The 92,226-nt window shown below is 61.6% G+C and carries 85 protein-coding genes, 1 tRNA gene and 3 pseudogenes; 53 read left to right on the top strand and 36 right to left on the bottom strand.

The genetic code is table 11. The annotated features are described in order from the left end of the window. Positions 1-110 precede the first annotated feature (110 nt). The 4 genes from BRA49_RS06845 to BRA49_RS06830 all read left to right on the top strand — a co-directional run bounded on the left by BRA49_RS06845 (position 111) and on the right by BRA49_RS06830 (position 4,991). A tRNA-Thr gene (locus tag BRA49_RS06845) sits at positions 111-183 on the top strand. Positions 184-486: 303 nt separating this feature from the next. Then, positions 487-1,041, top strand: a complete 555-nt coding sequence (locus BRA49_RS06840) for a GNAT family N-acetyltransferase (RefSeq protein ID WP_292384641.1) — start codon at positions 487-489, stop codon at positions 1,039-1,041. Positions 1,042-1,279: 238 nt separating this feature from the next. Then, complete coding sequence (locus BRA49_RS06835) at positions 1,280-4,174, top strand: phosphoribosylformylglycinamidine synthase subunit PurL (RefSeq protein ID WP_292384640.1); 2,895 nt, start codon at positions 1,280-1,282, stop codon at positions 4,172-4,174. 1 nt (position 4,175) lies between these two features. Then, complete coding sequence (locus BRA49_RS06830; protein WP_292384639.1) at positions 4,176-4,991, top strand: phosphoribosylformylglycinamidine synthase subunit PurQ; 816 nt, start codon at positions 4,176-4,178, stop codon at positions 4,989-4,991. 151 nt (positions 4,992-5,142) lie between these two features. Here BRA49_RS06830 and BRA49_RS06825 read toward each other — a convergent pair whose 3' ends face one another. Further along, on the bottom strand, positions 5,143-6,351 hold the full coding sequence (locus BRA49_RS06825; protein WP_292384638.1) for a C45 family autoproteolytic acyltransferase/hydolase: 1,209 nt from the start codon (positions 6,349-6,351) through the stop codon (positions 5,143-5,145). A gap of 266 nt (positions 6,352-6,617) precedes the next feature. Here BRA49_RS06825 and BRA49_RS06820 point away from each other — a divergent pair, with 266 nt between their 5' ends. From BRA49_RS06820 to BRA49_RS06775, 10 genes are all read left to right on the top strand, one after another. Beyond that, a complete protein-coding gene (locus BRA49_RS06820) occupies positions 6,618-6,938 on the top strand; it encodes a circadian clock KaiB family protein (protein ID WP_292384637.1) in 321 nt (106 codons plus the stop codon). Positions 6,939-6,958: 20 nt separating this feature from the next. Next, entirely contained in the window at positions 6,959-7,315 is a 357-nt protein-coding gene (locus BRA49_RS06815) for a circadian clock KaiB family protein (protein ID WP_292384636.1), read from the top strand. Positions 7,316-7,359: 44 nt separating this feature from the next. Further along, complete coding sequence (locus BRA49_RS06810) at positions 7,360-8,055, top strand: PAS domain-containing protein (protein WP_292384635.1); 696 nt, start codon at positions 7,360-7,362, stop codon at positions 8,053-8,055. After that, on the top strand, positions 7,985-9,016 hold the full coding sequence (locus BRA49_RS06805; protein ID WP_292384634.1) for a PAS domain-containing sensor histidine kinase: 1,032 nt from the start codon (positions 7,985-7,987) through the stop codon (positions 9,014-9,016). Before BRA49_RS06810 ends, BRA49_RS06805 begins: the two co-directional genes overlap by 71 nt. Before the next feature lie 165 nt (positions 9,017-9,181). Further along, positions 9,182-10,945 (top strand): circadian clock protein KaiC, encoded by a 1,764-nt coding sequence (kaiC, locus tag BRA49_RS06800; protein WP_292384632.1) that lies wholly within the window; start codon positions 9,182-9,184, stop codon positions 10,943-10,945. Between the two features lie 275 nt (positions 10,946-11,220). Then, complete coding sequence (locus BRA49_RS06795; RefSeq protein WP_292384631.1) at positions 11,221-11,499, top strand: hypothetical protein; 279 nt, start codon at positions 11,221-11,223, stop codon at positions 11,497-11,499. A 59-nt stretch (positions 11,500-11,558) separates the two neighbouring features. Then, positions 11,559-12,461, top strand: a complete 903-nt coding sequence (locus BRA49_RS06790) for a DNA-methyltransferase (RefSeq protein WP_292384629.1) — start codon at positions 11,559-11,561, stop codon at positions 12,459-12,461. Continuing rightward, entirely contained in the window at positions 12,461-13,705 is a 1,245-nt protein-coding gene (locus BRA49_RS06785; RefSeq protein WP_292384628.1) for a GntP family permease, read from the top strand. Before BRA49_RS06790 ends, BRA49_RS06785 begins: the two co-directional genes overlap by 1 nt. 104 nt (positions 13,706-13,809) lie before the next feature. Continuing rightward, entirely contained in the window at positions 13,810-15,870 is a 2,061-nt protein-coding gene (gene fdhF, locus BRA49_RS06780) for a formate dehydrogenase subunit alpha (RefSeq protein ID WP_292384627.1), read from the top strand. A 3-nt stretch (positions 15,871-15,873) separates the two neighbouring features. Next, the gene (locus tag BRA49_RS06775; RefSeq protein ID WP_292384625.1) at positions 15,874-17,139 is read left to right on the top strand and encodes a Coenzyme F420 hydrogenase/dehydrogenase, beta subunit C-terminal domain; all 1,266 of its coding nucleotides are present in this window, start codon (positions 15,874-15,876) and stop codon (positions 17,137-17,139) included. 14 nt (positions 17,140-17,153) lie between these two features. Here the strand turns inward: BRA49_RS06775 and BRA49_RS13610 are convergent. Both BRA49_RS13610 and BRA49_RS06770 read right to left on the bottom strand, forming a co-directional pair. Next, a pseudogene (locus BRA49_RS13610) lies at positions 17,154-17,426 on the bottom strand (HPP family protein); the annotation flags it as partial. 54 nt (positions 17,427-17,480) lie between these two features. Beyond that, positions 17,481-18,824: pseudogene (locus BRA49_RS06770) on the bottom strand (chloride channel protein); the annotation flags it as partial. 1,341 nt (positions 18,825-20,165) lie between these two features. On the opposite strand from BRA49_RS06770, the gene BRA49_RS06765 reads away from it, so the two are divergent. Both BRA49_RS06765 and BRA49_RS06760 read left to right on the top strand, forming a co-directional pair. Then, complete coding sequence (locus BRA49_RS06765; protein WP_292384622.1) at positions 20,166-21,038, top strand: formate/nitrite transporter family protein; 873 nt, start codon at positions 20,166-20,168, stop codon at positions 21,036-21,038. Positions 21,039-21,060: 22 nt separating this feature from the next. Then, the gene (locus BRA49_RS06760; RefSeq protein ID WP_292384620.1) at positions 21,061-21,564 is read left to right on the top strand and encodes a nucleotide-binding protein; all 504 of its coding nucleotides are present in this window, start codon (positions 21,061-21,063) and stop codon (positions 21,562-21,564) included. A 90-nt stretch (positions 21,565-21,654) separates the two neighbouring features. Here the strand turns inward: BRA49_RS06760 and BRA49_RS06755 are convergent, their stop codons facing one another. Genes BRA49_RS06755 through BRA49_RS06740 form a run of 4 tightly spaced genes read right to left on the bottom strand, consistent with a single transcriptional unit; the run spans position 21,655 to position 28,588 of the window. Next, positions 21,655-23,250: an ATP-binding protein gene (locus BRA49_RS06755; RefSeq protein WP_292384617.1), complete on the bottom strand. Its 1,596-nt coding sequence runs from the start codon at positions 23,248-23,250 to the stop codon at positions 21,655-21,657. Next, complete coding sequence (locus tag BRA49_RS06750; RefSeq protein WP_292384616.1) at positions 23,231-24,268, bottom strand: DNA double-strand break repair nuclease NurA; 1,038 nt, start codon at positions 24,266-24,268, stop codon at positions 23,231-23,233. Before BRA49_RS06750 ends, BRA49_RS06755 begins: the two co-directional genes overlap by 20 nt. Further along, complete coding sequence (locus BRA49_RS06745; RefSeq protein ID WP_292384614.1) at positions 24,268-27,441, bottom strand: AAA family ATPase; 3,174 nt, start codon at positions 27,439-27,441, stop codon at positions 24,268-24,270. The genes BRA49_RS06750 and BRA49_RS06745 overlap by 1 nt, the downstream gene beginning before the upstream one ends. Further along, the gene (locus BRA49_RS06740; protein ID WP_292384612.1) at positions 27,428-28,588 is read right to left on the bottom strand and encodes a metallophosphoesterase family protein; all 1,161 of its coding nucleotides are present in this window, start codon (positions 28,586-28,588) and stop codon (positions 27,428-27,430) included. The genes BRA49_RS06745 and BRA49_RS06740 overlap by 14 nt, the downstream gene beginning before the upstream one ends. Before the next feature lie 130 nt (positions 28,589-28,718). Between BRA49_RS06740 and BRA49_RS06735 the strand changes: the two genes are divergently transcribed. Beyond that, complete coding sequence (locus BRA49_RS06735) at positions 28,719-28,901, top strand: hypothetical protein (RefSeq protein ID WP_292384611.1); 183 nt, start codon at positions 28,719-28,721, stop codon at positions 28,899-28,901. After that, a complete protein-coding gene (gene pscS / locus BRA49_RS06730) occupies positions 28,898-30,076 on the top strand; it encodes an O-phospho-L-seryl-tRNA:Cys-tRNA synthase (RefSeq protein ID WP_292384608.1) in 1,179 nt (392 codons plus the stop codon). The genes BRA49_RS06735 and pscS overlap by 4 nt, the downstream gene beginning before the upstream one ends. A gap of 300 nt (positions 30,077-30,376) precedes the next feature. Here pscS and thiI read toward each other — a convergent pair whose 3' ends face one another. After that, positions 30,377-31,546, bottom strand: a complete 1,170-nt coding sequence (gene thiI, locus BRA49_RS06725; RefSeq protein WP_292385236.1) for a tRNA uracil 4-sulfurtransferase ThiI — start codon at positions 31,544-31,546, stop codon at positions 30,377-30,379. Further along, positions 31,543-31,752, bottom strand: a complete 210-nt coding sequence (locus BRA49_RS06720) for a hypothetical protein (RefSeq protein WP_292384607.1) — start codon at positions 31,750-31,752, stop codon at positions 31,543-31,545. The genes thiI and BRA49_RS06720 overlap by 4 nt, the downstream gene beginning before the upstream one ends. Before the next feature lie 114 nt (positions 31,753-31,866). Here BRA49_RS06720 and BRA49_RS06715 point away from each other — a divergent pair, with 114 nt between their 5' ends. Together BRA49_RS06715 and BRA49_RS06710 are read left to right on the top strand one after the other, a co-directional pair. Next, the gene (locus BRA49_RS06715) at positions 31,867-32,493 is read left to right on the top strand and encodes a DUF2150 family protein (protein ID WP_292384606.1); all 627 of its coding nucleotides are present in this window, start codon (positions 31,867-31,869) and stop codon (positions 32,491-32,493) included. Then, positions 32,490-32,942 carry a DUF5814 domain-containing protein gene (locus BRA49_RS06710; RefSeq protein ID WP_292384603.1) on the top strand — a complete coding sequence of 151 codons (453 nt, stop codon included), beginning with the start codon at positions 32,490-32,492 and terminating at the stop codon, positions 32,940-32,942. Before BRA49_RS06715 ends, BRA49_RS06710 begins: the two co-directional genes overlap by 4 nt. 76 nt (positions 32,943-33,018) lie before the next feature. Here the strand turns inward: BRA49_RS06710 and BRA49_RS06705 are convergent, their stop codons facing one another. From BRA49_RS06705 to BRA49_RS06695, 3 genes are all read right to left on the bottom strand, one after another. Further along, positions 33,019-33,840, bottom strand: a complete 822-nt coding sequence (locus BRA49_RS06705) for a glycosyltransferase (protein ID WP_292384601.1) — start codon at positions 33,838-33,840, stop codon at positions 33,019-33,021. Between the two features lie 53 nt (positions 33,841-33,893). Beyond that, positions 33,894-34,334, bottom strand: coding sequence for a GNAT family N-acetyltransferase (locus tag BRA49_RS06700; RefSeq protein WP_292384599.1), 441 nt, complete (start codon positions 34,332-34,334; stop codon positions 33,894-33,896). A gap of 105 nt (positions 34,335-34,439) precedes the next feature. Continuing rightward, entirely contained in the window at positions 34,440-36,098 is a 1,659-nt protein-coding gene (locus BRA49_RS06695; protein WP_292384597.1) for a polysaccharide biosynthesis C-terminal domain-containing protein, read from the bottom strand. Between BRA49_RS06695 and BRA49_RS06690 the strand changes: the two genes are divergently transcribed. The 7 genes from BRA49_RS06690 to BRA49_RS06660 all read left to right on the top strand — a co-directional run bounded on the left by BRA49_RS06690 (position 36,081) and on the right by BRA49_RS06660 (position 43,254). Then, positions 36,081-36,983, top strand: coding sequence for a Gfo/Idh/MocA family protein (locus BRA49_RS06690; protein WP_292384595.1), 903 nt, complete (start codon positions 36,081-36,083; stop codon positions 36,981-36,983). The two genes, BRA49_RS06695 and BRA49_RS06690, sit on opposite strands and share 18 nt — an antisense overlap. Continuing rightward, positions 36,980-38,413, top strand: coding sequence for a nucleotide sugar dehydrogenase (locus BRA49_RS06685; RefSeq protein WP_292385235.1), 1,434 nt, complete (start codon positions 36,980-36,982; stop codon positions 38,411-38,413). Before BRA49_RS06690 ends, BRA49_RS06685 begins: the two co-directional genes overlap by 4 nt. A 2-nt stretch (positions 38,414-38,415) precedes the next feature. After that, positions 38,416-39,495: a non-hydrolyzing UDP-N-acetylglucosamine 2-epimerase gene (gene wecB / locus BRA49_RS06680; protein WP_292384593.1), complete on the top strand. Its 1,080-nt coding sequence runs from the start codon at positions 38,416-38,418 to the stop codon at positions 39,493-39,495. Positions 39,496-39,506: 11 nt separating this feature from the next. Beyond that, positions 39,507-40,508 (top strand): glycosyltransferase family 4 protein, encoded by a 1,002-nt coding sequence (locus BRA49_RS06675; RefSeq protein ID WP_292384592.1) that lies wholly within the window; start codon positions 39,507-39,509, stop codon positions 40,506-40,508. 194 nt (positions 40,509-40,702) lie between these two features. Continuing rightward, a complete protein-coding gene (locus tag BRA49_RS06670) occupies positions 40,703-41,839 on the top strand; it encodes a glycosyltransferase family 4 protein (protein ID WP_292384590.1) in 1,137 nt (378 codons plus the stop codon). Between the two features lie 99 nt (positions 41,840-41,938). After that, the gene (locus tag BRA49_RS06665; protein WP_292384588.1) at positions 41,939-42,613 is read left to right on the top strand and encodes an HAD family hydrolase; all 675 of its coding nucleotides are present in this window, start codon (positions 41,939-41,941) and stop codon (positions 42,611-42,613) included. Beyond that, positions 42,586-43,254 (top strand): cyclase family protein, encoded by a 669-nt coding sequence (locus BRA49_RS06660; protein WP_292384586.1) that lies wholly within the window; start codon positions 42,586-42,588, stop codon positions 43,252-43,254. Before BRA49_RS06665 ends, BRA49_RS06660 begins: the two co-directional genes overlap by 28 nt. A 7-nt stretch (positions 43,255-43,261) precedes the next feature. Here BRA49_RS06660 and hcp read toward each other — a convergent pair whose 3' ends face one another. Continuing rightward, the gene (gene hcp / locus BRA49_RS06655; RefSeq protein WP_292384585.1) at positions 43,262-44,878 is read right to left on the bottom strand and encodes a hydroxylamine reductase; all 1,617 of its coding nucleotides are present in this window, start codon (positions 44,876-44,878) and stop codon (positions 43,262-43,264) included. An 85-nt stretch (positions 44,879-44,963) separates the two neighbouring features. Between hcp and BRA49_RS06650 the strand changes: the two genes are divergently transcribed. After that, positions 44,964-45,323 (top strand): winged helix-turn-helix transcriptional regulator, encoded by a 360-nt coding sequence (locus BRA49_RS06650; RefSeq protein ID WP_292384583.1) that lies wholly within the window; start codon positions 44,964-44,966, stop codon positions 45,321-45,323. Positions 45,324-45,387: 64 nt separating this feature from the next. Here the strand turns inward: BRA49_RS06650 and BRA49_RS06645 are convergent, their stop codons facing one another. The 4 genes from BRA49_RS06645 to BRA49_RS06630 are packed head-to-tail and all read right to left on the bottom strand — an operon-like array spanning position 45,388 to position 49,842. Beyond that, the gene (locus BRA49_RS06645) at positions 45,388-46,476 is read right to left on the bottom strand and encodes a DNA topoisomerase IV subunit A (protein WP_292384581.1); all 1,089 of its coding nucleotides are present in this window, start codon (positions 46,474-46,476) and stop codon (positions 45,388-45,390) included. After that, a complete protein-coding gene (locus tag BRA49_RS06640; protein WP_292384579.1) occupies positions 46,469-48,271 on the bottom strand; it encodes a DNA topoisomerase VI subunit B in 1,803 nt (600 codons plus the stop codon). The genes BRA49_RS06645 and BRA49_RS06640 overlap by 8 nt, the downstream gene beginning before the upstream one ends. Beyond that, complete coding sequence (hisS, locus tag BRA49_RS06635; protein WP_292384577.1) at positions 48,258-49,490, bottom strand: histidine--tRNA ligase; 1,233 nt, start codon at positions 49,488-49,490, stop codon at positions 48,258-48,260. The genes BRA49_RS06640 and hisS overlap by 14 nt, the downstream gene beginning before the upstream one ends. 16 nt (positions 49,491-49,506) lie before the next feature. Next, entirely contained in the window at positions 49,507-49,842 is a 336-nt protein-coding gene (locus BRA49_RS06630; RefSeq protein ID WP_292384576.1) for an ABC transporter permease, read from the bottom strand. Between the two features lie 47 nt (positions 49,843-49,889). On the opposite strand from BRA49_RS06630, the gene larB reads away from it, so the two are divergent. The 4 genes from larB to BRA49_RS06610 all read left to right on the top strand — a co-directional run bounded on the left by larB (position 49,890) and on the right by BRA49_RS06610 (position 53,458). Continuing rightward, positions 49,890-50,663, top strand: coding sequence for a nickel pincer cofactor biosynthesis protein LarB (gene larB, locus BRA49_RS06625; RefSeq protein ID WP_292384573.1), 774 nt, complete (start codon positions 49,890-49,892; stop codon positions 50,661-50,663). After that, the gene (locus BRA49_RS06620) at positions 50,660-51,169 is read left to right on the top strand and encodes a nicotinamide-nucleotide adenylyltransferase (protein WP_292384572.1); all 510 of its coding nucleotides are present in this window, start codon (positions 50,660-50,662) and stop codon (positions 51,167-51,169) included. Before larB ends, BRA49_RS06620 begins: the two co-directional genes overlap by 4 nt. 52 nt (positions 51,170-51,221) lie before the next feature. Then, complete coding sequence (locus BRA49_RS06615) at positions 51,222-52,523, top strand: hypothetical protein (RefSeq protein ID WP_292384570.1); 1,302 nt, start codon at positions 51,222-51,224, stop codon at positions 52,521-52,523. Positions 52,524-52,624: 101 nt separating this feature from the next. Next, complete coding sequence (locus BRA49_RS06610; RefSeq protein ID WP_292384568.1) at positions 52,625-53,458, top strand: hypothetical protein; 834 nt, start codon at positions 52,625-52,627, stop codon at positions 53,456-53,458. A gap of 137 nt (positions 53,459-53,595) precedes the next feature. Here the strand turns inward: BRA49_RS06610 and BRA49_RS06605 are convergent, their stop codons facing one another. Together BRA49_RS06605 and BRA49_RS06600 are read right to left on the bottom strand one after the other, a co-directional pair. Further along, positions 53,596-53,916, bottom strand: a complete 321-nt coding sequence (locus tag BRA49_RS06605; RefSeq protein WP_292384566.1) for a hypothetical protein — start codon at positions 53,914-53,916, stop codon at positions 53,596-53,598. A gap of 122 nt (positions 53,917-54,038) precedes the next feature. Further along, positions 54,039-55,208 (bottom strand): redox-regulated ATPase YchF, encoded by a 1,170-nt coding sequence (locus BRA49_RS06600; protein ID WP_292384565.1) that lies wholly within the window; start codon positions 55,206-55,208, stop codon positions 54,039-54,041. A 211-nt stretch (positions 55,209-55,419) separates the two neighbouring features. Here BRA49_RS06600 and BRA49_RS06595 point away from each other — a divergent pair, with 211 nt between their 5' ends. The 4 genes from BRA49_RS06595 (at position 55,420) to BRA49_RS06585 (ending at position 58,107) form a co-directional block, all read left to right on the top strand. Further along, positions 55,420-56,010 carry a pyruvate kinase alpha/beta domain-containing protein gene (locus tag BRA49_RS06595; protein ID WP_292384564.1) on the top strand — a complete coding sequence of 197 codons (591 nt, stop codon included), beginning with the start codon at positions 55,420-55,422 and terminating at the stop codon, positions 56,008-56,010. A gap of 3 nt (positions 56,011-56,013) precedes the next feature. Further along, entirely contained in the window at positions 56,014-56,844 is an 831-nt protein-coding gene (locus tag BRA49_RS06590; RefSeq protein ID WP_292384562.1) for a hypothetical protein, read from the top strand. A 169-nt stretch (positions 56,845-57,013) separates the two neighbouring features. Further along, positions 57,014-57,187 (top strand): helix-turn-helix domain-containing protein, encoded by a 174-nt coding sequence (locus BRA49_RS13605; RefSeq protein ID WP_394339110.1) that lies wholly within the window; start codon positions 57,014-57,016, stop codon positions 57,185-57,187. Next, positions 57,133-58,107 (top strand): RNA-guided endonuclease InsQ/TnpB family protein, encoded by a 975-nt coding sequence (locus BRA49_RS06585; protein WP_292384561.1) that lies wholly within the window; start codon positions 57,133-57,135, stop codon positions 58,105-58,107. Before BRA49_RS13605 ends, BRA49_RS06585 begins: the two co-directional genes overlap by 55 nt. Before the next feature lie 330 nt (positions 58,108-58,437). On the opposite strand, the gene BRA49_RS06580 is transcribed toward BRA49_RS06585, so the two are convergent. Further along, positions 58,438-59,634 (bottom strand): DUF92 domain-containing protein, encoded by a 1,197-nt coding sequence (locus BRA49_RS06580; RefSeq protein ID WP_292384560.1) that lies wholly within the window; start codon positions 59,632-59,634, stop codon positions 58,438-58,440. A 195-nt stretch (positions 59,635-59,829) separates the two neighbouring features. Between BRA49_RS06580 and BRA49_RS06575 the strand changes: the two genes are divergently transcribed. Beyond that, entirely contained in the window at positions 59,830-62,421 is a 2,592-nt protein-coding gene (locus BRA49_RS06575) for a valine--tRNA ligase (RefSeq protein WP_292384558.1), read from the top strand. On the opposite strand, the gene tmk is transcribed toward BRA49_RS06575, so the two are convergent. Next, positions 62,378-62,995: a dTMP kinase gene (gene tmk, locus BRA49_RS06570; protein ID WP_292384556.1), complete on the bottom strand. Its 618-nt coding sequence runs from the start codon at positions 62,993-62,995 to the stop codon at positions 62,378-62,380. The genes BRA49_RS06575 and tmk overlap by 44 nt on opposite strands. Further along, a complete protein-coding gene (locus BRA49_RS06565; protein ID WP_292384554.1) occupies positions 62,989-63,669 on the bottom strand; it encodes a HisA/HisF-related TIM barrel protein in 681 nt (226 codons plus the stop codon). Before BRA49_RS06565 ends, tmk begins: the two co-directional genes overlap by 7 nt. Before the next feature lie 44 nt (positions 63,670-63,713). Here BRA49_RS06565 and BRA49_RS06560 point away from each other — a divergent pair, with 44 nt between their 5' ends. The 4 genes from BRA49_RS06560 (at position 63,714) to BRA49_RS06545 (ending at position 66,940) form a co-directional block, all read left to right on the top strand. Further along, a complete protein-coding gene (locus BRA49_RS06560; protein WP_292384552.1) occupies positions 63,714-64,403 on the top strand; it encodes a (5-formylfuran-3-yl)methyl phosphate synthase in 690 nt (229 codons plus the stop codon). A gap of 3 nt (positions 64,404-64,406) precedes the next feature. Then, positions 64,407-65,873, top strand: a complete 1,467-nt coding sequence (gene guaB, locus BRA49_RS06555) for an IMP dehydrogenase (protein WP_292384550.1) — start codon at positions 64,407-64,409, stop codon at positions 65,871-65,873. Between the two features lie 133 nt (positions 65,874-66,006). Then, positions 66,007-66,534 (top strand): ArsR family transcriptional regulator, encoded by a 528-nt coding sequence (locus tag BRA49_RS06550; RefSeq protein WP_413788528.1) that lies wholly within the window; start codon positions 66,007-66,009, stop codon positions 66,532-66,534. Between the two features lie 37 nt (positions 66,535-66,571). Beyond that, positions 66,572-66,940 carry a hypothetical protein gene (locus tag BRA49_RS06545; protein ID WP_292384547.1) on the top strand — a complete coding sequence of 123 codons (369 nt, stop codon included), beginning with the start codon at positions 66,572-66,574 and terminating at the stop codon, positions 66,938-66,940. Positions 66,941-67,054: 114 nt separating this feature from the next. Here BRA49_RS06545 and BRA49_RS06540 read toward each other — a convergent pair whose 3' ends face one another. The 8 genes from BRA49_RS06540 to thiC all read right to left on the bottom strand — a co-directional run bounded on the left by BRA49_RS06540 (position 67,055) and on the right by thiC (position 75,189). Continuing rightward, positions 67,055-67,396, bottom strand: a complete 342-nt coding sequence (locus tag BRA49_RS06540) for a helix-turn-helix transcriptional regulator (protein ID WP_292384545.1) — start codon at positions 67,394-67,396, stop codon at positions 67,055-67,057. A gap of 5 nt (positions 67,397-67,401) precedes the next feature. Further along, a complete protein-coding gene (locus tag BRA49_RS06535) occupies positions 67,402-67,638 on the bottom strand; it encodes an LSM domain-containing protein (RefSeq protein WP_292384544.1) in 237 nt (78 codons plus the stop codon). 125 nt (positions 67,639-67,763) lie between these two features. Further along, complete coding sequence (gene fbp, locus BRA49_RS06530; RefSeq protein ID WP_292384542.1) at positions 67,764-68,861, bottom strand: fructose-1,6-bisphosphate aldolase/phosphatase; 1,098 nt, start codon at positions 68,859-68,861, stop codon at positions 67,764-67,766. Between the two features lie 412 nt (positions 68,862-69,273). Beyond that, positions 69,274-69,726, bottom strand: coding sequence for an Hsp20/alpha crystallin family protein (locus tag BRA49_RS06525; protein ID WP_292384541.1), 453 nt, complete (start codon positions 69,724-69,726; stop codon positions 69,274-69,276). A 72-nt stretch (positions 69,727-69,798) separates the two neighbouring features. Continuing rightward, positions 69,799-72,222, bottom strand: coding sequence for a CDC48 family AAA ATPase (locus tag BRA49_RS06520; RefSeq protein WP_292384539.1), 2,424 nt, complete (start codon positions 72,220-72,222; stop codon positions 69,799-69,801). Positions 72,223-72,266: 44 nt separating this feature from the next. Next, the gene (locus tag BRA49_RS06515) at positions 72,267-72,857 is read right to left on the bottom strand and encodes a 5-formyltetrahydrofolate cyclo-ligase (RefSeq protein ID WP_292384538.1); all 591 of its coding nucleotides are present in this window, start codon (positions 72,855-72,857) and stop codon (positions 72,267-72,269) included. A 62-nt stretch (positions 72,858-72,919) separates the two neighbouring features. Beyond that, complete coding sequence (locus tag BRA49_RS06510; RefSeq protein ID WP_292384536.1) at positions 72,920-73,336, bottom strand: carboxymuconolactone decarboxylase family protein; 417 nt, start codon at positions 73,334-73,336, stop codon at positions 72,920-72,922. A 578-nt stretch (positions 73,337-73,914) separates the two neighbouring features. Then, positions 73,915-75,189, bottom strand: coding sequence for a phosphomethylpyrimidine synthase ThiC (gene thiC, locus BRA49_RS06505; RefSeq protein WP_292384534.1), 1,275 nt, complete (start codon positions 75,187-75,189; stop codon positions 73,915-73,917). 175 nt (positions 75,190-75,364) lie between these two features. On the opposite strand from thiC, the gene BRA49_RS06500 reads away from it, so the two are divergent. From BRA49_RS06500 to BRA49_RS06455, 10 genes are all read left to right on the top strand, one after another. Then, positions 75,365-76,075 carry an anaerobic ribonucleoside-triphosphate reductase activating protein gene (locus BRA49_RS06500; protein ID WP_292384532.1) on the top strand — a complete coding sequence of 237 codons (711 nt, stop codon included), beginning with the start codon at positions 75,365-75,367 and terminating at the stop codon, positions 76,073-76,075. Positions 76,076-76,223: 148 nt separating this feature from the next. Continuing rightward, a complete protein-coding gene (locus BRA49_RS06495) occupies positions 76,224-76,772 on the top strand; it encodes a dephospho-CoA kinase (RefSeq protein ID WP_292384530.1) in 549 nt (182 codons plus the stop codon). Beyond that, positions 76,769-77,542 (top strand): sugar phosphate isomerase/epimerase family protein, encoded by a 774-nt coding sequence (locus BRA49_RS06490; protein WP_292384529.1) that lies wholly within the window; start codon positions 76,769-76,771, stop codon positions 77,540-77,542. The genes BRA49_RS06495 and BRA49_RS06490 overlap by 4 nt, the downstream gene beginning before the upstream one ends. Beyond that, positions 77,530-78,483 (top strand): ribonuclease Z, encoded by a 954-nt coding sequence (gene rnz / locus BRA49_RS06485; RefSeq protein WP_292384527.1) that lies wholly within the window; start codon positions 77,530-77,532, stop codon positions 78,481-78,483. The genes BRA49_RS06490 and rnz overlap by 13 nt, the downstream gene beginning before the upstream one ends. Before the next feature lie 21 nt (positions 78,484-78,504). Next, positions 78,505-79,701, top strand: coding sequence for a magnesium transporter (locus tag BRA49_RS06480; protein ID WP_292384526.1), 1,197 nt, complete (start codon positions 78,505-78,507; stop codon positions 79,699-79,701). Between the two features lie 31 nt (positions 79,702-79,732). Further along, positions 79,733-80,935: a potassium channel family protein gene (locus tag BRA49_RS06475; protein WP_292384524.1), complete on the top strand. Its 1,203-nt coding sequence runs from the start codon at positions 79,733-79,735 to the stop codon at positions 80,933-80,935. A 14-nt stretch (positions 80,936-80,949) separates the two neighbouring features. Further along, positions 80,950-82,785, top strand: a complete 1,836-nt coding sequence (locus BRA49_RS06470) for a DHH family phosphoesterase (RefSeq protein WP_292384523.1) — start codon at positions 80,950-80,952, stop codon at positions 82,783-82,785. A 296-nt stretch (positions 82,786-83,081) separates the two neighbouring features. Beyond that, the gene (locus BRA49_RS06465; protein ID WP_292384521.1) at positions 83,082-83,732 is read left to right on the top strand and encodes a hypothetical protein; all 651 of its coding nucleotides are present in this window, start codon (positions 83,082-83,084) and stop codon (positions 83,730-83,732) included. 383 nt (positions 83,733-84,115) lie between these two features. Next, the gene (locus tag BRA49_RS06460) at positions 84,116-84,367 is read left to right on the top strand and encodes a DUF7123 family protein (RefSeq protein ID WP_292384520.1); all 252 of its coding nucleotides are present in this window, start codon (positions 84,116-84,118) and stop codon (positions 84,365-84,367) included. A gap of 29 nt (positions 84,368-84,396) precedes the next feature. Continuing rightward, a complete protein-coding gene (locus BRA49_RS06455; protein ID WP_292384518.1) occupies positions 84,397-84,582 on the top strand; it encodes a hypothetical protein in 186 nt (61 codons plus the stop codon). 1 nt (position 84,583) lies between these two features. Here BRA49_RS06455 and BRA49_RS06450 read toward each other — a convergent pair whose 3' ends face one another. Next, positions 84,584-85,162, bottom strand: a complete 579-nt coding sequence (locus tag BRA49_RS06450; RefSeq protein ID WP_292384516.1) for a hypothetical protein — start codon at positions 85,160-85,162, stop codon at positions 84,584-84,586. Positions 85,163-85,334: 172 nt separating this feature from the next. Between BRA49_RS06450 and BRA49_RS06445 the strand changes: the two genes are divergently transcribed. Beyond that, a complete protein-coding gene (locus BRA49_RS06445) occupies positions 85,335-85,592 on the top strand; it encodes a hypothetical protein (protein WP_292384514.1) in 258 nt (85 codons plus the stop codon). A gap of 21 nt (positions 85,593-85,613) precedes the next feature. On the opposite strand, the gene BRA49_RS06440 is transcribed toward BRA49_RS06445, so the two are convergent. The 5 genes from BRA49_RS06440 to BRA49_RS06420 form a co-directional block, all read right to left on the bottom strand. Next, complete coding sequence (locus BRA49_RS06440) at positions 85,614-86,408, bottom strand: CheR family methyltransferase (RefSeq protein WP_292384513.1); 795 nt, start codon at positions 86,406-86,408, stop codon at positions 85,614-85,616. A 34-nt stretch (positions 86,409-86,442) separates the two neighbouring features. Then, positions 86,443-86,922 (bottom strand): chemotaxis protein CheW, encoded by a 480-nt coding sequence (locus tag BRA49_RS06435; protein WP_292384511.1) that lies wholly within the window; start codon positions 86,920-86,922, stop codon positions 86,443-86,445. An 11-nt stretch (positions 86,923-86,933) separates the two neighbouring features. Next, on the bottom strand, positions 86,934-89,804 hold the full coding sequence (locus BRA49_RS06430) for a methyl-accepting chemotaxis protein (RefSeq protein ID WP_292384510.1): 2,871 nt from the start codon (positions 89,802-89,804) through the stop codon (positions 86,934-86,936). Next, on the bottom strand, positions 89,804-90,682 hold the full coding sequence (locus tag BRA49_RS06425) for a ParA family protein (protein ID WP_292384508.1): 879 nt from the start codon (positions 90,680-90,682) through the stop codon (positions 89,804-89,806). Before BRA49_RS06425 ends, BRA49_RS06430 begins: the two co-directional genes overlap by 1 nt. Before the next feature lie 261 nt (positions 90,683-90,943). Further along, positions 90,944-91,627 carry a M48 family metalloprotease gene (locus tag BRA49_RS06420; RefSeq protein ID WP_292384505.1) on the bottom strand — a complete coding sequence of 228 codons (684 nt, stop codon included), beginning with the start codon at positions 91,625-91,627 and terminating at the stop codon, positions 90,944-90,946. 345 nt (positions 91,628-91,972) lie between these two features. Between BRA49_RS06420 and BRA49_RS06415 the strand changes: the two are divergent. After that, positions 91,973-92,226, top strand: a pseudogene (locus BRA49_RS06415) (RNA-guided endonuclease TnpB family protein); the annotation flags it as partial.

The following is a 92,226-nucleotide window of genomic DNA, read 5'->3' as shown; positions in this document are numbered from 1 at the left end:
CGTGAGCACCGTCAGGTGGGAGTTATGGTGATCAGCCAGAAGATGCCGGGGAGGGGTGAGGAGAACCGGCGCCATCTTTTTTAGCGCGGACGATCCACAATATAAGGTATGCCCCAGTGGCTTAGCTGGCAGAGCGGCTGACTTGTAATCAGCAGGTCCCGAGTTCAAATCTCGGCTGGGGCTTAAAAGGCCAACTTATTAGCCTATTTTAAAACTGAGCTTCATATTCTCGATCATTTCATGGGCGAGAGGTATGGAAACATATATTAGTTCTTCAGATGCGTATATCTCATCGTATTACATATGTAACACATATGCACGCCACATGTGCGGGGTGGGTGTAATGGCGAAGGCTATAGAGTTAGGATTGAAATTAAAAGGCGAGGATGCTCGCAGGTTCGAGAGATTCCTTGAGCACAATGACCTGAGTACACGCGGCCAGTTTTTAGTCAGGGAGGCTGCGGTGCGTTCTCAAAAGCGATCTTAATGGCAGAACCAATTCCTGATGAAGAGTTGGAGTATGTCACTCTCCACGAAGGAATTGATGTTAATTCTTTTTCTTGTTGTAGTAATCCCGAAGAAGTTGATTTAGAGGAGTTCCTAAAAGAAGACGCCTTACGGTGTCAGAACAGTTTCTTCTCTGTCACGCAAGTTGTGTTCTGGAGAGAGGCTCTCGTGGGATATTTTACGCTTGTAACCGATTGCATCGAAAAAGAGGAGATGATACGGGGAGATCGAATAAGGGGCTATAAATATCGATATTACCCGGCAATAAAAATTGCAAGGCTGGCAGTTCACGACAATTACCGGCATCGCGGTATTGGAACCAATATGCTCATAGAAATCTTTTCTATAGTGGGCGACATCACTGAACATGTTGGTTGTAGAATTCTAACTGTTGACTTTAAGCCAACCTCTGTAGAATTCTATGAAAAATCAGATTTTCGAAGGGCTTTAGTCAATCCAGAAGATCCGCCAAAGGATACCATTCCTTTTTATTTTGATGTTTTGCATATCATCAGAGCGAGAAAAAGTTTGTAGATGTCCATTATTGACCTCATTTGAAAATACGCCCAAAATGAGTTCGGCACGCCCCGGAGGCACAGGCGTGCTGAAAAAGAGAGGGTATAGTTAAAGCTCCTCAAATCTCACCCGGACCCCCTCCGACCCAACCGCACACCCCCACCCCATCGCAGCTCTTTTCACCCGATCGCACCCATATATATACATGGCCTCTCACGTCCACCGGATAGAGGTACACTATTCCCGCGATCCACGCTTGCAGACGCGTACCGAGAGGTTCCGCTCGCCGGGCGTCCCCCTGCGCGATCTGCATCTCGTCGACGTCTATACCATAGCGACCTCCCAGAGGGACTTCTCCCCTGACGAGCTCTCGCAGATCGGTGCGCAGCTCAGCAACCCCGTTGTCCAGCGATACTCCGTAGACCGGCCGACCGAGGCCGACTTTGACCACGCGATCGAGGTCGGGTTCCTGCCCGGCGTCACCGACAACGCCGGGACGACGGCAAAGCAGACCATCGAGGATTACTTCGGGTTCCGGTTCGGCGAAGGGGAGGCGGTCTTCTCGTCGCAGCTCTACCTCGTCGCCGGCGACCTGACCCCCGACTCCCTCCGGAGGCTCACCGCTGCCCTCGCAAACCCGCTCGTCAACCGCGTCCACGTCAGGAGCCGCGAGGAGTACGGTGAGACGGGGATGGACACGATCACGCCCTTCGTCCGCCTCGACGAACTCCAGGCGGCCGGGACCGTCGACCTCGACCTTCCCGACGCGGACCTCGCACGCATCGGGAAAGAGGGTATCACCGACCCCGAGACGGGTGAGCGGAGGGGGCCGCTCGCACTCGACCTCGCCCAGCTCCACGCGATCAGGGACTACTTCCGGGGGCTCGGCAGGAGGCCGACGGACGTCGAACTCGAGTCACTCGCCCAGACCTGGAGCGAGCACTGCAAGCACACTATCTTTGCATCAGCGATGGACGACGACCTTCCGCGGGGGCTCTACAAGACCTGCATCCAGGCGGCCACCAACACCATCCGCGAGGCGAAAGGTGATAAGGACATCTGTGTCTCGGTCTTCACCGACAACTCCGGGGCAATCGTCTTCGACGACGAGCACCTCGTGACCTGCAAGGTCGAGACCCACAACTCCCCCTCGGCCCTCGACCCCTTCGGCGGCGCCCTCACCGGCATCGTCGGGGTGAACCGCGACACGATCGGGTTCGGCCTCGGGGCAAAACCCTGCATCAACATTTACGGCTACTGCGTCGGCGACCCCGAGACCGAACCGGCCCTCTTCCGCGGGAAGAACCGGGAAAACCCCATCATCCCCCCCAGGAGGATCTTCGAGGGCGTCGTCCGCGGTGTGGATGTAGGAGGCAACTGCTCCGGCATCCCGACGCCACAGGGCTGGTGCTACTTCCACGACCGCTACGTGGGCAAACCCCTCGTCTTTGCGGGCACCGTCGGCGTGATGCCGCGTGCTCGTAACGGGAGACTGCTCCACGAGAAGCAGGCCCTCCCCGGCGACCTCATCGTCATGGTGGGCGGCAGGGTCGGCAAGGACGGCATCCACGGGGCCACCTTCTCCTCGGAGGCGCTCGACCCGGCAAGCCCGGTGACCGCGGTCCAGATCGGCGACCCGATCACCCAGAAGAAGTTCTCCGACGTCATCGTCAAGGAGGCCCGCGACCTCGACCTCTACCGGAGCATCACCGACAACGGGGCCGGAGGGATCTCCTGCTCTGTCGCGGAGATGGCGAGGGAGTCCGGCGGGTGCCATGTCCTCCTCGACCGCGTGCCGCTGAAGTACCCCGGCATGGCGCCGTGGGAGATCTGGATCTCCGAGTCGCAGGAGCGGATGACGCTCGCCGTCCCGGAGGAGAAGGTAGACGCGTTCATGGACCTGATGCGAAAGCGGGAGGTCGAGGCCACGGTCATCGGGAGATTCACCGATACCGGCAGGTGCGTCGTGGAGTACAACGGCGAGACCGTCATGGATATCGACCTCGAGTTCCTCCACGACGGTCTGCCGAAGAAGCACCTCCAGACGTTGCCCGTGACGACGACCTATCCCGAGCCCGAGTTCGCGTGCCCGGACCGGCTCGACGACCTCCTCCTTGCCATGCTCACGAGAAAGAACATCTGCTCGAAAGAGTTCATCTCGACCCGTTACGACCATACCGTCCAGGGAGGGCACGTCCTCGGGCCCGTGCAGGGGAGCGGGCGGGTCCAGGCCTCAGCCACGCTGACGAAGGTTGTGTTGGATTCGATGAAGGGCGTGGGGCTCTCGCAGGGCCTCTTCCCCTCCTACACGGAGCTCGATCCCTACCGCATGGCGATCGCCGCTATCGACACGGCCATCCGGGGCCTGATAGCGATAGGCGTTCCGATGGACACGATCGCTCTCCTCGACAACTTCTGCTGGTGCTCTTCCGATGAGCCAGAGCGGCTCTGGCAGCTCAAGCGGGCCGCGCTCGGCTGCCGTGACGGCGCGGTCGGGTTCGGCACGCCCTACATCTCCGGGAAAGACAGCATGTATAACGACTTCTCGGGGTTCGACGCGGACTCTAACCCCGTCAAGGTCTCCGTACTCCCGACGCTCCTCATCTCCTCGATAGGCATCCACCCCGATGTTGCCACCGCCGTATCGATGGACGCGAAGTTCGATGGCGACCTCGTCTACGTCGTCGGGGAGACCAACGAGGAGCTCGGCGGGTCGGAGTACCTCGCGCACCTCGGCATCGAGGGAGGCACGGTCCCGGCCCTCGATATCGAGACGGCAAAAGCATGCTACGAGAGGATGACCGACGCGATCGAGAAGAAGATCGTCGCCTCTGCCTTCCCGGTCACCCACGGGGGCCTCCTCGTCGCCCTTGCAAAGGTCGCGATTGCGGGAAGGGTCGGCATGGACATCACCATTCCCGGCGGAATGCGCCCGGACTGCTACCTCTTCTCGGAGTCGCTCGGGCGGTTCGTCGTCACGATCGCTCCCTCCGACCGCGAGGCGTTCGAGGAGCTCTTCGGCGGCGACGCAAACCTCCTCGGCCACGTCGACGGCACGGTCTTCCGGGTATCGGCAGGAGGAAAGACCCTCATCGAGCAGCCCATCACGGCGATGGAAGCAGCATACAAGGCACCTTTCGGGAGGTACTGAGATGACTACTACCAAGACCCCGGCAAAAGCCCTCATCATGAGCGGTTACGGCATCAACTCCGAGATGGAGACCAGGGAAGCCCTGATGCGGGCCGGGATGGCATCCGACATCGTCCACATCAACGACCTCATCGCGGGCGAGAAGGCCCTCTCCCACTACCGGCTGATGGTCTTCCCCGGCGGGTTCTCTTACGGCGACGATACGGGTGCCGGCAACGCCTACGCAAACCGCGTCAGAAACAACCTCTGGAGCGACCTCAAAGACTTCCTCGCGGGGGACAACCTCGTCCTCGGGATTTGCAACGGGTTTCAGATCCTCGCGAACCTCGGCCTGATCCCCGCGTTCGAGCAGGTTCGTCCCCGCGAGATCGCCCTGATGCCGAACCGGAAGGGCGTGCTCGAGTGCCGGTTCGTCACCCTGAAGCCTGCGGTGGAGAACCTCTGGACGCGGGGCATCACGCACCTCTACTGCCCGGTCTCCCACGGCGAGGGGAACTTCTCCTGCTCGGAAGAGACCCTGAAACGTATCGAGCGCGAGAAGATGGTCGCGTTCCGCTACTGCCGCGACGACCTCTCTCCAGCGGGAGGGGAGTACCCCTACAACCCGAACGGTTCGCTTGCGGACATCGCCGGGATCACCTCGGCGGACGGCAGGGTCCTCGGCCTGATGCCGCACCCCGAGCGGGCCATGGAGTTCGTGAACCTCTACGACTGGCCGACCCAAAAAGAGCACCTGCGGCGCGAGGGAAAACCCCTGCCCACCGAATCGATGAACATGCAGATCTTCCAAAACATCGTCGCGTACTTCGAAAAGTGAACCGACTCCAATACCTTTTTTCAGGATCCTGGCGCGTCACCTGTGCCTCTCGTCTGCCCTTTCTCCTATACCCGGATCGTCTGTTGCCGCAGCCCGGGATCACGGCAGGCTCCTGCTCCCTGAGAGCAGGGAGAGGAGAGGCCGGGCCCCCTCACACCGAGAAGAGCGGTCCGAGCTCCACCTTCTGCCAGTCCCGGTCCACGACTTTCAGCCAGAGCGTACGGGTCTCCGGGACAAAGATCACCTGGTGATCTGAGGAGTACGGCATACCCTCGAGCATACTGTGCCGGAATGTCGCGCCCCCGTCCTCCAGCAGCACGTCGCGGATCGCGACCATCCGTTCCCCGTCGATCGAACCCCGGTTCTCCTCGGCGAGGCGCAGAAGATTGTCATACCGCGAGGTCGAATGATCCGCCGGGGGCACCGCAAGCCGCCAGGACGGGTCCACGAAGTGGTTCGCGGCCGCGATCACGCCCTGACCCTCGCGGCGCTTGATGTCATACACGGTCTCCTCGTAGGAGTAGGCCCGGTCCGGTCCTGCCGCGTTCACGATCCAGGCGCAGTCCGCACGGGTGGTCATGATCCCGGCGTCGAGCCCTTCCATATCGGAGTAGTCGAGCATCAGCCGGAAGAACTCCCCGATCAGGTCGGGCCTGCCGGCGATCTCAAGGCTACTGCCCGAGTCCACGGCGTTGTCGTCGGCGATGAAGAGGCCGGCGCTGTTCATCAGGGTCTCGGAACGTGCCCCTGCCGGGCCGAAGGTCGCCACGCCGTTGCTCCCGTCGGTCGGGTTGTAGACCGCGAGGGTGTAGTATGGGTAAAAGACCGAGAATACGTCGGGCAGGTCGTAGTTCCGGGAGAGGACCACCGAGCCGTCAGGGGTGTAGTTGCCCCATACCGCCATGAACGAACACCCTGCCTTCGCCCCATAAGTTACGAGGTAGACGATCGGGCCTTCGTAGAGGATATCGACCTCCTCTACGGAAAGACCGGACGTCTCCGCGATTCCCGCCCGGATCTCCTTCATGCGTTTTGCCTGGAGCGCCGTTGCCGTTGTAGCGAACTCGCCGATCTCCGCCTCGGTGTATCCGTTGGCCGTGAAGTGGGAGCGGAGCATCGCGTACTCTTCCTGGAGTTCGTCCTTCATCAGGGCGCCATACTGCCGTCCCATCTCCCGGTAGGTGCCGGAGAGGACGACGATATGGTACGATCCTGCCTCGTAGCGCGTGCCGTTGCCGAACGCGGCAACCTGCTTTGACCCGGCGTCGGTGCCGGCAGTCCACCCGCTCTCCGAAGTGAGGACGACCGCCGCCGCCGGGACCACGAGCAGCAGTGCGATGAGGAGGTATAATCGTCTCATGAGGAGATCTCCGCCCTCAAGCGGATAAACCTGCTTAAATGGTTTTGGCATGGCTGTTTTCCCGGCTCCCACCCGCAGCGTCCCGCCCCCGGCCCGGGGAGCACCCTGGAGCTCGCTCGATCCGGGTCGGGAACAGCACCGGAATTCCGATAGAAGAACCGGTTCCACAGCAGGCTCGAAGCAGGCACCGCCCGGAGAACTGTGGCAACCGAGGCAGCGACCGGCGACGGAATGTTTGAGTAGTCGAGAGGGAAAGAGGAAGTACGATGAGTACGCATCAGGAGACGGTCGGGGAGGAGAACGGAGAGGTATGGGAGTTGCGGCTCTACGTCGCGGGCCAGACACCTAAATCGCTCGCGGCATTCGCAAACCTGAAGAAGTTCTGCGAGGAGCATCTTGCCGGCCGATACCGGATCGAGGTGATCGATCTCGTCGAACAGCCTCAACTCGCGAGAGGCGACCAGATCTTCGCCGTCCCCACGCTGGTCCGGAAACTTCCCCCGCCCTTGAGAAAGATCATCGGTGATCTCTCGAATACGGAGAAGGTGCTGGTCGGCCTCGATCTGCGACCGGGGGATAAAACCTAGATTCTAAGGGGGTTGACCGAGTGAGTAACGAGAGCGACAATCAGGGCCGGAACAGGCCGTTGACCGCGGAAGAGTTCGAGACGGCACTGAAGAGTATGGACTCCCGTTATATTCTGCGGCTCTACGTAGCCGGGATGACCCCGCGGTCGCAGAGGGCGATCGAGAACATCAAGAACATCTTTGAGACGAGCTACAAAGGGAGTTACGATCTTGAAGTGATCGACATCTACCAGCACCCCGAACTGGCAAAAGACGCCCAGATCCTCGCGGTGCCCATGCTCATCAAGCAGCTTCCCCTGCCGATCAGGAGATTGATCGGGGATATGTCGGACGAAGATCGTGTCCTTGTCGGGCTCGGGATTAAACAGCTGGAGTGACTGTGCGCTCCACCGAAAACTACCCTCCAGGTAACCCATCCAACATGAACATTCCCCGATTACCGCGAGAGGAAGAACTCCTCCGCGTGCTGGAAGAACTCTATGGAGGCTTTGCGGAGGCTGAAGAGACCCTTTCGGCGATCCGGAGGGGGGAGGTCGATGCCTTCCTCGTCTCGACGGACGAGGGCGAGAAGGTCTATACCTTAAACACCGCCGAACACCCCTATCGTGTACTCGTCGAGCAGATGTGGGAAGGGGCTGCAACACTCTCCACCGACGGCACCATCCTCTACTGCAACGAGTCGTTCGCCCGGCTTCTCGGCATGCCCCATCAAAGCCTGATGGGAGAGCCGATCCACGCCTTCATCGCCCCTGCCTCTGCAGAGAGTTTCCGGAGGATGATGGAGGACGGGAACCCCTCCGGCACCGCGGGCGAGAGCACGCTCCAGGCGCATGGCGGGGACCTGGTGCCGGTACACCTCTCCCTGAAACTCCTGCGGATGGACGGGATACAGGTCTTCTCCCTGGTTGTCACGGACCTGACCGGGCAAAAGCAGTCGGAGGAACTTCTCAGGAAAGCCTACGCCGAACTCGAGACCCGGGTGAAAGAGCGGACCGCCGAGCTTGCCAGGTCCAACCAGGCCCTGCGCGAGCGAGGAGCGGCTGGCGATGGCTCTCGATGCCGCCAGTCTCGCACCCTGGGAGATCGACCTGGCCTCCGGGAAGGTTATTCCCTCTGAAGCGCTGGTGAAATTGTGGGGTGTTCCCGATGCCGGCGCACTGCAGACCCGCGACGACTGGAGGACCATCGTGGTGCCGGAGGATCGGCCCCGGATCCGGCAGGCCATAGATGAGGCCATCGCCCATAACGGCGAATACATGGCTGAATTCCGCATCCGCCGCCAGTCCGAAGGTTCCATCCGCTGGATTGCAAGCCGGGGCCTGGTGTGCCGGGACCCGGAAGGGCGGCCTCATCGCCTCATCGGCGTAGCCGCCGACGTCACCGAGCAGAAGCGTGCCGAGGAAGAACGGGCCAGGCTTCATCACGAGCTCGAGAGTGCGCACCGGGAGGCGAACCTCTACCTGGATATCCTGACGCATGATATCGGCAACACCGAGAATGTCTCGAACCTTTATGCCGAGCTGCTCCTTGCCACCCTCGACGGTGAAGCTGCCGATTATGCGGCGAAACTCCAGCGGAGCATTGGGAAAAGCATCGAGATCCTTGGCCTTGTTTCGAAGATCCGGCGGATCCATACCGGACCGCCCGATATCCGGCCGGTTGACCTCGATACGATCATCCGCGATGAGATTGGCCGGTATCCTGACGGCAGCATCAACTACGCCGGCGCTTCATCCCTCGTGCTGGGTGACGAACTCCTCCCGGAGGTCTTCTCAAACCTGATCGGCAACGCCATCAAGCACGGCGGTCCCGACGTCGCGATCGCCATCCGGACGGAGGATGCAGGCGGGTTTGTGTGGGTAACGGTGGCGGATACCGGCCCCGGTGTTTTAGATGCCGATAAGGAGGCGATCTTCCACCGCTATGAGAAGAAGCAGCGAGGCGTCGGCGAGGGGCTCGGGCTCTACCTGGCCCGGATCCTGGTCGAACGGTACGGCGGCAGGATCTGGGCCGCCGATCGGGTGCCGGGCCGCCCGGAGTGCGGTGCAGCATTCCAGTTCACGCTGAGAAAGGCCTGAATGTTGTGCCGGGTCCCGGACCCGGAAGACCCCGGACGGGATCGTGTCTCTGCGCGGCTCCATCGGGGATACGGCTCCCTCCGGGCGTCCTGTACGGCGTAACGAAGCACCGGGTCACCAGATTTCGGGGTAATGTATATGGTAAATACAGATCATCAAAAGAATATGGATCAGGCTGCAGGTGCTCCGGCACCGTCCGGGGATACCGAATTCGCTCTGGCAAAGGTGCCGAGCGGCATCCACGGTCTTGACGAGATCACCGCCGGCGGGCTCCCGAAGGGGCGGCCGACGCTGGTCGTTGGAAAGGCCGGGAGCGGGAAGACGCTCTTTGCCATGCAGTTCCTGGTGAGCGGGGCGACGCAGTACAACGAGCCCGGCGTCTTCGTCTCTTTTGAGGAGACGGCGGAGGACCTGGTCAAGAACGTCCACTCCCTCGGCTTCGACCTCCCCCGGCTGATCGCGCAGGAGAAACTCGCTATCGACTATGTCCGGATCGAGAAGAGCGAGATCGAGGAGACCGGCGAGTACAACCTCGACGGGCTCTTCATCAGGCTTGCTTACGCGATCGATTCCATCGGGGCGAAACGGGTGGCGCTCGATACCATCGAGGTCCTCTTCTCAGGTCTCTCAAACGAAGGCATCATCCGCGCCGAACTTCGCCGGCTCCTCTCCTGGCTCAAGGAGAAAGGCGTCACGGCGGTCGTGACCGGCGAGAGCGGCCAGGGCGAAAACCTGACCCGGCACGGTCTCGAGGAGTACGTCTCCGACGCCGTCATCTTCCTCGACCACCGGGTGACCAACCAGATCTCGACCCGGCGCCTGCGCATCGTTAAGTACCGCGGCTCCACCCACGGCACGAACGAGTACCCGTTCCTGATCACGGGGAACGAAGGTATCGTCATCATGCCGGTCACCACCCTCAGCCTCGACCACGAAGCCCTCGAAGACCGGGTCTCCACCGGCATCGAACGGCTCGACGCGATGCTCGACGGCAGGGGTTACTTCCGGGGTTCAAGCGTCCTGATATCAGGCGCGCCGGGCACCGGCAAGACGAGTTTCGCCGCTGCCTTCGCAGACTCGGTCTGCCGGCGGGGTGAGCGGTGTCTCTACTTCGCCTTTGAAGAGTCGCAGGGCCAGATCGTGCGGAACATGCGGTCTATCGGGATCGATCTCCAGCCCTGGATTGATGCGGGAAACCTTGTAATCCGTTCTTCCCGTCCGACGGCGTACGGCCTCGAGACGCACCTCGCCACCATGCTCCGGGATGTGCAGGTCTTGCGGCCCGACGCGGTCGTCATTGACCCCATATCGAGCCTCATCTCGGTGAGCAGCGAGGCAGACGCGAAGGCGATGCTGGTCCGGTTCGTCGATTATCTGAAGGTCAACCATATCACCGGGCTCTTCACCGACCTGACGCAGGCGGAGGGAACCTCTGAACAGACAAAGATCGAGATATCGTCGCTGATGGACACATGGATCCTCCTCAAGTTCATCGAGTCCGGCGGCGAGCGGAACCGGGGCCTGTATGTCCTGAAGTCCCGGGGCATGGCGCACTCCAACCAGATCCGGGAGGTCATCGTCACCGGTGAAGGGATCGATCTCGCGGACGTCTATCTCGGGCCGGGCGGGGTGTTGACCGGCTCGGCGCGCTACATCAGGGAGATGGAGGAGGAGGCGGAGTTGCGGAATCGCGAGGACGAGCTCCGGGTCCGGCAGATCGAGGCCGACCGGAAGCGGAAGGTGCTCGAAGCCCGGATCGCAGCCCTTCAGGCGGAGTGCCGGGGGGTGCAGACGGAGTTCGACCGGTTCTCATGGGAACTGGACCGGAAGAAGCAGGTCCGGTCTGAGGAGAGGGGGCATCTCGCCCGCATGCGGGAGGCGGACCGAACGGCAGGGGATTCCCGGAAAGAGCATGGCGGGGAGCGGTAAGCCGGGAGATGCCTGAGGGGGAGACTCCCTGTGAAGCGCGACCTGCCTTCTCGCGTCCTGCCCTCACCGCCCCGCGTCGCCCGACTGGCACGTCCCTTCCGCCGTGCCGGCATGACCCCGATGCCCAACGGGGAAGATCTCCTCCCCGTCATCGCAACTATATTATTCTCTGTAGAGAATAGTTCGCCGGAACCGGAGGAGCAGCCACGAAGATCAGGGTCACCCGCTGTTTTGCAGAAGAGGGCGGCGATGCGCCCGCAGTCCTGGAAGTCGAGGTGAGCCAGGGCGATGTTCCTTCAGCAGACGAAATCCTCTCGTTTGCGTCCATGCACGGTGATTTCGTCTGCATATCCGACCGTATCTTCCGCCGGTTCGAGATAATCCTCCCGCCGGAGAGCCGTCTTGAGATCCTCAAAGACGCGCTCCTCCAGATCGTCTACCTCGAACGTGAAGGCTCCACGAGCGAAGGACTCAACCCTTATGAGGTAGAGGACTTCATCGACACCCTGGAGCGGACCCGGCAGAAGGTGCTGGGCGAGGACGCAAGATCCTGACACCCGTCCCGGTTCGTTCACCTTTTTGCGGAGGACCGCGAACCTGTAATATGATCTGAGTGGCAGGAGAGGAGAGAGAGACGGACGGACCCGGCGGGCTTGCCGCCAATACCATCCATACCATGGACTGCATAGCGGGCATGCAGCGCCTTCCGGCGGGTTCTGTCGATATCATCGTCACATCGCCGCCCTACAACATCGGCAAGGAATACCGGTCATACAACGACCGGCAGCCCCGTGAAGAGTATCTCGGCTGGCTGGAGGAGGTCGCCGCCGGGGCGGCGCGGGTCCTCGCCGATGACGGCTCGTTCTTCCTCAACATCGGCGGCAAACCCCGGGACCCCTGGATCCCCTTCGACGCCGTCCAGCGGTTCCGCCCCTACTTCGAGCTGCAGAACGTCATCCACTGGGTCAAGGCGATCGCGATCGGGAAGGAGGATGTCGGCGGTTACGAGAACATACTCGGGGACATCGCCGTCGGCCACTACCAGCCGGTGAACAGTTCCCGTTACCTGAGCCAGTGCCACGAGCATATATTCCACTTCACGAAGAAAGGGAGCGTCGCCCTCGACAAACTGGGTGTCGGCGTCCCCTACCAGGACAAGAGCAACATCGGCCGCTGGAAGGCGGCGGAGCGCGACCTCCGGGACCGGGGGAACACCTGGTTCATCCCCTACCGGACCATCCGCTCCTCCCGGCCCCACCCGACCAGTTTCCCGGAGAAGCTCCCGGAGATGTGCATCCGGCTCCACGGCTGCCGGCCGGGGATGCTGGTCCTCGACCCCTTCATGGGCATCGGGAGCACGGCGCTTGCGGCGCTTGCCCTCGGCGCGGACTTTATCGGGTTTGAAATCGACCCGGGATACCGGGAGATTGCCGGGGCCCGGATTGCTGAAGCCCGCCGCGAGATGGAGCAGAAGGCCGGCGGGCCTTATAACCCCATGCCGTCAACGGAAGAGTGATGGAGACCCTCATCCCCTTCGCCGTCGCCATCGTCGTGATAACCGTCGCGTCGCTCAGGTATCACCTCCCCCCGTTTCTCACCCTGGTCGGGACGTCCGTCCTCTTCGGCGCCCTTGCCGGGATGCCGGCGGAGACGCTTATTGCGGCGATCACGGGCGGCGCCGGCAGGATATTCTCCATCCTCGGTATCGTCATCTTCTGCGGAGTCGGCATCGCCCAGGTCCTCCGCGAGAGTGGTCGGATAGAGAATATCGTCGCCGACATCCGGGGCCTGGTGCACCGCCCCCTTGCCACGGCAGGGTCGGCCGGCTACCTCCTCTCCGTCCCGCTGATGTGCGGCATCACCTCGTTCGTCATCCTCGCCCCCATCATCACGCACCTCCAGCCCGACCGGCAGGCGTCAAAGATCCTCCTCTACTGCGCCGGCGTCGCCGGGATGATATCCTACGTGCTCCTCTACCCCCCTCCAGTGGTCTACTCCACCATAACGACGCTCGGCCTCTTTGCCGGCCGGCCCTGGGAGGTCGACCTCGTCACCCTTCCTGTCTCGCTCCTCCTCCTCGCCGGTCTCCTTGTCGCCCTGCGGGCCCGCGGTACGCCTGCGGCGTTGCCGGCAGAACCGGCTCCCATAGCGGGCGGGCGGCACCTTCTCGCCTGGCTGCCGTTCCTGGTCATCGTCTTCGCGCTCGTAGTAGGGTCTTTCGTCCCACCGCTCCACGCCCTTGCAAACATCAACCTGGCGCTTCTTGCCGGGCTCTTTGCCGCACTTCTCACCGTTCCGGCCGACGTCCGGGAGAAGGCGCTTGCCCGGGGGACGAAAAACGCCGGGATCATCATCTTCGACCTCGCCGGTGCCGGAGCGCTCGGCGGCGTCATCGCCGCAAGCACCTTCCCTGCCGATGTGGCCGCGCTCGTTCAGGGTTATCTCCCCATCACCCTCCTCCCGTTCGTCGTCGCCGCCCTGGTGCAGGCGGCACAGGGCTCAAGAGTCGTCACCGCCACCGTCACCGCCACCATCCTCGCCACGATCCCTGCCGCTCTGGCGATCAACCCGCTTGCCCTGGTGCTCATGATCTCTGCAGGAGCGTTCATGTTCTCCTACGTGAGCGACCCCTTCTTCTGGCTGCTCAAACGGACGACCGGCGACGATTTTCCCGCGGTCGTGCGGAACTACACCCTGCCGCTCTCGGTGGCGGGTATCGTCACGCTCGTGGCGGCGCTGGCGGTCCAGGCCGGCCTGTGAGTCGGGTTCCTGCGGCATTCCACCAATATTCCTCAAAAATTCCGCCGGAACCACGTATATTATATAATTCGGGCGTCATGTTGTCCCCGCCAGAGGGAACAACTATGGATATCAAGTATGTATCGACAACATGCCCGTACTGCGGCACCGGGTGCGGGTTCAACCTTGTCGTGAGGGACGGCAAGGTCTTCGATGTGGCGCACTGGCAGCGTGCGCCCGTCAACGGCGGCAAACTCTGCCCCAAAGGACGGTATGCCCACGAGTTTATCAACAGCCCCGACCGCCTGACAACACCGCTCATCAAGAAGGACGGTACGTTCGTCGAGGCGACCTGGGACGAGGCCTACGACCTGATCACGGAGAAGTTCAGGTCCTATAAACCCGGAGAGATGGCCTGTCTCTCCTCCGCCCGGACATCGAACGAGGAGAATTACCTGATGCAGAAGTTCGCGCGGGTGGCGCTCAAGACCCCGAACGTCGACCACTGCGCCCGGCTCTGCCACTCGTCCACCGTCGCGGGCCTTGCGGCGGTCTTCGGATCAGGCGCGATGACGAACTCGATCAAGGACATCGCCGATTCAAAGTGCGTCTTCGTCCTCGGGAGTAATACCTTCGAGCAGCACCCGCTCATTGCACGGAGCATCGTCCGTGCAAGAGAGAGCGGCGGGAAGGTGATCGTCGCCGACCCGCGCTTCACCCCGACCGCCCGACAGGCTGATCTCTACATGCCGTTCGTCTCCGGAACCGATGTCGCCATCTTAAACGGCCTGATGCAGGAGATCATCCGGAACGGCAGGGAGGATAAGGAGTTCATTGCGAACCGAACGAAGGATTACGAGAACCTCAAGGAGGTCGTCATGCAGGAGACTTACAGCCTTGAGAACGTCTCAAAGATCTCGGGGATTCCGGTCGAGAGCCTCAGGACCGCGGCCGAGTGGATCGCAACGGCCGATGCTGCCGCGCTCATCTACTCGATGGGCATCACCCAGCACACCGTCGGCGTCGACAACGTCAAATCGACCGCGAACCTGATGATGCTCACCGGCAACCTGGGCAAGCCCGGCAGCGGCGTGAACCCGCTCCGCGGCCAGAACAACGTCCAGGGTGCCTGCGATATGGGAGCCCTCCCGAACGTCTACTCCGGCTACCAGAAGGTCACCGACGAGGCGACCCGGAAGAAGATGATGGAGATGTGGGGCGTCGAGGATATTGCCGAGGGCAGGGTCGGCTACACCGTCACCGAGATGATCAACGTCCTCGCCGACAAGCCCGGTGAGATCAAGGCGATGTACATCATGGGCGAGAACCCGATGCTCTCCGATCCCGACCTCCACCACGTCGAGGAGGCCCTCCGGAACCTCGAGTTCCTGGTCGTGCAGGACATCTTCATGACCGAGACGGGCGAACTCGCCGACGTCATTCTGCCCGCCGTCTGCTACGCCGAGAAGGACGGCACCCAGACGAACACCGAGCGGCGTGTCCAGCGCTGGAAGAAGGCACAGCAGGCACCCGGCGAAGCGAAGGAAGACTGGCGGATCATCTGCGAGCTCGGGAGCAGGATGGGCTACGAGAAACAGTTTGCGTTCGAAAGCCCTGAAGCGGTCTTTAACGAGGTCGCCGCCGTGACGCCCTCCTACCACGGGATGTCCTACGCTCGCCTCGATCCGGACGGCCTGCACTGGCCCTGCCCGACGGCGGAGCACCCGGGAACGGCGATCCTCCACCGGGAGAAGTTTGCGATGCCCGACGGCCTGGGCGTCTTCTCGCCCATCGAGTGGAAACCGCCCGCCGAGGTCCCGGACGCCGAGTACCCGTTCGTCCTTACGACCGGCCGTACGATCTGGCAGTGGCATACCGGCACCATGACCCGCCGGTCGCGGAGCCTTGAGAAGGAGGCACCCACGGGCTGGATCGAGATCAACCCTGAGGATGCGAGGGAACTCGGCATTAAGGACGACGAGGTCGTCCGGGCGAGCACCCGCCGCGGCACGGTGGACGTCCCCGCGAAGGTGACCCCCGACATCGTGAAGGGTGTCATGTTCATGCCGTTCCACTACAGGGAGTGTGCGGCGAATGTCCTGACGAACAACGCGCTCGACCCGATCGCAAAGATCCCTGAGTTCAAGGCGTGTGCCGTGAAGGTCGAGAGAATCGGGGAGGTGTGAGATATGGCAGGAAAAGGCGATTTACTCTATGCATGGACGACGGACGACGAACTCCGCGAGAAGGCCGAGACCGGCGGAGCGGTGACCGCCCTGCTGCGCCACGCTCTCGAGAGCGGTATGGTTGACGGGGTCTTTGCGGTCCGGAAGGGCGCGGACGTCTACGACGCCCTGCCGGCGCTGATCACCGACCCCGCCGAGATCGGAGGCATTGCGGGCTCGCTCCACTGCGGCACCCTGCTCCTCCCCAAACAGATGCGGCGGTGCCTCCTCGCAACCGATCCCAATATGCGGATTGCGACGGTCCTCAAGGGCTGCGACGTCAAGGCTATCTACGAGATGGCCAAACGCGGGCAGGTCAACCTGGACAACATCATCGTGATCGGCCTCAACTGCGGCGGCACCATCCGGCCGGAGGTAGCGCGGACCGTCGTCCGGGAGAAGCTTGGCCTCGACCCCGACGATGTCGTCAAGGAGGAGATCGACAAGGGAAAGTTCATCGTTGTCACAAAGGACGGCGAGCACGCCTCCGTCTCGATCGATGAACTCGAGGAGGGGGCAGAAGACCTTCTCGGGAACGAGGGGCTCGGCCGCCGGTCCAATTGCCGGCGGTGCAAGATCAAGATCCCGCGTCAGGCGGATCTCGCCTGCGGGAACTGGGGCGTTATTGGGGAAAAAGCCGGCAACGCCACATTCGTCGAGGTCTGCTCCGAGAAGGGCGCGAACCTCCTCAACAGCGCTATCCAGGCCGGCGCCGTGGCGACGGAGGCGGCAAATCCGAAGGGGATCGAGATCCGCGGCAAGGTCGAGAACGCCATGCTGAAACTCGGCGACAAATGGCGGGAACGCTACTTCGGGGCGCTCGGCGAGGGGACGGAGCGCCTGAACCGGATCCGGGAGCAGACCTCCCGGTGCATCAAGTGCTACTCCTGCATCGAGAACTGCCCGATCTGCTACTGTATCGACTGCAGTACGAAGAAGGACTACCTGGTCGAGCCCGGCGTCATCCCGCCGCCGTTCATGTTCCACCTGATCCGGTTCGCGCATATCTCCGACTCCTGTGTCAACTGCGGCCAGTGCGAGGAGCTCTGTCCTGTGGAGATCTCAAACTCGGTCTTCCTGCACGCCATCCAGGTCGACCTCGAGAGGCTCTTTGGGTTCCACCCGGGCGAGGATATGACTCCCCCCGTGCTCGCGCTCGTCGAGGAGAGTTCAGAGCGCGACCGGCTCATCGCGACGGGGAGCGACCAGATCTTTGACGTGTTCAAATGACCTGAATGCAACGCTCAACCATCAACCCTCTTTTTCTCGCCGGGACTGTTTCCTGCCGCCATACCCGGTTCGATCAGGGTGACGGACCCTGTACGGCGTCTCCCTGCCGACTGAGATACCTTCCGGGTATAGGCCTTCATAATATCTGTCCGGGTGATGAAGCCGGAGAGCACCCCCGGATCATCTGCCGGAACAACAGGCAGGTGGTGAATGTCGTGCTCGGTCATCAGGTCCAGGGCATCGCGCAACGTACAGGCATGGTGAACGGTGAATACCCGTGAGCTCATGGCCTCCTTCACCAGGACGTCATGCTCGCCGTTTATCCGGTTATCTCTGACATCATCGAGAGCGATGATGCCGACGAGTTTGCCCTCCCCATCGAGCACCGGAAACCCGGTGTGCAGTGTCTCGTCGATCAGGTGGAGCACCCGTCCAACCCTGTCATCGGGCGATACAGCCAGGATCCGGTCACGGGGCACCATAATATCGCCGGCATGGATATCCTGGAGGATTTCAACCATATACTCGTCCCTGTGAGCAGGAGATTGGGACCGGTCCAGCACCTGCTCACGGAAGATGGTGGACTGGCCGATGAGAATGACCGCCACCGAGACAGCGCCCATCGCCGGCACGAGCAGGGAGAAGTCGCCGGTCATCTCTACGACCATGATCATGACCGCGATGGGTGCATGGGAGATCGCACCGAAGAGGGCGATCATCCCGACGACGAAGAAGACCGGCACGGATTCTGCGGGCACGATGCCGGGGAGCGCGAGGTGCAGCAGGGAACCGAAGGCCCCTCCTGTCGCCCCCCCGATCACCAGTCCCGGTGCGAAGACGCCGCCGCTCCCCCCCGAGCCGATGGTGAGCGATGTCGTCAGGATCTTTGCAAACGGGAGGAAGAGCAGCACCCCGACGGGGAGCATGTTATAGAGGGCAAGTTGCGCAAAGCCGTATCCGGTTCCGAGGCTCCCGAGCCCGACGATTGCCGCTTCGGGAGAGAGGGCCGCAAGAGCAAGGACGAATATGCCGGTGAGAAACGCCCCGGCAAGGGGTTTGAAGTGATTCGGGAGGTTGAACCGGCCGAATATCTCCTTAAAAATCCTGTTCGTCCCATAGAAGGCGTTTATGTAGATCAGGCCGACTGCCGTCGAGACCACGCCGAGGAGGATGAAGAACGGGATCTGAAAGACGTTCCAGGAGGTCGCCGCGGGACCGAAGACCGGTTCAAACCCTTCGACCAGGCCGAACATGGCATATCCGATGACAGAGGCCAGAAACGCGGGAACGATCGCTTCGGTCTCGAAGTCCTGCTTGTAGAGGATCTCCGCGGCGAGGATTGCCCCGCCGAGAGGTGCCATGAAGATCGTGCCGATCCCGGCGCCGACACCGGTGGCGATGGCAAGCCTCCGCTCGCGGGGGGAGAGGCCTAACAGGTCGGCGGCGATCGAACCGAAACCGGCCGAGATCTGCGCGGTCGGCCCTTCACGGCCCGCGCTTCCTCCCGTCGAGATGGTCAGGATGGCGGTGACGGCTTTAACGAGAGGGACACGCCAGCGTACCCGCTTTCCTCCGTGAAACGCCCTGATCGCTGCATCGGTCCCGTGACCTTCCGCCTCCGGGGCAAGGGTGTAGACCAGGATGCCGGAGAGAAGCCCCCCGAAACAGATGACGGGGAGGATCATCCAGAGGTGATCGGGAGGAGCCCACTGGCTGATATCCTGGAGGGTCTGCCCTTCCTTCGGGAGGTTGAACCCGACGATGCCTTCCATGAAAAACGCAGTTCCCAGTTTCAGCCCTTCAAAGAAGAACAGGGCACCGAGGCCGGCGATAAGCCCGACGATGATGGCGATAAGTATGACCCTCCTGTAAGGAGTGACGGCTTCCTCGATCTGCATGAAATCTATGAAATATTTTTCATACGACCTGATATGTTATTTGATTAATTCCCAGTGGAAGTACATTGTTTTTGAATGCACATTGCCGGCCGGCGCTCCCGGTACGGTCTGTGGTGTGGGACGGGAAGATATAGTGTCTGAAGGACGATTCCTGCCTGAGAGGGCACGGAGCGCTTACACCGGATCCGGAAGCAGGTCTCCCGGTGCACCAGGCACTGCTCCTCCTGGAGGGATTGCCCAATCTGATTGGCTGCAGCGCGGAGGAGAAAGTTCCCTTGAGCCCTGTAGGATCCTGCTTCGTTCATGTTCCTGGCTGCGCACGTCCGGCTCCTGCGCCAGCTGCGGCCGGCACGTCCGTCGTGCCGTGCATCGGCCGTCGGGTGACGGGTGGGCGCGCAGCCCGAACCGGGATGCCCCTCCTCCAGCCGTTCGGCACTCCTCTCCAAAATCCGCTGTACATCTTCCAAAGACGCCTGATAACGCTCCTGCAGCGTCCGAACGGCGTCTTCCGAGTTACACGGTCATCATGCGGCGGGAGGGGGACCCTTCCCGGGAGCATACCCCCTGATCGGTCTACAGGGCAGGCTGTACCCGAGGCATGCGTCGGCTACTGCGGCACCACAAAGGCTTACGCCCACGGTGTCTGCAGTCCGCCTGAAGCGAGGTCCGGCACGGAACCGGAGACTGCTCTGGAAGCGAGGCGCTGGCCGGCCTTCTCTTCAAAACAAAGTTAATCTGCCTGACTGAAAGCCGGTCCCTGATGGTCATTCCTGCGCGCATGTCAAGTGCGGTGATAATGCCGTATTTTTTCTGTCCCGGAAGGGGGAATGGGCTACTGCCGGAGACCGGGCGCGCCTGCTCCCGGAATACCGTCGAACATCCCCTAAAACTACCTATATTCTGCGTGGTCTCCAATCCGAAGGTTAAAGCGTTATTTATTGATTCTTCATGTTTAACTATGGAAATTAACTTACAGCGACGATAAATGCCCCAAATGAGGCTCCGTCACCGGGGCACAGCGATCATTTCGAAACCTATTAATAGCACTCTTAAATTACTGATTAATTAGACCTATCCATTCGGATTACTTGATGGTATAGGTAGGACGTTTAGAGAGGTGTATGAAAAATGGTATTCCATCCTCCAGTTGCTATCGTAGCAAAAGCAGGTGATGCCGGGAAGTACAAGGTCGGACTGCCGGCCTGGAACATGCTCCTGCGTGGTGTCCTCTCCGGAGCCTTCATCGCGATGGGTGCTGCCCTGGCGACGGTCTGTTCGACCGGTATCCAGGCAACCGACGTTGCGATGCGGTTCGGTGCGGCAAGCCCCGGTATCTCCCAGCTCGTTCTGGGTGCTGTCTTCCCTGTCGGACTTATCATCACAATCATGACCGGTGCCGAACTCTTCACCGGCGACGCGATGCTCGCCCCCATGGCAGCGTTCGTCCACAAGGTCAGCTGGGCAAGCGTGCTCAACCTCTGGGTCTGGGTATATATCGGCAACTTCATCGGGTCGGTAATCTTTGCGTACATCATGGCATACGGGCCGTGTGTCAGCTACGATGCCGCCGGAGTCGCAACGGTCACCGCATTTGGTACGAGAGCGATAGGCATAGCGGCCGCAAAGACAGGTTACGTCGGTGGTATGGCGCTCTGGTCGTGCTTCCTGAAGGCAATTGCCTGTAACTGGCTCGTCAACCTTGCTGTCCTGCTCGGTATCTGCGCCGACGACGCGATCGGTAAGATCGTCGGTATCTGGTTCCCGATCTTCGCCTTCGTTGCCAGCGGGTTCGAACACAGCATTGCGAACATGTACTTCATCCCGGCGGGTATCTTCGTCACAGGTATTGACCCCACAAAGGCAGTCGCGACGGTCAACTGGGTGAACATGTGGACCAACAACGTAATTCCGGTCACACTCGGCAACATCGTCGGCGGTCTGTTCTTCGTCGGTGTCCTCTACTGGGTCGCATTCAGAAAGGAAATTGCAGCCCTTAAGTAGATCTAAGTAGACCTGATTAACGATGCAGATCGGAAATATCAAAGTGAGGGTGTCGGCCGTTGTACTGGCCGTCTTCCTCTTTTTTGTTGTCTTGATGGCAGCGTATGTCCTCACTACAGGGGATGTATACCTGCTGATCTGGGGCGTACCTGTGGCCGTCATGCTGGTTCTCATACCGCTAGCGCTCAACTACATGAGCCAGTCACAGTATACGTCACTGGTGCCTATGTACGAAGCAGAAGCGAAGAACGCCCGGATACGGGAGATCAACCTAAACATGCTCGGGGAACCGGTACGCATAAAGGGTGTCGTCGAACGTGTGTATTTCCAGTTCCTCAACCGGCCGCAGTACCTCGTCGCCGACCGGACCGGTGAGATATCGGTCAAGATGTTCACCTCGCCGGCACACAACGTACAGAAGGGGGATGTGGTCGAGGTGCTCGGGACGGTCGTCAAACGCTACATCCTGTCCGGGGATGCGGTCATCAACTGCGTCTCGATACGAAAAATCGAGAAAGTCCAGTAATCCTGATGCCCCCGGGGCGTCAAGCAATTCAGTGAAGGGACAGTTGACACAGGATAGGATCCTGCCAACATCACCTTCGCGCGTTTCTTCTCAAAATGTCGTATCAAGCCCGTCGTCGATCGGCCGGACCACCGGTCTTGTGTTGAGGTCCTGAACGTACTCCTCGAAGAGATGGATCCGGGTGCTCACCGGGAACGGTATCCCGATGGTGCTGATGACCGCTTCTCCCGGTTCAAGCGTCTGGATCTCGGTGTCCAGGCGCGATAGGTCCTGCTTTGCGCTGCTTGCGATGATATCGCGGTCTCCCCGGTCTGAGAGCCCCATCACGACGAAGGTGTTCAACTGGGCAAGGACCCGGGCGTCGATGTTCTTCGGCTGCTGGGTCACCACACAGAGCCCGACACCGAACTTTCTCCCCTCCATCGCGGCTTCCCGGAAGATCTGGGTGCTCCCGGGTCCTGACCCCAGCACCCGCTGCGCCTCCTCGATGGTGATCAGCACCTGCTTTGGCTCCTCATCGCCTCCGGCCCCTTCCCCCTGGTGGTTGCGCATGATCTTGCGCGTTATGATCGAGAGGACAAAGAGTTCGCTCTGCTCGCTCATTCCCGGGATATCGATCAGGACGACCTTGTTCTCGTGGAGCGCCTTCACGATCTCCGGGATCGAGGAGCCCTGGCGCCGGAAGAAGCCCCGGTTCCGGTTCATCATGCCCGTGATGCGCCGCTGCATCACCGAGAGCGTGCTCGGTGAGAAGTTCTTTAAGTCCCGGGCAATCCGGGGATGGCGGCCGGTGTAGGTCTCGGCGTCGAAGGTTGCAAAGTCGGTGGTCTGGAAGAAGTCGATCACGTCGGAACCCGGCGTGCTCTCGAGCATCTCCACGACCTCGCGCTGGGGCGGAGAGTGCTCGTAGAGCAGGAGGAGGTCGGGCGCCCTGAAGTCGTCGTGGTCAAGGTAGAGCTGGTCCAGACGGTACTTCTTCCGGAACTGCTCCGACCGGGTGGAGAAGACGGAGAGCCCGTCCCGGCCGGCCTGGTAGTGCAGGAGTCCCCGGGTATCCTTGCCGCTCGACGACCGCCCGCCCGCCACGTACTCGCCGTGCGGGTCGACGATGAGCAGCCCGAACGCCCGGGCCTGCATACAGGATGCGCAGAAGACCTTCATGAAGTTGCTCTTCCCCATGCCCGTCGTCGCGAAGACGCCCATGTGCTGGCGCATGACGGTTGAGGGGAGAGCGACCTGCACGTCCTGCAGGACGTCCTGGCCGGTCTTCATCACCCCGACCTCGATATCGCCCATCACCTGCCGGAGGAATGCAAAGTCATCCGAGCCCGGCCGCTCCACGCGGGAGAACTTCGCCGGAATTGTCCGGGGTTTTCGGAAGGTGCCGTCAGCGCCGACGTACCCGAGCGGGAGCGCCTCGACGAGGATGAAGACGTCCTCCCCTATGGTGTAGAAGTGCTCGGTATGGGGCCGGGTGTCCCAGTTCGGGTCGGAGAAGTTGCAGTCGTGGAGGAGGTCGCTCACTTTGGCAAAGAACGTCAGCCCCTTGACGTCGTCGGTGATCTTCAAGATGTCCCCGAGAAAGAGTTCTTCGTCGTGGGGGACGGCAAACCGGTAGCTGAGCACCCGGTCCCCGATCAGGCGGTATTTCGAGGCGTCGCCGCCGTCAATATCGATCAAATTCATCGTGGTAGTCTCCAAAGATGCCGGTGTAATCGGCAAAGGTCATGCCGAGCAGGTCCATGTCCCGGACGATGTCCCGGCGGACCTGGTCAACCGCGTCCCTTCCGATCTTCGTGGTGAGGTGGGCGTCGAGGAGCGGGTACGGGTAGCCCGTGACCCTCCCGTCGTCGGCAAAGAACGCGAGCGCCGAGAAGACCCGTTCGACGTTGTCCGGGCCGTAGTATTTCGGGATCTCCACCTTGAACGCCCGCTGTGCCCGCGGGTGCAGCCGCGTAACGTACTGCTCGCCCCGCTGCTTCCAGGGGCGTGCCTCCTGCCGATCGATGAGGCCCTCGGCGGCGGAGACGCAGAGATACCAGGGCTCACGGACGGAAAGTTCGCGAGCAAGCCCCTCTGCCGCCGGGATGATCGGGTGCCCCCCACCCCAGGTGAGCGACGTTCGTTTCGTCACCGCGGCGATGAGCACCCCCCGGAGGTTGCAGAGGTTCAAGAGTCTCTCGATGACCTCGTCATGGCTTGCATGGCGGACCTGGAGCGTGCCGTCGAGGACGATGAGGTCCCCGGTATCGAGTTCCGCGGCCATCTCCATCGCCGCCCAGTACTCGAGGGTGTCGCGTATGACGGCGGTGTTCCGGACCGGGTCGTCGTGGTCGAGGTGCGCCTTCGGGGTGCAGTGAAAACAGTCGTAAAAGAGCGTGTCGAAGTCCTCGTTCCCGGTTCCCGGGTTGACCGTAACGACGTAGAGGGGCGTCGTACGGTGGCAGAGGCGGGCACTGCCGGCATACGCGCTGACCGATGCCCGGACGGCGGCGATGGCGAAACTGCCTGCGTCGAGAATTATGGTGTTGCTCCCGTCCACCGCGCAGACTGCCCCGTCGAACTCGGGCCGGCAGCAGCGGTATGATGACGTATCAAACCCGCTGCACGCCGAAAACCGCTCGGGAAGGTCCTCGGGGGCGGACTCCCGGATCCTTCCGGCGACCCGCCGGATGGCGTCCTGGTAAAAGGTCTTCCGGTCCATCATTCGAACTCCCGGACGCGGCTTGCCTGGTCCGCCCCCATCTCGACCATGAGCGTCGTCGAGAACTCATCCTGGACCTCGGTGATATGGGATATGAGGAGAATCTGGGGGAAATGAGCCTCCTGGGTCCGGAGCGCCCGCAGGAGGTTATTACGCCGCCCTTCATCCTGGCTCCCGAAGATCTCGTCGAAGATCAGGAACGTGGAGTCGTGCACCCCGTTCACCTCGGCAAGGAACCGGGAGAGGGCGACCCGGAGGGCGATGGCGATGTCGTCCTGCTCTCCGCCGCTGAACCGGTCGGCCGGGTAGTCGTCTCCCATATCGTGGACGAGGACGGTGAAGTCGTCGTCGAGCATCACCGTCCCGTAGCGCCCATCGGTGATCTCGGCAAGCACCCTCCCCGCCTCCTCCTCGATCCTGTCCCTGACCACCTGCAGGAGGTAGTCCGTGTAGTCCTTGATGAGGGTGCGGGTCAGTTTCAGGCGCCCGATCTCCCTGGTGAGCGTCTCCTGCTGCCGGGAGAGGTCCTCCGCCCGGGAGAGCCTCCCTGCCTCATTCTCGATCTCTGCCGCCAGGCCGGTTATGCGAGCGGTGATTGCGTACCGCTGCTCCCGTGCCGCCGCAACCTCCCTCTCGCGGCCCGCGACTGCCTCCTCTGCTGCCGCGACCGCTCGTTCGTCAAACCCGAGGTCGCCGATGGCCGCCCCGACCCGGAGCAGGTCGGCCTCCCGACTTGCGAGGAGGTCCTGCTTTGCCTTGAGCGTCTCGAAGAGGCGTGGAACCTCCTCGAGGCGGACCCGGAGCTCAAGCGCTCTCCGGTGCGCCGCTTCGGCACGGCTGCACTCCTCACCAAGGCGTGCGAACCGTTGCGGGTCAAACGAGAGGCGGATGAGTTCAGCCCGGGCGACCTCCAGCCTCTGCCGGAGAGCGTCGACCCGTGCGAGAACAGCCTCCTGCTCCTTCTCCAGCGCCGGTCGCCGCGCGAGACGGGCCTGTGCCTCCGCGTAGGCGCGGTATGACCCCTCAAGTGCCTGCGCTTCGGCATCAAGGCGCTGCCGGACCACGGGGTCGAACCCGATCCGGGATACCTTCGCCTCGGTCTCCTCTTTTCCGGCGAGGTAGCCCTCGACATCCTTGATGAGCCGCTGCCGCTCCTCCTGGAGGGCGGGGAGGCGGCTGCACTCGCCCCGGAGGGTGTCGGCCGCTGCCCGCTTCTCCACGAGAGCGTGGATGCGCTCCTTGAGGGCGATATGCACCGCCGGATCGTATTCGTCCATGCCGAGCGCCTGCATCGCCGCACGGTGTTCTTCGGCCTCGGCCCGCCACCGCTGCACGCTCCTTCTGCTCTGGTCGTGCCGCGACGAGTAGAGCGCGTGCTGCTCCTTCAGGCGCTGGCAGTCGATGCGCTGCCGGGAGAGGTCCTGCAGAGCGGCGACGAGGTTCTTGCGGTCGGCGGTCGCCCTCGTATACTCGTGTTCGAGGTCTGCAAGCGTGGCCTGCATCGACGTGGTAGCGGCTGCAAGGTCGCCAACCAGTTCCTCGTAGTGCTCGCCGAGTCCCTGGTGGCACGTCGGGCAGGAGCCTTCCGGGCCTGCGGCGAGGATCTCCGCCCGGTGTTCGGCCAGTTTCCGGATCTCGTCGCGGATCGCCTCCTGGCGTTCGGCACAGGCGCTGATCCGGGATGTCAGGTAGTCTTTCCGGCTCTCCGCCGACTCGATCTCCCCCTCGATGGCGCCCATCCCGGCGAGCTGTCGGGCAAGCCCGGCGATCTCGCTCTCGAGCAGGCTCATCTCGTCTGTTGCGGCGCGGACCTCCCGGAGGCACCGCTCTTCCTGCCGGGCGTACTCCTGGGCTTTGAGAAAAGCCTCTTCCCGGGCCCGGAGGTAGTCGAGGTCCTCGATCTCCGCTTCGATCGCGCGAAGGTGTCGTGTCTTCTCCTCGATCGCTTCGATCTCCAGCCGATTCTCCCGGACACGGCGCTCCGTCTGGGAAAAGCGCTCGTCCATGCGGGCGAGTTCCTCACGGAGGGCGTCGTACTCCGGCTGGAGTGCCTTCATCGTCGTGAGACGGTCGCGGAGGGCCTGCCACTCCCCGACCTCCCGGGCAAGGGCGGTAACCGCCTCCTCGTCCTCTGCAAGTGCGGTGAGTTCGGCCTCAATCTTCGCGTTGCGTTCTCCGTACTCGCGGACCTGCTCGTTTGCGGCATGCACCTCGAGGACCCGGCGGTCGGTTGCGGCCTTCGCCTCCGCCATCACGACCATCTCCGCCTTCAGAGGTTCGTAGCGGTCGGCGAGAGGCGTGAGTTCTGCAAGTTCGGCCTGCAACCGCCGCCGCTCTGCGATCTCCGCCTCCCCCTCCCGGCACTCGGCACGGAGTCGTGTGATCTCCGCCGTGAACACCTCCTCCTCGTTTCTGAGGTGGAGATACCGTTCGCGCACGGAGAGCAGCCGGTCGCGTTCTCGTCGGGCATCCTCGAGCAACTCCACGGCACGCCTATCGATGGCACCTGCCTTCTCTGAGGCTTCTTCAACACCGGCGAGATCGGTGTGGAGTGCCGAGAGGCGGTCGCGGATCCCGTCTGCATCGAGCTCCCGGAGCCGCCCGGAGAGTTCCAGGAAAACCCCTTCCCGGGCATCGACCACCTTCTTCAGGTCTTCCATGCTGTCTTTCCTGAGGTAATCGATGCCCAGCACCTGCATGAACCAGTCCTTCCGGGACCCGGCCCGGCTCTCGATCAGGGCAAGGAGTTCCTTCTGCCCGGAGTAGATGGTGTTCCGGAGGTCTCCCGGGCCCATGCCGACGATCCGCTGCACCTCCTCTCCTACCTTCTGGACGCTGCTCGCGAGAAGTCTCTGGTTCAGGTAGAGGTTTGCCTCGTGGAGGGTCGAGGAGGGGCGGCGTTTGAACCTGCGGACGACGGCGTAGTCGTTGCCGGCGACCCGGAAGTCCAGGCGGACCTCGCAGACGTCCTGTGGGCCGGCAAAGGAACTGACGATGTAGTTTCCGTCGAGCCCGGTCCCCTGGAGGCCATAGAGGGCGAAGAGGATCGCGGCGACGATGCTGCTCTTGCCGGTCCCGTTGTTCCCGACGATGCCCGTGATGCCGTCCTGGAAGGCGATCTCCTGATCACGGAACCGCTTGAAGTTCCGCATCCGGAGTTTATTCAGCAGCACGCTCTCCCTCTTTATGGCGTGCGATGGCCGACCGGAGGACCGCCGTCCCGGTCCTCTTCACGAACTCTTCCTCGCCGGGGGCAAGGTGCTCCCGCTCCACGAAACGCTCGAACTCACCGATGTAGTCCAGACCGACGAGTGAGTCTTCGCAGAAGATCCGGGACGGATCGTCGGCGGTTATCACCTGCAGTTTGAGGTCCAGCACTTGAGCCCGGACGTCCGCGAGCGCCTTCTGGTCAAGTGCGCGGAGCGTCTCGCGCCGTATTCCATCGAGCGTGACCCGGCAGATCGCGCGGTCGATCCGCTCACCTGCGGTACCGGCCGCGTCGAGGATGCCCTCCACGACCTCACGGGCCGAGAGGCCGTCGCAATTGATCCGGCCGAGGCTGATCATGGGGGTGCGCGGGAGGTCGATCTGCTCGACCTCCCCGGACTCGAGGTCCACGGCGAGGCCGCCCTTCTTCTCCGCGATCTCTCCGTAGTTGCAGTACTCAAGTGACCCGCTGTACCAGGCGTTGTCGGCGACCTGCACCTGGCCGTGGAAGTGGCCGAGAGCGATGTAGTCGAACCGGTCCGAGAGGATCGTCGTGTCCAGTTCGTGCTCGGCGACGGTGTGCAACCGCCGGTCCTTCAGGATGCTCGCAAGGCCGTGGGTGACAAGCACGTCTGTGCCGCCGGAGTACTCGACCTCCGCAAATGCCGTCCGGTACCCTTCGGGGAGGAGCATATTCGGTATCAGGTGAAAGACGGTGTCCCCCAGTTCGACCCGCCGATAGCGGTTGTTGTGAGCGACGTAGAGGTCGCCTGCAGCGTAGCCTCCCCTCTCAAGCACCTCAAACGGCGATGCCGTATACCGGGTCTTGGCCATGCTGTGGTTGCCCGCAACCACGAGCACCGGGATCCCCGCGTCCCGCAGGCGGGAGAGGGCGTCGAGCGCCGTCGTGTAGGCGCGGGTCTTCGGTTTGACCTGGTGGAAGAGGTCGCCTGCATGGACGAGCGCGTCGGGACGCATCGCGATGATCCGGTCAACAGAGGCAAGGAAGTTGTCGTAAATGAACTGTTCGCGCAGGTTCATCCCGGTCTCCGGATCTACTCGGTTAAAAGCCGACAATCCGAGATGCGTGTCTGCTAAATGAACGATCTTCATGCCCACTAAATCTCCATGTCCCTAGAGTATAAATGCCTGTTCAGCGCGGTGTGAAAGTGTGCGGCATAGGCTCAGTGCCCGAAACACGCGTAACCTAATATATCCTCACTGATATTTGTATGGTGATCTCGTGTCAAAAAGAGCCGTTGACGCAGTTTTTCAGGCACTCTTCCTCCTCTCCGACATCCGATTCCTCCTGCGGGAGACAGCCCCGCAGCACGACCTTGACGAGGCAGAGCAGAAGCGTGCCGCAGCCACGCTCGAGAAGGTGAAGCGGCAGATCGCAGTCATCGAAGAGGAGCTGGTCCGGTGAGGTGCGCAGTCGATATCGAAGCCCGTGACGTCGAGGAGATGTACATCAACATCGACCCGATCCAGGCCGGTGGGCGGCTCACTCCTGAAGCCATGAAAGCGGCGATATCCTTCGGCGACGGCTATTCGGTCTGCGACAACTGCCGCAACCCTCCCCGGCTCGACTATATCAAGAACCCCCCTATCGCGCAGTACCACGCGGACCTCGCCGCGTGGCTGAATATGGATACCGCGCGGGTGGTCCCGGGAGCGCGCCGGGGGTTCCAGGCGGTTGCAAGCACTCTCGTCTCGAAAGGCGACCCGGTCATCCTCACGGCGCTCGCCCACTACACCGAGTTCATGGCAATCGAAGCGGCGGGCGGGATCCCCCGGGAGATCCCGAAGGACGAAAAGAACCACATCACTCCCGATGCCGCAGCAGAGAAGATCGAGGCGGTGATCCGGGAGTTCTCGCGGACCCCGCCCCTGCTCTTCGTCGACCACGTCGACTACCAGTTCGGGAACGTCCACGACGTCGCAGGAATCATCAAGGTCGCCCACCAGTACGACATCCCGGTCCTCGTCAACGGTGCCTACACCGTCGGGATCATGCCTGTCGACGGCAAAGCGCTCGGCGCCGACTTCGTGGTCGGGTCGGGGCACAAGAGCATGGCGGCCCCGGCGCCCTCCGGTGTCCTCGCGACGACGAACGAGCACGCAGCGCGGGTCTTCCGGATGACACAGGCAAAGGGAGACGTCACCGGCCGGACGTTCGGCATGAAAGAGGTGGAGATGATGGGCTGCACCCTGATGGGCGTCACCGTCGTCGGGATGATGGCCTCGTTCCCCCACGTCAGGGAGCGGGTGCAGCACTGGGAGACCGAGGTGGCGCATTCGCAGGCGGTCACGGATGCCCTCCTCTCCATCGAGGGGACAAAGGTCCTCTCCGACTACCCCAGAAAGCACACCCTGACCCGGATAGATACCCGCGGCTCCTTCGATATGGTGGCACAACGGCACAAGAAACGTGGATTCTTCCTCGCAAGCGACATGAAGAAGCGGGGGATCACCGGGGTCATCCCCGGCTCCACGAAAGTCTGGAAGTACAACACCTTCGGGTTGACGGAAAAACAGATCCGGCACGTCGGGGAGTCGTTTGTCGGAGTTGCGCAGGATAACGGGCTGAATACTGTCTGAGGAACCCCGAGACATTTTTTCTTTTGGAACCGGTGCGTGCGGGCCGGAGCGTTATCCGGTCTATCGTGTACCTGAACTCTCCGGGGGAGTTCGCAACCACCCTTCGCTTGCGTAACCCATGCACGACTTTCCAGTGGATATCGCGTCTGGGGGACGGTCCACTGTACCGGGCTTTGTCCCGTTCTTGCCCATAACAACGAATAGAATATTCTAAGGCTCAAAGAGCCACAAATTTTCGGGATCTGTGTTCCGCGATGGTTCGAAATGCAAGTACTCTCGGGCGGCGTTGCACCTAATTCCTCACCCAACCTCCTCAACCACCCCGTTCTTTGCGCGGTACACCCGCACCGTCGCCGCCGCCCGCTCCGCGAGGCTCCCGACGCCGATCTCTTCCTCGATCCCGGCGATCGTCGCCGCGGGTGCCGCCGTCGAAGGGTAGCGGGGGGCGACTGCGCATCCGACATCCCCCGGATGGGCCTCGAACGTCCCGATTGCGCGTGCGCGCTCGATGATCTCCTCCTTATCAAACCCGATCAGCGGCCGGAGCACCGGCACGGACGCCGCCGGAGCGATCACCGTCATGTTCGCCAGCGTCTGGGAGGCCACCTGCCCCAGGTTGTCGCCGTTGACGAGCGCGTAGGCGCCGCGTCTTTCGGCAAGGATGCCCGCCACCCGGAGCATGAACCGCTTGCAGAGGATGCACCGGTAACGGGGCTCCTTCAAGGCCGTGATCGCTTCAAAGAACGGTTCCATATCCACGACGAGGAGGTCGAGCGGGTGCCCCGGAACCCAAGCAGAGAGCCGGGCATGGTTCTGCAGAACGTTCTTCTCCGTATCCTCACCCCCGAACCGCCCGCTGTGCATGTTAAGGTGGACCATCAGGCATCCTCGGCGCATCATCAGCCACGATGCAACGGGCGAGTCGATGCCCCCTGAGAGGAGGGCCATAACCTCCCCCTGCGTCCCGTAGGGGAGCCCGCCTGGCCCGCCGATCCTCTCATCGTAGACGAGGCCGCCGAACTCCCGGGCTTCCACGAAGACCTCGTAGTCGGGCGCCGTCAGGTTCACCCTGGCCTCCGGGATCCGGTCGAGGACGGCCGAACCGACCGCCGCCCCGAGTTCCTGGCTGTTGAACCCCGTAACACCCGACCTGCGTGCCCTGACAGCAAACGACATCCCCGGCCGGAGGCGCCGTTCTGCATGCAGAACGGCTGCGGCCGCGATACCGTCGATATCGGCGGCGGTCATCGTGCAGACGCTGACGCTCACCACGCCAAACGTCCTCGCGGCGATGGCGGCGATCCGCCGGGGTTCGTCGCCGAAGATCAGGACCCTCCCTCGGGGGGTCTCGATGCGGTGGGTGAGTCCTTCGGCCTCCAGCGCGAGGCTGATGTTCCCGGTCATCATCGATATGAACCGCCGTTTCACCGGCTCGCTCTTGAGGAAGATCTCGCCGTACCTGATCATCACTGTTTCCAAGAATCTGCACCTCCTTGGCAGCCCTCCGCGACCTCCCCCGGAGGGGCAAGACCGGTATCGAGACTGATGCTGCTCATCCGGATCCCGTGCCGCCGGGAACTGGTCGGCAGGAGAGGACTCTCCGGGAGAACGGAGAGCGCGACCGCGATCGGCTCGCAGGATTCGAGGAGCGCATCCAACAAGCAAACTCTTGTCATCTGCACTTCTTATGCTCGTTTGCCCTAGATGAATCTTCTCGAATTGCAGCAATCCCGATTCTCTGCGCGAAGAGCAAATGGTTTTTAACAGAGGCACTCCGAATGTGTACTGATATGGCGAAGAAAGCGAGTGCCAAACAGGCAGAACCCATGAAACTCTTCTATATTTTTTACAATCAGGAGCGCTGGGACAACTGGATAACGACGCTTGAGGAGGCGAACTTCGAGCTCGCCGAAGGCGAAGAGGTCTCGGAAGGTGAGCAGATGCTCTACGGTTTCACCGAAGACATCACCCTCTCGGTCTTAAAGATCATCCGCCTCTACCAGAACGGCCGGTTCACGAAGGAGGAGGCCGTCGCGAAACTCGACGATGTGGAGTTGATCGTCATGACCGGGCTTCCCGAGGGAGACCTCGAGGATATCGTCGGGTCGCTCCAGCTCTCGCTGCTGGTGCTCTTCACGGCCTGCCGGAAGTACCTCGAGAGCGAGTTCGATAAGGACATAAAGTCGCTCGTGAAGAAAGGCCGTGGTCTCGGTGAGGAGAACCTCGAAGAAGCGCTCGAGGTTGCGGCGAATATCGGGGCCGCCGTTGTCGATGGCGCCACCTGCTGTGCGAAGTACATCAAGGACGACGCTGAGAATCCCGGCCTCTTCGATGAGTGGCTCATCGAGATCGAGACCATGAGCAACGCCATGAAATCTCTCGCAAAGTTCGACGAGGAGCCCGGCGAGGCGTCGTGATTGCGGATAAGGCCCGGTTCCGGGCGGCACGGAGGCTGGAGCGGGCTGCAGGGTTCCGGCTCCCGGACCATGTCTTCTCGGGCGCCTTCCTCGAGTCGCTCGGGAAGGCGATCAACTTCGAGAACCTCGACCGGCGGATGCACGAACAACTCCTGGCTTTTTTCCGGGACTTCATGGATTGCAAGTGCAAGAACGCTCCCTTCTGCGGCTGCCCGGAACGCAAGTTCACCCTTGCCATCATCGAGTTCCGGGAGATGGGGCTCGACCACCGCCAGATCAGCGCCCACCTCCTTGATGAATACGGGATCGACCTCTACCCCGCGGACATCCTGAGTTTCCTTGAAGACTCCGTCCACATGCTCGAGGCGATACGGGACGTCGCCGAGCTGCAGGGAAGGGAGAGACTGGCGGAGAGCGCCATCGAGCATATCAAGAAGATAGAACACTAGGGCACGTTCCCTGCGGTCAACCCTCTGGCGTTCTGTCACCAGCCCGGGCGAAGAGAGGTCTCTAACGGGGTGCCGGTCAGAACTGTCTCTTCTCCCTCTCGACCTCGAAGTACCTGCCGGGGAGCATATACCCGATAAAATAGTTCAGCCGCAGGATGATGTTCTCCCGATAGGAGAGGTCAAGGCCGTTCATAGGGAGGCCGATGACTGCCCCGCCGAGGACGGACCTGCATATCGAGGTCCGGAACCCTTTCCGCTGCCTGAGGCCGGCCCCAAGCCACCGCCACCGCAGCGTATCGGAGACGTTCCCAAGCGCATGGTGGTGGTTGACGAAGATGGGCAGGATATACCATCGCAGATTCTTTCCAGCCAGATATTCGGCATAGAGAGCATCTTCTCCGCTTGAGAGGCCATCAAGGGCCGTGCACGCCACCACGCACTTCCGGCGCGTCACGCAGCAGCCGAATGCCCCGTTGCCCCCGAGCAGCGAGATCGGCCCGGCCGGCCGCCTGATATAACCGTCGTTATAAAGCGCACCGATGACTCCCGCATCCGGATATCGTCCGTCGGCCGAGGTCCGCAGGACCTCTTCCCACTCCGGGAGAAGTTCCACGTCGGAGTCGACGAAGGCGACAAGGTCTGTGTGGGCCTCGCATGCCCCGAGCCTTCTTGCGGCCCCGAGGATCGTGCCTGAAGAGATAATGTCGCAACCATATTCCCTGGCGATCGCCGTGGTCCGGTCGGTCGAGTGCTTATCGACGACGATGATCCTGTTCGGGCGCCCGTGTTGCCGGATTGACGAGAGCGCGAGCTCCAGCGTTGCGTCACTGTTCCAGGTAGGGACGATGTAATCGATGCTCCTCATGCCGTCGCAGCCCCCCGGTCTATCGGATTTCATCGCACATCAGGTTTGCCGTCGCATGGAGCGGGAGGGCGGTGTAACGGGTCCGGCTATCCCGCCCCGCCCGGGTTTCGCATCATGGGGGCGACGTTGCACCCCGCCATCTCCCCGAAGCAGAAGAGGAACCGGTCCTTGATACTCGTCGGCAGTTGTGCCTCAGGGATGGGCACAAACCCGAGTTTCCCGTAAAACTCGATCAGGGGGAGGGTCGAGTGGATGTAGATCGTCTCGGAGCCACATTCGTCGAGGAGTATCTGCACGACCTCCTTGGCGTACCCGTGCCCGCGGTGCTCATCCAGGGTGAAGACGCAGTCCATCTCGAGACCACCCGGGTGGCGGGTGCAGCGGGCTGTCGCGGCAAGGTCGCCATCGATAACGACACCGAAGATCCTCTCGCGTGCAGGATCGGCTTTCTGGTTCCGGTAATGTGTCCAGACCTTCTCTGCAAGCGGGAACTCTTCGCGTTTCAGTTCGCGGACTTCTTTCTTCATTGTCTTCCTCTCGTACAGATACGGATTGCCGCGCTGCTATTTCAATCAGATGGGCATAGTTCCCCTGCCTGTCGGGGAGGAGCTTTCCGGCCCGATCTCCGCTCTTCAGAGCACTCCCGGCCAGGGGATCCCGAGTTTTCCGGCAAGCTCCGTTAATTCGTCGTGGATGCCCCTGTCGATGCGGAGAAGCAGCAAGAAGTAGACCAGCCCGCCGAGGGCGACGACTGCAAGGACGAGAACGACGTTTGTGAGTGGGAAGAAGTACGAGAAGGCGATGATGACAGCCGCCATGACGAGTGCGGCAAGGACGATGTTGCCCACGGCCCGGGGCTCTATCCGCACCCGGATGCTCTGGGAGAGGGCACGGCGGGAGAGCATTGCGTTCAGCACCATGGTGACGAGCGTGGCCGCCGATGCCCCGACAATACCGTAGGCCGGGATGAGGAGGAGGTTCAAGCCGATGTTCGCGGCAACCGCGATTGCCGTCACCCGGAACGAGTCCTTCGGCCGGTCGAGGGCGTTTAAGCACATCGTCTGGAGGAACATGAAGACATGGGCAACCTGGACGAGCAGGAGGAGCGCGAGAGCCCCCGCCCCGGCGGTGGATGACGCCGTGTAAAAGAAGTAGAGGAGCCGCTCGCCGAGGATCCAGCCCCCGACAACGACCGGGATCGCGAGGAGGAGCGAGTAGGTGAAGGCACGGGCAAGCGCGCGCTCCACCGACGGGAGGTCGTCCTGCTTCCCCCAGTAGCTGATCTTCGGGTAGAGGGTGGTATGAAGCGCTATGGTGACGAACGTTGCGATGGAGGTGAGCTGGAGCGCCACCCGGTAGATGCCGACATCGGCCTCGGTCATGAAGTAACCTATTATGATGATATCGGCATACGAGAAGACGAGGTAACCGCCCGAACCGAGGAACGTCCAGAACGAGAAGGCAAAAAGGCTCTGGATGTGGGACCGGCCGAACCGTGCCGGGGAGAGTTCCAGGAAACGGAAATTGAAGAGTCCCGAAGCAAGGAGCCCGGCGACGAATCCGCCGGCCAGGCCCGCAATACCGTAGCCGAGGACGACCGCGACGATCTGGACGACCACACGGGTCAGGTTATCGATCAGGCCGCCGATCTGGTTGACGCCGACCTTCCCGCTGCCGTAGACGCTGTTTGAAGCGATGTTCGTGAAGACACTGACGGCCAGCGCGACGATCAGCCAGGGGAAGACTCCCGATTCGGTGAGGCCGGTGAGGTATGGCCGGGCGATGAGGAGAAAGCCCACCGAGACGGCCAGCAGCATCACCCGGAGGAGGCAGAACGCGGTGAAGTATGCGTTCTGGTCCTCACCCTCGCTGATCCGCTTTACCGCGGCGCCACCGAACCCGCCGTCCCCGATCAGGTTGAAAACGCTGAAGTAGGCGAAAAAAAGGTAATACGCGCCCAGTATCGACAGACCGACGGTATGGGTGAAGAACATTGTGGAGAGGAACCCGATCGCGGTGAGGCCCAGTGTCGAGGCGAGGCTGATGACGCTCTGGCGTTGAACTGGATCGATGCGCATGACACGGGCAAGATAACCGGAGGGCCGGAACACAGTACGGGTTTGGCCGTGGAAAACCTTATTGGTTTTGAACCCGAGCAGGAGGGCGACCACAGTCCGGCAGGACGGGTCTCCCCTGCTCGCGACGAGGGCAGCGATGCTATCATGGAGGACTACCGGGGTGAAATCTTGGACGTAGGGGTAATCGGTGTAGGAATGATGGGTAAAAACCATGCCCGCGTGTATTCGGAACTAAAAATGGTAAACTCGCTTTACCTGTACGACCTCAATGGGAATGCGGCACGCGACCTTGCCGGAGTCTTCGGGGCAACGGCCTCTCCGACTGTTGAAAGCCTGCTTGAGCGCGTGGACGCGGTGAGTGTCTGCGTCCCGACGCCTTATCACTTCCCGGTCGCCGAGCAGGTCATCGGCGCCGGGGTGCCACTGCTTATCGAGAAACCCATATGCGCGACGGCGGAGGAGAGTCGGCGGCTTATCAAGAAGATCCCTGACGGCCTCGTCGCCGGTGTCGGGCACATCGAGCGGTTCAACCCGATCGTCCCCGAGATCAAGAAGATCGTCCGGGACCCCCTCTACATCGAGATGAAGCGGCATAACCCGGCCTCTTCCCGGGTGAGCGGATCATCGGTCGTCGAGGACCTGATGATCCACGACGTGGATATCATGCGAAACGTCCTCCTCCCCGGAGGGGCATATCGCCTCTCCGGCAGCGGCAACGAGGACGTTTGCAGCGCCCTCTTCTCCTTCGGCGGGACCCCGGTCTATCTCTCCGCAAGCCGGAAGTCCTCAAAGAAGATCCGGATGATCTATATCGAGGAAGAGGAGTTCACCGTCGAAGGGGACTTTATGGCCCAGGAGATTTACATCCACAGAAAACCCGGGCAGTACGCGGTCGAAGATGAGCGCTACGTGCAGGAGAACATCCTTGAGAAGGTGCTCGTGAACAAACAGGAGCCGCTGAAACTCGAACTCTCGACGTTCCTCGAATGCGCGGCACGAGGAAAAGAGTTCCCGGTCAGCCCCGCACAGGCACTGTTGAATATACAGATCTGCGAGGATGTTGCGCGATGCTTCTCACCCACGATGGTGTTGGCATGAGCGGCAGGTTACAATCGATCATCAGCGGTAGAGGCCCTATCAAGACGATTGGTGTCGTCGGGATGGGCTACGTCGGCATTCCCGCCGCGGTGCTCTTTGCGAACGCTCCCGGGTTCGAGTCCGTTCTCGGGTTCCAGCGGGCCTCCCCCTCCTCCGGTTACAAGGTCGCTATGCTGAACCGGGGTGAGTCCCCGCTCAAGGGTGAGGAGCCGGATCTGGAGGATCTCCTCGGAAAGGTCGTTGCTGCCGGAAAGTTCCGGTGTACATCGGACTTCGAGGAGGTCGCGGCGTGCGACGCGGTGACCCTCGCGATCCAGACGCCCTTTGCGGATCCAAAAGACCTCATCCCCGACTTCTCGGCCCTTACCGAGGGCCTCCGCGCAGTGGGGAGGCATCTCTCCGAGGGGACGCTCGTTGTCATCGAGTCGACCGTCACCCCCGGCACGACCGAGTGCATGGCCCGCGAGATCCTCGAGGCGGAGTCGGGCCTCGTCGCCGGCGAGGAGTTCGCGCTGGCACACGCCCCTGAGCGGGTGATGGTCGGGCGGCTGCTCCGGAATATCCGCGAGCACGACCGGATCGTCGGCGGGATCGACGAGGTCTCGACGGCGCGGGCGGTCGAACTCTACCGCCCGGTCCTGACGGCAGGGAAGATCATCGCGATGACCGCGACCGCGGCCGAGGTGACGAAGACCGCCGAGAACGCCTTCCGTGACCTCCAGATCGCTGCAGCAAACCAGCTGGCGCTCCACTGCGAGGCGATGGGCGTCAACGTCTACGACGTCCGGGCGGGGATCGACTCCCTCAAGGGTGAGGGGATCACCCGGGCGATCCTCTGGCCGGGTGCCGGGGTCGGCGGCCACTGTCTCACGAAGGACTCCTGGCACCTTGAGCGGGGGGCACAGGTTCTCGGCGGCGACCTCTGGTACCCGCACGGGGCCGAGTCTATCTTCGGCGTCGCCCGGAAGCTCAACGAGTTCATGCCCGAGCACATGGTCTACCTGACCGTCGAGGGGCTCAGGCGGGCCGGGAAGCCCCTTGCGGGTGCAACGGTCACGCTCCTGGGGTGGGCGTTCATCCAGAACTCCGACGATGCCAGAAACACCCCCTCAGAACCCTATCTCGCGGTGATGAAAGAGGCCGGCGCTGAAGTCAGGGTCCACGATCCGTTCGTGGATCAGTACCCGGGCATCGAGGTCTCGCACGACCTCGATGAGACCCTCGTGGGCGCGGACGCCGTCGTCGTCTTCACGGCTCACCACCACTACGCCTCCCTCGACCCTGCCCGGACAAAGGAACTCTCGGGCCGGGAGCACCCGGTGATCGTCGACGGCAGGAACGTCGTCGATCCGGATGCGTTCATCCGGGCGGGCTTCGTCTACAAGGGCATCGGCCGGGGTGACAGGAACGGCCATCCGATCCGGGAATAACCATGAAGATCGCATCGTTCATCGGCGCCCGGCCGCAGTTCATCAAGTGCGCCCCTGTCTCCCATGAACTCAGAAAAGAGCACGAGGAGATCCTCGTCCACACCGGTCAGCACTACGACCACGGGATGTCGGAGGTCTTCTTCGAGGACCTCGCCATACCGAAGCCCGACTACAACCTCGGCATCGGCTCCGGGACCCACGGTCACCAGACCGGGGCGATGCTTGGGGCGATCGAGGACGTCCTTGAAAAGGAGGAGCCCGATGTGATCCTCGTCTACGGCGACACGAACTCGACCCTCGCGGGGGCGCTCGCGGCGGCAAAACTCCACATCCCGGTGGCGCACGTCGAGGCGGGGCTCCGCAGTTTCGACCGCCGTATGCCCGAAGAGATCAACCGGGTGCTCACCGACCATTGTTCGGATCTTCTCTTCTGCCCGACGGAGACGGCCGCTAGAAACCTCGCGGCCGAGGGGGTCACGAAGGGCGTCCACCTCGTCGGGGATGTGATGTATGACGCGATGAACTACAACCGTCGGGTCGCAGAAGAGCGCTCCCGGATCCTTGAAGATCTCGAGGTTCGACCGGGGAGGTACCTCGCCGTCACCGTCCACCGGCCCTCGAACACCGACGATCGTGAAAATATGGTCGCCATCATCGGTGCCCTCGGAGAGGCCGGAGTTCCGATCGTCTTCCCGGCCCACCCGCGGACACGGCGTTTCCTCAACGAATACGGCCTCCTTGCGGCGATGCCGAAGAACGTTCGGGTCATCGAACCGCTCGGCTACCTCGATATGCTCCACCTGATAGCGCATGCGGCAAAGATCCTCACCGACTCCGGCGGCGTCCAGAAGGAGGCCTACATGCTCGGCGTGCCCTGCATCACCCTCCGGGAGAACACCGAGTGGGTCGAGACGGTCGAGGCCGGGTGGAACGTGCTCGTCGGGGCGGAGCAAGAGTTGATTACAGACGCAATTCACGCGTTTTCACCGGTATCGCGGCAGAAGAACCTGTTCGGCGATGGGGATGCCTGCATTCGAATCAGGGAGATTCTCACCGGGTTTCAGGGTGCCCCGCCCGGGTGAAGGTCCGCAGCATGCACAGGCCCGCGATCCTGTTTCTCACGAGCAGCCTCTCCTCTTTCGTAGAAGGGGACCTGCACATCCTCGAGGCGAGTTACCCTGTCCGGGAGGTCGCCACCGGGGGCGGCCCGACCGGGAGCTTCGGGCGGAGGCTCTCCCTGGTGCTCTCGATCCTCTCCGGGGTTCTCAGGACTGATATCGTCTTTTCGTGGTTTGCCCATAACCACTCGTATCTCGCGGTCAGGGCGGCGCGACTGCTCCGGAAGAAGTCCCTGGTCGTCATAGGCGGTTATGAAGTGGCACATGAACCGGAGCTCGGGTATGGCGCGCTCCAGGACCCGGCCATGGCAGGAAAAGTCCGGTATATTATAGAGAACGCCGACTGCACCCTCGCGGTCTCGGAGTTCAGCAGGAGGGAGATCCTCGCGGTCGCACAACCCCGCCGGCTTGAGACGGTCTACAACAGTGTCGACACGTCGTTCTTCTCTCCCGGAGGCCAAAAAGAGAGTATCGTCCTCACCGTGTGCCTCGTCAGCACGGCAAATATCAGGGTGAAAGGGCTTGATACCTTCATCGATGCGGCCCGTCAGATCCCCCAAACGCGGTTCGTCCTCATCGGCCGGGCCCTTGACGACGCCCTTGAACTCCTGAAACGAGATGCTCCCGATAACGTTGAGTTTGTCGGGGCTGTCGGGCAGGATGAGCTCATCGGCTGGTATCGCCGGGCGAAGGTCTACTGCCAGCTCTCCTACCGGGAGTCGTTCGGCGTCGCGCTTGCCGAGGCGATGTCCTGTGAGTGCGTCCCGGTGGTGACGGACCGGGGCGCCCTCCCGGAGGTTGCAGGCGATACTGGTTTTGCGGTCCCGTATGCTGATACGCAGGCGACGGTCGATGCCATATCGCGAGCCCTCATCGCCGATGCGGGACCGGCTGCGCGGAAGAGGATTTGCGAACTCTTCTCTCGCGAGCAGAGGGAACAGAAACTTCGCCGGATAATTGCGACGCTGCAGTCGTGACCTGCTCATCACTCTCCTGCAGGCCGGCTCTGGAACCATCGTTTCACTGCCCGTTCGTCCTCTGCCCGGAAGGGCTCTTTCTGCAATAAAGTATAAGTGTCTCTTCGGTATAGTTGGGTCCATTCGGTCCTCCTGTTCGTGCCCGAAGATAACCCGGGGGGAAGGCTCCGGGCAGGGAGGCCTGAGACCCCGCTATGCGCATCTGCATGCTCACCACAACTCACCGGCCCCATGACGGCCGAATATTCGAGAAAGAGGCGAAGAGCCTGGCAAAGGAGCACGACGTCACGATCATTGCCCCGTCGGACGCCGGAAGCTTCGGAGAGGACGGGGGCGTGCGGGTCGTCGCCGTCCGGAAACCAGCATCGAACCTCCTTCACCCGGTGACGCTCTGGCGGGCGTTTCGGGCGTGCCTGGACCTGGAGTGCGACGTCTACCACTGTCATGAGCCCGACGCCCTCCTCATAGGGGTCCTTGCGAAGTACCTCAAAGGGAAACAGCTCGTCTATGACATTCACGAGCACTGGCCCTCGGAGATCCCGTTCGATCTCGGCATCCGGAACGGCACGCCGGCGCAGAGGGCGCTATCCACACTCGTCTCAAGCGTGGAGATTGCGCTGACCCACCTGGCCGAGAGCACGTTTGCCGTCAGCGAGAGCGTTGCCGCCCGGTTCAGGGAGAGGGGGTTTGAGCCGACTATCCTCTCAAATTACTCGATCGCCGACCTTGATATTCCTTATAACCCTGACCGGAACGGTCGAAACCTCATGCTCATGGCAGGCAGCATGCAGTCGTTCCACGGGGTCGGCAAATGCATCGAGGCTGTATGCAGGGTCAGGGAACGCTATCCCGATGTATCCCTCACGCTCGTTGGGAACGTTCGAGAGAACCTCGACGCAGGTATCGGTGGATCCGGCGAGAGCGGGTTCATCACCTCCACCGGTTTCCTTCCCTATCGGGCGATGTACGAGAAGCTGAGTGAAGGCACTGCAGGACTCCTGGTCTTTCAGCCGACGTACTATAACATCTCGATCGGCCTGCCGAACAAGCTCTTCGACTACATGCTCCTGGGGCTTCCGGTCATTGCAAGCGACCTGCCGGAGATTCGTATGGTCGTCAACAGAGCTGACTGCGGCATCCTCGTCGATCCGTCGAGCGTAAGCGATATCGCTGACGCAATCACCTACATCTTCGATCACCCGGAAGAGGCGCGGAGGATGGGTGCAAACGGAAGACAGGCGGTTCTCGAGACGTACAACTGGTCCAGAATGGAGGCGGACCTTCTGCAGACGTATCGGAGCCTGAGCACTACATCCTCCACAATGGAGTGACCGGCAGTTAACAGGATTCCTACAGCATCTCGATCTCCCTGACTGCCGTTAGGTCTGCCGTTAGGTACTAGTAGCCGGCAGTCAATGTGAGTACTCATTATGCTCACCACCCTCATCCTCGACTTCGACGGCGTCGTCGTCGAATCCCTCCCGTTAAAATCCGCCGCGTTCAAAAAGATCTTCTCCTTCACTCCCGAGCACCTCGACGAGATCATTGCCTTCCACCTCGAGAACGGCGGGATGTCCAGGTATGACAAATTCCGCCATATCTACGCAAACATCCTCCATGAGCCGCTCACCCCCGAACAGGAGGAGCGGCTCGCGGGCGAGTACGTCGGGCTGATCTTTGAATCCATGCTCACCGTCCCCTACGTCGAAGGGGCGAGAGAACTTCTCGAAGACTGCTCCCGGCTGCTCCCGCTCTATATCGTTTCCGCGACCCCGGAGGGCGAGATGCTGGAGATCGCCCGCCGCCGCGACCTCACGAAGTACTTCGTCCGGATCTACGGCTCGCCGAAGACGAAGGCCGAGTGCATCAGGGAGATCCTTGAAGAGACCGGCGCCTCGCCCGATGAGGGCCTCTTTGTCGGCGACGCTCCGAACGACTGGCAGGCGGCATACGAGACCGGTGTGCGGTTCGTCGCGAGGATCCCGCCTGGCGACCCGGATCGCTTTGCCGGGCGGCCGGGGGTGGAGAGGATCGTGGCGAACCTTCATGACCTCCGGGAGTATCTACGGGGGAGTGTATGCTCATCCCGATCTCGTACCCCCTGAACCGGGCAGCCCCGCTCTACCCCGGCACGGAGCCGCTCACGATCACCACGACGAAATCCTTTGAGAAGGGTGATGCGGAAGAGAAAAGCCTGATAACGTTTTCCAGCCATGCCGGGACGCACATCGATCTTCCCCGGCACTTCTGCCCGGGCGGAGGCTCGGTCAGGGGCCTCCTTGCCCCGGAAGCGGTCTTTGAGCCCGCACAGTGCATCACGGTCCCGATCACCGGGGCGGAACCGATCCGGATCTACGACCTCCTTCCTCATATCGATGCGATCCGGACCTCACGCGCGCTCTTCATCCGGACCGGCAGCGGCCGGCTCAGGGAGAGCGACCCGGCCGCCTATGCAGAGAGGCACCCCTGGGTACACCCCGAAGTGCCGGACTTCCTCCGCATGGAGAACCCGGCCCTCAGGCTGTTTGGGATCGATACCATCTCCATCGCCGTCCCTGCAGAGCCGGAGGAGGGCGCGGAGGTCCACCGCGGGTTCCTCTGCGGATCCCCGCACATCTTCCTGCTCGAGGACGTGGACCTCTCCTACGGCCGGCTGCTCGAAGGGCCCTGGGTCCTGCGGGTCTACCCGATGGTCTTTGACTATCTCGAGGGAGTGCCGGTGGTGGCGCTCGCGGAGTTCGGGTGAGGGGTATTCAGTTCCCCGGCGCCATCCGCTCGAGGTCCTCCTCGACCGTCGTGATCCCCTGGATCCCGAAGTTCTCGACGAGAACCTTCAGGACACCGGGCGAGACGAAGCCCGGGAGGCGGGGGCCGAGGGTAATGTCCTTGACACCGAGCGAGAGGAGACCGAGGAGGACGAGCACCGCCTTCTGCTCGTACCAGGCGATGTTGTAGGAGATCGGGAGTTCGTTGATCCCGACACCGGACGCCTTGGCGAGGGCCTGCGCAATGACCACGAGCGAATAGCAGTCGTTGCACTGGCCGGCGTCGAGGACGCGCGGGATGCCGCCGATATCCCCCAGACCGAGGCTGTTGTAGCGGTACTTCGCGCACCCGGCGGTGAGGATGATCGTGTCTGCGGGGAGAGCCTTCGCGAATTGGGTGTAGTAGTCCCGCCCGCTGTACCGCCCGTCGCAGCCCGCCATCACGAGGAACCGCCGGACGGCGCCGGACTTCACCGCACTGATGACCGTATCCCCGATGGCGAGAACCGGGGCGTGGGCGCATCCGGTAATGAGATCACCCCGGGAGAGGTCCTGGGGGGGCTCGCAGCGCTTTGCGTGCTCGATCAGGGCCGAAAAGTCCTTCTTTCCGTCCGGCGACGCGCCGATGTGCTTTAACCCCGCATACCCGACGAGCCCGGTGGTGTAGACCCGGTCGCGGTAGGAGTCCTTCGGGGGGACGAGGCAGTTCGTCGTGACCAGGACCGGGCCGTTGAACCGCTCGAACTCCTCCCTCTGGAAGGGCCAGGAGCCGCCGTAGTTCCCGACGAGATGCTCGTACTTTTTAAGGCCCGGGTAGGCGTGCGCCGGGAGCATCTCGCCGTGGGTGTAGACGTCGACGCCCGCTCCGCGGGTCTGCTCGAGGAGATCGGCGAGGTCCTTGAGGTCGTGACCGGTGACGAGGATGCCCGGCCGCGTGCCCGCCGCGGTGCTGACGGTCGTGATCGCCGGCGTCCCGTAGACCGTGGTGTTCGCCGTATCGAGGAGAGCGAGGACCTTCACGCCGACTTCGCCGCACTTCAAGACGTAGCCGACCATCTCTTCGACAGAGTGGTCCTGCAGCGTGGCGGCGAGCCCCTCCTGCATGAAGGTCATGACCTCCGTATCCTCGTAACCGAGGACGGCGGCGTGGTGCGAGTAGGCGCCGACCCCTTTGAGCCCGTAGACGAGGAGGTCGCGGAGCGACTGGAGGTCAGGGTCCACGGCATCCCGTGCGGCGACGATCTCCTGCGCCTTCGCCGCGATCGCCGCGGGGCTTGCCGGGGCCCAGGTGCAGGCGTCGGGCTCCGCGCTCCCGGCGGGCGGGAGAGCGTCGCGGATGCGTGCCGCTTCACGGATCATATCCCGGAGGCGGGCGGGGTCGAAGTTCACGTTGGTCAGGGTCGCAAAGAGGCATCCCCCGACGAACCTTCCGGCATCCGGGTTTTCGCCGCCGTTCTTCATCGCCGCGAGGTTCCTCGCCGAGAGCCCCTTGAGGGTGTAGATCAGGACGTCCTGGAGCCCGGCAGTCTCTTCGTCCTTGCCGCAGACGCCCCGGACGGTACACCCGAGGCCCTTTGCCGTCTCTTCACACTGGTTGCAGAACATTGCACTCACTCCATGGTATCTTTATGATACAAGGTATCGATTTGATACTTGAGTATAAGTAGGAGAAGGTTTCTCTAACTATACCATGCAGAACGAGTGTACGGTCAATCAGACCGTCAAATACCTCGGGAAGAAGTGGACGCTCCTGATCATCCTCGAGCTCTACAAGGGGGAGGGCTACACCCGGCGGTTCACCGAGGTGAAGGACCGGCTGCCGGGGATCACGGCGAAGGTTCTCTCGGCCCGACTGAAGGAACTGGAGGAGGAAGGCCTCGTCGAGAAGAGAGTGGAGGCTGGAACTGTCCCCGTCAGAAGCGATTACACCCTCACGGCAAGCGGGCTCGGACTCGTCGAGGTGATCAAGGATATCAAGCGGTGGGCACTCCGGTGGAAGATCGAGAACCGGGCATGCGGAGCGCAGGACTGCCACGACTGCGTGTTGTGACGGCCGCTGGCCGGGAACTGGCTCCTCGTCGGGTTAGGGGGCCGGGTAGAAGCCCCCATAATGATCAGATAACCCCCATCTCCGAGAGCCTTTTCGGGAGGTACTCCTTGGTCACGAAGTCGAGCCCCCGGCTCGCGAACGCCTGCTGTTCCGACTTCATCTTCATACCGAGCTGAAGGTTGATCTGGGTGCGCCAGTAGTCGGTGGCGAACCGGGGATCCGTCAGTTCCGCCTTCAAAGCGTTGATGTCCTGCTCGGTGAGGTGGTCGGCGGGGAGGTTGTAGTCCGATATGTCGGAGGGCTGCACCCCGATGAACTGCGCCTGGGGAGTCGCCAGGAGATCCGACATATGAGCGCTCTTGATCGAGCCGTAGGCGACGCTCGCGTAGATCCGGTAGGACCAGGGGTCGCCGTCGGTGAAGACCACCACCGGCAGGTTGAGCGAGTCGTTGAGCCTCCGTAAGACCCGGCGCGTCGAGCGCGCCGGCTGCCCCTTGAGGTGGACCAGGATCGCTCCGTACTCTTCATCGAACCCGTTCTCCATCAGACGGGCGTACATACCGCCGGTCTCGATGGCGATGACGAACTTCGCGTCGTGGTCGACGAAGTCGAGGTTGTCGACGTTGTTCGGGATGGGGTAGCCCGCCTCCCCAACGTCATCCTGGCAGTGCATCTCTTTGACGCCGCGACGGGTGGTCTCCCGTATCCGCAGGGGGCCGAAGAGCGAGGCACCGTCCTCCTCGGGCCGGAGGTGGAACGCCTCCCGCTGCACCTCGGTGATGATCTCGAGGTCCTCGATTAAGAGGTTGCTCTCGTCCTGGGCGGCGAACTTCGCCTTCTTCCAGCCTTCGGAGATGTAATAGAGTTCTCTCAACGTCGACGACCGGTTCTCCACGAGCTGCTTTTTTAAGAACCAGACGAGGTAGGCCATCTTTAAGATGTGGACCGCGCCTTTTTCGGTCGTAGCCGCCCGGGTGCTCTCCCTCTCGCCGTACTTCCAGACCTCGCCTTCGTCGTCGTACGCAAGATTTCGTTTCGTCCGCGTCGGCAGCCGGATGAACGGCACGATACCGTCCCGCATCTGGTCATACCATCCACGGGCGATCTCGACCAGCCGCTCTTTTGCGAGCGCATCCATCTCTTCCCTAGACATCGAGATCCACCACCACTTTCATACCGTCTTCCACGCCGCGCAGATCGATCGAACCATCGCCCGATCCTGTGTAGACTATCTGCCAGGCTTCACCGGCGCCGAGCGTGCGCCGCCAGACCTTGTTGTACTCTCCGTCCATATTGTCCACGAAGTCAGGTCGGGGCTCTGCGTCCGCGGCCTCATCACGGGAGAGGTTGTAAAGGACGAGGGGGACTTCCTTCGCGGTGTAGTTGTTCACATCGATGTGGACCTTCCCGTCGCTCGTCCACTTCTTGGCGACGACCTTTCTCATGATCTTGCCCTCGATCGGGGAGGTGTCGACCAGGGGGAGTTCCACGATCTCGCTCACCTTGATCGCGATATTGGGGATGATGGCACATATCGCCCGGGCGCGGTCGTCCTGCTGCTTTTTTCTGTCCCGGCGGGAGAGGTAACTCTTGAGTTCCCGGCCTAACTCCTGGAGGACGAGGACGACTTCCCGCTCGATCTCCGGGATGGACGCGACCGCGTCCTTGCTCTCGCTCGTGAAGGGGACGTTTGTCGAGGCCACGTGGACCATGACGAGCACCGGGCCCATGGGGAGCCCCTGCTGCGAGAGGCCGTAACCTTTCCAGTTCACCTGGGAGACGCAGTTCGTGATTGCACAGGCGCCCTGCTGGTAGAGGAGCGGGACGCGGTTTGCGAACCGGAAGATCTGGGCGCTCCCTTCGGGGGGGATCTTGCCACCGTAGCCGATCGCCGCCTCAATGATGAACGAGTGCCCGCCGTAGACCGCGCTCGGGCGGGTCCGGGCCTTGATGAAGTCGAGCTGAATCTCCTTCTCGAGCCCCTTGCAGATCAGGTCCTCCCCGATGGGGGAGAGACACTGTTGCGCCGGGGGAGCCGGGACCCTCACACTCTGCATGGCATCGAGGAGGCTTTTCAATTCCTCGGATTCGAGTTTGTTCACCTTCCGGGTGGGTTTGAGTTTTGCAAGGGCAATCATCTCGTCCGCGGTCTTCTTCCCGACGCGGGAGAAACTGCCCACAAGGAACTCCTCGACGGTCCCGGTGCTCGCGGCCGCGATCCGCTTCAAGGCCCCGAACTCGATCCCGTGCGGGTGGGGGAGGATGGGCTTTGGGCACGGCGGGACTTCACTCGATGCCCGTTCGAACACAGTCATCTCACCGTCGATATCGGCCGTGATCCGGGCGTGCGGGTTGACGATCGCGGTCAGGCGGAGGTAGTCCACCAGCCGCTTCTTTGCGGCAAGGGTGCTCTTGAACTGGATCTCGATTCTCGTCCCGTGCATCCGGTCCCAGTCAATCTCCTGGCGGCTGACGACCTCGGGCTCGTTCGTCTCGGTCTTGATCATCAGTTCGAACCGGTAGGCTCTTGCCTTTGCCCCCGTCCGGGAGGTGACCCGCGCGGGGGTGCCGGTGGTGAGCTGCGCATACAGAACCGCCGCCGATATCCCGATACCCTGCTGCCCCCGGCTCTGCCGGATCTGGTGGAACCGGGAGCCGTAGAGGAGTTTCCCGAAGACCAGGGGGACGTTCTCCGGCACAATCCCCGGGCCATTGTCCTCGACGGTGATCCGGTAGACCTCGGCGTCGACCTTTTTGATGCCGACGAAGATGTCGGGGAGCACCTCCGCCTCCTCACAGGCGTCAAGCGCGTTGTCCACCGCCTCCTTGATGGTGGTGATGATCCCGCGCGTCGGGGAGTCGAAGCCGAGCAGGTGCTTGTTCTTCTCGAAGAACTCCGCGACGCTGATGCTCCGCTGCTGTTTGGCGAGGTCCTCAGCAAGCACCATGCCGCGTTACCTCAGCGATGGCGTCCTCAAGGCTCCTCTCCTGCTGCTCGCCGGAGTGCAGGTCCTTGAGGGTCACCGTCCCCGCCTCGACTTCGCGCTTCCCGAGAACCACGGCGAAGTCGGCGGTCTTTGCGGCGTGGGCGAGCTGGGCGCCCATCCCCCGCTGCATCAGATCGACCTCGGCCCGGACCCCCGCCTCCCGGAAAGCACGGGCGACCTCGAGCGCACGAGCCCGTGCTTCGGGTGTGCAGACGACGCCGACGACGGGTTCGTGGGCGAGTGCGAAGTCCCCGACCGAGACCATGACACGGTCAAACCCGATGGCGAACCCGCAGGAAGCAACGTCGTCGCCGCCGAAGAGGTGGGCGAGCCGATAGGTGCCGCCGCCGAGGATCTGGTTCTCCGCGCCGAGGTTCCTCGCAAACCCCTCAAAGACCATCCCCGTGTAGTAGTCGAGCCCCCGGGCGATCCCGAAGTCGGGCTGGTAGTTGATGTTCTGGGAGTCGAGGAGCGCAAACGTCTCCTCGATCCGCGCGCGTTCCGGGATGTCGCCGATGATCTCGAAGACCTCGGCGACGTTGCGGCACTCCGAGAGGGCGGCAAGGGGTTCGGCGAGGCGGGTGAGGCCCCGGCCGACGAGCGCCGCCCTGAGCCCTTCCTGGTCGTGCTTGTCCAGGCAGGCCATGATCGCCCGCTGGTCGCCGGGAGCGAGATCGGCGAGGAGGTGCTTCATCGGCGCGAGGTGGCCGACGTGGAGGTCGAAGGTGACCCCGCTCGATTGGAGTGCTTCGTCGGCGAGCATGATCACCTCGGCATCGGCGAGTGCCGTGTCCGCACCGATGAGCTCGACGCCGAACTGCCAGAACTGCCGGTAGCGGCCTTTCTGGGGGCGCTCGTAGCGGAAACAGTCGGCGAAGTAGCACCAGCGGATCGGTTTCGGGAGGACTTTCCCCTCGTTGACGTACATCCGCAGCACCGCTGCGGTCACCTCCGGCCGGAGCGTCAGCTGCCTGCCGCCCTTGTCCTCGAAGACGTACATCTCCTGGATTATACCCTCACCGGACTTCATCGTGAAGAGTTCGAGGTTCTCGAAGTCGGGGGTGCAGACCTCACGGTATCCCCACCGGCGAGCCGCCTCCCGCATCCGCCGCTCGATCAACCGCCGCCGTTCCATCTCGTCGGGTAAAAAGTCCCGCGTTCCCCGTGGTTTTTGAAGCATTCGGTATTCTCCTGAACTAAAGTCTCTTGCGTGAACCCTTATCATTTGTGCGCTCCGCCCGGCCGAAGAACCGCTCGGCGGCGCTTTCATGGTGGAGCCATACGTTCTCCCGGTCGACCCGGCCCTGGAGGTAGAGACCTAATAGGACCAGACCGAGGCCGAGGTACTCCCAGCCCCCGGCAAACGCGGTGACAAAGAAGCCGATCAGGGCGAGCGCCGTGCAGGGTACGCCCCAGTAGGCCGCCTTCCGGTAGCCGGAAAGACCGGTACGGGAGAATATCCGCAGGTCGCGGAGCCACAGGAAAACGGTAACGGCAACGCCGAACCCTGCAACGTAGGCGAGGTATGACATGAGATGAAGTAATATTATACTTCCACCCCTATTTTTGTTACCGAACTATGCTGCCGAATACCACCATCAGGGACATTCTCCGGATGTATTGTCGCGATGAGCTATCTGAGGACGAGGCGACGGCCGCCATCGAAGGGCTCCGTATCGAGATGATCGACGGCATGGCCCGAATCGACACCGGACGGAGCGTGCGCTGCGGGATGCCCGAGGTGGTGCTCGCCGAGGGAAAAGAGCCCCGGACCTTTGCGGAGATCATGCTCGCGCAGGTGAAGACGGCGGGCCGGTGCGTCGCGACGAGGGTCTCGGCGGCGCACCTCGAGGCTCTCCGGGCCCGGCTGCCGCCGGAGGTCCGGATGGAGCACCGGGAGGCGGCACGGGCCGTCATCCTCTCGACGGGAGGAGAACCCGGCCTCCGGGGCGGCAAGGTCGCCATCCTCACCGCGGGAACGTCCGACATCCCCGTCGCCGAAGAGGCGAAGTTGATCGCCGAGGAGGTGGGATGCGAGGTCAGGACCGCCTACGACGTCGGTGTGGCGGGGATCCACCGTCTCTTCTCGGCGCTCAGGGACCTGATGGAGGCGGACGTCTTCATCGTGGTCGCCGGGCGGGAGGGAACGCTTCCCGCGATCGTCGCGGGGCTCGTCGACCGCCCGGTGATCGGTGTTCCCGTGAGCACCGGCTACGGTTACATGGGCGGCGGCGAAGCGGCGCTTGCGAGCATGCTCCAGGCTTGCTCGGTGCTTGCGGTCGTGAACATCGACGCCGGGTTCACGGCGGGCGCGTTTGCCGCGCAGATCGCGCACGGGGGCAGGCGTGGATGAGCAGGGGGTTCTACGTCGGGCGATTCCAGCCCTACCACAACGGGCACCAGACGGTGCTGGAGCAGATGGCCTGCAGGGTCGACGAGATCGTCATCGGGGTGGGTAGCGCCCAGGTGTCCCATACCGTGGCAAACCCCTTCACGGCGGGAGAACGGGTGCTGATGCTTATACGGTCGCTCTCCAGTCTCCAATGCCCGTTCTACGTCATCCCCATCGAGGATGTCCAGCGCAACGCTCTCTGGGTCTCTCATGTCCGTTCGATGACCCCGCCGTTCGATACGGTCTACTCGGCAAACCCCCTTGTCGTCCAGCTCTTCACCGAGGCGGGCGTGAGCGTTCGGTCGCCCGCCATGCACGAGCGGCTGACCTACTCCGGCACCGCCATCAGGCAGCGGATGCTCGACGGTGAACCCTGGGAGTGCCTGGTCCCCCCCGCCGTCGTGGACGTCATCCAGGAGATTCACGGCGTGGAACGGCTCCGGCAGATCGCGGGGAGCGATCAATGAGCGGAACCATGATAGAGACGGCCGTCGTTGGATACTAGTATGGGGGCGGATCATGTTTAAGCAACTGCGAGACCTCTTTCGGCGACCCGAACCCGTGGAAGAGGGCCTGGAACTCTCCTTTGATGACCTTCCCGCGTGGCTGGATGCCCGCGAGGAGGAGATCGGGAGAAGACTCTCCGATGCAGTGAGGCCGTCGGAGGAGGCGATCGGCGGCACCCTCGATCACCTCAGGGAGGCGGTCGCCCGTATGGAGACGGCGGAGGGTGACGAGGAGGTCCATCCCCGGCTCCGGGATATATCGAAGAAGGCGCTTCCTCTCTTCATGAAGTCCATGACCCAGATCCTCTCCCGCGAGCCTTCCGGCGACCCGGAGACCTTCTACGCCACTGCCGTCGAGACTCTGAAGGGCGTGCTCAAGGCGATGAAAGGGCAGGGGAAGTACCTCTCATCCGCCTATCCGGATGAGATGAAGGAGATACGCACCGTGGCAAAGGACCTGGGACGGGAGATCAACACCATGACGGAGGCGATCACCCGGGCGCGTGAGGGCCGGCAGCAGGTGGAAGATGCCCGGAAGTCGTATGAATCGCTCGTCCGGATCCGGGAGGAGCATGTCGCCGCCGCCGGCCAGGTCCGGGAGTGCGGGACGGCGCTCGCGGAGGCGGAGAGGACGATCCGGGAGGCTGAAGAGGGCCTCGCCGCTCTCAAACTGCGCCCGGAATATACCCGAAAACATGAGATCGAGGAGAGGATGCGGGAACTCGATGCTCTGGACACGGAGACCGGACGCGAGATCGCGGCCTTCCGGACCCCTGCCATCCACCTCTTCCGGAAGGCAGAGAAGGTGGCCGGAAAGGTTGGGGATACCGCGACGGCCGCGGCAATCGGCCGGGTCCTCGACGCCTGCACGGGCAGCCTCCCGGACGACGAGGAGGACCTGCCCGACCTGATCGAAGCGGTGATGCCGGCCACCCTCGCCATGATCCGGCAGGGAGACCTTCTCCTCAAGAACCAGGACGAGGTCCGCCTCTTCTCGGACCCCGATACCCTGCCCGCCGGGATACGGCGGGTCCTGCACCGGCAGAGGGAGGTGCGGGAGCAGCGCGCCGCACTGGAGACGACCCACGCCGCGCTCCCGGGCGTGCTCGACGAGCAGCGTCTTCTCGCCGCGCTCGCAGAACTGCGACGGGAGCACGTGGCAAAGTCCGCCGCGCGGACCCGGGCGGAGAACCTGCGGGAGATCTTGCAGACGTCATATGCCGCAGAGCGCGAGAAGTTCAGTTCCCGCACGGCTGCGCTTGCCGGCCGGGAAGTGGAGGTCGACGTCCCCGACCTCCCGTCCCCGGCCTCCTGACGGGGAGACAGCCGCTCTTCCCGTCCAAGAGCGATGGTTCGCCGGAGTTCAAAGGGAAACCCTGTTTAGGCGCGGGGTACAACTACTTCAGAGAACAACTGATGACGACAGACACTACCACATCTGGATCTCGTGTAATCCCCTGGATAGCAGTCCCTGCGGTCTCGTTTTTGGGCATCGGGATCGAGTTGCTGCTCGCCTCCGTCGGTTTCCCATACGCCGTCTGGGCGGGCAGCGCGGGGTGCGTCATCGCCTCGTGCATCCTCTGTTATCAGGCGTACCTCAAACCACGCAAGGACCTCGTCTCGCTCTTCACACCGCTCTTCGCATTGCTCATCCTCGTCGTGCCGAACGACCTCAGTTCGGGAGTGATCACGCAGGTGTTCTTCGCGTTGACGATCACCGTCCTTGCGGTTCGGGTAGAAAAGATGTTTAACACTCCAAAGCAAGAGAAGAAATCAATGAAGCAGATGTTGAACGAGTATATCGGCCGGATTGGGCCGCTCCTTGCCACAATCGATGAGGAGACCGGGCATCAGGTCGCGCAATCCCTGCTGACGTATAAATTCGGACTCTACGGGAATGCGATCGAGAAGAGCACGGCTGCGCTTGCCCGGCTCGATGCGATCAACCCCCATCCCGACGTGCTGGAGCGTGCCCTCCTGATCCTCCGGGAACGTGCCGGCGGCTTCGTCGATTCCCGGGTGACGCCCAACCCGGAGCATACCTTCACGGAGGCGGACTACAATCATCTTGCCATCCGCTTCCCCCCGGATCAGGTCGAGGACCCTGCGACGCTCGACCTCGAAAACGCACTGATCCTGCTCTACGCTGTCGGGATCGAGACCTCCCCTGACGATGAGCAGGCGCTCGAGGAGCACCAGCGCTTTGTCATCCAGATCCTGGAAGGATATAAAGAGAAGCTGACCCGGTGAGCGGGCTCGCCGGGGGATCTCATCCGGGCCCCCTTTCGTTCTACTGTGGGATCCTGTTACTGACTATACCGTTGCCTCGCGTAGGGTCGCACGTCATGTGAGCAGCAAGGGCCCGGCGTAATACCACGGCAAAAAAATCAGAGTGAGTCCAGGCTGATCCCGCTGAACTCGTCGGCGACCGTGTTGACGTCCTTCACGCCGAACGCTGTCTGGACCGTGGCAAGTTCGAGGTCGCGCGCCACATCGCACATATAATCGATGATATCGACCGAGAGTTCCCGTCTCTGTTTGGACTTGCGGAGCTGGTCCACGAGGAACGTCATCCTCTCGGGGGACTCCATACGGAGTTTGGCGAGGCTCATCACGCACATGTAGATCCTGGTCAGGTTCCTGTCCGTCCCGGTGATGGTGTCGAAGAAGTTCCGGAGGACCTGCGCCTGATAGACCTCACCGCTCATGATGATCGAATATTCCTCAATCTGGTATTAAAATTTGCCGTTTTATCTTCACCCGCATGGACTGCAGTCTCGTCCGAAGAGCGCGATGGGGAGGGGTGCCCGCCCCTCCCCCGGTGCCGGGCTCACTTTCGGACGCTGACGATCTTGATGATATCGCCGTTCTTCAACTCGAGAGTATCCTTCACCCGCATCCCGGTCTTCGCGTCGATGGCATACAGGAACCCCTCGCCGATATCGGTATGGACCTGGTAGGCGAGGTCGCGGGGGGTGGATCCGCGCTTCATGAGGAATGCATCGGGGAGCACCCGGCCCTTGCCGTCGGTGAGTTTGTGCTCGTCCTCGACCGGAAAGACGACGATGCGATCGAGCAGGTTGAAGACCGCGGCATCCAGCGCCTGCTGGACGCCGGTGCCGCCGAACGTCCGGATGAAGTCCGCGACCTTCGCGAGGCCGGCACGCTGCGCGGCGCTGAGAGCTGCCCCGGGGTTTTCGGAGAAACCCCGGTCGCCGGGGAGGTAAGTGATGAACTTCCCCTCCGCGGCCATGCGGAGCGCAAGTTCCCCTGCCGCGCTCGCAAAGATGACGTCGTGCTCCCTGAGCCGGTCAAAGCACTCTTTCGGGGCCTGGTCCGCTTTGTTCCCGACGATCAGCATGGGCTTGCTGATTGTCATCAGTTCCCGGCAGAACCGGATCAGGTCCTCCTCCCCGGCAGTCCGCAGGTCGACCCCGGTCGCCTCGTCGGCATCGCGGACGTGCTCGAACGTCACTCCGAGACCGGCAAAGAGATCGGCGATCGCGCCAACGAGGGAGAAATCCTTCGCCTGGGCCTGCCGCACGATCTTTGCCCAGTTCCGCGAGAGGATACCGTACATCCACATCGACATCTCGTACTGGAGGAACTCGATGTCCTTTACGGGGTCGCGCGAACCGATATCGACCGGGTTTCCTTCGGCATCCGTCGCCCCGCTGGCATCGACGATCTGGAGGATAGCATCCGCCTGCCGGAGGTTATCGAGGAACTGGTTCCCAAGCCCCCTGCCCATGTGCGCCTCGGGGACCAGGCCCGCCACGTCGATCAGCCCGATCGGGACAAACCTGACCCCATCCTGGCAGTTCTCGCACGGCACGTGCATCTCCTGGCAGGGGCAGGCGGTCCTGACATACGCGACGCCGTGGTTCGCGTCGATGGTCGTGAACGGGTAATTGGCGATCTCTACCTTGGCCAGGGTCGCTGCCCTGAAAAACGTCGATTTGCCGCAGTTGGGCTTTCCTGCAATGGCCAGTGTGATCATGAGAAACTCCTATACCGCCCCGTTAGGCTTGAATGTAGTATTGGGTCATGCACCATTTATCTTCTTTCTCCGGCGGCAGCGCGGGCCGGGTCGCGCGGTTGAACTTGCCGCCGGGACGCCGCCTCTATCTCCGGAGCAGGCTGGTTATGCCGGAAATCGCCGGTACCGCCGAAACGGGGGATTCAATACGAAGCGGAGATAACATGATTGCATGGGCTTCGTAACCCGAAACACCTACTATTTCGATGCCCCCGGGGCGGAGAACACCCCCGACGCCGCCAGGTTCGCCGTCGAGCGGGCGCGGGAGCTCGGCATCCGGAAGATCGTGGTCGCGAGCACCAGCGGTTGGACGGCGCTCACCTTCCTGGAAGCCATGAAGGATACGGATCTTCACCTGGTCGTCGTCACCCACGTGGTCGGTTTCTCAAAACCCGGCGAGTGGGAGTTTTCGGAGGAGGCAGCCGGGCTCCTCCGGGCGGCGGGCGCGACGATCGTCACCGGCACGCACGCTCTCTCCGGGCTCGAGCGCGCGATCTCCCGCTCGCCGAAACTCGGCGGGAGTTCCCGCACCGAGGCGGTAGCCGAGGCGTTGCGGCGCGTCGTTGCGGTCGGCCTGAAGGTCGCGGTGGAATGCGTCCTCATCGCCGCGGACCAGGGTGCGGTCGGCGTCGATGAAGAGGTGATCGCGGTGGGGGGCACTGCAAGCGGTGCCGATACCGTCTGCGTCATTCGACCGGCGCATACCGCGACGTTCTTTGACCTGCAGGTGCGCGAGATCGTCGCCATGCCGAGAGTTCGGTGATACATGTCCCTCAACTCGCTCAAGGGCGCCACCGGACTCCTCCGGCAGCACTCTGTCCTCTGGCTGATTGGCCTTGTTATGGGCGCTCTCGCGGTCCTCGACATCCTGGTCCCCGTCTACGGCGGGGCCTTCTACAGCGAACCGCTTGCGCTCCTGCAGGTCCTCGTGGTGCCGTTCCTGGCCGGCGGGGTCTACGGCACGGTCAAGGGGGAGGCGTTCTCCATCGGGGAGTTCGTACAATCGGGGAAGACCTACTACTTCAGAATACTCCTGCCCACGATGATCATCTTCTTTGCAGCGGTCCTGACGGTCTTTCTACTCGCCGTCCCGCTCGCGCTCCTCGGGGCCGGTGCCGCAGCAGGCATGACGCCGCTCCTCTTCGGAGTGCTCGTCTCGATCGTCTTCTTCACGTTCTTCTACGACACCGTGGCGGTCTTTGAGGAGACAACCGTCTTTGAGTCGATCCGGCGAAGCATCGAGTTCGTCATGAACAACCTCGGCAGCGTCCTCGTCTTCTACCTGGCCAACATCGTCGTCGCGATAGTGCTCGGACTCGCGGCTCTCTTTGCCTGGACCGCGCTGCTCGTCGGCAAACTCGAGCCGCTCACCCTGATGAACCAGACTGAACTCCAGACGGTGATGCCCGAGGATATCCTCGCTCTCATCGGGACAGAAGGGATCTGGATCACCGCGGCCGTCTATGCGGTGGTTATCGCCGTCTACTCGGCCTTCCTCTACGCCTACAAAGCAAGCTTCTTCCGCAACCATGTCGCCGACGGGGCGCGCATGCCGCAGGGCGAGTACGACGAGAAGGGCCGGTGGTATAAGTACTGATGTGACAGGATCGGCATCAAATCCTTTTTTTCTCGTGCCCGGTTCGGGCGGTTAAAGTCTCTCGACATCCTGTTTACGAAGAAAACAGGCAGAAGGCCCCCCACTTTAGTGAGGGGATGAATGCCGTCCATCGATAATCATATTACGCACCGTGGCGTATAAAACTATAATGCGTAAGGCATGTCGATATCGACTCTATCCCTCAAAGTCTCAGACGACTCTGCTTGAGCAGACGCTTGAGATCTGTCGGTGGGTCTATAACGATACGCTCGCATTGCGAAAGAACGCATGGGAGCAGGAGCAGCATTCTCTCTCTCTCTCTACGAAACCAACAAGATCCTGACACAGTGGAAGAAGGAACGATCCGATCTGAATCGGGTTCATTCTCAGGTTCTCCAGAACGTTCAGGTTCGGGTGGATCTTGCCTTCAAATCGTTTTTCAGGCGCGTAAAAGCAGGGGAGAACCCCGGATATCCTCGGTTCAAGGGGAAGGGACGATACGACAGTATCACGTACAAACAGTCCGGGTTCAAACTTGAGGGAGATCGTCTCCATCTCTCGAAGATCGGAGACGTGAGGATTGTCCTCCACCGTCCGGTTGAAGGGACGATCAAGACCCTCACGATCCGGCGGTCTTCGACCGGAAAGTGGTATGCCTGTTTCTCGGTCGAGTACGATCCCTCTCCTCTCCCACAGAAGGAGACCACAGTCGGGATCGATGTCGGTCTGGAGTCCTTCGCCACCCTCTCCAACGGGGAGAAGATTGAAAACCCCCGGTTCTTCCGTACCGACGAGAAAGATCTCGCCAAGGCGCAGAGGAAACTCTCGAAGGCAGAGAAGGGCACTCCTGAACGGAAGAAGGCCCGGAAGATCGTCGCACACGTCCATGAACGGATCGCCAACAGACGGCTCAATTTTGCTCACCAAACCTCCCGGAAGGTGGTGAATCGGTTTGGTACAATTGTGTTCGAGGAACTGAATATCACAACCATGCAGAAGAACCATCATCTGGCAAAAAGCATAGCCGATGTCGCCTGGAATATGTTCATCACGATCACAGAGAGCAAAGCGGAGGATGCTGGCTCACGCGTGATCCTGGTCAACCCCAGAAACACGTCTCAGATGTGCTCCAGATGTGGGATGATCGTCGCCAAGACTCTTTCCGATCGCGTCCATTCCTGCCCGCATTGCGGGTTGGTGATGGATCGCGACCAGAACGCGGCGATCAATATTATGAGATTGGGACTGCAATCTCAGGGGTAACGTCCCAAGATGCCCCCGACTTCAGTCGGGGGAGCAGTCACCACGCCCCGGGCATTGGTTCCCGCCAGGCTGTACAACTCGGAAGCCTCCGGCCTCTCACAACACAAGACACGTGGTCGTCTTGAGTTTCGCCTTGCCCCTCCCGGTCTATCCCCGCGCGGCGATACTCCCCTGGTCCAGTATACCGGGACAAGTCCCGGGAAAGCACCCGGTCCGGCATACTTGCACACTATTCCGGATTCAGCGTAATGATTTTGATCTAACTAAGCCTGTGCCTTCGATGGGTGCCTATACCGGTCCCAAAAAAGCGTAGCGGAGCCCGCCCCCCCCTCACCGTAGCATATAGAGCAGCATCCCCGCGACCCCGCCGAAGAACGTGGCGGTCAGGTTCGTGCCGGAATTCCCGATCCTGCCACTGTTCTCGAGCGTTGCACCCACGAGGCTGTCGACGTTGGTGCCGATGAAGCCGGCGATGACCGTGACGACGACCATCCAGGGATCGGCGACACCCATCACCCAGGCGGCGCCGGCGACGATGACGGACGCGATGACGGCGGCCGCCTCGCCCCGCAGGGTCACCCCGCCGTTCGTTCCGCGGGGGACCGGCCGGAGCGTCGTGATCAGGTACGGCGTCTTCCCCGTGACCCCGATCTCGCTTGCGGCGGTATCGGCGGCGGCGGAGGCGACGCTCCCCATGTAGAGCGCCACGAAGGCCGGGTGCCCCGTTACCCCGAAGAGGATGGCGGCGCCGGTTGCTACGAGGCCGTTTGCAAAGACGTTAAAGTAGCCGCGCACGCCCCCGTGCTCCTGGGCGACCCCGAGCCTCTTCTTATCGCCGTAGCGGTACCGGGTAGCCCCGGCGCCGATGATGAAGAACGTGAGCATGATCAGGAACCACCGGACGTCCGCGAAGACGATGAGGATGATGCCGATCATGGCGCCCGAGAAGAGGCCGCTGATGTCGGCCACCCGGAACCGGTAGGCGGTGTAGCCGAACCCGAATCCGATGAGGGCCGCGGCGACGAGGATGATCAGGTCGACTTTAAAGTTGAGTTCCTCGAAGAGGAACATCGTCATCGCCACACCGAGCGCCTCGATCATCAGGGCGTCGTCCCGGCCCCGGAGAGCCGCCCGGAGCAGCACCGCGGCGACCACCCCCATAACGACGACAAGCGGCGCGGTATACCCGAGGTAGAGCATCACCGCAAGCGAAACGCCGATGGCGGCAATCAGGTGGTGAAGGTAGGATGTCTGTCTCCTTCCGGTAAGGCGAAACGCCAGCTCGCCGATCACGACGATGCCGAGCGTGCAGGTGAAGACGAATGTCGAGAGCCAGCCGAACCCGTAGAGCACGGCAAGCGCGAGGATCGAGAGTGACACATACCGGGTATCCCGGATAAGAAAGAGAACGAGCGAGAACGGGATGAGGAAGAGAGTGAGCAGCCATGCCGGCTGGAGCAGGGGGGCAAGGGCTATAAAGGCGAGGGTGAGCACCGATGCCAGAACCAACCCCAGCGGCTTTGTCATTCACATACAATTTGGCCGTGCAGGGGAAAGCCTTTAGGGTCGAACGCCCGGACGTTCGCCGGAGCTCCCTGACGGTGAACGTTCGGGCAGGTCGCGATCCGGGGCGGCAGACCCGCGCCCGGCACGGGTAACCGCAGGGCCAAAGCCTCGTGGAACAATATATTTCACTGGAAAGAGAGAGATCATACGCTGAAAATGTCGCCGTCACATCAACTACCTAAAAACTACGATATCGAAGAAGTGGAGAGGCGCTGGCAGAGCACCTGGCGGGATGAGGAGAACTATTTCGATCCCGACTCGCAAAAACCCCGGTTCATCATCGATACGCCGCCGCCGTATCCCACCGGTAACTTCCATATCGGCAACGCATTGAACTGGTGCTACATCGACTTTATCGCGCGGTACAAGCGTATGCGCGGCTACAACGTCATGTTCCCCCAGGGATGGGACTGCCACGGCCTTCCCACCGAGGTGAAGGTCGAGGAGACCTACGGGATCACCAAGAACGATGTATCGCGGGAGAAGTTCCGGGAGATGTGCCGCGACCTCACGATCGGCAACATCGAGAAGATGCGGGCGACCATGCGGCGGCTCGGGTTCTCCACTGACTGGAGCCACGAGTACATCACCATGCTCCCGGAATACTACAAAAAGACCCAGGCGTCGTTCCTGAAGATGCTCAACGCCGGCGACATATACCAGAGCGAGCATCCCGTAAACTTCTGCACCCGGTGCGAGACGGCCATCGCGTTTGCCGAGGTTAATTACGTCCCTCGCACGACCACGCTCAACTACTTCGACTTCGACGGCGTCGAGATCGCCACCACCCGACCCGAACTGCTCGCGGCCTGCGTTGCAGTGGCGGTTCACCCCGACGACGAGCGGTACCATGGGTTGAAGGGGAAGAAACTCGTGGTCCCGATCTTCAAGCACGAGGTGCCGGTCATCGAGGATGCTGTGGTCGATCCGGGTTTCGGCAGCGGTGCGGTGATGATCTGTACGTTCGGGGACAAGACGGACGTCTACTGGTGGAAGGAGCACGACCTGGAACTCCGGAAGGCGATCGACCGGCAGGGCATTATGACCGCGACCGCGGCCCCCTACGCGGGAATGTCGTCGGAGGAGTGCAGGACGGCGATCCTCCGCGACATGCAAGAAGCGGGGATCCTGAAGCGGCAGGAGGAACTCGAACAGCGGGTGGGAACCTGCTGGCGATGCAAGACCCCGATCGAGATCCTCTCGGAGCGCCAGTGGTTCGTGAAGGTCCATCAGGACGAGATCCTGGAGTCGGCCCGGAAGATATCCTGGACGCCGGAGCATATGTTCACCCGGCTTGAGAACTGGGCGAACTCGATGGAGTGGGACTGGTGCATCTCCCGGCAGCGGATCTTCGCGACCCCGATCCCGGTCTGGTTCTGTGCCGCCTGCGGTGAGACGGTCATCCCCGACGAGGCGGACCTCCCGATCGACCCGACCGTCGATAAGCCGAAAACCCCCTGCCCGAAGTGCGGCGCATCAGAGTTCATCGGCGAAAAAGACGTTCTCGACACCTGGATGGACTCGTCGATATCGGTGCTCCATGTCACCGGGTGGGACGGGACCAACAAGCCCCCGCTCTTCCCGGCGCAGATCCGACCCCAGGGTCACGATATCATACGGACGTGGGCGTTCTATACGATCCTCCGGGCGAAGGCACTCGTCGGCAGCCAACCCTGGGACCAGATCCTGGTCAACGGCATGGTGCTCGGGGAAGACGGGTTCAAGATGAGCAAGAGCAGGAGCAATATCATCGCCCCCGAAGAGATCGTCGGGCAGTACGGCGCCGACGCGCTCCGGCAGTGGGGTGCCGGGGGTGCCGCAACCGGCTCGGACATCATGTTCAACTGGAACGACGTCATTGCCGCGTCCCGGTTCCAGACCAAACTCTGGAACATCTTTCGGTTCGTTATGGGGCACCTGGACGCCGAGACGGAGAACGCGGCGCCGGTGACGGAGCTCACCGACCGGTGGCTGCTCGTCCGGCTCTCCGATACCGTCGCGGAGGTCACCGCCGCGATGGAGGGCTACCAGTTCGACCGGGCGCTCAGGACGATCCGGGAGTTTGCCTGGAACACGCTCGCCGCCGACTACGTCGAGATCGTGAAGGGCCGCCTGTATACGGACGAGAGGAGCCGGGCGAGCGCCTGCAGCGCCCTCGCGACGACCATGGACGTCCTCTGTCGTCTCCTCGCGCCGATCATCCCGCACTTTGCGGAGGAGTGCTACCACAACCTGACCGGGAGGAGCGTGCACGGCGAGACCTGGCCCGAGTTTGCGTATGCCGACGATACGGCGCGGCGCCACGGCGACCTCCTCGTGAAGACGGTCGCCGAACTCCGGCGCTACAAGCACGATAAGGGCATGGCCCTGAACGCGCCGCTCGGTCACGTGACGATCTACGCGCCGGAGCCGGTCGACGACGCCGGCGACGCCGGGCGAGCGCTCGCCGGCGAAGTCCAGTGGAGCGTCGGGACGCCCCGGCTCGAAGAGGTCGTGAGCGGCGTGAACTTCAACATGGCGATCATCGGGCCGGCGTTACGCAAGCAGGCCCGTGGGTTCATGGAGGCCGTGGAGGCCCTCTCGCCGGAACAACTCAAGAACCCGCCGTCGACCGTCACCGTCAACGGCGAGGAGATCCCGGTCCCGGCCGGCTCTTTCACGCCGAAGGTCGCCTACCGGGTGGCGGGAGAAGAGGTGGACGTCCTCACGCTCGGGGACGTGGTCGTGACGATCGGACACTCGTCCTGATCTCGTCGGCGATGAACTCCGCGACCTCCTCTTTTTCGAGCAGCGCATCGACGATGAGAAACCGCGCGGGATCGGCCGCCGCAAGGTCCAGGTAGTTCTCCTGCACCCGCGCGAGGATCCCGGCGCTCTCAAAATACTCTCTCTTCTTCTCCGGGTCGAGCCTTGAGACGGCATCTTCGACCGGGAGGACCAGGAGGAACGTCCGGTCGGGCCGGATCGACCATCCTTCATGGATCCGGCGGAGCCAGAGGAGGGGGTCGGGGAGGATGCCGTCGAGGACGACCGGCTGGTAGGCGAACCGGGAGTCGGCGTAACGGTCGGAGATGACGAGCCTCCCTTCGTCGAGCGCGGGCCGGATCACCCCATCGATATGCGCGGCGTGGTCGGCGCAGAAGAGGAGCGCCTCGGTGATCGGGTCCATCCGCTCGGCGATTGCCCGCCGCACCGATTCTCCCACCCAGGTGGCGCCGGGCTCGCGGGTGAAGAGGGGATCGAGGTCGGTGAGCAGCTCACGGAGACGGGTTAGAAGCGTGCTCTTGCCGCTCCCGTCGATCCCCTCGATGGTGATCAGCAAGGGTATCCTCTCCGGACCCACTCGAGCGGCACCGTGCCGTGGTGGACGGCGGTTGCGATGATCGCCCCGTCAAACCCGGTATCTGCGAGGAGACGGATATCGTCGACCCCGGCGACTCCTCCCCCGTAGAGGAGGCGGCCGGGATAGCACGCCCGCATCTCTTCGAGGTCTTTTTCGACGAGGCCCCGTTCCGTTCCCACGGCACCGATGTTCAGGATGATGCATCCCTCAAACGAGAACCCTGATGCCCGGGCCAGCATCTCCGCCGGCCGGATGCCCCAGGGAAGCACCCGGCCTCCTTTGATGTCGATGCTGAGGTAGCCGGCCCGGTATGCTGCAAGGTCTTCGATCACTCTCGCCGCCGTCTCGGTGCCGACGACCGGCGTCACTCCCTCGACCGCCGTGCATTCGGCAGGTGACCGGCAGCCCCGGTCGAGGTAGCACCGCTCGACCATGGCGGCGCAACGCCGGACCAGGTCGTCCTGCGGGGTTTGGCCCTGGAGAGCATCGAGATCCGCAATGTAGAGAAAACGGGGCTGCAGGGCGGCGAGATACGCTTCCGGTTCGGCCGAGGGAGCAATTCCCCAGGTTAGCGGCCGATAGCCGGCGCGCATCCCGGACTTTCCGTGCACCACGAGACCGCCTGCCAGATCGACTGCAAGAATCAGTTCCATGTCCTCAACGCAATCACTATTAGGGTGAAGGATCATTAATTTCTATGCAATTACTCGTCAGTCCAAGCAGCATTGAGGAGGCAAGAAGCTCGCTTTCCGCTGACATCATTGACGTGAAGAAACCCTCAGAGGGTTCGCTGGGGGCGAATTTCCCCTGGATCATCCGTGAGATCAAGAACCTCGCCGGTAAAAAGCCTGTCAGCGCTGCTATCGGGGACAATGAGTATAAGCCAGGAACTGCGGCTCTCTCGGCCTATGGTGCCGCGCACGCAGGTGCTGATTTTATCAAGGTCGGCCTGATGTTCGACGGGGTCGACCGTGCCCGTGATGTCGTTGAGGCGGTGACCACGGCGGTGAAACAAGAGTTTCCCGAGAAACTCGTCGTTATCGCCGCATATGCCGATTTTGAGAGGATGGGTACGATCTCTCCGTTTGATATCAGTCCGCTGGTTGCTGATGCCGGGGCCGATGTCGCCATGATCGACACCGGCATTAAAGATGGGAAGAGTCTCTTTGAGTTCATGGACGAGGAGACACTGAAGCTGTTCACCGAACGAAACCGCGAACTCGGGCTCCAGACGGCCCTTGCCGGTTCGCTGAAGTTCGAGGACCTCGATGCCTTAAAGCGGATCGACCCGGAGATCATCGGTGTCCGGGGGATGGTCTGCGGGGGCGATCGATCGACCACGATCCGGGCCGAGCTTGTGGAAAGAGCAATGATGATGCTTGGGTGACGTATGTATACCGAGAAGATGAACCTGGAAACGACGTTTACATTTGATGATGTGCTGCTTGAGCCCGCTGAATCCTGGGTCGAGCCCGACGAGGCCGATGTCAGATCGCAATTCTCAAAGAACATCTCCCTGAACATACCCCTTGTGAGCGCCGCCATGGATACGGTGACCGAGTCGGTGATGGCGATAACGATGGCACGGGAGGGCGGCATCGGCGTCATTCATCGGAATATGACCCCGGAACACGAGGTCGCCGAGGTCAGGGTCGTCAAGCAGGCCGAAGACCTGATCGAGCGCGAGGTCGTGACGGTCGGTCCCGAGGCCACGGTCACCGATGTGGAACGGGTCATGAAACAGTACGGTATCGGCGGCGTGCCCATCGTCGAGGACGATCGCGTGATTGGTATCGTCAGCCGCCGGGATATCAGGGCGATCCTGCCCAAACGGGGCGATGCAAAGATCACCGGCTACATGACCAAGAACCTGATCACCGCGTCTGAGGAGATCACGTCGGAGAATGCGCTCGATACGATGTATTCGAACAAGGTCGAGCGTCTTCCGGTCGTGGACGGGCAGGGGCGCCTCGTCGGCATCATCACGATGCGGGATATCCTTGAAAAAAGGCAGTACCCCCGCGCGAACCGCGATGCGAACGGGAAACTCCGGGTCGCCGCCGCTGTGGGCCCCTTCGACTTCAACCGGGCAATGATGCTCGTCCAGGCGGGCGTCGACGCCCTGGTGGTGGACTGCGCGCACGGCCACAACATGAACGTCGTCAAATCGGTCCGGGATATCAAGGCGAGCGTCGCCGTCGATGTGGTGGCCGGAAACATCGCGACAAAGCAGGCGGCCGCAACCCTCATCGACACCGTCGACGGGCTGAAGGTGGGCATCGGGCCGGGCTCCATCTGCACGACAAGGATCGTCGCGGGTGTGGGCGTGCCGCAGGTCTCTGCGATCGCCAACGTCGCAGAGGTGGCGCATGAGGCCGGTGTGCCGGTGATCGCCGACGGCGGCATCCGCTACTCAGGGGACATCGCGAAGGCGATCGCCGCAGGGGCGGACTGTGTCATGGCGGGCAGTCTCTTTGCAGGCACCGACGAAGCGCCGGGAAGGGTCACGACGATCAAGGGCCGGCGCTACAAGCAGTACCGTGGGATGGGCTCGCTTGGTGTCATGAGCAGCGGGGAGTCGAGCGACCGCTACTTCCAGAAGAAGGGGATCGGGAGGACCAAGTTCGTCCCCGAAGGTGTCGAGGGAGTCACTCCCTACGTCGGGCACGTCTCGGACGTCATCTACCAGCTCGTCGGCGGCCTGAAGTCTGCGATGGGCTATACGGGGTCTAAGACGATACCTGACCTGAAGAAGAACGGCAGATTTCTGAGGATAACGCCTGCGGGCTACGGCGAGAGTCACCCGCACAACATTATGATCACCGATGAGGCGCCGAACTACCGCCTCTTCGAGTGATCATTTTATATACTCAGATCACTAACATTTAGTAAACATGCTTGAGGGCGGTGAGGTTTCCCGTCTCCTTGATATCCTGGGAAACCGGAACAGGCGGCGAATAATAGAACTGCTGCGACAGAAGCCGTGTTTTGTGACCGAGATCTCCGAGCGTCTGGTGCTCAGTCCAAAAGCGGTGATAGAACACCTGCAGTTGATGGAACGTGCAGAACTCCTCATCTCCTGCCAGGACGACCGCAGGCGAAAGTATTACTACCTCTCGCATGACATCAATGTCATCGTAAACCTGCAGAAGCAGGATGGTGTTACGCTTCCCTCCGTTGAAGAGAACCAGAAGACAAGGTTTACGCGAGATCTCGTGGTACTCCGGAGGATGATCCGGGCCCGCGACGAACTCATGGATAACCTTGAAGAACTGGAGCGGGAGATCGAATCGAGGTTCGCTGAGGTTACGCGCGTGGGAGGGGGCAGCCTCGTCGATGATGGGGATCTGGAGGTTATCCTCCCCCTCTTCCACGTTGACCTGACACTTGTGGAACTCGAGGAAGTGAGCAGCCTGTCCACGGATGAGCTGAAACAGAGACTGGGCAACCTCATGTACGCCGGGGTTGTCGAACGGGTCAACGATCGATACCGGATACGTGGTACACATGGCGAATAATCCATACGACGAAATGTTTAGAAATATCGCGCGGCTGATGGAGAAGATCTTAAGCGAGATGCCTCTCCAGGACCCGAAGATCATCGGGTTCACCATCATCAGCGGATCACCCGAGGGGGCACCCTACCTCGATTCGTCCGAAGAGAGCGAGGAGTCCGATGTTGAGGTGGTCGAAGGGGACGACTGCATCTACGTCACCGCGGTGGCGGATGCCCGGGCGAGTGGCGCCCCATACGTCACGTTCCAGGAAGATTCCGTGACCCTCTGCGTCGGGGGTGACGAGGAGACGATCATCGATCTCGACTGTGAGATTGATGTCCTGCACAGTTCTTACAACGTGCAGCACGGCGTGATCGACGCGGTCTGCCGGAAGAAGAGCACTCCGGACGAAATTGCCCGGTCCTGAACCGGACCTCTACTTTTTTGGGAACAGGGCTTTAATGCGCGCTCCGGCGACTCCCGATCGGCGGGGGGTGCCGCTGCTCCGGGAACTGCCGAGGAATCGCGAAAAAAAAGTGTCTTACTCCTGATACTCTTCAAGAGCAAGCTGGTACATCCAGTCAAGGAGGAGCGCGCACTCTTCCGGGGTGCATTCCTGGTCGCAGCCGATGCACGGGAGGACCTCCCCTCCTGCAAGGATGACGCAGGGATCAACCGCCCGCTTCTTTGCCCTCAGCATATAGGTCTTGATGCCGTCGCTGCGGAACTCGACGCGCTCGATCAATCCGGCATCCAGCAGCCGCTTTACAATCCGTGAGCACTTTCTGCTGTCGATGTCAAGGAGTTTCCAGAGCTCGCTCTGGAGAACGCCCTGTCGATGGGACTGGATTACCTTAAGTGCTTCTTCCTCCTGATCAGGCATGGCTATCAGAGCAGGGGTGCAATGGTCAGGATATTATTGCCTCGGATGACGACGGTCCCGAGTGCGCGGCCCCTCTGATCACCGGTATACTCGGTGGTCTCGTCCATGTGCAGATTCAGGTGTTCGTCCACCGCCACGAGCCGGCCCTGGAGTTTCCTGCCGTCATCCTTGATCTCAACGACGATTTTGGAGTCCACGAGTGAAAAAACCTTCTTTACGGGGAGTACAATGCCGTTAACCATCTGTTCTTATATGGTTATCTTCACGCATTAAGTTTTCCATCTACCCGCTGGATGCCGTTGAGCAGTCGTCCGGCAACAACCATGGTATCGTAGCCGGTCCCGGCCGGCCGATCGGAAAAAAAGGTTTACTCGGGAAGGTCTTCCCAGCGGTCCTTGAGCTTCTTCTCGACGCCTGGGAGGGTGGTGTACTCCATCTCCTCAAGCGAGAGGCGGTGCGGTTCGAACGGTCCGTGGGCCCGGAGCACGTCGGAAAGTTCGCAGCACCGGTCGCGGACACGGTTGAATGCCGGGTCGTCGAACATGTCTGCAGGCCCGATCAACTTTCCGTTGCTGACCTGGAACCCGAGGCAGACGACCCGGGGCGGTCCGTCGAACGCGGTGCAATTTGCGTCGCAGACGCCCACCGGCATGAACGGCCCGTGGTGCGAGCCGCGCATCCAGCCGGCCACGAGGATGGGCGTCCTGAAGGGGTCGATGACCTCGCCGACCGACGGGAACCCGCTCTGCGCCCTGATGACCATGACCGGGTCGTCCTTGCCGACGTAGCGGCCGGCCATCAGGTTCAGCCGCTGGGTGCTGGTAGATGCGGCAACTTCGCCGTTCTTCTTCCAGACATACTTGATCACATAGCGGCTCGGTGCTCCGATATAAGCCAGGAGGCTGTAGGACTCCTCGGGCGTGTTGAAGAGGATTCTCCGCTTCTTTATGACGTCGTGGACCTCGAAGGTGAACCCGTCGTGCATCGAGGGGTCGATGACGAGGCCGGACGTGCTGAAGGGGTCGGCGAAGATCCGGTAGAGGAAGTAGTTCCACGCCCCGGGCTCGGTCTTGTCGGCCATGAAGACCAGGACCGGGTCTGAGCCGCGCTCTTCAAACTCCATCTCGGCAACGCCGGGCCCCATCCCCTTGACGTTACCGCTGAACGCATCTCCGAGCAGGTCCTGGCCGGCGCCGTAGAGTTTCATCTCCTTGGCGAGTGTGGCGCATTCCATGAAGATATCCCACGCCAGTTTGTGGATCTCTTCATTGTCCTCGCCCCTGGTATGCGTCATGATCAACTCGAGATCGTCACCGCAGTGGGTGACGTGCGAGTCGATGAGGATACTGCCTTCTGCTTCCTTAAGCCTCCGGGCGGCCACCTCGAGGAGCTTAGGGTGGGTACGGGAATGTCCCGGGAAACTGCCTACATCTGCTTTAATCACGGATACGGTGGTCTTGACCATGTAATCACCACTACCTGGACGGGCGTAGCCCTTACGACTAGTAGATAGGTATCACTGTATATGTAGGTGTTGCCTTGAAAAAAGGTTGGCTACGACAACTAGTTTTTATGTTGACCCTTTCTGGCGATCCCTCACGGCTCGTGTCCCTGAGGGGCCCCCGCGGCCGGCATGCTGGAGGTTGTCTGTTTCGCCGTTTACTCGATATGCCGGTGAACAAGCATCGCGCGAGGGGGTGTTCCGGGGGTTGCACGTGAATGGCCCCGAGAACGATCGCGCGTCCTCTCCGGGAGACATCATTCCTGTGCGCCCCGCGATGGGCGATACCCGGCATATCAAGAGGATGGGCCCGGCTCCCTGCAACCTCCAGCCCGGTGAAAAAATGTTGCGGCTTGCCGGCAGGCGGCCGATCCGCTCAATCGATCCTGATCGGTTTGCCCCGGGAGAATTTGACCTCCAGGACGCCGTGCTTGTAGTTCGACTGCATGGAGTCGGCATCCACGGTCGGTATCTCCACCGAGGTCAGCTGACTGGTGCCGGCGATGATCGTCAGTGTGCCGTTGATGAGTGACAGGTGAATATTCTCCTTATCGACACCAGGGAGATCGACCGCCACCGTCACGTCGTCATCAGTCGTGTACATCTCTGCTATCGGCTCGATGGTCCCCTCGGAGGAGGGTTCAGCGGGTTCTGCTACGGGAGCCGTTTCTTCCGCCGGTGTCTCAGTCTTGCCGGCATCATGGAGGATGATCTTGAACCCGTAGGCGAACGGCCTGTTCTGATCTCCCTGCTCTTTGAGCCCCTGCTCCATGAGGCGTTTCATCAGTTCGTTAAGTTGCTCGAAGATGTCTGCTGGGCTGTCACTCATAGTCATCACGTTGGTATTTCATCTCTGCTGGTGGGGGGGCGCGTAGCCCCCCTTCTGCGGGGAAGGCGCCACTCAGAACGCCATAGCCGTCTGCGGCAGGGGGCGTTCGATCCTGGCCTTCAACTCCTTTGCGAGGCGTTTGATCTCGCCGAAGTCTTTCTTTCTCTGGTAGACCGCGTCTTTGAGGGCCTGTGTCAGATTTTTGACTTCCTGCTCGACCTTCCCGGTCTCCCGCATCCTGGCACGGTTGATCGTCGAGACGGCATCTTCGAGCGCCGACCGCTGCTCCTGGTTGTAGAGGATCTCCCAGGAGTGGCGTTCGTTCTCCTCCAGCCGGTCGATATCGAGTGTGCCTCTCACGCGGGAGAGGGCGTCTTCGAAGTGTTTTCCGGTGATCCGCACGTTGCCGATGGCCTGGTTCCGTTCTTCCTCGCTCTTTTTGCCCATCGCGGCAATGAACTCGCGCATGGCGGATATCTTTGCCTCGCGAACCAGTGCCTCGATATCGGCGCCGACGTAACCCTCGGTCCTGTCGACCAGTTCCTCGATGTTGACGTCGCTTGCGAGGATCTCCCTGTTCCTGAGGTACACCTCGAAGATCTTCTTCCTGCCTTCCCGGTCGGGCGGCGGAACATAGATGATCCGGTCGAATCTGCCGGGGCGAAGCAGCGCCTCGTCCAACATGTCCGGGCGGTTGGTAGCGCCGAGAACCACGACATTGTTGAGCTCTTCGAGGCCGTCGAGCTCTGTCAGGATCTGACTTACCACACTTTCAGTTACGTGCGATGATCCTATATAAGATCCGCGTTTGGGCATAAGCGCGTCAATCTCGTCGAAAAAGATAATCGACGGTGCTGCTTGCCTCGCTTTCCGAAATACCTGGCGAACGCCGCGCTCCGACTCCCCGACCCATTTTGAGAGGAGCTCCGGACCTTTTATGGAGATAAAATTGCTTTCGCTCTCGTTTGCGACCGCCTTTGCAAGGAGTGTCTTCCCGGTCCCGGGCGGCCCGAAGAGCAGGATGCCGCGGGGGGGTTCGGTCTCCAGGGAGGCGAATATCTCCGGATATTTGAGCGGCCACTCAACGGCCTCTGCAAGATCGCTCTTTACGTCTTCGAGCCCCCCGACATCATCCCATTTGACATCGGGTATCTCTACGAGCACCTCTCGCATCGCGCTCGGCTCGACGTGCTTATGCGCTTCGATGAAGTCTTCGTTCGTCACGCGGAGCTGGTCGATGATCTCGGTGGGGATCTCCTCCTCGATCTTGATCTGCGGTATGATCCGGCGAATTGCGTGCATCGCCGCCTCTTTTGCCAGCAGCGCGATGTCGGCGCCGACGAAGCCGTGCGTGGAGCGGGCGTAGTCGTCGAGGTTCACGTCTTCGGCAAGGGGCATGCCGCGCGTGTGGATCTGGAAGATCTGCTGCCGTCCTTTGGTGTCCGGGATGCCGATCTCGATCTCGCGGTCGAATCGGCCGCCGCGCCGCAGGGCGGGGTCGATCATATCCGGGAGGTTCGTTGCGGCGATCACCACCACCTGGCCCCGGGTCTTTAGCCCGTCCATAAGGGCCAGGAGCTGGGCGACGATCCGGCGTTCGACTTCACCTTTCACCTCCTCACGTTTGGGCGCGATCGAGTCGATCTCGTCGATGAAGATGATCGAGGGTGCGTTCTCCTGCGCTTCCTCAAAGACTTCACGGAGACGCTCTTCGGACTCGCCGTAGTACTTGCTCATGATCTCGGGGCCCGAGAGCGTGACGAAGTGAGCATCCACCTCGTTTGCCACCGCTTTTGCGATCAGCGTCTTTCCTGTTCCCGGCGGACCGTAGAGCAGGACTCCCTTCGGGGGCTCGATGCCGAGGCGCTCGAAGAGTTCGGGGTGCCGGAGCGGGAGTTCGATCATCTCACGGACAAGCTGCAACTCGCGATCGAGACCGCCGATATCCTCGTAGTGGACATCGCCCGCTACCTCGCGCTGCCCTTCCTTGGGCTCGTAGGGGGTCTCTTTCAGCTCGATCTCGGTGCTGTCGGTGACGATGGCGATGCCTTTCGGGGCTACTTTGGCGATGACGAACGTGAGCGGGTTGCCGAGGATGCTGACCCGGACGTGCTGCCCCTCGGTGACCGGCCGGCCGCGGAGGAGCCTTCCCAGGTACTGTTCTCCGCCGACGAGGCGGATGGGCTGGGTCGGCTGGATGGTCACCTTCTTGGCGTATCCGGCCTCGGTCTTCCTGATCCGGACCTTGTCGTCGATCCCCGATCCGACGTTGCTCCGGGTGTTGCCGTCGATGCGAAGGACCGCCTTACCGGTGTCCTGGGGAAAGCCGGGCCATATGAGCGTCGCCGCCTTCTGGCGTCCCTCGATCTCGACGACATCACCACTGACGAGGCCGAGCGCCTTCATGGTGTCCATGCTCAGTCTGCCGATTCCTCGGCCGGCGTCCTCGTGGGCCGCCTCCTTGATGGTCACCTCAACATACTCTGTATTACCCATGCGAATAACCTCCTCGTATGGTTACCATAGGTAAGTGATGACAACTATTTAAATGTTTCTGACATGCTACTCCCGTTCAGTCGGGTTGTCCCTTTTTCTGTCACGATCCAATCCATCTTCACATCGTTTTCGTCGACGGGAACGCTCGGTGTCTGCTGGCAGGAGAACGCAATGCCTATCTTCTGCGGGTGGGGGTACCGGGAGAGGAAGCGGTCGTAATATCCGGCACCGTAGCCAAGCCGGTTTCCTTCGGCGTCGAAGGCGAGCATCGGTATGATGACCACCTCGATCTCCTCGGGCCGGGCCGGGAGTTCGTGGCCGATCGGTTCGGGCACGTTGAACGTGCTGGGGGAAAGGGCCGCGGGGTCCGGCAGATAGGAGAGGCGGAGGCTGCAGGTCTCCCGTTCGATGATGGGCACGACGACCCGCACGCCCCGCCGGTTCAGGTCGGCGATAAGACCGCTGGTCTCGACCTCGGGGGCTTTGGCGACGTAGACCATGACGGTCGTACAGCCGTTGAGGAGGTCGAGAAGCCGTTCCGTTATACTCCTGCTATATTCGGTGATCTGTGAGGGCGAGAGAAGGAGACGTGCCTCCTTTGCCTGCTCCCGGAGGGCCGCCTTTGTCTGGCTCATTAGAGAGTTTTGGCTGAATCAGACCATAAAGCATGCATGTCCCGGGGTGAGGCGGAGGTCGCCTACTCCCCGGCCCCCTGTTCCTTGCCGCAGACATCCTGGAACTGCCGCAGGGAGGAAGCAAAGACCCGGGTCTTCCCGATCATGGCGGCGATCTGGAGGACGTCGAGGATCTCGTCGCGGGACGCGCCTTCTTTCAGCGCGGCCCCCATGTGGACCTTCAGGCAGCTATCCGCCCCCGCTCCCGCGGCGGCCGCGACGGCGATGAGTTCCGCGGTCTTGGGGTCGAGAGACTCCGGGCGGGAGATCCGGTAATCGGCGACGGCGGAGAGCGCGAAGGTCTCGGGCCGTTCCCGGAGGATGGAGAAGATGAACGGGACGACGCCGAGCATCTTCTCGACATCCTCCACGATGTCGTCGCCGAGGTCGTCGGCGTGGGCGAGGAAGTCGTCTATGAGTTTCTCGTTATCGGGTTTCATTGGGGTGTCCTCTTATGTGAGTGTGGGCGGGGAGGAGGATAAGGGTGCGGGTTTTTGCTGTGAGGGCGGGGGTTCTGCCGTTATAGCAATGCACAACCCCATCTACGGCTTTCGTGGGGGTATCGCCACGGGGGGAGGGGCTGACGGGGAGTGCGATGCTCCGGAGGAGCGGAGCTCGAGCACCGGCAGGTGCGAGGTGCGAACGTAGTGAGCATGAGAAGACCGGAGGTCTTCGAGGGCGGTCTCCCCCTCCCCTGTCTTCACCCTACATACAGGCCTGTACCCCCACCCCGCCCGGCCTTCGGCCTCCTCATTTGCACCTGCGGTGCTTAAACTCCTGACTCGAAACCCTTCGGGTTTCTCCAGCTCCGGCCCTTCGGCCCACCGCACCCTTCGGCCAGTCGTTCCCCGCCCCTTGGGGCGGGGGCAGCGCGTGGCGATAGCCACCACGGTCCACTGTACCCGGGTCGTGGGCAAATATCAGTTTGATATGCATACAAACAGCCCTCGCTATCCAGCGAATAATGCCCCAAAAAAGACGAGATCCCGGAGGGAGCGCCCCCGCCCCCCACTCTCTCTCAGAAGTTAAAGTGCCGCCCGACGATCTTCAATGCGCAGAAGTCCCCGCACATCGTGCAGCCGTCGGTGTCGGCCGGCATCCGCTCGGCCCGGATCGCCCGGGCGCGCTCGGGGTTCATCGCGACCGCAAACTGCCGCTCCCAGTCGAGGTCGCGGCGGGCGTGGCCCATCTCGAGATCGGCGTCGCGCTTCTTGAGCTTGATCATATCCCCGACGTGGGCGGCGATCCTCGAACTGATGACGCCCTCGTAGACCTCCTCGGGGGTGGGGAGCGCCAGGTGCTCTGCCGGCGTCACGTAGCAGATGAAATCGGCGCCGTAGGAGGAGGAGAGCGCGGCGCCGATAGCGGCGACCCTGTCGTCGTAGCCGGGCGCGATATCGGTGACCAGGGGCCCGAGCATGTAGAACGGTTTCCGGTTCGTGACGCGCTTCTGCAGGACGACGTTGGTCTGGATCTCGTCGATCGGGATATGTCCCGGCCCCTCGATGATCGCCTGCACGCCCTGCTCGTGTGCCTTGTCGGCGAGTTCGGCGTTGATGAGCAGTTCCTGGATCTGTGCACGGTCGGTCGCATCGTGGACCGCGCCCGCCCGCATCCCGTTGCCGAACGAGAGGGTGACCTCGTGCTCTTTCAAGATCTCGACAAGGTAATCGAACTCCGAATACAGCGGGTTCTCCTTCTCGTTGTGAAGCATCCACGCGGTCATGAAGGCCCCGCCCCGGGAGACGAGCCCGCCGTGCCGCCCCTGGTTCTGCAGGCGCTTCATCGTCTCGTAGTTGATCCCGGTGTGGATCGCCATGAAGTTGGTCCCGAGCTTCGCCTGCTCCGCCGTGATCCGGAAGAGATCGTCCTCTTCCATGTGGACGACCGCCCCGTGCTTCCGGGCGGCCTCGATGAACGCCTGGTAGAGCGGGACCGACCCGACCGAGAGGTTGGTCGCCTCGACGACCCGGCGCCGGATCTCTGCAAAGTCGCCGCCGGTGGAGAGTTCCATCAGCGTATCGGCACCGGCGCGTTCGGCCTGCCGGACCTTCTCGATCTCCATATCGACGTCGACGATATCCGTCGACGTCCCGATGCTCGCGTTGACCTTCGTGCGGAGCCCTTCGCCGATACCGCAGATCTTCACCTTCCGGTAGGGAGAGACCGGAATGACGATGTGACCTTCGGCCACGCCGCGCCTGACAAACTCTTCGGTTACACCCTCTGCTGCTGCGACGATCCGCATCTCCTCGGTGATGACGCCTCGCCGGGCGTCTTCTATGAGACCCATGAGTGTATATTTGAGGAAAAGAATTGATAAAGGCTTGTTTTTAAAATTCCGGTTAAAATTGAGTTGTTCTCTCAACAAGTAAACTTGACTTACTCTTATGCAGATCTTTTTTCGTAGCCGGAAAGCCAAGGCTTACAAGAAATAAGGAAGCACCTCTATATCGCCTGGTGATCCTGTGTACATCAATTTCGGAGGTTTTGTCCCGATCAGCACCGTTGATTGGCGGGGGCGGGCGGCCTGCACCGTCTTTCTCCGGGGATGCCCCGCGCGTTGCTTCTACTGCCACAACGTCGACCTCCAGGGCGGCGAGGATCTCCGCGACGCAGACGAGATCATCGCGATGATCCGCAGTTCCCGCACGGTCGCCGGCGCCGTGGTCTTCTCCGGCGGGGAACCTACCCTGCAGGGGCCGGCACTCCTCCACCTCGCCGCCGCCGCTCGCACGATGGGGTTATCCGTCGGCCTGCACACGAACGGCATCTTCCCCGGCGTGCTCGAAGACCTGCTCGACCGGCACCTCGTGGATATGGTCGCGCTCGATATCAAGACAACGTGGGAGCGCTACGACGACCTCCTGGGACTTGCCGCCGCCGATGCCGTGAAACGGTCGCTCGCCGCCTGCAGGCGGGCGAAGACCGACGGCAGCCTTGTCTCCTGCCAGATCGTGGTCACCCTCTTCCGGGGCCGCGAGGACAACCTCCCCTCCATCGCGGAGGCGGCCGGGGACCTGGACCTCGTGCTCCAGCAGGGGGTGGCCGCGGGGTTCGTCCCCCTGACCCGGCAGGAACTCGAGGCGGCAGCGGCGCCTCTTCGCCGGAGCGTCCTGATACGGACCCGGGAGGACGGCGAGGTCGGGTACGATCCGGAACAGAAGCCGTTTTCGTGACGCTAAACATAATATCGTCGGAAACGCACATTATGGGGATGATTGTGGCGGCCGCCACAACCTGCACCGCCGGGACCCTGCAGCCGGTCTCTCACCGGTACGGCCCGCTGTTCTGGATACAATAGCATAATTTGATGGAGAAACCCTGATGAAGGTCATTGGAATCGTTGGTATGCCGGCAAGCGGGAAGGGTGAGGTGTCGAGGATCGCCCGGGACCTCGGGATCCCGGTTGTGGTCATGGGGGATGCGATACGGGAACGGGTGAAGGAGGTCGGGCTCCCCCTGACGGACGCGAACCTCGGTGCGGTCGCGGGGAGATTGCGCGCGGACCTCGGCATGGATGCCATCGCCCGGATCACCATCCCGGCCATCGAGGCAACGGCCGCTCCGGTGGTCCTGGTGGATGGGATCAGGGGTGATTACGAGGTGGCGGCGTTTCGGGAGCACTTCCCCGACTTCACGCTCATCGGGATAGAATCGTCGTTTGCGAAGCGCTATACGAGGCTCACGAACCGCGGCCGGTCCGACGACTCCCTCACCGCTGAAGAACTCCAGGCCCGCGACGAGCGTGAACTCGGGTGGGGGCTCGGCCGGGCCCTGGAAGGAGCAGACTACCGGATCGTGAACGAGGGAACGCTCGATGAGTTTGCTCGAGAGGCCCGCTCCCTGCTCCGCCGTCTGGGGGAGATGCCATGAGCCTTACTCCGTATTTTGCATCTTCATCTAAAGTCTGGGAGTCCCGGGACTGGATCTATGGGCTTGAGGATATCGGGTATACCGGCTGGGAGATCGCCGCCGACGGGAAATACCGCCTGGATAACCCCGAGAATTTTGCCGCTGTCCGGGAGATTCTCGAGAGCACCGGCCTTCTCGCGACCGTTCACGCTCCCTTCAGCGACTTGAACCTCGCGTCGGTAAACTACCCCATCTGGCGCGAGTCCATCCGCCAGACCTGCTGCTGCATCCACCACGCAGCCGAACTGACCGACCGGGTGACGATCCACCCCGGGTTTGTATCCCCCGTGGGAAAACTCGTCCCCGAGAAGGTCTGGGAGATGCAGAAGACTGCACTGGTCGAGATAGGGAAGTATGCGGAGGACCACGGCGTCCTCGCGTGCGTCGAGAACATGATCAGCATCAAGGACTTTCTCTGTCGCTACCCCGAGGAGATCCTCGGCCTCACGGAAGGGATCCCCGGGATCGGGGTCACACTCGATATCGGGCACGCCAACACCAACGGTCTTGTCGATGCGTTCCTCACGCACGTCCGTGAGGTAAGTCACCTGCACATTCACGACAACCATGGACAATCGGACGAGCACCTTGCCCTCGGTGACGGGACCGTCAGGTGGGAGAAGGTCGGGCGGGTCGTCGCCCGTGACTACTCCGGCCGGGTCGTGATCGAGGGCCGGACGCTCGAAGAGGCCGAACGGAGCCTTGTAGCATTCAGGAAGTGGTTCGTATAGCCGGCGAGACCCTGCACGTCCACTTCCTCGGCACGGCGGGAGCGCTCCCGTCCCCGCAGAGGAACCCCTCCTGCATCCTGATCCGGCGCGGCTCCGACACCCTGCTCTTCGACTGCGGGGAGGGCACCCAGCAGCAGATGATGCGTGCCCGGACCGGGTTCACCGTTGACGCCGTCTTCGTCACCCACTGGCATGCCGACCACTTCCTTGGCATCTTCGGGCTTGTCGAGACGCTTGCGTTCATGGGACGAACCGAGTCGCTCCCGATCTACGGTCCGTCCTGGGTCGAGGAGTTCGTCGATCTCGTCCAGAGGATCAACCGCCACGCCCGGGGGTTCACGGTCACCGCTCATACCCTCAGCCACGGTTCGGTCGTGCCTTTCAACGGCTACACTGTCCGGGCGTTTGCAACGCACCACGGCATCCCCGGCCTCGGCTACGTTATGGAGGAGGACGAGCGGCCCGGTCGGTTCAACCGCGAACAGGCGATCGCGCTCGGCGTCCCGCCGGGCCCGCTCTTCGGGCGGCTGCAGCGCGGTGAGGAAGTCCGCATCGTCCGCGACGGCGTCGAGGCTGTCGTCCGGCCTGCCGATATTATGGGTGAACCACGCCCGGGGCGGAAGATTGCCTACACCGGGGACACGCGGCCGCTCCAGCACCAGCCCGAGATCGCCGCGATGCTCCGGAACGCCGATCTCCTGATCCACGACGCCACATTCGACGACCAGAAGAGCGACCGCGCCCGGGAGGTCATGCACTCCACCGCCGGCGAGGCCGGTGAGGCGGCAGCAGCCACAAGCGCTCGTATGCTCGCCCTGATGCACATAAGTTCCCGCTATACCAGCACAGCAAACCATATACGCGATGCAAAGCGAAATTATGAAGGAGACGTGATCCTCCCGGCCGATCTGACGGTGCTGGAGATCCCGTACCGGGGTTGATTGTGATGGACGGTGATGGTGATGTGGCAGGGCCTATTCAGCCAGAGCCGCCTGATACTGACCGGTCTTGGCGCTCTGCTTGCCAGCGCCGCCGCCTTGAGCATTGCAGGCATCTATCTTGGTTCCGTCCGTGAAGTCCTCGGGCTGATACCCGGCCTGATGGTGCTCCTGCCGTCGATCATCAACATGCGGGGGAGCATCGCCGGGGTCTTCGCATCCCGCCTTTCGTCGTCGATGCACCTCGGGGAGTTCTCCATCGACTTTCAGGAAGGCTCCGTCCTCGGCGACAACATCCGCGCCTCGCTTGTGGTGACTATCCTCATAGCGTTCGCCCTCGGCATCTTCGCCTACGCGTTAAGCACTCTTTGCGGGTTTCCCGTGGTGGGCGTCACCGACCTCGTGCTGATCTCGGTCGTCTGCGGCGTTGTCTCGGGGTTGGTGGTGATGGGGATCACCCTGGTCGTTGCGCTGACAAGTTACCGCTACGGTCTCGACCTCGACATGATCGCCGCACCGACCGTCACCACCTCGGGCGATATCGTCACGCTCCCGATCCTGGTGCTCTCCGCGACGTTCGTCATGCTCCTCTCCCCCCCGACACGCCTGGTGCTCGTGGCCGTCGCGGTCGCAACCGCCATCGTCATCATCCTCTACACCCGGCGCCGCCTGGAGGGCATGGGCGCTATCGTCCGGGAGAATCTCTTCCTCCTCGTCCCGCTCAGCACCTTCGGCACCCTGGCGGGACTGACCTACTCGCTCAACCTCGACAACCTACTCGCGCTCGCGGTCTTCCTCATCCTGATACCGCCGTTCATGGGCGGTCTCGGGTCGATAGGCGGCATCCTCGGATCGCGCCTATCGACGGAGATGCATACCGGCGAGGTCAACCCCTCGTTCCTCCCCGAGCGCGGCGTAGTGCATCATTTTATTATTTCCTACCTCTATACGTTGATACTGCTTCCACTGCTGGCGCTCATCGCGCATAGTGCGGCGGTGCTCATGGGGTTGAACAGCCCCGGTCTCGGGATGCTGGTCATTATCAGCCTTGTAGCAGGTCTGGCCGTCATGACACTGGTGAACGCCGTGGCATACGCCACGGCGAGCCTTTCGTTCCGGTACGGCCTTGATCCCGATAACTTCGGAATCCCTGTCATCACAAGCCTTATCGACCTGATCGGTGCAGCTACCCTCGTGGCAGCGATAGACCTGCTGTTGTAGTGAAAGATAACAAAAAACGGTTAACAGACCCATGACGGAACGTGAATACCAGCCGATCAGCTTCAAAGACGTCCTGATCGAGATGAAGGATGTCTCTGAACTGATGGTTGATCTCGCTTACTCCGCGATACTCTTCGACGGCAAAGAGATAGCGCTCGAAGTGATCAATCTCGAGGAAGGTATGAATAAACTGGTCTATCAGGCCAGGATTCAGAGCGTCCTCGGCGCTAGAAGGCTCGAAGAGGCAGAAGCGATGAGCGGCATGCTCCAGGTGGCCGAGGCGGCGGAGAGGATCGCGAACTCGGCTTCGGACATAGCAAAACTCATCCTGAAGGATATCCGGTTTCCGGCAAAACTCAAGCGCGTCTTTCCCGAGGCGGAAGAGATCGTCACCCGGGTAATCGTCAGTCTGGGAAGCGACCTTGCCGGCCGCACCCTCGGCGACCTCAAGGTCCAGAGCACGACCGGTATGCAGGTCATCGCCATCCGGCGTGGTAAGGGGTGGATATACGACCCCGACAAGACTACCCGGGTGGAGAAGGACGATATCCTGCTCTCGCGGGGTCCGGAAGCCGGGGCGGATATCCTCTCCCGGATGGCGGGGGCAGTGGAGTTCCCCGTAAGCGAACCCTCGCGTGCGGGCGAGGTCGACGACCTCGACCGGGCGGTTCAACTGATCATCGAGATGAAGAATCTCTCGGAACTCTCTGTGGGGCTCGCGTACACCTCCCTGCTCTTCAACAATAAGGAGGTGGCGCACGAGGTGGTCGCTCTCGATACGGCGCTCGACGACATGCGCTACGACCTGGACCTCTGGATCCTCGAAGCGGCACGAAAGATCGACGACGTGCGCTACCTCCGGGGACTCCTATATATGTCCTCGTTTGCGCAGGCGATCAGCGATTCGGCCCATGCCATCGTCGATGTGCTCCTGCGCGATATCGAGATCCCGCCGGTCTTTAAGAAGATCGTTCGCGAGTCGGACGAGATCATCACGCGGATGCCTGTAGCGGAGTCGTCGCCGCTCGTGGGGAGAACCCTCAAAGAAGTGTCGCTCGGGACGGTGACCGGGATGGTCGTGCTCGCCATCAAGCACGCCGACCGGTGGGTCTACCGCCCGGGGAAGGGCGTTCGACTGGAGAGCGGTGATATTATCATCGCAAAAGGCAGACGAGACGGTGAGTGCCGGCTGTATGAACTCGCAGGGCACACCGTTGAGGTGCCCGAAGAATGATTTGGTGAAGTATCATGGAAGATACGAAAGATACGATTGTCTACCGCCTCGGAGCGAACTGTACGCTCGACGAGGTGGAGGAAGGGAAGATATACCTGGGGCGGGTGCAGGGTTTCGCCCCGTTCGGCGTCTTTGTCCAGTTAAACGACCGGGTCAAAGGGCTCGTTCATAAGAGCAACGTGAAGGTGCAGCACGAGGAACGCGATCCGATCCTCGTCTACGTCCTTCAGATCCGGAGCAACGGCAACATCGACCTCGAGGAGGTCACGCCGACTGTCTACCAGACGGAGACCGTGACCCGCAAGATGACGAGTGTGCTTCTCGCGGATATCGGGACGAAGATCGGCAGGACGGTGCTGATCGAGGGCGAGGTCGCCCAGATCAAGCAGACATCGGGGCCGACGATCTTCACTGTTGTGGATGAGTCCGGCACCGCGAACGCTGCTGCGTTCATCGAAGCGGGCGTCCGCGCCTACCCTGAGGTGAACCTCGGGGATATCGTCGCCCTCACGGGTGAGGTGATGCAGCGCAACAACCAGCTCCAGATCGAGATCCGGTCCATGGAGGTCCTCGCGCCGGAGGATGCGGCACAGGTCCGGGGGCGTATCGATGCGGCGCTCGACGAGCGTGCGGAACCGGTCGACCTCCCGTTCCTCATCGAGAGCGAGGTCCTCGATGCTCTTCGGCCGCAGATGCGCCAGGTGGCAAAGGAGATCCGAAGAGCGGTCCTGACCGCGCGGCCGATCATCCTCAGGCACCACGCGGACGCGGACGGCATATGCGCCGCCGTCGCGATCGAACAGGCGGTGACCGCGCTGATCCGGGAGAGCGGCGGGGACTTCGACGCGGAGTACTTCCTCTTCAAGCGGTCTCCGTCCAAGGCCCCGTTCTATGAGATTGAAGATATCACGCGGGATCTTGACTTCGCCCTCAAGGACAACGTCCGCTATGGGCAGAAGATGCCGATGATCCTCCTGATGGACAACGGGTCGACCGAGGAGGACATGCCGTCGCTGAAGGTGACCCGGATCTTCGAGCTCCCGGTGATGGTCGTCGACCACCACCACCCCGACGAGATCGTAGATGATTACCTGATCGGGCACGTCAACCCCTACCACGTGGGCGGCGATTACGGGGTGACAGCAGGGATGCTGGGCACAGAGGTCGCCCGTATGGTCAACCCGGCGGTCGAGGGCCAGATCCGGCACCTGCCGGCGATCGCGGGGGTCGGCGACCGGAGCGAAGCGCCGGAGCGTGCCCGCTACCTCGCGGTGGCCGCGCCTGAGTACTCGGAGGATGATTGCCGCGATATCGCGCTGGCACTCGACTATGAGCAGTTCTGGCTCCGGTTCAGCGACGGGAGAGAGATCGTCAAGGATATCCTGAACCTCTCCGGGAACCCCGAACGCCACGAGCAGTTCGTCAACCTGCTTGTCGAAGAAGCGAATCACGCGATCGCGGAGCAGCTCGAGGCTATCATGCCCCATGTCGAGAGCCGGATGCTGCCGAGCGGTGCTCACCTCTTCATGCTCGATGTGGAGATGTTTGCCCACCGGTTCACGTTCCCGCCGCCCGGCAAGACCTCGGGAGAGGTGCACGACCGGCTGGTCCGGGCGCACCCGGGAGAACCGATCGTCACACTCGGGTTCGGGCCGGATTTCGCCGTCCTGCGCTCCCGTGGCGTCATGATGAACATCCCCCGGATGGTGCGTGAGCTCCATAGCGAGATCTCCGGCGGGGGCGTGAGCGGCGGCGGCCACCTTGTCGTCGGGAGCATCAAGTTCGTGGAAGGGATGCGCGATGTGGTGCTCGAGAGCCTGATCCGGAAGATTGGTGAAGCACCAATCTGATCGCTATTTATTTCTTGCTTGTGCGGCGAGGAGTCTCGCCGATAGTGTTGCAGGGCTGCCGTCGGCAGGCTACCGTCTGGACGCCATGAGTGGCGGAGGGTTTCAGGTGGGTAGCAGCAGGGCCGACCACGTCGGGAGGTCCATCCTGTGCCGGTATCGCGTTTTTCTCCGGGGGTTCGCTGCGGTGCGGCGATGTGTAGCACCACGTTATGGGGCGGCAAGGGATAGTTACCCGTTGGGGTGATTTTGATGGAGACCGAAATATAAAAATATGGTTATACCAAACAGAAGTCTCCATGACAGGATACCAATGGACATGGAGCGGGTTCCTGGTTGTGCTGCTTGTGGCAGCAACGACGTTTGTGTTCCCGGTGGCAGCCCAGACCGAGGCACCCACGACCCCGTTGACCTGGACTCTCTCTCCAACACCTGCCGAAACCCCGGTAGAGACCCAGACAGCGACTCCGGAGGAGACCCCGGAAGAGACTCTGACTGAGATTCCTGAAGAAACCCTGACGGAAACCCCGGAGGAGACGCTGGACACCCTGGCCCTGGAAGAAACCCTGACAGAGACCCCGGTAGAGACGCTGGACACCCTGGCCCTGGAAGAAACCCTGACGGAGACCCCGGAGGAGACGCTGGATAACGAGACCACCAACGAGACTCTGGAGAACGAATCCGTCAATGGGACCTCCAATGCGACCGCCTACGAGACCTTCGCTGAGACCACCATGGAGACGGGAGCGCCCATCATAATTGCGACGGATGCGGCGACCGGGGCGACACCGGCGGAGACTTCCACGGTTGAGATGCCGACGTTCACACCGATGCAGGCAGCGCAGGTTAATCCCAGCCCGACGCCGACGGCCTCCCTCTCGCTCATTGCCGTCGTTGTCGGCGTTGCAATCGCCGGGCTCCTTGTCGTGATGTTGAGGAACAGAAGGTAACGGCAGAACACGTATTGCAAATGCGTTCCTGCCCCGGCCGATGCCGTTCGGCAGGGGTTCCCGTCGCGAGCGGCGTCGTGGCGGGAAGTACGATCAGAGACGGCCCGCCCCGAATAAACCGCGGCGCCGGGAGCCTCGCCGCTGGTGGGCTCCTGGTTGCGGCATGAAGGGTGGGACCCCGTCCTCCTCCTCCGCCACCCGCGCCTGTGCCGCCCGGGCATCCGGTTCCGGTTACAGATCCTACACCTCGCGCCGCCGATCGGTGCGACGATGCTCAATTATATACACCTATTTGTATAGCGGTAGTGAGATTCAACGAGATCAAATGAATAAGTATATATAATGTTTGGCACAAAAGGTCTTCCTCACGAGGGAATGAGTGGATGTCGACAAAGGACCGCATTAAAGAGCGATACAGCGATACCCAGAGAAAGATCCTGTATCACCTCAAGTCAGGGTTGAAAGCAGGCAAATCCTACTTCAAATCAAAGTATATCGCAACTGATCTGGGCCTCTCTCCAAAAGAGGTCGGCATCAACCTTGCCATCCTCTCAGAGATCTGCGACGAGCTGGATATCAGGCGCTGGAGTTACTCGAACAGTACGACGTGGCGGGTTACTCCTCGTCCAGCATGATTTTATCCCGGGACACTCTATTCTACGGCATGAAGATCATTGAGTTCGAAGCACCCGTCGAGTTTGTGGCCAACATCAACGACCACAAGGATTGCCTCATGTCCCAGGACAAGAGCCACGAGAATCCGGAAGTGCTCTGGTTCAACATCGACGTCCCGAAGGGGCACGGTGTGCGGGCCGGAGATCGGGTCCGGATCACCGTCGAGAAGATCTGAATCAGCGGTATGCGGGGAGCGTCTCCAGGGTGATACGGTATGACTCCACATCATCCACGCTGACGATCAGGTAAAAGTCTTTCCCTCCTCTTTCGACATTTTTGATGATGCTGCCCGGATAGTGCAGGTCGACCCCTTCTACGATCGTCCCCCTCTCCCGTTCGATCAGTGCCATCCGGAAATGCGCCGCTTCAGGCCGTACTATTGCAGAGACGCTGCAGTTCAGCCTCCAGACAGCATACGGTACGTGAAACGTCTCGGTGATGCCTCCTCTTGCCTCCTCGAGGTATGCGAACGGAATGATATCTGCGGTCTCTTTCCAGGGCGGATCGGACCCGCCATAACGGGTGAGGTTATCAGGGAGGTGAACGAGGGGGTAACTCCAGATCCCGCTCGTGTAGGAGATTCTGGTGGGTTCCGGCGCAGGGGGAGCGGTGATGGACGGCGTCGGGGTGATCTCCGGTGCGGGGCCTTCCGGAACCTCCGTCCCTGCATCCGCTCCGGGCGGGCGAAACACCACCGCTACTGCAACGACGATGATCAGGGCGGCAACAATGCTGAAGACGTCGCCTTTATCCACAGGTGTAGAGGGAAGTGCGAGGCAAAAGACCTTTTGATTCCTGCTCTGCATCCTTGCCTACAGGGTGGTATTCGGTGCCGAATAATCCCGGATTCCTCATGGTTACTCTCACAATCGGCGTTTCAAAAAAGAACCGTTAATAAGGAGACGATACCATTGTCCTGATGAGAGCATGGACGTCACAGAGGTTCGCACGTGGGTGATATTTTATCTGCTCTCGTTCGTGGTGCTTCTTGTCGCGCTCTTCATCACAACCCAGAACGACAGCCGGCTCTGGATCAGCCTCATGCTCGTCATCGTCATCGTCGGCGTGAACTTCTTCCTGCTCTTCGCCGAACTGAAGCGCTACCGGGCCCGGAAGGCCTTCATGCACCGGATGTCGCAGTTCGACGAAACCGTGACGGAGAGGGACCTTTCCGGCCGCCGGTAATATTCGCCCGGTATACCCGCACTACGCGGCCTTCTTGAGTATCTTCTGCATGGTATTATACGGCGTGAAGAGGTGCTCCACCTCTCTTCCCAGGTACTCAGTTTTACCGATGACATAGTAGCCGTCGCTCGCGAGTGCGGAGTAAAAAAGGTGTGTCAAGTCGTTCTTCTGCTTCTCGGTGAAGTAGATGGTGACGTTCCGGCAGATGACGGCGTCAAGGTATCGTGTGATGGGAACTCCCGACATCAGGTCGTGTTTCCGGAACTTGACGAGGTTTTTGACGTGGGGACGGACTTCGAACGTGTCGTCATCGCGGCTGACGAAATGCTTCCGGAGCTGGCGCTCATCCACATTCTCAAGCGCCTTTCTGTCATAGATCCCGGCCGTGGCTTTCTGCAGCACCACGGCGTCGATATCGGTCGCGTATATCGTTACGCTGACACCCGGATGAAGCGCCATCAGGTCGTGCGCGAGGATGGCGATCGAGTAGGGCTCTTCACCCGTGGCGCATCCGGCGCACCAGATCCTGATCGTTCCCTTGCGACGAGCGAGATCCGGCAGCACTTCCCGCCGCATCACCTCAAAGACCTCCGGGTCCCGGAAGAATTTGGTGACGTTGATAGTGAGGGCGTTGCGGAGCAGGTCGATCTCCTGGGGGGTTGCGAGGAGGTATTTGTGGTAGGCTTCGTAGTCCGCAGTGTTCGTCAGGCGCATCCGGGAGAGGATGCGCCGCTTGATGTAGTCCTCTTTGTAATTCGAGCACTTGATCCGGACCAGTTTCTCGATGCTCGTCTGGAGCGATAGAAATGCATCCATGTGATACTCTGCTCTTGCCGGGCGAGGGATCCCGTTATGCTGTGGTCTGGTAGTGCCCGAGATCACTGATCACCTTCTGGACGTCGAGCCAGATGATGAGGGTCTTGGGTTTCTCGTCATCTTCGGCCCCCATCTTGATGATCGCCTTGACATAATCGCTGATCGACGAGGTGATGCCATCGTTGATCCGCTCAATCTGCTCATCTCGAACCGAGATGACGCTGTAAACATCATCGACGATGATCCCCACGTTCGATCCGCCCGCCACATCCGGCATCAACACGACGATCTTCCGGTTCTCAGCCTCTCCGGATTCGGGGAGCCCGAGGAGGTCTCTGAGGTCGATGATATTCGTGATCTCGCCCCGCAGGTTGATGATGCCCGCAAGGTATTCGGGAGCACGAGGAAGGGGAGTGATCGGCATCATCTCCACGATCTCGCGTGCAATCTGGATATCCAGAGCGTAGTGCTCTTCCCCGAGCTGGAACTCTACTACGTCTACGGGTGCTGCCATCGTCTCCTCCCTCAGGTGAGTTTGAACTGTTTCATTACCTTCTCGAGTTGTTCGGCCATGCCTGCCAGTTCGTGCGATGCGCTCCCGACCTCCTCTGTCGACGCGCTGACTTCCTCTGCGAGTGCCGCCATATCCTCGGTGCGGTCCAGGCTTTCCTTGGTCATGTGGGTGGACTCATCCATCTTCTGCATGACGTTGTTGGTGGAACTCGCCTGATCTTCGGTGGCCTTCGTGATCTCGGTGATACCATGGGCGACCACTTCCACGCCTTTGACGATCCGGTTTAAGCCCACGATGACCTTGTTGACGCTCTCGATGCCTGCCTGGATCTCCTGGTGAGACGCCTGCATCGAGCCTGCGGTCTTGTCGGTGCTCGCCTGAATCGTCCTGATCAGGTCCTCGATGTCCTGGCTCGCCCGCTTGGACTCCCCGGCAAGGTTTCTGATCTCGCCTGCGACGACGGCGAACCCGCGGCCATGCTCCCCGGCACGGGCGGCCTCGATGGCTGCGTTCAGTGCAAGGAGATTGGTCTGGTTGGCGATATCCGTGATCAACTTGACGATATTGTTGATCTCCCGCATCTGGTTGTTGAGGGTGCTGATCTCGTCCACCGTCTGCGTGGAGATCTCCTCGACGAGCTGCATCTTCTTTGCCGCGACTTCGCCGAGCGAGGCCGCATCGTTCCCCTCCTTCGACGCCTTCGAGGCCTGCTCCATGACCTCCTGCGACGTGCTTGCAATCTCCTCGATGGATGCCGAAAGATCGTTGATGTCCGTCCCGATCTCCTCGATCTTCTCAAGCTGCCGCCGTGCATCCTCCGAAGACTGCTGTGTCGAGACGGCGACCTGCTCCGTGGCCCGGATAATCTCGTCGGTGCTCTTGCTGACCTCTTTTGTGGTCATATCCACCTGGTGCGCCGCTTTTGCCACTTCCCCGAGGAGGGTGCGGATGGCAGTCAGCGAGGCGTTGTAATCGCTCTTGACTTCATGAAGCGGGTCGCCTGTCTCTGCGTCCACGAACGCCGTCAGGTCGCCCTTTGCCATGGCGGCGAGTGCGCCTCCGAGTTCGCGGGCGCTCCCTGCGAGTCTCTCGCTCTCCTGCTTCGCGGTCTCCATCAGGTCCCGGATCTGGTCTTCTCTCTCCCGCTGCTCGGTCCAGTCGTTCCAGACGTAGAAGGCCATCTCGATATCGCCTTTCGCATCCAGGATCGGAATGGCGTTCAGGGTGAGATACTTCTTCACGCCGTCGGGCCACTTGACCATGACGTCGGTCCGGGCGAGTTTCTTCGACTCGTAGCAGGCGTAGAAGTGGTCGCCATCGAGGATGGTGATGTCGTAGTCGTAGAGTTTCTTCGCGAGGGTCTCTTCCCGGGTTCCCCGCCACATCCGGGCGTACTCGTCGTTGATGTCGATCCGGCTCTTGTCGGGACGAAGCGTCGCGATCGCGAGCGGGTTCTGCTTGATCATCGCATCCACCCGGTGCTCGGTCTTCTCGACCTCCTCCTTCTCCTTCTGGAGGTCGGTCCAGTCGTTCCAGACGTAGAAGGCCATCTCGATATCGCCCTTCGCGTCCAGGATCGGAATGGCGTTCAGGGTGAGGTACTTCTTCACGCCGTCGGGCCACTTGACCATGACATCGGTTCGTGCGGGCTTCTTCGTCTCGTAGCAGGCGTAGAAATGATCGCCGCCGACGACCGTGATATCGTAGTCGTAGAGCTTCTTTGCAAGGGTCTCTTCCCGGGTCCCCCGCCACATCCGGGCGTACTCGTCGTTGATGTCGATCCGGCTCTTGTCGGGACGAAGCGTCGCGATCGCAAGCGGGTTTAACTTGATCATCGTGTCGATGCGGTGCTGCATCCTCCGGATCTCGTCCTCTTCTTGCCGTTTTTCGGTGACGTCGTTGTAGACGATCAGGATCCCCGTCAGTTCGTTCTTCTCGTTTGTGAGCGGGATCCCGTACTGCTCCAGGATGTAGGTGCCGGTGGGAAACTCGACCGTCACTTCGCCGTACACCCGCACCTTCTCGGTGAGCACCTTCTTGATCCCGTCTCCTTTCTGGCTATGTACTTTGAAGTCCCGCAGGGTCATCGTTGCGATACGAGACCGATCGATGCCGGTCAGCTGGAGGTATGCCTCGTTGGCCGTGAGGATCTTCATCCCGGTGTCGACGACCAGGATGGGCATCGGGTTCTTCTGGACGATCGTCTCGGACTGCCGTTGCAATTCGGCAATATTCTCCATCTGGACCTTGATCTCCTCTTCTCCCTCCCGCTGTCGGGTGACGTCGTTATAGACGATGAGGACGTTCTCGACCGCATTATTTTTGTCGAGAAGCGGGATGCCGTACTGTTCGAGCGTATGAGTCCCCGAGGGTAGTTCGACGATGACTTCCCCGAAGACGCGCTTCTTCTCCTGGATTGCCTGCCGGAGACCCGAACCCTTCTGCGACGTTATCTTGAAGTCCTTGAGGCTCCTGCCGAGCACCTGGTCCATCGGGATCCCGCTCATCTCGGCATAGGCGCTGTTTGCCACGGTTATCTTGAACTGCGGGTCGACGACAAGGATGGGCATCGGGTTCTGCTGGATGATCGTATCGGAGCTCTTCAGAAGCGCCCTCGCCTCCACCAGCCGGCTCTTGAGGGTCTGCTTCTCCTCCTGCTTCTTATCGAGCAGCGCATTGAGCGAGACCGCCAGGGGCCGGAACTCTTCCGGCACACCGGCTGGGTCGATCCTTGCGGAATCGTCGCCGCCAAGCCCCGCGTGGAGCGCAGCCTCGATCCCCTCGGGCAGTACCACTGCTCCGTGTTCCCGTGTCTGTCCTGCAGTACCCGGCACAACCGGGCCGGTAAAGAGTGCTTTTCTTCCAGGTTTATCGATCATCATCACACCTCATCATGGTCCTCATCCAGTGCCAGGAGCGCAGTTGTTATTGCCCGGTATTCTCGGCCCGCCTCGCTCTCGGGTGCGTAGTGGGATATCGGAAGCCCTTTCTGCTGCGTTTCGTAGATAGCAGGTGAGTAGGGGACTGCGAATACCTGTTTGAACGATCTCCGGACCTCGGCCTCAAAGACCTTCAGCCGTTCTCTCTCCTTCTCCTCTTCCACGGAGGGGCCGGGTGAGAAGATCCGTTTCAGGAAGAGCGCAAGGCCGCTCGTTCCGGCTGCCCGGTCACCCGAACCCTTCCAGCGGGTCAGGATGGCGAAGTCTGCGGCGACGTCCTCCCCAAGCATCTCCCTGATGTCGCCGAAGACCGTTGACAGGGCTTCCATACCTCTCAAGGCGAAGGTGCCGGGATCGAGGGTGACGACGGTATGGTCTGCAGCGATGAGGCCGTTTATGACGAACTGCCCCATGCTCGGAGGTGTGTCGATCAGGATGAAGTCATAGTTGCCCCTCACCCGGGCAAGCGCCTCCTTGAGCAGTCCTGCCCTGTCTTCGATACCGTAGAGGTAGGGCTCAACCCCCACGAGGTCCAGGGTTGCCGGAGCCAGGTCGACCCCCGATGCCGTAGGGACAATGATATCGTTGATCACGACGTCCGGAAACCCTTCGAACGCGCTCATGAAGACGTCATACATACTCAGTTCGAGGGTTTCGGGGTTGACCCCGAGCCCCGCGGTGGCATTGGCCTGCGGGTCGCAGTCCACTACCAGAACACTTTTTCCGTCTTTCTGGAGATATCCTGCGACATTGAGGCACGATGTCGTCTTTCCTGTGCCACCTTTGTGGTGGGCGAACGCTACAATTGTGATATCCAGCACCCCTCAATACCTCTATTTGAAATGGGGGCTATTAAACTTACTTTTATAGTGTCGCGTGTCCCTGGGGTACGCTTTCGATTATATCAGATCGGCAGTCCTTGTTGGTAGGTTCGGGTTGTGCCTGCACCCAAACCCCCTGCAAGTGAACCTCTTCGGGGGCGCGGCAGGTAGCGGTTGCGCCAGGTTTTGGGGTGCTCGCATCTCGCGGACGAACAGGCGTCAGCAGGAGAGGCCCCTGCCCCTGCGGCGTGCCGCGGGGTCTCAGGTCGGGAGGTCTGCTCTATCCCGGACTCGTTCTACGCGTTCGGCGATAGATGGCCGGTAGTCGGGTCTGGAACGGAGGGGCCCGGGGTTCGTCTGCGCCGGACCAGAGACCCGCCTGCGGCGCGATGCCGGGACCCCGGCCAGCAATCCGGAGAGGATGTTCTGGAGGAGAGCTCCCGGGTCTCTGGTCCGGTAGCAGCGTCGCATGGCATCTGCCGCGTACCGGTCGGCGGTGAACTCCTCGTCGCACATGCGGCAATAGTATGCCCGGTAGGCGAAGAATACGAGCAGGAGGAGAGGGAGAAGGAATGCTAGTTTTACGATGGGGAGGCCCGTCACCTGCAGGTACGGCAGGACTCCCGGCAACAGTGAATCCAGGGGCGGGTGCCAGAGGAGAAGGAGACATGGGAGAAGAGGGAGGGCCGGAAGGACGGAGATGAGGGGGGAACCCTCCTTGATGTGCCCCTCTTCGTGGAGGAGCACGAACCTGAGTGCGTCGTCGCTGACCCGGGAAAGGGTTTTTTCGTAGAATGCAGCCTGGTATCGGATGCAGTTGAGCGCCGGGCAGCCCCGTATGGAGAGTACAAGCGGGCACTGCACCAGCTTCCTCTTGCGGTCGATCAACCCTTTCTCCTGGAGTTCCCGGAATATTCGGTAGAGGCGGGGGTTGTCATCGGCCATTTAATCACTTTATGAATATATTTAGTTAATTATATTAAAAATTTCCATGCCACGAAGAGGCAGAGATTCAGCAATGTATTATTTTCGGGTGATTTCCGGCTGTCATATCCCGGTCCAGGCCAGCAGATCCCTGGAGCCTGGTGGAATGGGGGGCGCCGTGCCTGGCAGGTGGGAGCGGTCGCTTTATCACCCTCGTTGCGGCCCGAAGTCCGGACACCGGGTCCCGCCGGAAGGACAGTACGCTCAATCACCGGTAAAGCCTGGAATCGGAACGGTTCGGAATGCCTGCTTTTTCACCTCAGTGGGCAAGAAGGCCCCCTGCGCAAGCGGGGCAACCAGAACTTCGTGCAGGTGCCGTATCACAAGTTCCGGCAGAAACTGAAGAGCAAGTGCGAGTTGCTCGGGATCCGGTTCGATGACTCGCATTCTGAAGCCTACACCTCGCGGGTCGATGCTCTGAACCTTGACCCGATCTGCAAACCTCCCTACGGAAGGAAACGGCGGGTCAAGCGGGGGTTGTATCGGAGTGCTCTGGACACCCTGATCAACGCTGATGTCAATGATGCTCTAAACTATGTCAACTACCCCGCCCTGAAGGG

It is taken from the genome of Methanoculleus sp. UBA430 (assembly GCF_002506585.1).
Classification (GTDB): Archaea; Halobacteriota; Methanomicrobia; order Methanomicrobiales; family Methanoculleaceae; genus Methanoculleus.
Note: the sequence above shows the minus strand (reverse complement) of the source record. Positions and strands in the feature narration are given on the sequence as shown.

Excerpts from the sequence above, each read along its gene's own strand:
- BRA49_RS06690 (WP_292384595.1), top strand. The coding sequence starts at position 36,081 with ATGATGGGTAAAAACCATGCCCGCGTGTATTCGGAACTAAAAATGGTA.
- BRA49_RS06685 (WP_292385235.1), top strand. The coding sequence starts at position 36,980 with ATGAGCGGCAGGTTACAATCGATCATCAGCGGTAGAGGCCCTATCAAG.
- BRA49_RS06645 (WP_292384581.1), bottom strand. The coding sequence starts at position 46,476 with ATGTCTAGGGAAGAGATGGATGCGCTCGCAAAAGAGCGGCTGGTCGAG.
- BRA49_RS06440 (WP_292384513.1), bottom strand. The coding sequence starts at position 86,408 with ATGGATGCATTTCTATCGCTCCAGACGAGCATCGAGAAACTGGTCCGG.
- BRA49_RS06760 (WP_292384620.1), top strand. The coding sequence starts at position 21,061 with ATGCAGATCGGAAATATCAAAGTGAGGGTGTCGGCCGTTGTACTGGCC.
- BRA49_RS06565 (WP_292384554.1), bottom strand. The coding sequence starts at position 63,669 with ATGGAACTGATTCTTGCAGTCGATCTGGCAGGCGGTCTCGTGGTGCAC.
- BRA49_RS06715 (WP_292384606.1), top strand. The coding sequence starts at position 31,867 with ATGGCGAAGAAAGCGAGTGCCAAACAGGCAGAACCCATGAAACTCTTC.
- BRA49_RS06615 (WP_292384570.1), top strand. The coding sequence starts at position 51,222 with ATGTTTAAGCAACTGCGAGACCTCTTTCGGCGACCCGAACCCGTGGAA.
- BRA49_RS06580 (WP_292384560.1), bottom strand. The coding sequence starts at position 59,634 with ATGACAAAGCCGCTGGGGTTGGTTCTGGCATCGGTGCTCACCCTCGCC.
- BRA49_RS06575 (WP_292384558.1), top strand. The coding sequence starts at position 59,830 with ATGTCGCCGTCACATCAACTACCTAAAAACTACGATATCGAAGAAGTG.
- BRA49_RS06600 (WP_292384565.1), bottom strand. The coding sequence starts at position 55,208 with ATGATCACACTGGCCATTGCAGGAAAGCCCAACTGCGGCAAATCGACG.
- fdhF (WP_292384627.1), top strand. The coding sequence starts at position 13,810 with ATGGATATCAAGTATGTATCGACAACATGCCCGTACTGCGGCACCGGG.
- kaiC (WP_292384632.1), top strand. The coding sequence starts at position 9,182 with ATGGATCAGGCTGCAGGTGCTCCGGCACCGTCCGGGGATACCGAATTC.
- BRA49_RS13605 (WP_394339110.1), top strand. The coding sequence starts at position 57,014 with ATGCGTAAGGCATGTCGATATCGACTCTATCCCTCAAAGTCTCAGACG.
- BRA49_RS06630 (WP_292384576.1), bottom strand. The coding sequence starts at position 49,842 with ATGTCATACCTCGCCTACGTTGCAGGGTTCGGCGTTGCCGTTACCGTT.
- BRA49_RS06805 (WP_292384634.1), top strand. The coding sequence starts at position 7,985 with ATGGCTCTCGATGCCGCCAGTCTCGCACCCTGGGAGATCGACCTGGCC.
- BRA49_RS06750 (WP_292384616.1), bottom strand. The coding sequence starts at position 24,268 with ATGGACCGGAAGACCTTTTACCAGGACGCCATCCGGCGGGTCGCCGGA.
- BRA49_RS06830 (WP_292384639.1), top strand. The coding sequence starts at position 4,176 with ATGACTACTACCAAGACCCCGGCAAAAGCCCTCATCATGAGCGGTTAC.
- BRA49_RS06535 (WP_292384544.1), bottom strand. The coding sequence starts at position 67,638 with ATGGTTAACGGCATTGTACTCCCCGTAAAGAAGGTTTTTTCACTCGTG.
- BRA49_RS06695 (WP_292384597.1), bottom strand. The coding sequence starts at position 36,098 with ATGGTTTTTACCCATCATTCCTACACCGATTACCCCTACGTCCAAGAT.
- fbp (WP_292384542.1), bottom strand. The coding sequence starts at position 68,861 with ATGGTCAAGACCACCGTATCCGTGATTAAAGCAGATGTAGGCAGTTTC.
- BRA49_RS06820 (WP_292384637.1), top strand. The coding sequence starts at position 6,618 with ATGAGTACGCATCAGGAGACGGTCGGGGAGGAGAACGGAGAGGTATGG.
- BRA49_RS06590 (WP_292384562.1), top strand. The coding sequence starts at position 56,014 with ATGTCCCTCAACTCGCTCAAGGGCGCCACCGGACTCCTCCGGCAGCAC.
- BRA49_RS06840 (WP_292384641.1), top strand. The coding sequence starts at position 487 with ATGGCAGAACCAATTCCTGATGAAGAGTTGGAGTATGTCACTCTCCAC.
- BRA49_RS06610 (WP_292384568.1), top strand. The coding sequence starts at position 52,625 with ATGACGACAGACACTACCACATCTGGATCTCGTGTAATCCCCTGGATA.
- BRA49_RS06810 (WP_292384635.1), top strand. The coding sequence starts at position 7,360 with ATGAACATTCCCCGATTACCGCGAGAGGAAGAACTCCTCCGCGTGCTG.
- wecB (WP_292384593.1), top strand. The coding sequence starts at position 38,416 with ATGAAGATCGCATCGTTCATCGGCGCCCGGCCGCAGTTCATCAAGTGC.
- BRA49_RS06470 (WP_292384523.1), top strand. The coding sequence starts at position 80,950 with ATGGAAGATACGAAAGATACGATTGTCTACCGCCTCGGAGCGAACTGT.
- BRA49_RS06495 (WP_292384530.1), top strand. The coding sequence starts at position 76,224 with ATGAAGGTCATTGGAATCGTTGGTATGCCGGCAAGCGGGAAGGGTGAG.
- BRA49_RS06545 (WP_292384547.1), top strand. The coding sequence starts at position 66,572 with ATGGAGAAGATCTTAAGCGAGATGCCTCTCCAGGACCCGAAGATCATC.
- BRA49_RS06700 (WP_292384599.1), bottom strand. The coding sequence starts at position 34,334 with ATGAAGAAAGAAGTCCGCGAACTGAAACGCGAAGAGTTCCCGCTTGCA.
- thiC (WP_292384534.1), bottom strand. The coding sequence starts at position 75,189 with ATGGGTCTCATAGAAGACGCCCGGCGAGGCGTCATCACCGAGGAGATG.
- BRA49_RS06445 (WP_292384514.1), top strand. The coding sequence starts at position 85,335 with ATGGACGTCACAGAGGTTCGCACGTGGGTGATATTTTATCTGCTCTCG.
- BRA49_RS06620 (WP_292384572.1), top strand. The coding sequence starts at position 50,660 with ATGAGCAGGGGGTTCTACGTCGGGCGATTCCAGCCCTACCACAACGGG.
- BRA49_RS06435 (WP_292384511.1), bottom strand. The coding sequence starts at position 86,922 with ATGGCAGCACCCGTAGACGTAGTAGAGTTCCAGCTCGGGGAAGAGCAC.
- BRA49_RS06560 (WP_292384552.1), top strand. The coding sequence starts at position 63,714 with ATGCAATTACTCGTCAGTCCAAGCAGCATTGAGGAGGCAAGAAGCTCG.
- hcp (WP_292384585.1), bottom strand. The coding sequence starts at position 44,878 with ATGTTCTGCAACCAGTGTGAAGAGACGGCAAAGGGCCTCGGGTGTACC.
- BRA49_RS06420 (WP_292384505.1), bottom strand. The coding sequence starts at position 91,627 with ATGGCCGATGACAACCCCCGCCTCTACCGAATATTCCGGGAACTCCAG.
- BRA49_RS06755 (WP_292384617.1), bottom strand. The coding sequence starts at position 23,250 with ATGAATTTGATCGATATTGACGGCGGCGACGCCTCGAAATACCGCCTG.
- BRA49_RS06490 (WP_292384529.1), top strand. The coding sequence starts at position 76,769 with ATGAGCCTTACTCCGTATTTTGCATCTTCATCTAAAGTCTGGGAGTCC.
- BRA49_RS06720 (WP_292384607.1), bottom strand. The coding sequence starts at position 31,752 with ATGACAAGAGTTTGCTTGTTGGATGCGCTCCTCGAATCCTGCGAGCCG.
- BRA49_RS06825 (WP_292384638.1), bottom strand. The coding sequence starts at position 6,351 with ATGAGACGATTATACCTCCTCATCGCACTGCTGCTCGTGGTCCCGGCG.
- BRA49_RS06430 (WP_292384510.1), bottom strand. The coding sequence starts at position 89,804 with ATGATGATCGATAAACCTGGAAGAAAAGCACTCTTTACCGGCCCGGTT.
- BRA49_RS06605 (WP_292384566.1), bottom strand. The coding sequence starts at position 53,916 with ATGAGCGGTGAGGTCTATCAGGCGCAGGTCCTCCGGAACTTCTTCGAC.
- BRA49_RS06670 (WP_292384590.1), top strand. The coding sequence starts at position 40,703 with ATGCGCATCTGCATGCTCACCACAACTCACCGGCCCCATGACGGCCGA.
- BRA49_RS06740 (WP_292384612.1), bottom strand. The coding sequence starts at position 28,588 with ATGAAGATCGTTCATTTAGCAGACACGCATCTCGGATTGTCGGCTTTT.
- BRA49_RS06465 (WP_292384521.1), top strand. The coding sequence starts at position 83,082 with ATGACAGGATACCAATGGACATGGAGCGGGTTCCTGGTTGTGCTGCTT.
- BRA49_RS06705 (WP_292384601.1), bottom strand. The coding sequence starts at position 33,840 with ATGAAATCCGATAGACCGGGGGGCTGCGACGGCATGAGGAGCATCGAT.
- guaB (WP_292384550.1), top strand. The coding sequence starts at position 64,407 with ATGTATACCGAGAAGATGAACCTGGAAACGACGTTTACATTTGATGAT.
- BRA49_RS06455 (WP_292384518.1), top strand. The coding sequence starts at position 84,397 with ATGAAGATCATTGAGTTCGAAGCACCCGTCGAGTTTGTGGCCAACATC.
- BRA49_RS06475 (WP_292384524.1), top strand. The coding sequence starts at position 79,733 with ATGACGGAACGTGAATACCAGCCGATCAGCTTCAAAGACGTCCTGATC.
- BRA49_RS06585 (WP_292384561.1), top strand. The coding sequence starts at position 57,133 with ATGGGAGCAGGAGCAGCATTCTCTCTCTCTCTCTACGAAACCAACAAG.
- BRA49_RS06785 (WP_292384628.1), top strand. The coding sequence starts at position 12,461 with ATGGAGACCCTCATCCCCTTCGCCGTCGCCATCGTCGTGATAACCGTC.
- BRA49_RS06525 (WP_292384541.1), bottom strand. The coding sequence starts at position 69,726 with ATGAGTGACAGCCCAGCAGACATCTTCGAGCAACTTAACGAACTGATG.
- BRA49_RS06510 (WP_292384536.1), bottom strand. The coding sequence starts at position 73,336 with ATGAAACCCGATAACGAGAAACTCATAGACGACTTCCTCGCCCACGCC.
- BRA49_RS06775 (WP_292384625.1), top strand. The coding sequence starts at position 15,874 with ATGGCAGGAAAAGGCGATTTACTCTATGCATGGACGACGGACGACGAA.
- BRA49_RS06650 (WP_292384583.1), top strand. The coding sequence starts at position 44,964 with ATGCAGAACGAGTGTACGGTCAATCAGACCGTCAAATACCTCGGGAAG.
- BRA49_RS06640 (WP_292384579.1), bottom strand. The coding sequence starts at position 48,271 with ATGGTGCTTGCTGAGGACCTCGCCAAACAGCAGCGGAGCATCAGCGTC.
- BRA49_RS06665 (WP_292384588.1), top strand. The coding sequence starts at position 41,939 with ATGCTCACCACCCTCATCCTCGACTTCGACGGCGTCGTCGTCGAATCC.
- larB (WP_292384573.1), top strand. The coding sequence starts at position 49,890 with ATGCTGCCGAATACCACCATCAGGGACATTCTCCGGATGTATTGTCGC.
- BRA49_RS06515 (WP_292384538.1), bottom strand. The coding sequence starts at position 72,857 with ATGAGCCAGACAAAGGCGGCCCTCCGGGAGCAGGCAAAGGAGGCACGT.
- BRA49_RS06520 (WP_292384539.1), bottom strand. The coding sequence starts at position 72,222 with ATGGGTAATACAGAGTATGTTGAGGTGACCATCAAGGAGGCGGCCCAC.
- BRA49_RS06595 (WP_292384564.1), top strand. The coding sequence starts at position 55,420 with ATGGGCTTCGTAACCCGAAACACCTACTATTTCGATGCCCCCGGGGCG.
- BRA49_RS06675 (WP_292384592.1), top strand. The coding sequence starts at position 39,507 with ATGCACAGGCCCGCGATCCTGTTTCTCACGAGCAGCCTCTCCTCTTTC.
- BRA49_RS06660 (WP_292384586.1), top strand. The coding sequence starts at position 42,586 with ATGCTCATCCCGATCTCGTACCCCCTGAACCGGGCAGCCCCGCTCTAC.
- BRA49_RS06460 (WP_292384520.1), top strand. The coding sequence starts at position 84,116 with ATGTCGACAAAGGACCGCATTAAAGAGCGATACAGCGATACCCAGAGA.
- BRA49_RS06480 (WP_292384526.1), top strand. The coding sequence starts at position 78,505 with ATGTGGCAGGGCCTATTCAGCCAGAGCCGCCTGATACTGACCGGTCTT.
- BRA49_RS06765 (WP_292384622.1), top strand. The coding sequence starts at position 20,166 with ATGGTATTCCATCCTCCAGTTGCTATCGTAGCAAAAGCAGGTGATGCC.
- BRA49_RS06540 (WP_292384545.1), bottom strand. The coding sequence starts at position 67,396 with ATGCCTGATCAGGAGGAAGAAGCACTTAAGGTAATCCAGTCCCATCGA.
- hisS (WP_292384577.1), bottom strand. The coding sequence starts at position 49,490 with ATGCTTCAAAAACCACGGGGAACGCGGGACTTTTTACCCGACGAGATG.